Consider the following 115,343-nt stretch of genomic DNA (forward strand, 5'->3'; position numbering starts at 1 on the left):
GCCTTCGACGCCGCCGTCGGAGCCGGCTTCACCCTCCAGGTGGTCGAACCCCACCTCAACGGCCCCGGCGGCGAGGTCCCCGTCGTCTTCCAGGCCGCCGGGAGCGCTCCCCGGGTGCTGTGCGGCCAGGGCGTCTCCCCCGCCGCCGCGACCATCGACGCCTACGCGGGCATGGACCGCATCCCGGGCAGCGGCGTGCTCGCCGCCACCGTCCCCGGCTCCTTCGACGCCTGGATGCTGCTCCTGCGCGACCACGGCACCATGAACGTCCGCGACGTGCTCGACCACGCCATCGGGCTCGCCGAGCGCGGCTACCCCGTCCTGGACCGGATCGCCGCCGCCGTCGAGACCCTCGCCCCCGTCTTCTCCCAGTACTGGACCGGGTCCGCCGCCGTCTACCTCCCCCACGGCACCGCGCCCCGGCCCGGCTCCCGGCTGCGCAACCCGGCCCTGGCCGCCACCTACCGGCGCGTCGTCGCCGAGGCCGAGAGCGCCGGAGGCGACCGCGAGGCGCAGATCGAGGCCGCGCGCCGGGCCTGGTCGCAGGGCTTCGTCGCCGAGGCGGTCGGGGAGTTCCTGTCCTCTCCCGTCCCCGACGGCTCCGGGGAGCCCCGACGCGCCCTGCTCACCGCGCAGGACATGGCCGACTGGAGCGCCTCCTACGAGGACCCGGTCAGCGTCTCCCACGGCTCCCACACCGTGCACAAGACCGGCCCGTGGGGGCAGGGGCCCACCATGCTCCAGCAGCTGCGCGTCGCCGAGGCGCTGGGCACCGGCCGCGACGTCCTCGACGGGACCAGCGCCGACTTCGTGCACCGGGTCACCGAGGCCGCCAAGCTCGCCTTCGCCGACCGCGAGGCCTGGTACGGCGACCCCGACTTCGTCGACGTGCCCCTCAAGGAACTCCTCAGCACCGACTACGCCGCCCGCCGCGCCGCCCTGGTCGACGACGGCCGCGCCGGCATGGAGCAGCGTCCGGGGCGCGTCGGCACACGTCCGCCCTTCGTGCCACCGCTGTACGTACCGGGCCAGACCCCCGCGGACCGCACCACCGGTGAGCCCACGGTGCGCGACGCGGCCGGTTCCGGCCCCGCCGACCTGCGCGGGGACACCTGCCACGTGGACGTCGTGGACGCCTGGGGCAACATGGTCTCGGCCACGCCCAGCGGCGGCTGGCTCAGCAGTTCCCCGCTCATCCCCCGGCTCGGCTTCCCCCTGGGCACCCGGGCCCAGATGTTCTGGCTCGACCCGGCCTCGCCCAACGCGCTGGCGCCCCGCAAGCGGCCCCGCACCACCCTGTCCCCCACCCTGGTCACCCGCGGGGACGGCCAGGCGGTCCTGGCGATCGGCACCCCGGGCGGCGACCAGCAGGACCAGTGGACGTTCACCGCCCTGCTGCGGATCCTCAACGGCGTGGAGGACCTCCAGGAGGCCCTGGACGCCCCGATGTTCCACACCACCGCCTTCCCCAGCTCCTTCCATCCGAGGGAGACGGTTCCGGGCGGCCTGGTCGTGGAGCCGCGCGTGGGCGGGGAGGTCATCAACACGCTGCGCGGGCGCGGGCACCGGGTGGAGGTCGTCCAGGACTGGACCCTGGGGCGCCTGGCCGCCGTGGCCCGCGACCCGGAGTCCGGAGAGCTGCGCGCCGCGGCCGACGCCCGGGGAGCGCAGGGCTACGCCGCCGGGCGCTGACCTGGAGGAGGACGGAACGTCACGGAACGCGGGGCGGAGTTGGACGGGATGGACGGCACAAGAGGTTTGAGAGCGCTTGCCTGCCTTGATCTGGCCTCTTGCCAAATCGCCCGGTCACTGCTTATGTAGACCCTGTGCGACGGCACTCCGGGAAAGTTCCCGACCGCGTTCCGTCAGAACTCAATACCACCACATCAGGGTTCGTACGCTGTCTCCCCCTCCCTCAGTGACGGCCCTGTTCCCCCTCCTGCCCGAGACCTGCCCCTCCCCTCCCGGCTGGGTTTTTCGGACAAGGAGAAACGAGTGGACCGTGGTGTCACCGGCGCGGTGACACCATGGTCCACTCTCTTTTTCCGCGTTTACCCGGATGTCGGCAATATGCTCGCAACAAAGCCTCTCGGGCGAAAGTATGCGGTGCGCAACCGTTTCTGGTGCTTTGTACACATGGATACCGAGTACCTTTTCCGCGCAGAAGAACACCCCCGCCGGCACGGCGGCCGGAGGGGGTGACGGGAAGGGCGCCGTGTCAGGTGCTGACGCGCACGGCTCCCGCGTATTTGCTGGTCCGGACCGGGGTGACGCGCACGTTCAGCCCGGTCCGCGGCGCCTCCAGCATCATGCCGTCGCCCAGGTAGATGGCCACGTGCGAGATGTAGTCGGGCGCGGTGGGGTCCGTGCGCCAGAACAGCAGGTCGCCGCGCTGGATGTCGTCGAAGGCCACACGCCGGCCGGCGTTCCACTGGTCGTGGGTGACCCGGGGGATGGACACGCCCGCCTCGCGGAAGGCCCACTGGAGCAGGCCCGAGCAGTCGAATCCCACGCCCGGGGTGGTGCCGCCCCAGACGTAGGGGACGCCGAGCTGGCTCTCGGCGTTGGCGATGACCTGCTCCATCACCGAGGGGGCCACGGCCTCGCCGCTGACGAGGGGCTCGGGCGCGTCGGCGACGAGCTGGAGGGAGACGTCCTCTCCCAGGGCCTCGGCCAGGGCCTCGTGCAGCTCCCACAGGTCGGCGTCGGGAGCGGAGACCACCAGGGCGTTGCCCTTGGGCATGCCCAGCTCCTCGGCGCGATCGCGTGAGACCAGCGCGTCGATTCCGGCGATGCCGGAGGTGGCGTGCGTCCACACCTCCAGCGGGACCTCGCCGCGGCCGCCCGCGACGGTGACCTCGCCGCCGACCTCCAGGCCGCGCTCGGTGCCGACGTCGTTGGACAGCGCGATGTGGCCCTCGGCCACGCCCTGCCAGATCTTGTCGGACTCGGCGGAGGGCTCGGGGGCGTGGTTGCGGAAGCTGGAGGGGTCGACGCCGAGCACCGAGGTGGGCTCGCCCTCGATCTCCACGCGGGCGGCGTCGACGGTCAGGACGCTCTCGACGCCCTCGATCCCGCGGACCGCCGAGACGGCCTCGCGGGGCAGGGAGCGGGGGGCGACGGCGAAGTACTCGACACTGCGCGCCTCGCGGAAGGGGGCCACGTAGGCGTCCCGCCGGAGCTGGGAGACGTCGGAGACGTCGGGGGTCCGTCCCCCGGCCTGTCCGTCGCGCTCGCGGGGGTCGGTACCGCTGGGAGAACCGGGGGCGAACTGCTCGCTGACGGGCGGACGGGCCTCGACCACGGGGTCCGCCCAGGCCGGGGCGGCCCCGAGGGCGGTGAAGGCCACCGCGAAGGCTGCCGTGGTGCCCGCACACGTTCTCAAACGGCTCCGCACGGGGGGATCTCACCTTCCTGATGAGCCGTCCGGTGCTGGGGGAGGCCCCGGCGGCGTACGGCCTGTCGATGACTTGTCCGGTCCAAGAATGGGCGCACACGGGCGACTTTGCAAGAAGTCCACGCCGTCCGATACCGGACGTCCACCTCGTGGTCATAAGGACGCATAGTTCTGGGTGACCACCGGCGACAGCGGGAAGCGTACCGGGGTGTCTCCGAAGAGGACGGCGGTGGCCTCGGCCTCCGCCCCGGCGACCGCGCGCACCGCCTCCCCGGCGAGTTCGGCGGGCACGTGCAGGACGACCTCGTCGTGGACGAAGAAGACGATGCCCGCGCCCTCGGGCATGTCCGGCAGGCGCCGGCGCAGCGCGGCGAGCAGCACCAGGGCCCACTCGGCGGCGGTGGCCTGGACGACGAAGTTGCGGGTGAACCGCCCGTGGGCGCGACGGCGGCGCTCGCCCTCGGATCCGGAGACGGTGGCGGGCCACGCGCCGGGGGCGGGCGAGGTGCGGCCCAGCCAGGAGCGGACGATACCGCCGCCCTCGCCCGTGCGCGCGGCGGAGTCCACGTAGTCCAGGGCGCGCGGGTAGAGGCGGCGCATGGTGGCCAGCAGGGGCGCGGCGTCGCCCGAGGTCTGGCCGTACATGGCCGAGAGCACGCCGATCTTGGCGCGTTCGCGGTCGCCGCCCACGTGCGCCGCCAGACGGGTGTACAGGTCCTCCTCCGAGGCCGCGGCGGCGAGGGCCCCGTCCCCGGAGACCGCGGCGAGCACGCGGGGTTCGAGCTGTCCCGCGTCGGCGCGGACCAGGGACCAGCCGGGGTCGGCCTGGACCGCCCGCCGGACCGACCTGGGGATCTGGAGGGCGCCCCCGCCCCGGGTGGCCCAGCGCCCGGAGACGACCCCGCCGACCACGTAGTCGGGGCGGAACCGGCCCAGGCGCCGGCCGTGGGGGCCCGGGCGCTCGCGCACCCAGGTCTCCAGCCACGCCCAGCCGTTGGCCGAGTGCAGGCGGGCGAGCTCCTTGTAGCGCAGCAGGAGCGGGACGACGGGGTGGTCGACCCTCTCCAGGACCCAGGAGCGGGTCGAATCGACGGGGTGGCCGATCCACGCCATCGCCCTGAGGACCTGCGCGGGGGAGTCGGGGTTGACCTCGTGGCCGACGGCCTCGCTGATACGCGCGGCGAGGTCGGCGAGCACGGGAGGGCGCTGCCCCGACGGCGGCCGGGGGCCGAGGAGCTCGGTGAGGATCTCGTCGTGGACGTCGGGCCGCCAGGGCAGGCCGTCGTGGCTCATCTCCACCGCGGCGAGCCCGCCCGCCGACTCCACGGCCGCGAGCAGGCGCATGCGTCCGGGTTCGGGGAGCCGGGCGATACGGTCCAGCTGGTCGGCGTGCACCTCGACCAGGGCGGTGAGGCGGTCGGTGCCCGGGGGCAGGGTGGAGCGGTCGGCCTCGAAGAGGGCGGGCTGGGCGGCGGTGCCCTCCCCGAGGGGGCGGACGGGGTCGTCGGGGACGGGGAGACCGTGCAGGCGGGCCCAGGCCGCGCCCAGGGAGGAGGCCTCGCCGTGGCGTGCGTGGTAACCCAGGAGCAGGGCCTCGGTCAGGGCGGCGTCGTGGCAGCGCGCGACCCTCACCCCGGCGCGGACGAGCTCGGGGTAGACGTCCTCACAGGCCGACCACACCCACCGGGGCGGTTCGGGGCGGGCGTGCTCGGCCCCGCGCACGGCGGCCGCGAGGTCGGCGACACGGCGGACCGGGCCGGGGGCCTCGTCCAGTTCCTGGAGCCAGCCGCCGCCCCCGCCGTCGGCGACCACCGCGATCCGCATCCTCCCAGTGTGTCCCCCGCCGCCGACATTCGGACATGGCACGCGCCCCGGCGGGCGGCCGCCATGGGAACACCCGATCGGGCTCCGGGGTGTGGTCGGGGACCGGAGGGGTTCGTCGACCGGGGCGGAGCGGCGCCCCGAGGAAGGCGCCGCCTACCGGTCGCGGTGGGCACCGGGACGGACCACGTTGGCCAGCTCCTCCCCGGCGGCCCAGCGGGCGAGCTGGACGTCCATGAAGGCCCGGGCGCGCGGGTAGAACGCGGCCGACCCGCCCGCCACGTGCGGGGTGAGGAACACTCCGGGGGCGCTCCACAGCGGGTGGTCCTCCGGCAGGGGTTCGGGGTCGGTCACGTCGAGGGCGGCCCGCACACGACCCTCCTCGGCCAGCAGGGCACGGGTGTCCAGGACGGGTCCGCGGCCCACGTTCACCACGAGCGCGTCGTCGCGCAGCAGGGCGAGCTCGGGGGCGCCGAACAGGCCGCGGGTGGCCTCGGTGAGCGGGGTGACCAGGACGACGACGTCGGCTCCGGGCAGCAGGGCGTGCAGCTCGTCGATGCCGTGCACGTCCGGGCGGGCGCGGCTGGCCACGCGCACGACCTCGGTCTCGAAGGGCCGCAGGCGGCTCTCCAGGGCCCGGCCGATGCTGCCGTAGCCGACGATCATCACGCGGCGGTCGGCCAGGGAGCGCAGAGGGGCCGGGTCCCACCGGCGCTCCTCCTGCGCGAGCGCCCACCGGGGCAGGTCCCGCTGCGCGGCGAGGATGAGCGCCAGGGCGTGCTCGGCGGTGCTGGCGTCGTGGAGGCCGCGCCCGTTGCACAGGGTCACGTGGTCCGGGACCAGCGGGAGCACGTGCTCGTACCCGGCGGAGAGGAGCTGGACCACCTCCAGGGACGGCATCCGCGCGATCATGTCGAGCCGCTCGTCGGCGCCCTGGGTGGAGGGGGTGTAGGGCACCTGGTAGAAGGTCACCTCGTCCAGGCCGCCGGAGGGGGCGGGCCCTCCGGTGTAGAGGTCCACCGCCAGGGAGTCCGGGGCGTTGTCCCTGTTCTGCTCCCACTGCACCAGCGTTCGGCCGCCCATGTCCCCCGTGTCCCTTCCCTCGGTCCTTGTCGGGAGCCACCCTAACGATGCACGGCCCGCCGGGCTCACCCCGCCGACCGGGACAGCTCGTAGCAGGCGATGGCGGCCGCGGCGGTGACGTTGAGGGAGTCGACGTCGCGGTCGGCCATGGGGATGTGCACCCGGGCGGTGGCCCGCTCCAGCCAGCGGGAGGACAGGCCGTCGCCCTCGGTGCCGAGCAGGAGTCCGACCCGGTCGCCGGGTTCGAGGGCGGCCATGGCCTCGCGCATGGGCAGGGAACCCTCGCCGGGGGTGAGCGCCATGAGGTGGAACCCGGCCCCGCGCAGGGTGTCCAGACCGCCGTACCAGTCGTCCATGCGGGTGTGGGGAAGGGTGAACACCGCCCCCATGGACACCTTGACCGACCGCCGGTAGAGGGGGTCGGCGCAGCGGGGCGCGAGCACGACCGCGTCCACGCCCAGACCGGCGGCGCTGCGGAAGATGGCGCCCACGTTGGTGTGGTCCACCAGGTCCTCCAGGACGACGATGGTGCGCGCCCCGGCCAGGACCTCCTCCAGCGGTGGCAGGGCGCGGCGGTGGAAGGCGGCCAGCGCGCCCCGGTGCAGGTCGAAGCCGACGAGCCGCCGGGCGGTGTCCTCACCGACCACGTACAGCGGCGCGTCGGAGGCGGCGACCACGTCGTCGAGCGCCTCGGCGCGGCGCTCGGTGAGCAGGAAGCTGCGGGGCTCGAACCCGGCCGCGGCGGCCCGGCGGATCACCTTGTCGCCCTCGGCCATGAACAGCCCGTGCTCGGCCTCCAGGTGGCGGCGCAGGTTCACGTCGCGCAGGCGGGTGTAGTCGGCCAGGCGCGGGTCCTCGGGATCACTGACCTTGATGACGTCCATGGAGGACGATTATCTCCCGTGCGGGGAGCGGGCCCGTCAGCTGATCTGGTCGGTGAGGGCGCGCAGGCGCTGCCAGCGCGCCTCCTCGCAGGAGCCCTTGCGGGTGAGGGTCGTGTCGATCTCCTGGCCCTCCCAGGTGCCCACGATGGTGGCCTCCTGGGGACCGTACACCTCGTCGGTGCACACGGTTCCCTCACGCACCTCGGTGAACAGCTGCTCGCTGCCCGGGGAGTCGGCCTCCGTCGGAGCGGCGTCATCCTCGGCGGAGGCCTCCCCGCTCCCGGACGCTCCCCCGGTGTCCCCGTGGAGCTCCGCGGCCGCCTGTGCCAGCTCCGCGCAGGCGGCGGGGTCCTCCTCCAGGTCCCCGGTGCACATCAGCGTCTGCACCCAGGCGCGGCCGCGGTCGCTCACCTGGATCTTCAGGTGCCCGGTCGGACCCTCCTCCACGGCCTCCTCGGGCTCCTCGGCCACGTCCGGAGCCGCCTGCGTGGTCATCGCGGTGGTGGTCTGCACGTCCTGCGGCGGCAGCATCGACGGGCCGACGACCACGCCGTAGGCGACCGCTCCGGCGCAGCAGACGCCTGCGAGCAGAGCGGTGCCGAGCGTGCCGCGGCTCCGGTGGTCACGATGCGATGGGGACATGCCAAAAACCCTCGGGGGTCGGTGTCACGGTGCGTCCAACAGGGAGCAGGGGCCGGGTGTGAACGCGGGGGCAACAGCCTAGCGGGGAGCCCCGGGTGCTCCCTGCTGTGCACGGTAACAAAGCGGTCACCCCGTTCGGGCTGCCGGGAAGCCCTCCGGGGAGCGGGGACCGCTCTTCCGCTTGTGCGTTACCAACGAGTAAGGTCCTGGAAAGGAATCGCTCGCGCCTCATGATGTGGTCGTTCGCCCTCCACACCGTGGGACGCCGCGGGGCGCGTGGCGGTTCTCGCCTTCCTACCGCGTGTGCGGGACATCACCCTTCACGACCGCCCCTCGCACCACCGGCTTCCGGGCGGCCACCGGACGGAAGCCGGACGCAGATACGCCCCCGGAGTGCCCGTGTCCAGTGGACGCCACCGACTCGCCTCACCGACCGCCTCGACCACCCGCAGACTCCTCGGGTCACCCCTGGGGGTCACCGCGGTCGTCGTCGCGCTCGTCGCCGCCACCGCGGTCGCGGTCCCGGCCGGCCTGGACATGCTCGACTGCGGCGAGACCCGCTACCTGCGCGTGTCGGCGACCCAGAGCATGGCGCCCGTGCTGCGCGAGGCGGCCACCGAGTTCAACGACGGCCGTCCCAGCTACGACGGCGAGTGCGTGTACGCACAGGTGGACGAGATCGCACCGCACCGGATCATGACCACCCTGTCCGGCGGCCGCTCGGGGGACTCCACCATCGCACCGCACGTGTGGGTGCCCGAGTCCTCGGCCTGGGTCGAGCTGACCCGCGTGTCGGAGGGCGGTATGCACGGCATCGAGACCGACCCGCCGTCCCTGGCCAGCTCACCGGTGGTCCTGGCCGCCCCGGAGGGCGCGGAGGGCGTGCCCGCTCCCGACGACACCAGCTGGACGCTGGTCCTGCCCGGCGAACGGAGCCCCGACCGGCCGCTGGTCATGGTCGACCCCAACCGCGGCGTCGACGGCATGACCGTCATGCACGCCGTCCGGCGCCACCTGGGCAGCGGCGACGAGGCCGACACCGCCATGACCGACTTCGTGCGCGACGTGCAGCGCGACAGCGCGTTCGGCGAGATCGACCTCGGCACCTTCCACACCGGGTCCTCCGCCGCCCGGGAGCGTGTCGCCCCGGTGATCGTCGTCCCCGAGCAGGCGGTGGTGTCCTACAACGCCGACCGCGCCCGGTCCGCGCCCCCGCTCCGGGCCCACTACCCCGTGGAGGGCACCGTCAGCCTCGACTACCCCTACGTCACCACCACCGACGTTTCCTCGCTGCGGTCGGCCGCCGCCGACCTGCACGAGGTGCTGCGCCAGGACTCCTACCGCTCGCGCCTGCGGGAGCTCGGGTTCCGCGACCCCGACGGCACCGCGTCACCGGCCCTGGCCGACCGGCCCGGCCTGATCGCCGAGGAGCCGCCCACCCACGGGGACCTGACGGGCGACGCCCTGCTGGCGTCGGTCACCGACTGGAACAGGCTGTCGATGCCCAGCCGCACCCTGGTGCTCGCCGACACCTCCGCGAACATGGCGGAGGCCCTCGACGGGGAGCAGAGCCGGATGGAGGTCGCCCGGCAGGCGGCGCTCACGGGCCTGTCGCTGTTCCCCGACGAGACCGACATGGGCCTGTGGCTGATGTCGGACGAGTACGGCGAGAGCGGCCGCGACGAGGCCGCGGACATGCACCGGCTGGGCACGGCCGACGGGGACGGCGAGGCCACCCGCCGGCAGGAGCTCATCGACGTGGCCGAGGAGATCGGGGTGCGCGGCGGCGGCTCGCGCCTGTACGACAACATCCTGGCCGCCTACGGCGAGGTGGCGGACCGCTACCACGAGGACAAGATCAACAGCGTCATCCTGCTCACCGCCGGACAGGACGAGGGGTCCAGCGACATCTCCCACGAGGCGCTGGTGGCGGCGCTGCAGGACCGCTTCGACCCCGAGCGCCCGGTCAGCATGTTCATCATCGCCTTCGGCTCCCAGGCGGAGGAGGACGAGCTGCGCCAGATCGCGGCGGCCACCAGCGGATCGCTGTTCGTGACCGAGGACCCCGACGAGATCGGCGACATCTTCCTCAGCTCGATCTCGCGCCGGCTGTGCGTGCCCGACTGCGACAGCTAGGGCGTGTTCCGCGGACACCTACCTCTGCCGCGCGAGGAGCAGCGTCCACGGAACACGCCCTAGGAGCGGGTCCGGCATGGACCGGGTCGCGGCAGCCTGGGAGGAGGGCCGCCCGATCCGACTCGGAGCGGTCTCGATTGGATATCGGAATCGAATTTCGGCCGGACCGCTTCCGAAAAGCAGATGCGAGCGAAACGGACCGAATTTCCCGAGGTAACCGGCCCTGTGCTCAGGTTCGGCGCGGTGGCTCCCCGGGTCCGCCCCAGCGTGACCGGTTCGACCGACATTCTCTCCGCCTGACCCGTTGAGTACCGTTTCCCACCAGTAACACACGTGTGGTCGGTCCACTCACCGGACCAGTGGTGCGGTCTCCCGCACCACCACCCCCGTACCAACACATCCCCCCTGTACGACACGTGTCCGTACACCACCCCGTGAGGAAAGCTGTGGGACGTCACCGCGGAAGATACGCAGAAGAACCCTCCCGCCGCACCAGGCGCCGCCGCGGCCGCGGCGGCGCCTTCGCCGCCCTGGCCGCGGCACTGGTGATCGTGCTCGGACTGGCGGTGGCGGGCGTCTACATGTTCGGCCAGTCCGAGGGCTGCGGCGGGTCCGACATCGCGCTGGACGTCGCGGTCAGCCCCGAGCTGGCCCCCGCCCTCGACTCCGTCGCCTCGGACTTCAACGCCGAGGAGCACCAGGTGGACGGGCGCTGCGTGTACGCGGAGGTGCGCCAGGTCGACTCCGCCAACGTCGCCTTCGGCATCACCGGTGCGGGCGCCACCATGGGAGACACCGACTCCGACGTGTGGATCCCGGACTCCTCGATGTGGCCGCGCCTGGTGCAGAGCCAGGCGGGCGACGCCGTCATCACCGAGACCGGGACCTCCGTGGCCCGCTCGCCGCTGGTCCTGGCCGAGCTCGCCGAGTACGCCGACGAGAGCGGCGACCCCCGCACCTGGACGGACGTCATCCCCACCTCCGCCCCCGGTGAGGCCGCCGGCAGCACGGTCCGCGTCGCCGACCCCGCGCGCAACTCCACCGGCCTGGGCACCCTCTACCTGGTGCAGGGCGTGCTGGAGGAGAACAGCCCCGACGCCCAGACCTTCAACACGCACATGACCGCCGCGCTGCAGGCCCTGCACCAGGGCGCCTCCCCCGACGAGGAGGCCGCCTTCCTCGCCTTCAGCGGGGGCACCGCCGAGGCCCCGCCGGTGATGGTGATGTCGGAGCAGGCCGCGTGGCGGTACAACTCCGCGCACGAGGAGGCCCCCGCCCGGGTCGGCTACGTGGAGGGCGACACCTACTACCTCGACTACCCGTACATCGTGCGCAGCGAGGAGAGCGACGTCACCCGCGCGGCCGAGGCGTTCCGCACGGAGGTGCGCAGCGACGAGGCCCGGGCCCGCATCCTCGAACAGGGCTTCCGCGGCCCCGAGGGCGAGGTCGACACGTCCGTGCTCACCGAGGACGTCGGCTTCGTGGAGGAGCCGCCCTCCGAGCTGGCCACGCCGTCCGAGGGCGCGATCACCGACCTGATCCGCTCCTGGAACCAGCTCAAGATGGACTCCCGGGTGCTCACGATCGTGGACGTCTCCGGATCCATGCTGGCCGAGGTGCCCGGGACCGGGATGACCCGCATGCAGGTGACCAGCGCCGCGGCCGCGGAGGGGCTGCAGATGTTCACGGACAGCTCCGAGCTGGGCCTGTGGGAGTTCTCCACCAACGTCAACGGCGACCTGCACTACCAGGAGACCGCCCCGGTCCGCGAGCTGCAGGCGACCACCGAGGACGGCACCACGCACAGGGACGTCATAGGGGGCGCGCTGGCCTCCCTCGAACCGCTGCCGCAGGGCGACACGGCGCTGTACGACACCTACCTGGCCGCCTACCAGGAGATGTCGAGCACCTACCGGCCGGACCGGACCAACGTCGTCCTCATGCTCACCGACGGGGACAACGACAACCCCGGCGGTCTGGAACTGGACGAGCTGCTGTCCCAGATCAACGACATGGCGGACCCGTCCCGGCCGATCCCGATCATCACGATCGCGTTCGGGCCGGACGTGCAGAACCTGGAGCCGCTCCAGGAGATCGCCGCGGCCACCGGCGGCGCCGCGTACATGACGGAGGACCCGACCGAGATCGGCCAGATCTTCCTCCAGGCGTTCTCCCTGCGGATCTCGGAGAACCAGACCGAGTAGGTTCCCCGACTCCCCCAGCGGCATCCGGGCCGCGGCGTGCGGCGCCGCGGCCCGGACCCGTGTCCGGGGGCGGCGGGCCCGCTCCCGCGGTACGCGCGGGCTCCCGAGCCCGGGCACCGGACGGAACCGGGAGTGACAAGTCCCTGTCCTTCGTCCGAGGGGCTATGGACTTCTCCCCCGTGTTGACGTACCCAGAGAGGTACCGGGGCCCGCCCCGCGGCGGCCGCCTCCCCCGCGACGCCGTGTGTTCGGGGAACGGGAGGGGAGCGGGACCCGTCCGTCCGGGCCCGCCCCGCGCCGGACCCGGCACACGACGACCGGATTGGGGAAGGCCATGGCGCAGGCGTGGATGCCCGGCACCGACAGGCTCGGCGGCGGGACCGCCCGGACACCTCCCGGAATCGGCGCCCCGCGGACCGTGTGGACGGTGACCGAGTCCGACCCCGGGGCCTGGTCCGCGCACAAGGAGGCCCGGCGGATGGTGGACGAGGGGCATCCGGCGCACCTGGTGTGGAACCCGCTGACCGGCGAGGTGGTCCAGACCCTGGCCGCGACCCGTCGCAGCCGGCTGGCGCTGGGCGGCACCCACCAGTACGGACTGCACCTCGACCACGGACACGAGGGACGGGTGTGCCTGGTGGTGGCGGCGGTCGCCTCCCGGGAGGCGCCCTTCACCGACGGCCCGATGCACGGACTGGCTCCGATCCTGGCGTGGCTGGACTCGTGGGGGGTGGAACGGGCCTGGCACGCGGGCCCTCCGGGGAGGGAGGGCGCCAAGGCCGGGGAGGCGGTGCGCCGCTGGGCCCGGGGCGGCCACTTCGGCCACGACCAGGTGCCGGGCTCCTCCGCCAAGGGGCCCGGGAGGCTCGACACCGCGCGCCTGCTGGCCGCCGGTCCGCCCGTGGAGGGGGCGCCGCGAGCCCCGCGTGCCCGCCCCGGGACGCCACGTTCGGCGACCGCGTGAGCACGGGAAAACGGGCGGAAAAAGCACCTAACCCTCGCGAACAGGAGGAATCGGGTACCGCTGGTTCATCGCCGGCCCGCAACCCCTTAGTCTGTCGCCCATGGGTGGATCTATCGAGCCGGGTTGGTACGCGGACCCGCAGGGCGACGCGCAGACGCTCAGATGGTGGAACGGCAACGAGTGGACGCGGCATACCCGTTCCCTGAGCGAGCTCCAGGGAGGTGCCGACGGCTCCGACGGCGGTGAGGCCGCCACCACCCACCTGGGCGGTTCCGAGCCGAGGGACTCACCCTCCGCCGAGGAGGACGACGGAACGATGCGGCTGGGCCCCTCCCCGACGCCCGCGCCGATCGACGACGAGCCCAGCACGGTGCGGATCGACCCCTCCTGGGCCCGGGGCGGGGCCGACGGTCCCGCCGCCCCCGTGGACGACGAACCCAGCACCATGCGCATCAGCCCCTCCTCGGTGCAGGGATCCCCCCAGCAGGACGCCGCCCCCCAGGCCCCCATCGACGACGAGCCCAGCACCATGCGGATCGACCCGTCGTGGACGCAGAGCTCCTCCCCCGCCTCCCCCACTCCCCGGACTTTCGCCCCCCAGCCCCCCGTCAACGACGAACCCAGCACCATGCGCATCGACCCCTCCTGGGTCCGGGGCGCCGCCGAGGGCGAGGAGCCCACCGCCGACCTGGGTGCCACGGGTGCCACCATGCGGGTGGACCCGGCCGACGTCGCGGGCCGCGGGGACGACCGGGGGCCGGCCGCCGACGCGGGCGGTGTGGGCGCGACCATGCGGGTCGACCCCTCCGACCTGCCCGGGCGCGACGACGAGCTGCCCACCGCGGACCTCACCGACGACGAGCTCCCCACGTCGGACCTGACCGGCGGCGGCGAGGACACGCCGCGTACGGCCGTGTTCGACCCGGGAGCCCTCGGCGAGACCCCGCGCACCGCGGTGTTCGACCCCTCCGCGGGCGGGTCCTCCGGAACCGCCGTGTTCGACCCCGGCGACCCGGCGTTCTCGGGCGGCGCGGACGAGGGCGACGGCAAGAAGGGCGGCAAGTTCAACAAGTTCCTGGGCAGCCTCAAGGAGGGGTGGGCCGACCTCTCCGAGGAGCGCAAGGAGCAGCGCCGCCAGGCCGAGGAGGAGGCCGCCAGGCGGCGGGAGGAGGAGGCCCGGCGCCAGGCCGAGGAGCAGGCCAAGAACCCGTCCGGGCAGGCCCCGGGCTCCGCCGACGCACCGGGCGGTGCCCAGCCGGGTGCCCTGCGGACCCCGTCCGGGCAGCAGCCCTCCGCCCCGGAGGCTCCCGGACAGGATCCGGGGGCCCAGCAGACCCCCGGCCAACCGGGCTCCGGCGCCCAGGCGCCCGCCCAGCAGCCTTCCGGCGCGCAGCCCCCCGGCGTGCCGCCCTCGGGTCCGCAGCACCCCGGCGCACAGCCCTCCGGTCCACAGCATCCCGGCGCACAGCCCTCCGGCCCGCAGCACGGGTACTCCGCACCGGGTACGGCCCCGTCCGGGCCGCAGCCGGGCATGTTCCCACCCCACCGGCAGGCCGGGCCGCAGCAGCCGCCGTCGGGCCCCCAGCCGGGACACCACCAGTACCCGCCGCCCCAGCAGGGCGGTTTCCCGCCTCCCGGGTACCCGCCCCCGCCGCAGGGGGGCTACCCGAACGCGCCGGGGCGCCCGCCGCAGGGGCCGCCGCCGGGTCCCCACGGACAGCCGCCGCAGGCGATGGGCCGCCCCGGCCCGCCCCCGGGTTTCCCGCCGACCCCCGGCCCGATGGTCGGCGGCCCCGGCGGCCCCGGCGGGCAGCCGCCGATGGGCGGCTACCCCGGGGGTCCCCAGCGTCCCCAGTGGGGCCAGCCGGGTCCGGGCCAACCGGGTCCGGGCCAGCCCCCGGGCGCGCACCCCTACCAGCAGCGGCCCCCGCAGCAGCCCAGGAAGAAGAAGCGCGGCTGCGGCTGCGGCTGCTTCCTCCTCTTCCTGATCGTGCTCGTCGTCGCGGCCCTGGCCTACCTCCAGTTCTGGAACGTGTGGGACTGGATGTACGAGCTCCTCGGCGTGGGCGCACCGCCCGGAGTCTCGGACAACTGGGTCTGGGACTGACGCAGGCTTCCCAGGGGCGGTCGGACGGCGTTCCGGCCGCCCCTTCGCCATCCCCGGCGCTTCCCGCGAACCCCTAAGCTGACCGGTATGAATGACAGTTTGGTGTGGATCGACTGCGAGATGACGGGCCTGGACTTCGAGAGCGACGCGCTGATCGAGGTGGCCTGTCTGATCACCGACGGGGAGCTCAACATCCTCGACGAGGGTGTGGACGTCGTGATCAGACCCCCGCAGGACGCACTGGACCGTATGGGCGACTTCGTGCGCGACATGCACACCACCTCCGGGCTGCTGGAGGAGCTGGACAAGGGTGTGAGCCTGCAGGAGGCCGAGGACCTGGTCCTGGAGCACATCCGCCAGTACGTGACCGAGCCGCGCAAGGCCCCGCTGTGCGGGAACTCGATCGCCACCGACCGCACGTTCCTGGCGCGTGACATGAAACGCATCGACGAGTTCCTGCACTACCGGATGGTGGACGTGTCCTCCATCAAGGAGCTTCTGCGCCGCTGGTACCCGCGCGTGTACTACGCGAGCCCGGAGAAGAACGGCGGCCACCGGGCGCTGGCCGACATCACCGAAAGCATCCGTGAGCTGCGGTACTACCGCGCCGCGGCCTTCGTCACCCCGCCCGGCCCGAGCTCGTCCGAGGCCCGCTCCATCGCCGCCGACGTGGTCGCCGGAGGCACCGGAACGAAGGCCCGCGAGGAGGCTTCGAAGGACGGCACGGCCGGAAACTGATCGAAGCACTCCCCCGAGTCCGCTAAGCTTGAGACGTACGCAGGGCCGAGAGGTCAGGCGCACGTGGTGGGTGTAGCTCAGCCGGTAGAGCACTTGGTTGTGGTCCAAGAAGTCGCGGGTTCAAGTCCCGTCACTCACCCCAGAGGCGAAAGCCCCTGACCAGCGGAAACGCATAGTGGTCAGGGGCTTTTGCGTTGTCGGGGGTGCACCAGCGGGTGCACGGGGGTGGCAATCTGCCCGGTGGGTGTGCACCGCCCATCCCGTCACTCACTTCGCGGGTGGGGGTGCACCCGGGTGCACGGATCCATGTCGGCACGGCACCGAACCCCCGCATCCAGGACAACAGCGGCGATCAACGGATGGACCGAACACCCCTGCTGGCCTGCGAAAAGATTGTCGAGAACCTTCGCCGATTCCCTTCGCTTTGGCCCCCACCCAAGCGATGGTCCACCCATGGCAACCATCAACCAGCGCACACTGGCCGACGGACGCACCCGCTACTGGGTGAAATGGCGGCTCGGCGGCACCCGCACCGGCGCACCCCAGTCCGAACCCTTCGACACCCACGCCGACGCCCACACCTTCAAACTCCACGTCGAAGCAGCCGGACACCACTGGCCCGAGAACTGGATCCGCCGCCAGGGCTGGGCCCCGGGATGGGTCCCCGGCCACGGCTGGGTCAAGACCGAGGAAGAGGACGACGAACCCGAAACCGAGCCGGTGCTGTTCGCCGACTACGCCCGCGACCTCGTCGACTCCATGACCGGCATCGCCGAACGCACCCGCGCCGACTACCACCGCGACCTGGACATCCACCTGATCCCCCGCTTCGGAAAGGTGAACCTGCGCGACCCCGCCCAGCTCAAACCCAAGGACGTACGGGCCTGGGTCAACCACCTGCGCACCGGCGTCCCCGACCCCACCGCCCCGCGTAGGGCCGATCCACCCAGCCGGGGCCGCAAGAAGGAACCGGGGTGGCTGCGCAAACCCCTCTCACCCAAGTCCATCCACAACCTGCACGGGCTGCTGTTCACCGTCTGCGAGGCCGCCGTGCGCGAGGACCCGCCGCTACGGCCCTCCAACCCGGCCTCGCGCACCCGTCTGCCCCGCGTCGACGACGGCGAGGGCGATCACGACATGTGCTTCCTGACCCGCGACGAGTTCACCCTGCTGCGGGACTCCATGGCCGAGGACGTACGCGACATGGTGGAGGTGTTCGTGCGCACCGGGATGCGCTACAGCGAACTCACCGCCCTGCAGGTCCGCGACATCACCCTCACGTCCGCCATCGGCTCCGACGGACAACCGCTCACCCGGGGGCACCTGGACGTGCGTCGGGCGTGGAAGCGCTGCCCCGACAACACCTTCCGACTCGGTGCTCCCAAGACCCGCAGCTCGCGCAGGCGCATTCCGCTCTCACCGCGCACCATCGATCTTCTCCGCCCAAGGTTGGAGGGCAAGGGCCCGGAGGAGTTCGTGTTCACCACCGAGCGGGGGTCCTGGTGGCGGCACTCCTCCTTCTACGGGCGCAGGTGGGCGCCCGGGGTCAAGGAGGCCCAGCGGCGGGGGCTGGGCAAGAAGCCGCGCATCCACGACCTGCGCCACACCCACGTGGCCTGGTTGATCGACAAGGACGTGCACGTGTTCAAGATCCAGCGCCGTCTGGGCCACACCTCGATCACCACGACCATGGACCGGTACGGGCACCTGGTCACCGACATCGACGACACCATGATCGAGGCCATCGACGGCCCGCCCGCCGGGACCGGTCCCTGGACCGATCCCGGTGATGAGCAGCGCCTGCGTCTGATCTCCTAGAGCCGCTATGGGTCCCGGGTATGCCGGTGGGGCGGGTCGAACACCCGCCCCACCGGTTCACTTGGGCTTCTCGCCTACCGGGTGCGCGGCCACCCGTGGGCGTGGGCGACCCGCCGTCCGAGAGCCACCTGTTGGGCGGCCCTCGCCACGATCTGCTCCAAGTCGGCGGCACTGAAGCGCACGTGCTTGCCGAGCCTGCGGTGCGGCACCCGCCGCAACCGCACCCGTTCGCGAAGCCACGATTCTGGAACCGCGAGCACCCGCGCCGCCTCAGGGATCGTCAGCAACCGTTCCGGTACCTTCTCCTCGCCGTCGTTGTCAGGCCGCCCGATCTGCGCCATGCGCACCTCCCTCGCGCTCGTTGCGCGCAGCGGTGCGGAACTGGCGGCGTTCATCCTCGGAGGCGCCGCCCCACACCCCGTAGAGTTCGCCGCGCTTCATCGCCTCGGCCAGGCAGTTGATCTGCACGGGGCACCAGCGGCACACCCGTTTGGCCGCACGCACCGACCCGCCCTGGTGCGGAAACCACAGATCCGGATCCTGCCCCCGGCAGGCCGCATGTTCCTGCCACCTACCGGACCCGTCCCCATCGTCGTCCCCGGCGGTACGGGCGGCACTGGCCCCTGTGGGGCCGTCAGACGGCCGGTCCGCGCCCGGCGCACCGCCATGGCCCGTGGGGCGCGAGCCCCGGGTTCGGGCCGCCGCGTTGCCCACCAACGGCCCCCGCTCCCCCAGCGATGCCCGTCGTCGCATGTCCCCCATAGCCGTCCCTTCGTGATCGGTCACGATCCGCCCTGAACACCGCCGCCCGGTACCCGACCTCGGCTGTGCGCGGCGCGGCGTGGCGTTGGTGTGCTCGCCCTGATGAACCCCTACGAAGACATTCGCCACCGCGGATGCGACATCCGATTCGCGACCGCGATGCCGCGTCCGCCCAGCGCCGTCACCACTCGTCCGACCGGGCGCGAAGCAGGCCCGCGCCGCTGCGAGAGCAGCGCGGGAGAAGGACAGCGCGCCACCGTCCTCCTCAGCCGGCTGGCCGATCTTGACCGCGCCACGCCACCAGCACAGAGCAGTACGGGAAAGACCAAAGAGCAGTGCTGAGAGACAGGAAGAGCTTCCACAGAAGAGCGCAGAGAGCAGACCGTCTCGGATGATGACGGCCTGGTGATGAGGGTGTGCGGGGGCGTTCACGCCCCCGCACACCCCGGGGCGCCGCCGCCCCACGTGAAGAGGACTACCTACCTAGGTAGACAGCCGGGGCGGCCGGTGGGCCACCCCAAAGCCCGCGCGACCTGCACTGTGACTGTTCTCAGGGGTGGTCCACCCAAGGCCGGAGCACCACGCGGACGCCCGGGCGGAGTAGACACCGGCCCAGTCACCGGCCCCCCGTTGGCCCTGGGGGTTCACCACACCCTCAAGGGCTCACCACTCGCCTTCCTCGACCGTGCGGTAGAGGTCAGCGATCTGGTGCAGGGAGACGAGGCGGGGGTCAGCGGCCGAACGCCAGATCGGTGCGCCCGCTCCCGGCCTCACCAGCCGGTGGTGGGTGGTCAGGTACACCCCGATGCAGTCGGTGCAGTCCCCAGCCAGCTTCTGCGCCGCGTTGTGCTCGCGCTCTGGGGAATGGACGACGAACAGCACCACCGCGGCAGGAGTGCGGTACCGGATCAGGCGCTTGTAGCCATACATCTTGTTCTTGAGCTGGGTCAGGGACTCAGTGCCGGTGTCGTACTCCACGAACGCCCTCAGACGCGCCCCGCCCTGGTGCCAACTCACCCGGGCGTCGGGGCGCACGTCGTAGCCGTAGCGGCGTTCGCACTCGCGTTCGCCGAGCCAGTGCTCCACCTCGGCGCCGCACTGGCGGGCGCTGCGCAGGAAGTCCACCCGGGTCTGGGCCAGTCCCAGCATGTGGTCCAGCTGGGGTGAGTGCGCCACGGCCAGAGCACGATCGGCGCGGAACTTCAGGGCGTCGGGTTCCTTGCCCTGGTGCAGGGCGACCAGAACGGCACCAGTGGGGGACAGGACCCAGTGGTCGGGGGCGTTGCGGTCGTGGGCGTGGCGGCGGAAGCGGTTGAGGACCCCGTACCGGTGCAGGGTGAGCAGGCGGGAGCGGGCCCGGCGTGGTCCGGCGTCGGGGAAGTAGATGTGGTGCAGATGGTGGGTGGTCATCACCCGGTGCTCCCAGAGCCCGGCCAGGATCTGCCGGTCCCGGTCGGTGATCCGGGGCGCCAGGCGGATCAGTGTCTTCTTGTAGTCGCTCACGCGTACCCTCCCGGGGCCGTCGCGGTCCTGTGCTTTTGACTCCCTAAAGAAGCCAGCTGAAGGCCCGGATGCGACACCGGCGGGGAGAATTCTTCCCTCGTGGGTCCCTGTGTTCAGCCTCGAGGGGCGGGTTCACTTCGGGTTCAGAAGGGGTTCAGAGCGGGTTCAGTGGACGCACCGACCCCCGCCAACGCGCGTGGGGCGGCACCACACAAGTGGCACCGCCCCGAGATGAAGGCGGGTTGCTCAGCGGCGTGTGTCCAGCCAGGTCCTCACCAGGCCGGCCAGCTCATCGAACTCCCCCGGCCCGCTCGCGACCACAACCTGCTGCCGACGGTCAGGTCCTCCGCCCGGGTGGCGGAACAGGTAGGGGCGTACTCCGCGCACTCCGTCGTCATCCACACACCAGCCCTGCTCGGAGGGGTGGGGTCGGCGAGGACGCGGAACCCGTACCGGCCCCGGAACCGGGCTTGCCTGCGGGGCACCGAAGGATGCACCTGTCGACCGTGTCCTCTTCCCCGGGGCCGCTGCGGACCTGGACCGGGACGAGGGCCTCGCTTGTTCCAGCGCGCCCCGGTGAGGTGGCGGCAGCGGGCGCCGCTCCTGACGCACCTCCACGGAACTGCACAGCAGCGCGGTGAGTACCGCTCCGAACAGCCACCGCACCTGTTGGGCCCATCCTCGGACGGGTTTGCGGTGCCGACCGCTAGGCTTTTCCACGATCTCCTCCTGCTGATTCCAGGTGGGGATTCAGCCCTGGCCTGGTGCCGCTAACACCGGGCCGGGGCGCCTCCACGTCTTCTGTCTTTGACTGTGTGGGGAGGGCGGGTGTCATTGACCCCGGGGTCGTACGCCACCCGGAACTGCGCTTCCCGCCCACACCACACAAAGGGCACAAAAAGCCCGATCCCTACGGAAAAGGGTGCCGCTTCCACCGGGCTGGTTGATGTTCACTTGGGTGAACGAGGTTCTTCAATACCTGCCGCTCGGAAACGTCATCGCGTTCGGATCACAGGGGCAGGCGGGTCCGGCCGGAACGGTCGAAAGCGGCACGCACCGTCAACGGGCCTCCCGCGTTTCCGGAGAAGTCCCAGTACAGGGCCAGTGCGTCCACCAGCGCCAGGCCGTACCCGCCCTCGGCCAACACGGGTTCGGTCTTCCCTGCGTTGCGCTTGGTGGGCGCGGTGGGCACGGTGGCCTGCTTGCCGGGTTTGGGGCCGTCGTCGCCGACATGGAGCAGGAACAGGCGCGGGCGCCGCTGGATCTCGATCCGCACCCGACCACCCGGAAGCCCCGAGGCGGTGTGGCGCAGGGCGTTGGTGTGCAGCTCGGCCAGACACACCAACAGCGGGTGGGCGACCGAGGGTGTGGTCCTGGTGACCTGCATCGCCCACCGGCGCGCGGCCTTCACGTGGTGGAGGTCGCAGCCGCACACCAGGCCGCTGGTGCCGGGGTCGGTGTGGCGGATACGCCTGGGCAGATCGAGAGAGGTCTGAGCCGGAGTCATGGATTTCCACCGGGTCCTTTCGTGGGGTCGTAGTCACTTTGTGTGAGCCCGCGACGACAGGATGCGGCCCTGGAGAAAAGATCCGTAAGCGCGTCCGGATAACCCGTGAATCTTCCAGGGGCCTCTGGAATCTTCTGGAATTCCCCCACGGAGCATGTCGTGGTGTGGTCCTATGAAGGCATGACCCCTGACGAACGCACCTTGAAGGTTTTCGGGCGCGAGTTGCGTAGGCTGCGAATCGAGGCCGAGCTGACTCAGGAAGCCGTCGCGCGCCGCATCAGCCAGCGGGGAACGGCGATCAGCAACTCCCATGTCTCCGATATCGAGAACGGAAAGGCGATAGCCCGCCCCTGGCTGCGTCGAACCCTCGACGAGACGTTGCACGGCGGCGGGCGTCTGGAGCGGCTCTGGGAGGAGCTGACGGGTTCGGGTCGGCGGGCGTGGTTGCATGAAGTCGCCGAGCGCACCCACACCGCTGACGCCCTGTACGAGTACCAGGCGTTGGTGTTCCCGGTGTATCTACAGACCGAGGCCTACTCGCGGGCCGTGATCCGCTACGGTGCTCCCTGGCTGTCCGCGAACGAACTCGCCGAGCGCGCCCAGCAAAGGGCCCGCAGGGCGCAGCAGATGGCCAAGGCGCTCTCCCCCGTCATCTGGCTCGTGGTCGACCAGTCCCTGCTCATGCGCCGCTACGGTTCGGCACAGGTGCAGTTGGAACAGCTCGAATACGTGGTGGACCTGGTGGAGAAGGAACGCGTCAACTTGCTGGTGGTGCCCGTGGACGAGCCGCGCCACGCAGGCAACAACGGCCCCTTCCGCGTCATCACCTCGGCCGACCAGCCCGAGGTGGTCTACGTGGAGTCGGCTCACCAGGGGCAGATCATCACCGCGACCAACGAGGTGGGCCGTTACCGGATGTGGTTCGCGGCCTTGCAGGGCGTGGCCTGGGGACCGGATGAGACGCTAAGGACCATCCGTAACGAAATGAAGAGGATCAACGGTGACTGAGTGGCACAAGTCGTCCTACAGCGGCGGCAACAACGAGTGCGTCGAAGTCCGCGAACACAACACCGGAGCGGACATGCGCGACACCCAGAACCGCGACCTGGGCCGCCTCTCCTTCAGCGGTTCCGAATGGAGCGCCTTCGTCATCGCCCTTCACCTCACCAGCGAGTAACGCCTACGAGATGGTCTCACCGTTCTCCAGGTAGACAGTTGTGCCCTCCTGGCGTGCGCGTGCGCCATGGGCGACCCTGCGCGCGAGCCGGGGGATCGTCACCGATTCGATCGTGGCCACGTCGTGAAACTCGTATCCGGTCAACTCGGCCGGATCGAGAGTGATCTGGTTCAACCAGCCCTGGTCCAGCACTCCCCCGTCGAAGACGAACAACTGCTTGTCGCCCTCAGAAGGGTTGGGCGCCCAGTCCACGACCAGAAGTCGCCCGATGGGTGGAGCGATCCCCAGTTCCTCCTTCACCTCGCGCACCACGGCCTGGGTCGGTGTCTCCCCGTGCTCGATGTATCCACCGGGGATGTCCAGGTAGTCCTTGTAGGAGGGAACCACCATCATCACCTGACCGAGGTGATTGAAGAACAGGGCACCAGCGGCGACCCTTGGGCGAGAGAAGGATTCTGTGGGATCGGAAGCCATGCCCCGACACTAACGGCCTCCGCGTCAGAACATCCCCATCCGGTGCGCCAAATCCGCCAGCCTCCGATCCCGTCTCCCCGCCTTGGTCCGCATCATGCGCCCCACGATCTGATGGCTCATCACGTGCCGGTGGACATGGGAGGCTGCCAACCTCTCCGCCTCCAGCATGCGCTCAACGGCTGACGGGATCTCGTTGACGTTCGCGAACGCTCCGGCCACGTCGAAGAGGTGGCGTACCCGCCTCTCCCGTGGCAGGGCCGCAGTATTGACACCAACTCCCAGTTCGAGAACAGCGCGCGGGTCTCCAAGGCTGGCGGCAACGGTCACTCTGTGCAGGACCACGTTGGTCGGACCGAACGCCGTCCACAGATGGTTGGCGTCTCGCCCAAGCCGGGAAGCGACGCGTTCGGCTTCCTCCAGGTACTCCATCGCGCTGGCACGATCCCCATTGCGTGCTGCGGCCACGGCTCCCGGCAACAACAGGGTGCCGTAGACGGACAGCAACCGCGCGTTGGTGGGACGATCGCCCTGTTCCCTCCGCAGATACGAAGCGGCTTCCCCTGTCAGCGCGACGGCCGTCTCGTGTTGCCCTCGTGAGTGGAGGGAGTGCACCCCCGAACGCATCAGGGAGCCCTGAAGGGTCAGATCGCCGTAGTCGAAGGCAGCCTTCATACCTCGCTCCGTCGCGATCCAAGCCAGATCTGCTTCTCCGACCTTGGTGAGAATCATCGCGCACGCCTGACAGGCCAGAGCGAGCAGAGCTCCAGCTTGCCGCCTCTGCTCGCCCTCGTAGGCACGCACCGCGGTATGCGCCCGAGCGAGGAGGTCGGGGATCCCACGAAATACCCGGCTGTAGTTGGATGCTTGGTAGGCGCCCATGATCGTTTCCGCCTCGTTTCGAAGAAAACGCAGGTCCGGTCGCTCACCGTTGTTCCCGACGAACGGGAAAACTGAGCTGATCTGTCGGTAATCCATCAAGACTGACCGGATCTGAGCGACATGCGCGTCCGTTTTCTTGTGGTGCCCATGGTGCGTGTGGTCTCCGATCAGAGCGATAACAGGAACGCCGAGGGCATCGGCCAGTGAACTGATCACCGAGAGTCGGTCCAAGGGCGCCCGGTCGTTCTCGACCTTGCCCAGCCAGTCAGCCGTTCTCCCGACCAGACCCGCCAGCACCTCTTGAGAAAGGCCGCGTCGGAGCCGGTGCCAGGCGACCCGCTGGCCGGGGCTGAGCTGAGGGGAACTCGGAGGCATCAGAGCCCTTCCTGAACACCCCGGAATTTCTTTCCGGGTCACGCGGAGGACATGGCCTTAACTTCCTAACACCCCGTCCACCCGTGGAGAAGGCCCGGCCCTCCCTCTTATCTGACATTCCCTCGAAGCTCGTTAACGGACTTGACCAAATAGGAGGCAGTCAATGCGCATAACCTGCCACGAAGCCCTCGTTCCCAGCACGGACTTCGGCTTCAACGTGGTCGAACGCAAGGGTATCGGCCATCCGGACTCACTCGCCGACCTCATCGCGGAAGAGTTCTCCCGCCGCTATTCGCTTCACGGACTCGACCGCTTCGGGGCAGTCCCGAACCACTGGGTGGACAAGGTGGCCCTGGTCGGCGCCGAGGCGGAGGTCGACTTCGGCGGCTACACGATCCGCAAGCCCATCAGCGCCTACCTGTTCGGCAAGGTGACGCGTGCGGTGGGCACCGAGGCCTTCCCCATCGAGGACCTGTTCCGAGCAGCAGTCGAAAACGTGCTGGCGGGGGCAACCGGCAGCGACCAGATCATCCGCTCCGTGCGCAGCTTCGTAGAGAACACCGCAGGCATCGGAGCTGACCATCCGACCTCGTTCTACCGTCCCTCCGTCGTTGACGAGTGCCGTATCGCCACGGGGGGAGCTCTGGCCAACGACACGGCCTTCTGTAGCGCCTACTCCCCCGCCGACCCTCTGGACACCTTGGCGATCGACGTGGAGAACCACGTCAACAGCCCCTCATTCAGAGATGCGTTCCGCGGGCTGGGTTCCGACGTCAAGGTGATGTTGACCAGAGCGGCGGACGTGCTGCAAGCGACGGTCTGCCTTCCGGTATATCCGGAAACGGTCGGCTCGCACCGCGAGTACACGGCCCTGGTGTCCGAGGCATACGACCGTCTCGACGCCTTCGTCAACGAACACCCGGTCGTGCGGCAGCATCCATGGCTCACACGGCTGAGCGTCAACACCAAGGACCAGGGCAGCAGCGCCTATCTGGCGCCGTTCGGCACATCCCTGGGCAAGGGCGACTGCGGGCTCGTCGGGCGCGGCAACAAGGCCAACGGCGTGATCTCCGCCAGCGGCGGCGCGGGTGTGGAGGCCCTGGCCGGAAAGAACCCGGTGCACCACACCGGCAAGCTGTACACGCTCGCCGCCGCACGCCTGGCGGACCGCATCCACGCCAAGCTCGGCGTACCCAACGAGGTCGTGCTCGTGTCGCGCAACGGTGACCGCCTGGATGACCCGTCGTTCGTCGGCGTTCGGCTGGCACGGCGAGGCAACCGCCTCAACCACGGTGCTGTGGAAGAGCTGACCGCCGCGACACTGGCCGAACTTCCGCTGCTCTCCGAGCGCCTACTCACCCTGTCCCCGATGGACCGCTTCCGCGACCCGTCGCTGGCCCTGGAGGTGTGAGCCGATGCCGGACACCGATCTGGCCGAGCGCAGCGTCGTCCTCGTCACCTTGGACTCCTGCCGCTACGACGTCGCGGCGAGCGCACACACCCCGAACCTGGCGAAGCTCGGCCCGCTGCTGCGAGCCGAGAGCCCGGGAACCTACACGCTCCCCGCACACGCCGCGCTGTTCAACGGCTTCCTGCCCCGACCAGTCTCGGGGGCCCTCACACTCGACGGGAACACTGTGGACGCGGTCTGGCGTTCGGCCGCCGCCCGACCCTCGAAACGCCACGCCGCCATCCCCTTCGACGGCCCCACCTTGATGGCGCACTACAGCGAGAAGGACTACCGGGTGGTGGGCGCTGGAGGCGTCACCTTCTTCGACTCCTCGGATCCGGCCAACGGCCTGCCGAAGCTGTTCTCGGAGTTCCACTACTTCGGTCGATCCTCCCGCGCCCCGGCCACACCAGAAGCTCGTGTCGCCGAGCGCGGTGAGGATCTGCCGTTGGCCCACACCCGGACGCTCGCGGACCTGTGCCTGGAGGCCGAACGGTTCTTCCTGTTCGTCAACTGCTCCAGCACACACATCCCCTACACAACCCCGTTCAGTCCCCTCACTGACCGGAACAGAGAACTCCTCCGACACCTCTACCGGCTACACGACTCCCAACAGGCCGCCTCTGACGAGAAAGCCCTGACCGCCGACGACATCGAAGTGCTCCTAGGCATGCAGAGGCGCGCCCTGGAATGGGCCGACACCCGCTTGGGCGACCTGTTCTCACGGCTGAGCACACAACGCCCCCTGGTGGTGGTCTGCGCCGACCACAGCGAGGAATTCGGAGAAGGCGACAGGTTCGGCCACGCGCACCCGCATCCGACGGTCGCCACGGTGCCGCTGTGGTGTGGCGTGTTGGGCGAGGGATGATCCATGGTCGACCTCCAGCCTTGGTTCACGCATCCCGCGATCACCGCGGCTGCCTCCGAGGGAGTCCGGACACGGCTGGGCATCTCCCCCAACCACGCGTCCTTTCGTGTCGGAGTCCTGCGCACCCACCTGCTCACCGCGCTTCTGGCCCACAGGGCCGCACAGTATCTCGGTGTCCGTACGCGGGTGGCGGTTCGGTGGGACGACAGCGACAGCCTGCGCAGCCGCGACGAATACCGATCACGGCTTCTCCAAGAGCTCACGCGGGTGGCTCAGATACCGGTCGAGGACGAACAGCGAGTCTTCCGCCAGAGCCAGCGAGGCGACCGGTACCAGCAGGCCTTACAGCGGCTGGATATCCAAGGTCTCCTGGTGACGAGGCGAGGACTTCCCTGCTTTGATGTGACCGCCGCGGACCGGCTCATGAACGCACGGGGTGTCTGTCCCAAGTCCCTGACCGCCTCCGTGGTCGTGAACACGACCACGGCCCTCGACCCAGCGCAGGAGACGGTCCCGCTCATGCGAAGTGACGGACGGGCACTATGGCACCTGGCCACGGTCGTCGACGACATCGAACAGCGCACGACCCTGATCGTCCGGGGCACCGACAAATGCGACGCCACGCCCGCTCAGGTCCGCCTGTACTGGGCCCTGGCTGAAGGAGGACGCCCTCCGGCTCACCTGTTCCTCTCCAAACTGCTGGAACCGGGGCCTGTCGTACCTCGCGTCGCTGACCTTCTCGGACAAGGCATCAGGCCCTCGACCCTGCGGCACTTCTTCGCGGAGCCGTACCTGGACCAGTCTCGGCCAACTGCTCGGCCGGTCGGCTTCTCCGAGCTGGTGGATCAGATCCGTACGGTTCTTCCCCACCACGGGGACGGTCTCCTGGACGAGCCACGTCTACGCTCCCTGGATCGGAAGGTGTCCGTCACCCTCACTCCAGAGGTGGCCTGTCAGGAACTGGATGACCGGTGTCCGGGGGCATCCCCGGGCGTCCTCAAGTGGATCACCCAGCACTACCCGCGGCCGCTGCTCCAACAGGTCCAGCTGTGTCGGGCACTCACCGATACGGAGATCGAACATGCACCGCCTCCAGCGCAGGCAGAGGAGGCACTGTGGTGGCTGGACGCCTGGTCATGTGGCACGGCCAAGTGCCCGCCTCCGCATACGGTGCGCTGGGTGCTCACCGGACAGCGGGACGGGCCCCGGGCGTCGGAACTGCTGGAGGTCTTTCCTCCGGAGTTGACTGCCGTGCGACTGGCTTCGGCCCGTCAGGCGTTGAGCCGCTCCAGCGCCACGCGCAGGCGCTCCAGCGTGCGCTCGCGGCCCAGCAACTCCAGCGACTCGAAAAGCGGCAAGCCGACCGTACGTCCGGTCACCGCGACCCGCACGGGAGCCTGAGCCTTGCCGAGCTTGAGCCCTTGAGTGGCCCCGGCCTGCTCAAGGGCTCCCTTCAAGGATTCGGCATCCCAGGCCAGGGACTCGTCCGAGTAGGTAGCGATCGCTGCGGTGAGCATCTCCGCGCCGATCCCGGGCTTCATGGCCTTGGCCCAACTCTTGTCATCGAAGACCGGAGTGTCCAGGAACAGGAAGTCCACGTTCGGCACGATCTCGCTGAGCACCGCCACCCGGCTCTGCGCCAGCGGGGCGATCTTGGCGAACACATCCGCGTCGAAGTCCTCGCTTCGCCACGGCACCTGATCGCCCTCCAGGTAAGGGGCGCAGCGTTTAACGAACTCGTCCACGCCCAGGGCGCGGATGTAGTCGCCGTTGAAGGCGCGCAGCTTCTTCTCGTCGAAGAAGGCGGGCGAGGAGTTGACGTCAGCCAGATCGAAGAGCGGAATCATCTCCTCGATCGGCATGATCTCGCGGTCGTCCCCGGGCGCCCACCCCAGCAGCATCAGGTAGTTGACCATGGTCTCGGGCAGATACCCCTCGGCCTGGTAGGACTCCATGGCGACCTTGTCCCGGCGCTTGGACAACTTCTGGCGCTTCTCGTTCACCAGAACCGGAGCGTGCGCCCACACCGGCGGGGTGTGCCCCAATGCCTCCCACAGAAGCTGCTGCTTGGGAGCGTTGGACAGGTGCTCCTCGCCACGGATGACGTGCGTGATGCCCATCTCCACGTCGTCCACCACGTTGGCCAGCACGAACAGGGCGGTGCCGTCGCCGCGGGCGATCACGAAGTCCTCCAGGGCCTCGTGCGGGAACTCCACCCGGCCCCGAATCTGGTCCTCGACCACGGTCGGTCCGCCCTCGGGGATCCGGAAGCGGAGCGCCCGCCCGGTGCCGGCCTCCAGACCGCGGTTCCGGCAGAACCCATCATAGCCCAGGTTGGGGTTGTCGCGGCGGGCCTGGACCTGGTCACGGGTGCAGTCGCAGTAGTAGGCCAGACCTTCCTTGCGCAGGCGCTGGGCGGCCTCGGTGTGCTTGTCGGCAGCCTCAGTCTGGGAGTAGGGGCCCTCGTACTGGGTGGAGTCCACCCCGAGCCAGGACATCGCGGCCAGGATGCCCTCGGTCCACTCGGGGCGGGAGCGGGCGGCGTCGGTGTCCTCGATCCGCAGCACCATGGTGCCGCCGGATTGTTGCGCGACCACCCAGTTCAGCAGCAGGGACCGGGCGTTGCCCACGTGGAACATGCCGGTCGGGGAAGGGGCGAACCTGGTGCGAATCGAGGTGTCAGTCACCCCACAAAGCCTAGCGTGATCGGCTGCTGCGCCGGGGCTGGACAGCGATCGGTCCGAAGAATCTGAAGTCGTGATCAGTGAGTTCACCGGACACGACCCCGTACAGCTCAGTTCCCCTGTTTACTTCACGGGTACTGAGCCCACACGCCCTCGAAAGCGAGCCTTCCCGTGTCCGACACCCCCTACGTCCCGCGCATGTTCCCGGTCTCGATCAAAGGCGTCGTCATCCGCGACGACAGGGTGCTGCTGTTGCGCAACGAGCGCGACGAGTGGGAGCTGCCGGGCGGCAAGATCGAGCTCGGCGAGACCCCCGAGGAGTGCCTGGCCCGGGAGATCGAGGAGGAGACGGGCTGGCCCGTTCAAGTGACCGAGATTCTCGACTCGTGGATTTACCACATCACCCAGGTGGACCGGCATGTCTTCATCGTCACCTACGGGTGCCGCGTCGCCTCCCAGACCCCTGTCGTGGTCTCCAGCGAACACAAGGAAGCCGGTCTGTTCACCGAGGACGAGGTGCCCAGTCTGCCGATGCCCGAGGGCTACAAGCGGTCGGTCCTGGCCTGGTTCACCCGGTCGCATGCATGACCACCGCACCCGTCATCCGATAGCTCTGGCTACTGCCCGATGTACGGCAGACCCTGGAGAGCCAGGGACTCGCGATACTCTGCTGCTACCGAAAGCTGACCGGACTGTCACAGGCAACGATGGGCGAAATCCTGGGATACGGCTTTTCGTATGTCAGCCTGATACCACCTGCATCAGCTCGGAGTAGTCGGTAACAACTTCGTACTTGACGTCCTGGCCGTTCCTTTCATTGAGGGAGGCGAAGAACTTCCTGGCGCATTCGACCTTGGCGTTCTCGACACCCTTGAGTTGGAGGGTCGAGAGTGAACCCTTCGTCTCGGCCACGAAGTAGACGTGCTTCACACTGCCCTCGGTGAACGCAATGGCCCAGTCGGGGTTGTAGTCGCCGACAGGCGTCGGGATGAAGAATCCGCGCGGCAACTTGGCGTAGACGGCAACCTCATTGCTCGTGTCAAGTTCGGTGACAAAGTCACGCTCCACCTTGGAGTCGGTGACGACGTAGTCGTAAATGTGCTTCGTTAGCTTGCCGCCTGCGTGTGTGAGGTCCTGCTTGGTCTGGTTTTCCGTAAAAATCGCTGTGTCGAACCGGTCCTCCAGCGCATCATAGGCCAGGTGCTCGACGATAACGGTTGCCTTCTGCTCGTTGATCAGTCTGGCAGCCTCAGTGATGAACTGCTCCGGGTTGAGTTGGAACTTGCCGAAGGTCTCCGGTGTGACTCCGCTGAGAATGGCAGCGGCAGTACGGCGGGTGAGCTGAGTCTTCTCAGTTATCTCGCCAAGCAGGTCGTACTTCACCTGGGAACTGGTCGGGACTGACTCGGTGTGGGTGGCAGTGCTTGACACATCGAACCCGGCGCCATCGGTGAGGTCGTCGACTTCGAGGGAATCGCGCTGCTTTCCTGCCTGGACAACGTACTGCATCGCGGTGACATTGAGGTGCTTGTCGAGCGCCTGGGCGCATTTCCCGATCAGTTCGTCTGAGTCGAACTCGACCTGATAGACGGCCTTGTGGTTGATCCGACCCCACAGGTCCTGGAACTCCTTCTTAGTGAAGTTGGCCTCGTTGAGCGGGATCTTTTTGGACTTACGGCCATCGGTCGGGCGCGGCAGATCAATATAGAGGGAATCCACCAACGGCCAGACAGAGTCGATGACTGGCTTGAGAACCTCGGAAGTTGGAACAGCGAGCGTGCCAGCTTCTTTGTCTTTCTTGTACGTCTCCGAGATAGTGTCGTCATCGTTGATGTAGTCGTTCTTGATCAGGTACTTGTAGAGCGCCTGCGCGAGTGCCTCTTCAACTACGGACTCACCATTCTGGGTCTGGATGGTCTTACCAACGAAGAACTTGACACTGGCCTTTCGTGGCCGCGCAGCCAAGGACGCGGAGATTTCTTTTTGAAGCCCGTCTACAAATTCGGTGTAGGACTCGTCAGTGACAACGGTCAGTTCGTTGATGTCGTGTACCGTGACCGGGTTGTCCATGCGCTCGCCGTGCTGATCAACAGCCAGACGCAGGCCGCGACCGATCTCTTGACGTCGCGAAACGGTGTTGTCGCTCTTCTTGAGCATACCCATGACGAATACATTGGGGTTGTCCCAACCTTCGCGCAGAGCGGAGTGGGAAAAAATGAACCGCACAGGCTCGGCGAGCGACAGCAAACGTTCCTTATTCTTGAGGATCAGGTCGTAAGCATCAACGTCCTTCGATTGGCCCTTCTCGTCGCCAGCCTTATGCACTGGGCCATCGACTTCCTGTTTGGTCTTCTTGTCGATAGAGAAGTAACCCTGGTGCACGGCACGCACTTCGTCGCGCCGCAAGTACTCCTGGTACGCAGCAGTTGCGGAATCGAGCTCAAGCTCGCCGAGGATCTCCTCGACGATCGCAGTGTACTCCTCCTCGAAAACACGGGCGTAGTCACCGAGATTGTCCTTTCGAGCGTAATCGCGATACTTCGCGACCTCGTCGATGAAGAACAACGACAGCACCTTAACCCCCCGAGCGAACAGCTCCCGCTCCTTGTCAAGGTGCGCCCGGATCACCTCACGGATCTGGATACGCCGCTTGGTCTCCTCGGTCACATCGCAGTCGGCGAGCTGACCAGCGATGACAACGTCACCATTGCTGAGTTCAAGGACATCACGGTTGGCGTCGATGTCGGTGATAAACAAGCCCTTATAGGCTTCGATACCATTAGAGATATCATGCAGATTGGCTCCAACATCGAGGCGCTTGACCTGCCGTTTGATTGGACCGCCTTTGGCCTGCACCTCGATTTCGACGCGAGCCCGCGGCTTGGCCCCCTTGGCGATCTCGATCGCATCAAGGTACAGGTACGCCGTCGATCCGGCGAGCCCTTTCACCGTGATGCCTCGCACCGAAATTTTCTTGACCAGCTTCTGGTTGTAGGCATCGAGGGCATCGAGACGATGGACCTTGGTGTGCTCAACCTTGTGGGTGGCTGAGTAGCGCAACATCATGAGCGCATTGAAACGCGACAGCGCATCCAGCGACTTGAGAGCACTGATCTTCTGAGGCTCGTCAATGATCACAATGGGACGATTCGCACTGATGACGTCAATAGGACGACGCGACTGGAAGTCGTCGAGGACGTCGTAGATGCGACGGTTATCCTTGCCGGTCGCATTGAACGCCTGGATGTTGATGATCATCACCTGCACCCCGGCGTCGGAGCTGAACCGCTCCAGTTCGTGGAGCTGGGATGAGTTGTAGATGAAGGAGCGCGGCTTGGTGCCGTACGTCTGCTGGAAGTGCTCAGCCGTCACATCGAAGGACTTCTTCACACCTTCACGGATGGCAATCGAGGGGACGACGATGATGAACTTCGACCAACCGTAGCGCTTGTTCAGCTCCATGATGGTCTTGATATATACGTAGGTCTTGCCGGTGCCCGTCTCCATCTCGACATCAAGGTTGGGCGCACCGGGCGCAGCTTTGCTGTCTCCCAAATTCCTCGCCAGCGGCAGGTTCCGAGATCGCTGGATCCGATGAACGTTGTCCAGCAACTGCTCTGCTGTCAACGCGATCTCGGCGTTCCGCAGACCGGAGTCTAGCGTTGCATTCGCCTCGAAAAGCGCTGGTGATATGGTCGACTTGACCTTTCCTGGGTCGATCCGGTAAGAGACGCCGTCATACTTCGGTTGCCCGTCAAAGACCTCAACGACCGCGTCGACCGCATCAGTCTGATACTGCTGTACTTTGAATTGAAGCTTCATATTTATCAAATGGCCTTAATGTCCGTTGCCGGGGAGACCTCGCGGAAGACCTGCTCGGCGTTGATTCGAGCGGCATCGGATGTGAAGGCTGAGTCGCGAAACACCGCACGCAGTGGCTCACGCTCCGCGATAGCACGCACCAGCTCGGGACTGACCTCTGTATCGAAGTAGGCGATCAGCGCATCATCTTCAACGACGAAGACTTCGCGTCCAGCGAGCTTTTTAACAGTGACCGGCATGGTGAGTTCGAGACCCCAGTCAAGCAGAACCTGGAACAGCAGATCCTCACCTGAGCGACCGATCTTCACACTGTCTTCCAGACCCATTAGGGCTTGCTGATCGGTCTCGTTCGGTGCGCGAAGGACGTCCGTCATGTTTGTCGTGTCGACGCGCAGCACACGGAAGCCGGTGTCAAGTCCGGTGGGAGTATCGTCGGATCGTTTCATCTCCGCGGCAACGTTTCGCACACGGGTGAGACCCATACCGAAGATGGTGCCGAAGCCAGGCTCTGGTTTCGGTAGAGGTTCCTCGATGGTCACTGAGATAAACCGCCGGTTCCCGCCATCCTCAAGGTTCTGTTTGAGCACCGCGTGCGCGGTGGTCGCGCTTCCACCGAAGAAGTCCAGCACAATATCACCATCGCCAGGCTCGCTGGAAAGGTGGAGGATTCGCTGAATGAGCTCGACGGGCTTAACCGAGTTGAGCACGTTCTCAGTGTGCTCAAAAGGAACGTATTTCAGGAGCGCCTTCTTGGCATCCTGGGTGTGGCCCACTTCCTCGTAGAACCACAATGTCTGCGGCGTGCGCCCATCAGAGACTTCAGAGAGGAAGCGCTTGACAGCCGGGGTGTTATTGCTATCCGGACCCCACCAGATCCGATTGTCTGCATCCAATTCCTTAAAGCGCTTTTCAGAGATAGCCCAATAACGTCCGCGAGGCGGCCCGCTGATCACTCGCCCCGAAGGCGCCGTGACCGGGTAGAGCCCCGCCTCATACGGATTGCGAGCCGTCATGTCAGCTGCTTTCCAGGGGCCGCGCGGATCGCTATCAGGATTTTTGTACCGGGCTTCCATCGCTTCGGTGCGAGGGAGCTTACGGGGTTGCCACTTCTCTTTATCACGAGCGAAGATGAGAATATAGTCGTGGTCTTCTGAGAACCAGCGGGCCGAGTTCTTTGGCGAGTAGACCTTCTGCCAAATGATCTGAGCAACGAAGTTCCGCGCCCCGAAGATTTCCGAGGCGATCCGCTTCAGGTTGTCAACCTCGTTGTCATCGATTGAGATGAAGATGACACCGTCATCCTTCAGCAGGTTCCGCGCAAGCTTGAGACGTGGGTACATCATAGACAGCCAGTCGGAATGGAAACGGCCATTCGTCTCGGGATTGGCGACCAGACGGCGCCCTTCATCGTCCACCTGCCCGGACTTAACGAGATGCTCCGTAGCAGACGCGGCGTAGTCGTCGTCATAGATAAAGTCGCGCCCGGTGTTGTAAGGCGGGTCGATGTAGATGAGTTTGACCTTGCCGAGGTACGACTCCTGAAGAAGCTTCAGGGCATCGAGGTTGTCACCCTCGATGAAGAGGTTCTTGGTGGTGTCGAAGTCGACGGATTCCCCACGGACCGGCCGCAGGGTTTTAGCGATCGGAGCGTTGGCAGCGAAATCCGCAGCTCGCTTGCCAGGCCAGTCGAGCTGATATCGCTCCTGCGAGCCTTCGACGATATAGTGCGACAGCTCTTGGCGTAGCAGATCAAAGTCGACCGCCTTCCTGAGATTACCATCAATATCGAGCGCTTCAGTGATCACGCTCGGGAACAGCTCGGCGAGCTTCTCGATGTTAGCGTCCGTCAGGTCAGGCGACGTCATGCGCAGTTTCTCCACCGGTTACCTCTGCTGTTCCAACTCTGCTTGTTTCGTCTTCAGGGCACGCCGCAGCTCGACCTTGCGGTTGAGTTGCGGCTCGGTACGGATCTTCCGCTCCAGCAAGGCGACCTCGCGTTCGAGCTTGCGCACTGCCTCTAGTCTCGCAGCCACGTCCGACACTTCGTCACCTGGTCGTGCTGATACCGGAGTCAGCGGCTCTACAAGTGCCGCATACAGGGCGGGCAAAGCAATGGCTGTCGGAAGTGGCTTCCGCTCGACGCCTTCGGGTAGCCAGCCGGTGGTGAAGTATGTGCCGACCTTGGAGGTACCGGAGCCGACCTGCTTGTACGCAGCGGTCATACGGATGCGCCGATCGGCCCCCTGACCGTGTGTGATCTCGAAGATGATGGGCGTCTTGACCGCCTTGTCGATCGCGGTCAGGACCGACTCAGCAACGTCGTCGCCCTTCGCGTCGACCTGGAAGACCTGGATCTCAGGGACGGCCGTGCTGCCTGGCAAGTTAATGGTGGCCTCGGCGAGTTTGTAGGCCCACGAGATGCGCCGGACATCGGCGACGAACCCCTCGCGCACTGTGGTGGCTACGGTGCCGTGCTCATAGAACTTGGTCTTCGGGACTGGACGCCCAAACTTGGCGGCCGCTGGCCAGCGGTAAAGTAGGTCCGTCATGCGTGCCCCTCGGAGGGATCGACGATGGCGATGAAGGCGATCAACTCAAAGTCGTCGAGGCCAGCGATCGCCTGCGTGAGCGCAGTTGTGTGACCTTCGGTAAACAGGCTGTCGATGTCGAGCTCCTTAGTGACCTCGACCATCGAGTGGATCGCCACGTTAAGCAGTTCGGAGTACCTGCCCATCTCTGCGCCTTCGCTGGTGGCGGCGTTGAAGACACGGGCGACGTCGGTGACGGGCTGGCTGTAGGGGCGGCATCCAGCACGGATAAGGTCAAGCAGGTGCTTGACCTCGGTGTGGTCAGCGATGACATTGCCGTCATCATCAAGATAGACGAGATAGTGCGGGTGAAGCCGGTTGCCTCGGTTGACGCTCTCATCAGCATTGACGTTACGTAGCGCGAAAAGCACTCCAGGTAGCAAACCTTTGGCGCGGTCGGCGGGTACAACGGCGTGGAGGCCCTTTGGGGCAGTGGCGAGGTCTCCGTACTCCTTCAGGTAGCCGAGGAGGTCCATACGGAAGTCGTTGAGACCGAGGTCCGTGATGGAGACGCCTGTGCGGACGTCCTCGAGTTCAATGACCTCGTCCTGGAGTTTGCGGAGTTGTTCCTTGCGGAAGGCCGCGTCACTGCCTTCGAGGGTAAGGACATTGTCGTCAGCTGTGCTGGCGAGGTCGGCGATCACCATGCGGTTCTCGACGCGTTCCTTGAGGTTGATGTACTCGTCGAGTGAAATATCGGGCCAAAAGTTGACGAGCTGAATCTGGGCGTTGGTCGAGCCGATGCGGTCGACGCGGCCGAAACGCTGGATGATCCGCACCGGGTTCCAGTGGATGTCGTAGTTGACGAGGTAGTCGCAGTCCTGAAGGTTCTGTCCCTCGCTGATGACATCGGTCCCGATGAGCACATCAAGCTCGCCGATCTCCTGGGGCATGGTGAGGTGGCGTTGCTTGGATTTCGGGGAGAAGAGCGTGAGGACTTGCTGGAAGTCGTGGCCGGTGCCCAGGGTCGTCTGTGCGGCGTGGCCGCCCCCGGTGATGAGAGCGGTCTCCAGTCCGACACGGCTGAAGGTGGGCGCAAGTTCGCGATAGAGATATTCGGCTGTGTCGGCGAACGCGGAGAAGACCAGTGCCTTCCGGTTACCGGGGTTGATGGGGCTGGCAGCCTTGTCCTCGATGAGCCGCTTGAGTTCCTGGAGTTTGAGGTCTCGGTCTGGTGTGACCTTGCGCATCTCGTCGAGCAGCTCACGAAGAATCTTCCGGTCATTCCACAGGTCGCGTTGCCAGGATTCGATGTCGATGTCGTCAAGATCGATCTTGATCTTCTCCCCGAACGAGAGAGCCTCGACGTTGGCGGCGTCCTCGTCGTCGACATCAGAAGTGAGGCCGGCGAAGTCCATGTCAGTGTCGGACAGTGATCCGGTGTGTGCTTCGAGTCGGCCCAGGGTCTTGTCAACGGCTCCTTCGATCTTGGCGAGAGTGAGCCGGAACGCCTCGACCGAGCTCTCCAGACGCTTGAGGAGGTTGACGGTCATGAGCTTCTTGAGCCCTTGCTCTCGGCCGAGTTGTCCGAGGTTGGAGCGCGCGGTGCCACCCCTGATGTTGTAGAGATCTTCGTACTTATTGATCCTGCTTGGGAAGACGTAGACCAGCGGCGTGTAGACCGCAAGGGTGAGAAGTTGGAGTTGCCCAAAGATCTCATTGAAGGTGGGAATGTTGGGCAGGTCAGAGAGCGGCTGACGGATCGACTTCGGCTGGAGCCGTTTGGGGAAAGCACCGATCTTGGTGGTGTCGTAGAACGCCTGAATGTGCTTGCGCGACCGGGCGATAGTGACAGAGTCGAGTAGCTCGAAGAAGTCGAAATCGAGCATCCGAAGAATGCGACCCGTGGTCCGCGATTCGGGCGGGAGCTTGGACCACTCATTGAAGACGCGCTGTGCGTCGCTGAACACCTTCTCGACCGTGGTTGATATATTGAGATGCTGAGCAAGGTTTTCAGACTCACCTTCGTAGGCGAGCTGGAGCTGATTCTTGAGGTCGTTGAACCGATTATTGACCGGGGTGGCTGAGAGCATGAGCACCTTGGTTTTCACACCCTCGCGGATCACTTGGCGCATGAGCCGCTGGTAGCGCGACTCTTTCTCTTCAGCGTAGTCGGCGTTACGGAAGTTGTGTGACTCGTCGATGACGACCAGGTCGTAGTTGCCCCAGTTGATCCGGTCAAGGCGCAATCCCATCGACTCACCCCTCGTGCGTGAGAGGTCGGTGTGGGCGAGAACGTCGTAGGTGAAGCGGTCCTTGGCGAAGATGTTAGTCGTCAAGTTGGCGTTATAGTTCGTCCAGTTCTCGGCGAGCTTCTTAGGTGCAAGCACGAGAACGGACTTATTGCGCAGTTCGTAGTACTTAACGACCGCCAACGCGGTGAACGTCTTACCCAGGCCCACACTGTCGGCCAGGATGCAGCCGTTGTAGGTCTCGAGCTTGTTAATGATCCCAGTCGCGGCGTCGCGCTGGAAGTTGTAGAGACTCTGCCAGACCTGTGTGTCTTGGTAACCGGTGCGGTCGTTGGGCAGCACGTCCTCGTTGATTTCGTCGAGGAACTCCGCGAACAGGTTGTAGAGTATCAGGAAGTAGATCCTCGCCGGCGAGTTCTCGGCATATACGCTGGCAATATGCTCGTAGACCGCATCGGTGACGTCATCGAGTTGCGCGGAGTTGTTCCAGATCTGGTCGAAGAGCTGGACATACTGCGCGGTCATAGGGGCATCATCGACTCGGTGCACCATGTTGGAGACCGCGTTACCACGCTCGTAGCCGAGGTCGGCGGTGGTGAAACCTTGGAGCGGCATGTAGGCCGCTTCGTCATCGACAACTGCGAACTGCTGCATCGGGTTGCCGGTCGCGTTCGACCGGAACGTCACCTTACGGCGCACCCAGTCGGCACACTCCCTGGCTATCGCGCGCTGGGTGAGCTTGTTGCGCAACCGGATCTCAAATTCTGAGTTGTAAAGGCTGGACTTCGCTCTCTGTGCTTCGGAAATGAAGAACTTACGCTCTTCCTTGCGAATCCTGTCGGTTACCTTTTCCGTAACGAACGAAGGAGAAGTAAAGATGAACTCCAGTTCACTGACCTGTTCCAACTCTTTGCGCAGCGCCTCGAATGCGTAGATCGAGAATGCCGATGCGGCGATACGCACCTTGGAACCCCGCTTGATCTCCGCCTTGAGGTCGTCGCCAAGCAGAGTGTTGACGTTGTCGATGATCCACATGCTCACTCGTCTGCACTGTCTCGGCTGGCGTCGGTACCGCTGCGGTGTACCCAGTCATCGACCTCGCTGGCCTGGAACTTCCACAACCGGCCAACTTTGTGGACTGGGATGGCCTTCTCAGCGATCCAGGTGTACACGATGTCCTTCGTCACTGCGAGGTGGGCGGATATGTCGTTTGCGGACAGCCAGGGCTCACGCACGGTGGATGCCCCATCGACAATTACTGAACGCAACGTCCACGGCTAGATCCACACCGCCACAGGCTGCTCTCGGGCTTTCGTGTGGGCTGAAACCATCACTGACCCAAACGCGCGGAAGATGCTCCTGAACTGAGGCCCTAAGGACTGTCGAGATCCACGTCCTCAGCAGGAACAGAAGTGCCTTCCGACTGAAGCCTACCGACCTCCATCTCCGACCGCACCCCCCACGACGGAACCGGCATCGTCTCCCACGCTGGCGGGCTGCTGCTCACCGAGATCGTCCACACCTCGGGGTCCCCCACAGAGCTGTGTGGTGCACCCCCAGGGGTGTACCAGGGGGCGTTTTCCGTGCACCCGGAGGGTGCACACCTGCCAGCGGAACGTGGAGCAACACAGCACAACCGGGGGACTACCTCCTCCACTACCTGCGAGTTCTCGCGTTTTCCCAGGTCAGGACACTCCCCCACCACAGTTCAAGTCCCGTCACTCACCCCAGAGACGAAAGCCCCTGACCAGCGGAAACGCAAAGTGGTCAGGGGCTTTTGCGTTGTCGGGGGTGCACCGGCGGGTGCACGGTGGCAAAGATCCGCCCGGTGAGTGTGCACCACCCATCCCGTCACTCACTTCGCAGGTGGGGGTGCATCCGGGTGCCCATACCGACCAGACGTTCGACGCTGACCGCCCCACGACGGAGGCAGGAGAAGCCCCCGATCCCCCGGAAGAACAAAGGCCTCCCGAATCATCACCCGTCCCGAGCTCATCCCCACACAGGCCAAGCAGTCTCTGGACACCACCGAGAATGTCCGAGACTCCGCCGGTGCAGGCCACAATGAGCACACGGTCACCGAGGCCCCGCGTGAGGACGCCTCCCCGAACAGGTCCCGGTACTGCTTCCCGGGTCAGCCGCAGGGGCACACCGGCACTGGACGGTTCGGTGTGGAGGACCGGGTGTCGAACCTCGTACTCGCCAGCGTGCGCTCCGCCATGGTGATCAGGTCGAGCACATCACGGGCCAGGTAGGCGGTCGCACCCCGTTCGATCGACTTGGGCTGGAGGATCCCGGCCCGGCGCAGTTCGTCCAGGGCCGCGCTCGCCGCCGGGAACGAGACACCGAGGATCCTCGACAGGGTCGTCGCCGTGACCACCGGGGCCTCGGGCAGCCGCCCCAGCAGGCGCGCGACGGCCGAGTCCGCACGTGGAGCGGCACGCCGCCCGAGGGACTCTCGGTGAGCGGACAGTTGATCGTTCCACGAAGTGCGAAGATCGTCTATTCGGCCTATGAGCGCCATCGACTGTTCGACCGCGATGGCGCAAGCCTGGACGAATGTCTCCAGCCACGCGTTGATCGATGCGCTCGCCTCCGCGCTCCCTGCCGGCGCGTCGTGTCGATAGACGCCGAGCCCGTCGACACCGTCGGGAATGTAGCGCTGATAGGGCTCGGGGAGGCGTGCGGAGCGCGTCCGGAGTCGGCACTGGACTCCCAGTGCGCCTCTTCCCATGTGGCCATCAGCGTCTTTCTTTCATCGAACCACCGTCCGTCAAAGGATAATGCGCGAAGCTTTGATAGATGAGTGATTCGTTCAAGGATTCCCCTGACCGCATCGACTCCGTTCCCGCAAGGACCACGAGTCCGTCACGGGGTCCGCCCTTCCCCGGTCGGCCCGCGGCGGACCGGGACCATGCGAATGGGGGCGCGTCCCGCACTCCCGTCGCCGTCGGTGAACGGACGGATTGTCTGAACTCCGCGCGAGGGACCGGACCGGCCCCCGCGCGCACGCCGATGGCGGTCCGGAATCCTCCTGCGTGGTGCCCATGCACACAGGCGGTTCCGGACCACCGCGGCTTCCGGCGGCAGAGCCTCCTGCCGGGCTCCGCCGTAGGTGCGTCCGGCATCGGGGACGAACACCCCATCTCCCACCGGCGCGGAACCGTGCCGTCACCGCAGGCGGTCACTGCGCCCTGTGCCAGCCTGCGGCGAGACGGCTCCTTGACCGCTTCCGGGCCCCACCCCACCATGGCGCTCCGGGAGCGGCCCGCCCGACTCCCTCGGGCCACCGCCGATGCGTTCCTCCGCCCGACCGGATGCCGCATCGGGAGAGAGGGGTTCCGTCGTCCGTCAACCGGTTCCCCGCGGTCGGTCGACCGGGGTGCGGTCTCCGACCGGCGTGGTGCTCGGAGGCCCCCGGGCCCTGGGGGCCGCGTCCCCGTCCTGTCGCCGACGGCCGCCCGGAGCGGTCAGGCGGTCGGCCCGTTCCTCCCGCTGGAAACGGACCCGCTCACCCCCGGCCCGGAGCCGGCCGACGGAAACGAGGCCCTGGACACGGACGTCGTCGGTTCCCCCGGCCCCGGGGACGGTGCCGCCGGGAAGGGCGGGCCCTCCCGCGGACCGGGTGAGTGGAAGGTCCGGGGGCCCCTCGCCATGGACGACGGCTCGGCCACCGGGTGGCCCGGCGTCCGCGGCACCGTCCCGGGAGTCGCCCGGGGGGCCGGTCGGACCAGAGGCCGCGCCCGGGGCCGGCGGTGTGCTGTGGTCGACCACCAGCACCGGTGGGTCGTCCGCGACGTCGAAGCGGCGCCAGGCCGTGGTCCCGGACTCGTCGCGTTCCCCGAGCCGCAGGTGGATGTGGGGCTCTCCGTTGTCCACGGCCCACTGGTAGGCCTCGGTCACGTCGAACTCCACACCATCGCTCACGGGGCAGGCGGCCCGGCCGCCCCTGACCCTCCTGGTGTCGAGCAGCGCGCGAACCGCCGGCTGGTCGTTCCAGGTGGCCCCGCCGTCGAAGGGGTCGACCCGGTGCAGCTGCATGGAGGAGTCGCTGTCGCAGTCATAGGACCACACCACCTCGGTGCGCAGCACCGCGGAGTCCACGACGGTGCCGGGTCCGAGCGCGACCGGGAAACGGAACAGGGCCCTGCGGGTGTAGACGCGGTCCCACACGAGGCGCCCCGTGCCCACACTGGCGGTCTCGGCATCGCCGTAGAACCGGTCGGGAAAGGCGCGGTCCACGTAGGTCCACAAGGAGCTGCCGGCCTCGGTCCGGCCGTCGCCGGAGCGCACGGGGGCGGGAGAGCCGTCGGCCACGGAGGGGCCGTCGGATCCGGCCGGGTCGCGGGGTCCCCCCTCGACCGAGGCGGTCCTGCCCGGTTCACCGCTCCGCTCCCCCGGGGCGCCGCGCCCTTCGGAGACGGCCGCGCCATCGATGGCGGCGGAGGCCTCCTCGTCGGCTGCGGCGGGAGCGGCTCCCCCCAGTGAAACGACCAGGGCGTAAGCCGCACAAACCGCCGTCGCACGGGTCAGGGAACGACGCATTACGGTTGGTGCCTACACATTCCAGCTATGACAGAAAAATAATATGGGGGACATCCAAGCCCCTCTCGAACCGCAAGGAAGTTACCAAACTCCCACAGCGCCCCACAAACCCAGGGATATAAATACAGACCAAAACCATAATTACCACCGCTGGTAATACAGGCGCCACACAAACCCGCTCCATCCGAGCAGGCCAAATCGAACGTACGAACGATCTTTGTTCGACGCCCACCAGATATCAGCCCACGGCGGACCGGAAAACAGCCACCCCGAAGGGCGGGCAGGCGCTCACCGCGGCATCCCCTAGTACCGGGGCGGCACCCGCGTCCGCGACCGCTTCGGCACGACCCGCCCTGTCGCGTGAGGCGGCCCGGCCGCCGGGCACGCCCGCGATCCGCCCGCCCTCCTCGCAGACCTCCTCGTCCGAGGCGACGCGAGGCGGAGGAGTGTGGCGGGCGGGAACTCCCCGGTCAGTCGGACACCGGCTTCAGGTTGCCCAGGGAACCATCGATCGCAGAAATCCTGCGAGCTATTTTCGGCATACCAGAAAACGCGTATACACGGGCACAAATTTTCGGGAAGGGGTTTCCGCTGAACCGACAAGGAGCCAGCCCGCCGCATGCCGAGTGAAACCCGGGGCACCGGGTTGCTGACCGCCGGCCTGGCCGTTCTGGCCTTTTCGGTCCCCAGCTCTCCACGTTCTTCCCTCATCGAAAGGGGCACCAAGCCCCACAGGGTGAGGCGGCCACCCCCGGCGGGTGCATAGCGGATCCGGGTGAGGACATATGCGACACGGCCTGTGGGGAGCTGTGGGAAGGGGCCGACCTCGACGCCGCCAGGTTCTCCCGCACACTCCGGAGCCTCGGAGGCACCGCCGCCGAGGGCGAACCGTGGTTCGAACGCGATACGGATCCCTCATCCGGGTTCGCGCCCGGCTGGCCCGGTGCCGGCAAGGTATCCCCCGAGTGGGGCTGCAGGGGCTGGGCCGAACAGGAGCCCGACGAGGGCGTCCGCCTCATAGGGGTGGAGGAGGCCCGGGCGGGTGAATCCGCCACCGCGCTGGGACCAGCCCCGTGGCCGAGGACACCACGCACACCGCTTTCGAGGAGGCCGCCGCCGACCAGCGGGTCCTGAGCACCGAGCCCGCATGGCGCGAGTGCACGGCGGAGGCCGGCTACCCGGGCGAGGACCCCGACACCATCGGCTCGGGCAAGGACACCGGCGTGGACTCGGACGACACCGAGGCGGCCATGCGCAACGTGGAGTGCCGCGAGGGGGTGGAACTGACCCGGACCTACCTGGACGTGCTCTTCCAGATCCAGGAGCGCGAGATCGAGGCGAACCAGACGGCCCTGCGGGAGCGTTTCGAGGAGATGCAGGCCGCCCCAGGGGGGAGGGGGGGGAAGCCCTCCGAGGGCGGCACCCGGGCTGGCGGCGGTCAGTGGTAGAAACCGACGATTCCGTGGTCCTGCTCGGCCGCCTCCCGGATCCACTCCAGGACCGTGTGCACCGACTTGCGCATGGAGTAGTCCTCCAGGGCCTCCACCTGCTCGGTGGTCACGGCGCGCGCCTGCGACGCCGCCTGGCGCACGGCCTCCTTGCTCCACTCCTCGCCGTCCTCCTCTCCCATCCACAGGTCGTCCATACGCACCGCGTCCACGCCCAGGCCCGCCAACACCTTGTCCACCTCGGCGAACCACCAGAACTTCACCGGGGAGAAGGGGGCGTTGAAGAGGAAGCTCCCGTGGCGTTCGCACTGGCTCCGGTAGGAGGCCGGGTTCGCGTGGGAGATCCGCTCGGGGTCGACGCTGTAGGCCATCAGTCCTGAACTCATACCGCGGAATGTACGGACCGCCCACGACAAGGCGGATCGGCACCCGTGGCGGGGCCGTCAGGGTCGCGGATCTCCCCGGGACATGTTCCGGAGAGAGCTACACAGAGTCGTGTCTGTCCCAGCCCAGAAGACCGGACGAACTTCCCACAGTCCATCAGGGGAGACGTCGATGCCACCCCAGAGGACGTACACCTCAGTGGTTTACTACGGCGCGGAACCCATGGAGGGCTTCGCCATGGGCAACGGCTCCGAGGCCATGAGGAATCGACCAGGTACGGATCTCCACTCGGCTGGTGGAAGTCGCTCTGGAACCGGAGGACGGGCAACACACGACCAACAACACCGAGCCACGTCGAACATGTCGACAAGGTACGGAACATGAGGGATCGGTTGAAGACAGTGGCGGACCACGGCTCCATGATGCGTGCGATGACGAGACGACTGATTCCCGCTGCCGTCTGCGTGTCCGTACTCCTACTGCCGACCGGCTGTGGACTCTCCTTCGGTACCAGTCACACCACCCACGACGACGCGCGGGCACTGCCCTACCCCGATCAGGTGGAACGGGTCGGCTGGGAGTGGCGGCCTCCTGAGGGAACCCGCGTCATCGGCACCGTCCCCGTACCCACAGGGGTAGCCGTGGTACTCGATGACGGCTACGTCGTACTCGCCGGGGATACGGGCGAAGAACTGTGGGAGTACCGCGCGGAGGCCGCCGCCCTCGCGGCGTACGCCTCGCGCGACGGCGAATACCTGGCGCTGGAGGTCGAGGAGTCCGAGACCGGTTCCCTGCTGCTTCGATTCGACTCGTCCACGGGCGAGATCCTTGAGGAGTCCGCCCGTGACGAGGCGGGTGGTGACGACGCCGGAGTGGACGACAGCTCCTTCCACCGGTCCGTGGACGAGGGGACCATGGTCGTCCGCTCCTCCGCAGGTCCCGCGCTGACGGCGCTCTCCCTGGAGACAGGTGACCCGGTGTGGACCCGCGAGGAACCGGCCGAGTGCACCACCACCGACGGCCTGAACAGCAGCACCGACGATGCGATCGTCCTCGACGACGTGGTCGTGGAGGCGTTCACCTGCGCACCGAGCGTGGTACGCGACTTCGCCTACACCCGGGAGGAGGGTGACGTCGTCATCTCCGGCCTGGTCGGCCGCGATCTGCGGACGGGTGAGGAACTGTGGCGCTTCGAGGAGGACTTCGGCGTCGTCGCCTTCCAGTCCATCGATCATCGAAGCCTTGCCCCCCTCTCCGACCGGCACCTGGTGGTGAGGACGCTGAACTCCCCCAACATCCTCTTCGACGTGTCGACGGGCGAGGTCATCGGTGAATGGGAGGGCGCGGTCACCGGAGTACTGGAGGACGGGTCGGTCGTGGTCTGGTACGCCCGCGACGGGGAGTACCGGCGTGAGGCCCCCGGGGGAACGACACTGGCCACCCTGCCCAACCCCGCTGAGGCGGTACCGGACACCTCCGACGTCACAGGGCTGGGGGCGGGCGACTCGATCGTCCTGGCAGAGGGCGTCGTCAACTCCGGTGAGCACTCTCTCGGGCCGGACGCGGAAATCTGGTTCCACGGCTGGGACTCCGGAGACGACCCCGTTGTGATCGATGTGAGCCAGGTCGGCGCCGAGGACACTGAAGCACGACCCTCCATTACTGCCGTTCCCGGCGCCGTGGTGCTCGACTATGCGGGAGCGGCGACGACGGCCGTCAGGTGCTTCTGGGACTCACCTGATCACTCCCTTACTACGGCAGGGTTCACGGCCTCGTGGAGGGACGGGCACACCCCAGGCTGAGGAAGAGCGGTCGGCCAGGGACGTGCTCTGTTCGAGAGACCCTTACTGTGCCGTGTGTTGCCGCCCACAAGCGCCTTGGAAAACCCGGAGCACCCGAACGCCTCCGGAACGTCACCGGCATCGGGCATACTCCTGGACGCTGTTCCCCTCGTGCTGACGACCCCGAAAGGGCTCTGTGACTTCCCCGAGCACACTTCCCGAACCAGCCGACCAGTTCATCACAGCGATCGACAACGAGATCAGGGCGATCCTCGCCGACTCGGCCACCAACAAGGACAAGCTCCCCCTCAAGGGCGGAAAGCGTGTCCAGGTCGGTCACGGCGAGACCCCCCACGCATACCTGTTCTCCTGCACACGTTGGAAGGACTCCTTCGAATCCGACCGGTTGCTGGTCCGGCCCTCCAGGTCCAAGGACCCCTGGGATTACGCCACAGCCACCGCCCACCCCAACGGCAAGGTCCTCGTCACCACCCGAACCGACCTCGGAGGCCAGCCCGGCAACGTCCAACTCCGTGAGGACGACACCCACCTTCTGGAGTCCCTCGCCGACCGCATCCGGGACTCCGGACAGCGCCCCGGCCCCGTCAACCCGACCACCGCCGGTTGGATCCTCGGTGGCGGTGAGCCCTCCGTGGGGCGTGTGACCGCCCCGCACCGGCTCATCAGCGGGTACCGGGACATGCCCCTGAACCCGGGGCAGCGCCGGGCCGTGGAACAGGCTCTCGGCAGCGGCATCACCTTCGTGTGGGGACCGCCCGGTACCGGCAAGACCGAGGTGGTCTCCCTCATCACCGAGGGCTCGTACCGTCTCGGCGAGCGGGTCCTGTTCCTCGCCCCCACCAACGTGGCCGTCGACCAGGCCCTGGAACGCGTATGCGAGCGTTTGGAGGGTGAGGAGGACTTCGACAGCGGCCTGGTTCAACGAGCCGGTGACATCGAGGTGGCCTCACTCCGGGAGAGGTTCGGGTCGGTGATCGACCCGGAGATGGTAGTCGGGCGCCTGGGCGCGGACCTGGCAGCTCAAGCCGAGGAACGGGAAGGGTTCCTGAAGACCGCCGGTGAGCAGCGCGCCGCCCACGAACGCCTCGCCCGGGCCGAAGCGGAGCTGGCCCAAGCCCGGTCTCTGGAGCGGGAGACGACCGACGAGGCCTCAGCACGCGAGGCGGAGGCGACCAGAGCCCAGGCGGACCTGGAACAGGTGGCGGAGAGCATCCGGCTCATCGGGACTCCCTCAGGAATATTCGCCAAACGCAAGGCCGAGCGTCTCGCCACCCTGGTGGACCGGCAGGAGCGGCTGGGGTCCACCCTGGGCGAGGCCCTGCGCCACCGTGACGCCGCGACGGGACGCCTCGGCCAGATCGCCCGAACGGTGTCCGCCCGTGTCCGGGAACGGGACGCCGCCCACGAGGCGACGCGCGGCCTCCCGTCCCCTGCTGTGCTCGACGAGCGGATCGGGCAGGCCGAACGTGAACTCGAGGAGGTTCGCGAGAAGCTGGACGGACTGCTCGAAGAGGTCCACTCCAGGTGCCGCGTCATGGGCACGACCCTCGCGAAAGCCCTGCGGTCGCGCAACCTCATGGGTGACGTAGACACCGTGATCATCGACGAGGCGGGCATGGTCGACCTCCCCTCCGCATGGTGTGCGGCGGGGCTGGCGGGCAAGCGCGTCGTCGTGGCCGGGGACTTCCGGCAGCTTCCCTCCATCACCCAGGGATCGGATTCCAAGGCCCTCGGCCCGGAGGAGAAGCACCACTCACGGCAGTGGATGGACCGGGACGCCTTCCACGCCGCGGGGTTGGTGGACTCCACCGGCCGGGTGGGTGACGATCCGCGCCTGGTCAGTCTGGACACCCAGTACCGCATGCGCCCCGACATCTGCTCCGTCGTCAACGAGGTCGCCTACCCCGACGCACCTCTGAACACCGGACGCGGTGACGCCTCCCGCCTGCCGTACTCGCCGCTCATGGACCGAGCGGTGGTACTGGTGGACACCTCGGCCAGGCGGGTCGCGTTGAAGGAGTGGGACAAGCACCAGACCAACAAAGTGCACGAGGCCGTCATCCATGAGCTGGTTCGCGGCCTCCAGTACGACGGGGTCCTAACCGGACGCAAACACGAGGAACCCGGATCACCGGCCGAGCTGATGGCGGTCATCTCTCCCTACCGGAAGCAGGTGAACCATCTGAGGAGCAGTCTGAAGCATCGGTTCGGCGCGGAGTACGAGGGTCTGGCCGACACGGTGCACCGGTTCCAGGGCAGCCAACGCCCACTCGTCATCCTGGACACCGTGGCGGGGGCGGGGAAGAAGCCCGGTCGCTTCTATGAGGGCAGCGGCCTGTCCTCGGACACCACCCGCCTCCTCAACGTGGCGCTGAGCAGGGCCCAGGACCACCTGGTGGTCGTCGCCGACGTGGAATACCTACGGCAGCACCTGCGGCCCAACAGTGAGACGGTGCGCCTGCTCGCCACCCTGGAGCGGACGGCCCAGCGGATCCCGGTGGAGGAGCTCGTTCCCGTCCGCAGCGCGGGTGACCTGAGCGGCTTGAGCGAGGACGAGTTGCGGCGTCCGGCGTTCTTCCCCGCCGACGAGGTGGAGAGGGCTCTGTCCTGGGACTTCGAGCAGGCCGAGAAGAGCATCGAGATCTACAGCGCCTACCTCAACGTGGCTCCGGTCGGGCGGTGGCTCGAGCGCCTGTCCCGGCGCATCGAGCGGGGGGTGCGGGCCATCGTGTACACCCGCCCACCGAGCGACTTCGAGCAGAGTCAGGGTGAACGGCAGGAACGGCTGATCCGACAGATGCGTGAGAAGGGATGCGACGTCGCCGTCAGGCCCCGGATGCACGAGAAGGTCGTGGTCCTGGACGAGTCCGTTCTCTGGCACGGCTCGCTCAACCTGCTGGCCAGTCGCGGTGCCACCGACCTGATGATGCGCCTGACCGACCCCACCGCCTGTGCCCGCGTGCGGCGGATCGTGGACAACGCCTACCAGGACCAGCCGATGAGCCCCCGGAACCGCTGGCAGCCGTCCCCGGGAGACGAGGCCCACCAGGGTCCCGTCCCTGAGGTGGGGAAGGTGGTGAACAACCGCCTGTACGTGAACGTGCCCAAACACGAGAAGGAGATGGCCAAGCGGGAGGTCAGGGCCCAGTGGCACAAGGAGGTCGGGCTCTGGTGGGTCCGACCGGACACACCCCGGGAGAAACTCACCCGCTGGCTGTGAACCCGTCTCGCCCGTACCCGTCCTCGCCCTGGTACGGGCTTCCTGGCTGAACAGCGGGGCTCACAGTCGTTCCAGGGGACCGCCCCGTCCCATGAGGCCGTCGAAGTGGGCGATCAGGCGGCGCACCTGGCCCGGGTCACGGACCAGCACGCCCGTCTCGATGTTGTGGTGCAGGGGTACCCGGTGAGGTTGGCGCGGGCGTCGTCCCGGAAGTCGGTGTCGTCGTGCACCAGGCGGGCGTCGGGGTCCTCCACCCTGGCCCTCTGGCGCTCGATCCAGGCCCGGTATTCGGTGACCAGGGGGCGAGGGCCTGCCCCACGCTCGGGGCCGTGCCGTCCTTCCGTCCCAGCACCGCCATGTCCACGACCAGGTCCGCGAGTTCGGGAAGGTCCCCGTCCTTGCCGGCGGCGGGGACGTCGGTGTGCCGGAGCTCGTGGCCGGGAACGGTGGAGGTGCCCACCCGGACGGCCCTGAGCGGGTCGCCGGGGCCGTCGTGACGGTGACGGCGGTGCTGTGCCCGACCACGAACTCGGCGTGGAAGCGGTGGGTCATGGCCAGGTTGCGGTGTTCGTCGCGGTCGCTCTGGTCACCGCCGGAGAAGCTCTCCGGGCGGGGGACGAACACGGGGCTGTGCCCGTCGGCGGCGGTCAGGGCGAGCTCGGCCTGGAAGAGCCATTTGCTCTGGGAGCTCTCCTTGCCCTGCTGGCCGTTGACGAGGAAGAGGGTGACCAGGCGGCGGCCATCGTAGGAGCGCACCCGGCCGCGCAGGACGACCGCGGGGAGTCCGGGGTCGGGCTCGATCTGCTGGAGCAGCGTGTCGTGTTCGGGAAGGGGGACCCGGACCTCGGCACTGTGCGGATGGCGCCGGTACGGGCGGCCCTCGCCCTCCGGGGTGGCCACGCTCCGGTAGACCGCCCAGGACGCGTGGGCGAGCAGTCCGGTGGTGCCGGGCTCCACGCACACGGTGAAGCCGTGCGTGTTGCAGAACATGCTGGGAACGGAGGGCACCTCGGGCTCGGTGTCACCGGTGTCGGCGTCGGCCATGCTCACCGACTCGTGCACCCCGGACTCGGCGAAACGGTCCGGGTCGTCGGGGGCGACGAGGGCACCGTTGGGCGCGAGTCTGCCGAGGATGTAGCGGTCGGTGACGCGCTCGGTGGTGGATAACTGCTCGTGCTCGTCACCGCCGACCGGTCCGTAGAGGTCGCCTACGACCAGTTCTTCGAGTTCGGCCCGGATCTCACGTGGTGTCGGGGGTGTGAGGGCCCTGTCAGCGCCCATGGCACAAGGCTAGAGGTCGGTGGGGACAGGACGCCGGGTGGTTCCGGGCCCCCGAGGACGGGTGCGGAATGCGTGACCGGTTCGCTGTGGCCGCAACCGGCCAGGGCATCGGCTTTTCGCTGTCACCCCACGTCACAGGCGTTCTCGCGAAGTCCGCACGCTTCACGGAGGCGCTACCCAGAGGTGACTCTTAGCCATTAATCATAACATTCTGGTACACATTGATCCGTTCGCTCCCCCGCGAACGTCTCCCTACTCCCTCATAACCCCTGGAGCCCCCATGTCCGCTGGCACGGGTGTCAACCCGTACGAGGCCATGTCCGAGGCCGACAAGGCCGAGGAGATGTCCGAGTCGATGGTCTACCTCGGGATCGACTTCGAGGCGGCGGTCGAGGACCTCCGGGGGGCGGTGTCCAGCCATGTGGCCGCGGGCCTGGACGACTACGAGGTCGCCACCTTCGAACACATCCAGGCGGTCGCCCGCAACGGGATCGCGCTGGCGGTGAACGTGCAGGGAGCCGACATCGAGATCCTCGACACCGACCACGAGAACTCGGAGTCCTACCAGGAAGGCCTGGAGGCGTTGGACATCCGCATCAACGACGTCAGCTGATCCCTCCCCGGACCTCCTCCCAGAGCCCTCGTAGGAACGGAAATCCCCCGTGTCCATCGCCAGCATGTCAAGCGGCCTTCCCCCGGACATCGACGCCGACGTCCCCGCCATCAACAGCGGCGCCGATGCCCTGGACAGGATCTGCGCCACGATGTACGGCAGAGCAGAAGGCCTCGACGGCCAGTTCAACGGCGCGGCCAACGAGTTCACCGACCTCATCGCCTGGGACATCAGCACCGCCTCAGCCAAGGACCTGATGTCCTGGCAGGAGGCGGGCAGTGCTCTGACCCACGGCGCGGCGGTTCTGCGACTGTGGGGCGAGGACATCGAGGCCTACCGAGAGGTCCGCACGGAACTCCTGGAGCGCTGGGAGAGGGCCAAGGTCGACGCCCAGGCCCGCGTTGACCACCCCATCGCCGACGCCACTGCCAGCGGCGTCACGGGGGGCCTGGCCGCAGGGATCTTCGACGCGGTCACCAACAGCGAGGCGGAACGCGAGGCCCAGGAGGTCATGGCGCTGAACGGGCTCAGCTGCGAGCTCATCGTCGAGCACAACGCGGCCTGGGAAGTGCTGATGGACCAGGCCGACCAGGTCAAGAAGGACCTGAGGAACGGCCCCAGTGAGCAGACGATGGAACGCCTGGTGGAGGCCGGCCACCTGAGCTGGAACCATGCCGGTTTCCTCCCCGCCGGGGACCTCCCCCTGGAGGAGTTCACCGAGAACGCCGACCCGGGTGCCGTCAGCACCTGGTGGAACTCCCTGAGCGAGGCGGAACGGGACGCCGCCATGAACGAGCATCCCGAGATCCTGCGCGACCTGGACGGCATTCCCGCGACCGTGCGCGACGAGTTGAACCGCGAGCATCTGGAAGACGAGATCGAACGTGCAGAGGAAGAGGTCGAACGCCTGGAGGAGGAAGCCGCCGAGATCATCGAGGACCGCTCCGGAGGCGAGAGGACCTTCGACGAGGATGTCGACCCGAAGCTCTTCCCCGATCTGGCCCAAGCAAGGGAGGACCGCGACGTTCTGAAGGAGCTGCGGGAGAGCCTGGACAACGAGAACAAGGAGGAGGGAGAGGAGGACAAGTTCCTCCTGGCCTTGGACCCCACGGGGGAGACGGGACGGGCGATCGTCGCGGTGGGCAACCCCGACACGGCCGACAATGTGGGCACCCTTGTTCCGGGAACCAACACCACCTGGCAGAGCATCGGTACCCAGATGGACCGGGCCGAGTGGCTACAGCAATCAACTGATCTCGCAGCTTCCGAGGGAACCGCGAACTCCGTGATCGCCTGGATCGGATACGACACCCCCAAGAACGCCGGAGCCGCCTCTCCGACCTACGCCGAGAACGCCACAGACCCCCTCAGCAGCTTCCAGGAAGGCCTGCGCGCCACTCACGAGGGAGAGCCGTCGAACAACACGGTCATCGGACACAGTTACGGTACGACGGTGGTGGGGCACACCGCACAGAGCGCAGGCGGGATCGACGCCGACGAGCTGGTGTTCGTTGGCAGTCCCGGCGTCAACGCCGACCATGTCAGCGAACTGGGCTTCGATCCCGACGACGTGCACGCCTCGACAGCAGCAAACGACAACATCAGCTTCACAACCGGTTCCGTCCACGGCGAGGACCCCACCAGTGAAGAATTCGGGGCCACCCAGTTTCCCTCCAATACAGGATCCGAATTCGAAATAAAAAACTTCCCCCTCGGAGCCGCCCACTCAGAGTACTTCAAGGTAGATAGCAAATCTTGGGCGTACATGGGCGAGGTCATCGCCGGGCAGCACTAACAAGGACAGGAACGAAGCGTGTACTGGCGAACATGGTCCAGCTGGGTCGGCATCGTCGTGTTGCTGGTCTCAGGCTGCGGCGGACACGAACAAACAGCACAGTCCACAGACGAAACAGCGACGCAGGAAGAACCGATGGAACAGGCACTGAACACCGAAGAAGCGGTGGAGCGTCTGGAGGAGCACATCACGAACACCGTGGCCGTTCTTCCAGAGACGCTGGAACTCGAACCGGTCGGCCCTGTCATCAAAGGCGCCAGCTGTGACGATCCGACAGACGGAGGCTCACAGGACCGGGTCATGGCCGCTAGAAGCTACTGGCTGACGGGCCTCCCGGTGGAGGACAACGAGGCCAACGCCGAACTGCTCCATCAGTACTGGACCGACCACGGTTACGTCATGGTCCACGACGACCGTCCCGACGACATGTACATCGCTGTTCGAAACGAAGAGGACGCCTTCTCCCTGGCTCTGAGGAGCAATATCGATGGCAAACTCTCCATCAGCGCTTCGTCCCCCTGTTTCTGGCCGGAGGGCACCCCGCCCGCGTAGGGGCAACGATCCCGCGGACGCGCTTGAACGCCGGGGCAGCCGAACACCCGACAGAGAGCGCGGAGCCCTCTCCCTTCTCATGGGCGGCCCCCGGAGTGCGAGCCGCCCTCTTCGACGCCCCCCGCGCGTTCAGGAAGCGACGTGCATCCAGGGGCGGGCGGCGGGCGGTTCGGCGTGTGACTACAGGAGACCGCGTCGGACGGAACAGCGAGCCACCATAGGCGGGTAGACGCAGGTCCGGGTGCTCGGCACCATCGTGGATCCCCGCGAAGAGCGCGGGCAGGCGCGGCCACGCCGCCGCGCGCCGGTCCCCGGCCTCCTCGCCGATCTGGTTGCGGTCGTCCGCCAGCTGATCGTGCACCCGGGTCACCGAGGAGTACTCGGCGTACAGGTCGTCGGTGGGCAGCAACCACTGCTCCTCCGCATACAGCAGGAACACCAGGCGCATGAGCACCGTCAGCGCGCCCTTGTACACCTCGCGCTCGCCCACGTGTTCCAGGGGAACCGGCCGCTGGACCCACGGTCGATGCGGGCGATCTCGGCGACCAGCGGTTCCACGGCCTGCCGGACCCGCTGACCCAGGTCCTCGGTGAGATCGCTCTGCTTCTCGATCGTCCTGGCGAAGAGCACGGCCGTGGAGTCCGTGAAGGTCCTGCCGTCCTTGGCCGTGGCGGGGATCTGGACCCGCCGACTCTCCAGCAGCGCGGTGAACGCCTGGAAGAGGACGGGCTCCTCAGACCACAGGCCGGCGTCGAACACACCCACCGAGGTGGACTCACCCTGGCGGGCGTGCACCAGCGCCCACAACTGGCCATCGGTGACCAGGGACAGCGGAACGCCCGGCCCGCGGCTGCGTGCCGCAGCGGCCTCCACGGGTGAGGGTCGATCGGCGCTCGACTCGGCGGGGTTGGCGCCCCACGGCTCGGAGGATCCGGTGGCGCACACACACGACCTCCAGCGAGAACGCAACCTGCTGTTCGTGGCCTGCACCCGTGCCGGGACACGCTGTCCGTCTCCTACACGGGCCACCCCAGCCCCTCCCTGCCGAAACAGCCCGAACAGGCCGTGTGAAGCTCGAACAGCTCCGGCGTATGGGACGGCTGCTACAGCCACAGCCCGACGCGTCGACCGAATCTCCCCCGCCCGTTTCGGTTCGTGCTCCGTCCATCCTTCGAATCCAGGATTCCCTGACCACTGACAAGATCGTATGGTCAAGGCCTTTCGTACGCCAGGAACGTGCCGGGGGAGCGCCGCACTCCGCCTTGGCGCGGTCGCCCGCTCCGGACTCGGATCGAGGGGTGTCCGAGGTCGGGAGTGAGCCGAACCCGCCGAAGGGCACTGGTCCTATCGCGTCCGCGAGGCCTTCGGGTTCGTCTTCGCCATGACCGGACACGGCCATGCCCCTGCTTCGGAACGAACACCCAGGTGGGGCGGGGCCGCCATCCGAGAACGGATGTTCATGCAGGTCAGCGAAGTTTGTCGTATCCGGGTGATCACTGTTAGCTTCCTTGCCGGTCGCCGACCACCGGCCGCCGACCGTTCCGGGGACCCCGCCGACGCAGTCTCACCGGCGGGTTCGCCATATCCGCCTCCCAGGACCCCCAGGTGCCGAACCGCATTCTCTCCTTCGCCTACACGGCCTGCGTCGCCTTCGCGGCGCTCATCGCCTTCCTTCTCGCCGCCACCGCCGAGCAGACCATGTACGTCCTCGAGGACTCGGAGATGCTGTGGATCACCGAGGACGACGGGACTCACCACACCGACGACGTGGCACGCACCGTTCAGGAGATCGCCGACGAACACGGCGCCGCCATCGGCTACACCGTCCTCGACGTCCACGAACCGTCATCAAGAGCCCACATGTACCTGGCGGTCTCCGACCCCGCATCCCACCACGCGGATTGGTTGGAGGAGGGATACCCGTCCTTCAGCCGCAGCTTCACCGTCGAGACCCACCCCCTCGACGAGTTCGGTGACGTGGGACCCAAGGGCCACTATCTGATCTTCGACGCGCCCCAGGCCGAGCCCGCCCTGCGCGAGGCGCTTGCCGACCACGGCCTGCGCGAGGCCCCGGGCATCCAATTCACCCAGCTGTGGCACTTCTTCACAGGCGGCCGCCTGTTCAACCTCGCGGCCGTCGCACTGCTCGGCACCGTCACCGCCGTCGGTGCCGGGGTCCTGCTCTCCTCCCGCGACTACGCCGTCATGCGCCTGCAGGGCCACTCCTACATGAGCGTCCTGCGCAAGGACCTGCTCAGGACCACCCGTCTGTGCGCGATCGCGCTGCCCGTGGTGACCGCCACCGTCCTGACCTTCCTCGGCTTCTACAACGGCTGGAACCAGCTCGGCTTCTACGTGCCCCTGGCACTGGCTTTCCTGGGAATGCTCGCCGTACCCTGCCTGGCCGTGCACGCCGCGGTGCTCGGCCTGGTGCACACCACCGGCATCCTGCCCGCTCTCAAGGGCCGCCTACCGGTACGCAGCACCACCGCCGCGATCTACCTGGTGCGCGTTCCCGTACTGGTGCTGACCCTGGTCATCGTCGGCTCCATCATCCTCAGCGCGCAGAACGCCCGGGACCAGCGCATCGGGTTGGACCTATACGAGCAGTACGGCGACACCTCACGGCCCGCCCTGAGCGCCAACTACGGCTGGTCCGACCCCGAAGCCGTCGACGACGAACTCGGGCCCTGGCTGCGCAGGGTAGACGCCGCAGGAGACATGGTGCTGGCGGTCCACGTGAGCCCGCTCGAACTCCTGCCCGGTGATCCGGCCAACCCACGGCCACCCGGCGTGGACGACCCCGTCCTCATCGTCAACGACACGTACCTGACCGAGCAGGAAGTCCTCTCGCCGTCCGGGGAGCGTTACGGACCGGGCGAAAGTATCCGCGTCATCGTGCCCGACTCCGCCTCCGCGCATGCCGACCAGCTGGCCGAAGGCGTGACCGGCTGGCTGGAGGCGAACGGCACGGCCGACCGCGACTTCGATATCGAGGTGCTGCCGGCCGCCGACGACCAGACGGTGTTCACCTACGGCTCCAACACCTTCAGCGGACCTCTGTTCCTTCCCCTGCTGCACGAACCGGTCATCATCGCCCTGCCCAACGGGGAGGTCATGTCTGACACCGGCTACGTCAGCCACATGTCCGGAGGAGACACCGTCTTCCCCGATCCGGACGTGGTCGAGGAGTACCGCGCCGACAACCCGCAGGCGTCCCGCTACATCTCCATGGTCGAAATGCTCACCACCAGCGCGTTGAAGGAGCACGCCACCACCCTGACCGCACTGCGCAGCGAGGTGTTCAACCTCGTGGGGGCGAGCGCCGTGCTGCTGCTGACCGCCACGGCCGCGTGCGTCATCCACGTGCGCACCCGCGCGCAGGCCGTCTTCGCGCGGCACATCAGCGGATGGACCTTCGTCGCCATCCACCGGCGGCTACTGGCCGTCGAGGCGATCATCGCTGTGGCGTTCGTGGGATGGGCCACGTGGGACACCGTCACCACCCTGGCCGCGGCCGACGACCCGACCAGACCCCCGTCTCCCGGCCCGATGCCCACCAGCGGGATCGAACCGTTCTACGCCGTGGGCATCGCGCTGGCCTCCCTCGCGATCACCCTCGGCGCGCTCTCCGTCCTCCACCGCCGCATCGTCCGTGAAGGCTCCTCGCAGGCCTGACGCACCCAAGGAACACCATGATCACCCTGAAGAACCTCGCCAAGTCCTTCGGCCAGCGCACCCTGTGGGAGGGGCTCGACCTGACCGTCCGCTCCGGGGAGATGCTCGCCCTGGTCGGCCCCTCCGGCTCGGGCAAGACCACCCTGCTCAACTGCATGGGCCTCCTGGAGGACCCGAGCGGCGGCGACATCGTCCATGACGGCAGGAGGCTCAACCGCCTCGGTCCCGGGGGACGGCGCCGCTTCCGCCGCGACCACCTGGGATACCTGTTCCAGAACTACGCGCTGATGGAGAACGCCACGATCAGGGTGAACCTGGACGTGGCCGGGCGCGACCGCGGGCTCCAGGCCGAGGCACTGGAGCGCGTCGGCCTGGCCGGACGCGAGAGGGAGAAGGTGCACCATCTGTCCGGCGGTGAACAGCAGCGCGTCGCCCTGGCCCGCCTGATGGTCAAGCAGCCCTCCCTGGTGCTGGCCGACGAGCCGACCGGCGCCCTGGACGAGGACAACGGGCGCATGGTCATCGACACCCTGCGGGAGATGGCCCGCGAGGGGTGCGCGGTGGTGGTCGCCACGCACAACGACAACGTGCGCGAGGCCTGTGACGTGGTGTTCGACGTCCAGGACCAGCGCCTCACCACCGCCGTGTAGAGCCGGCGCGTCCCGCGCGGAGGAGCGGGCGGTGTCCCCCGTCCACGGAGAGGGCATGCCCGGTGATGCCCGGCACCGCCCCGCCCCAGGACGCCCGTCCCCCGTACGCTCGGCCCGCTCCCCCGCCCCGTCGACCCGCGGCCCACCCAGACCGGAAAACCCCTCATGCTCCATCGCGGCGTCACCTTCGCCCACGCCACCTTCCTCGTGCTCTCGGCCCTGCTGTCGTTCCTGGTGGTCCGTGAGTTCCTGGAGGCCACGCCCGGCCCCCTGGCGACGCTCGTGCAGGTGCGGGGCGCCGACGAGGCGGCCGGTCGGGACGGCGTCCACGAAGCGGTCGCCTCCTTCACCGAGGAGCACCGGGTGAACATCGCCCTGGAGGTCACCGACCCGCGGGATCCGGGCGGTGTCCGCCACCTGTACCTGGCGGTGGGCGCACCCGAACAGCCCGGCGGATCCTGGCTCGAACAGGGCTATCCCGGCCTCTCCCCCGGATACCGCACCGAGGTCCACTCCTGGGCCGAGGCCGCCGACCTGGACCCGCGTGGGGCCTACCACCTCCTCGGCCCCGAGGAGGGGGCGCACGCGTTCGTCGACGCCGTGTCCGCGTACGGGCTGGACGCACACCTCGCCCCCGCCCACGAGAACGACGAGTGGTTCAAGGTCGCCCGGGACGGTGCCTTCTCCGACGCCTTCGCCATCGCCGTCCTGTACGGAGTGGTCGCCGTCGGCACCGGTGTGCTCCTCAACGCCCGCTCCTACGCCGTCCTGCGCCTGCAAGGCATGTCACCGGCCCGTATCCTCCTGCGCGACCTCGTACAGCTGGCGCGGTTCTGGGCGGTGGCGGCCCCGGGCGTCGCGGCGGCCGCGGCGGGCCTTCTCCTGCTCCACGGCGCCCTGTCCCGCGCCGGGCTGCTCCTGGAGGTGGCCCTGTCCTACCTGTCCGTGTTCACCGCCGTCGGCCTGGCCACGCACGCCGCCGCGCTCGCCCTGGTGCACGTCCCGGGCATCGTTCCCGCCCTCAAGGGCAGGCTGCCCGCGCGGCTGGCCACCGCCGGCGCCTACGCCGTCCGCGTGCCCGCCCTGGTCCTCGTGCTCGGCCTCACCGCGAACCTCGCCCTGAGCCTCCAGGTCCTCCAGGGTCAACAGGAGGGACAGGCACTCTTCGCCGAGGCCGACGGTGTCTCCCGCCTCCACTTCGCACAGAACGTGGACGAGCTGTACGAGCAGGAGACGACCGAGGAGTTCGGCGAGTCCCTGCGCACTCTGGAGGCACGGGGACGACTGCTCCTGGCCGCACCCTCGGACGACACCTCCACCCTCGGTGGGACGTCCCGGTCCCTGCCCGGAGGCCTCGCCATGATCGTCGTCAACGACGCCTACCTGGAACGGCACCCCGTCCTGGGCCTCGCGGGGGAGTCGCACGGCCCCTCCTCCGGGGGCGGGGTGCGCGTCCTCGTCCCGGGGACCCACGCCGACCTGGAGGACGCCCTCGGCGAGGAGGTGGGGCGCCGGCTGCGCGAGTCCTGGGAGGAGGCCGGGGACACGCCCCCGAGGGTCGGCGTCGAGACGGCGCTCAGCCGGCCTGGGCAGCGATTGTTCACCTACGGCGCCACCCCCATGGGAAACCGGAGCGGCATCCCCTTCGTCCAGGACCCCGTGGTCGTGGCGGTGCCCAACGGCTCCGAGATCCTGCGCCCCGCCCGCTACCGCGACTACGCCATGAGCGGCGCCGCCCTCGTCCTCGACGGCGGGAAGGACACCGCCGTGGAGGAGTGGGCGCTGCCCGCCTACCTCGACAGCGTCCAACCCGTGGCCCTGAAGGCCGCCGACGAGTACCGGGATGCCTCCTTCCAGGTGCGCATGGAGGGGTTCGCCCTCGCCGCGGCGATCGGTGTCCTGTTCATCACCGGGATCACGGTGTGCGTCGTCCACGTCCGCACGCACGCCCAGGCGGTCCTCGCCCGCCACCTGCACGGCTGGAGCTTCCCGGCCACGCACCGGACACTGCTGATGCTGGAGGTGCCGCTGGCGGCGGCCTTCGTCGGATGGGCCGGGTGGAACTCGGCCCGGGCCCTGGCACTCCTGCGCGACCCGGCTTTCCCCGCTCCGGCCCCGTCGATCGTCCAAGCCCTCACCCTGGAGCCGTTCCTGGCGGCGGGGACCGCCGCGCTGGGGCTGGGTCTGGTGCTGGCCGTGCTGGCCCTCCTCCACCGCCGCGTCGTCCGCGAGGGCACCGCCGAGGCCTGACACGGGTCACTCGGCCACCGCGGCTCCCACGGAGAGGCAGGCGGGGAGTGCCGATACCGGCCACCGGAAGGTCAGGCGCCGGTGAACCCCCCCGTTGCGGAGTGCCGAGCCCTGGGGTCCGTGTTCGGCACGTCAGGTGACCGCGGCCGCCGACGTGATCGTGCGGGACCGGCCCGTGTAGACGACGACCGCTCCCGGGACCACGAGGACCCCGCCCACTCATTCTGAGAAAGACCCCTGCCCAGGACGTCCTCGACGGTGCTGGGAGCAGAGCCGTCCCAGGGGTGGCTCGTCAGCGTGAACGGACCCGGAGTGTCCCCTGTCCATTCGACCGTGTGGAGGACCTCGTCAGCGGCACTCGGGTTCCAAGGAGTTTCCTCCTCCAAGGGTGACAGCTCCAGCGTGTGCACGGGTGCGCCGTGGGGCCGGTCAGGGCGAGGGTTGAGGGTCCTGCCCGTGCCCAGGAGTACACCGTCTCCGAGAATGCTGTCCCATCTCTCTTCCGGGTTCTGGTCCTCCCAGTGGCCTGTCCCGACCACCTGACCGGTCGCCGTGTCGATGGTGAAGTAGGCCTCGGTCTCGCAAGGTGCCATCGGACGCTGCCAGCGACCCGTTTCAGCAATCTGCGTGTCCACGGCACCGATCCTGTTCGGCGTGTGTCCGGGGCCGTGAGGCGCGGGTCCGTCCCTGAGGGGCGGCCCGGCCAGTGGCCTCCCGACGTCTGCGGGGCGCGCTACGGCCGCTCAGGTATCGGTGGGCAGGAGCCGCACCAGGCCGACCCAGGTGTGCTCGTCCGCCCAGGCCTGGAGGGCACCGACCCTCCACCGCCCGGAGGGCAGTGGGACGGGCGCCTGTTCGGGCAGCCCGCCGCCGGCGTACGCGACGGCCAGCTCGACTCCCGGCGTGGTGGCGTCCATGAGCACGGCGGGGCCGTCCGTCACCCAGACCCCGCACTCCTCCCACTCCGTGGCAGGATCCGCCAGGACCGCCGCGGCCGCGGACCCCAGGCGGGCCTCGGAGTCGGCGGCGAGCCAGCGCAGGAAGACCCGGTGCTCGGGCAGGTAGCAACTCCTGCTGGGCATGTCCCCCAGGACCAGTGCCTGTGCGCCGCCCCCTCCCACTGGGACCAGCCCGGCCAGGCCTTCCACCTCACAGGCCCGGTCGTAGTCGTCCGGGGCGCCTGAGTCCCCGATGATCATCCCCTCGTCCGTGCAGCCGCCCCACTCGGCCAGCGCGGAGGAGGGGACGGCCAGCAGCGGGCCGCCGAACGAACTCACCCAGGCTGGAGGGGTGCGGGATGTGTCGGCTTCGGTGGACGAAGATGCGCTCATGCCGCCAGTGTCCCCGCGGCCACCGACAACGTCCTTCCGGGAGTGGCCTGCTTCCCGCGGACACACGACGCCGGGTGCACCCCGGATGTCCGGTCGGCCACGAAGGGGTGAACGCGCGGGGGAAGGCCCGTACCCGTCTGGACACGGACCCGATACCGGCACGAGTATCGGTTTCCTACCGGGCGGAGAGCACACAAAGCCCGCCATACATGGATATCCGGTGTCTCCGGAAAGGGTCGGGATGGGCGTGGACGGCGTGGACGAGGTCTCCCGGGCCGGGAACGGCTCCATGGCCCCTCGCGGGTGGCGCCCGCGCCGGGTCGGCCTCGCCGTGGGCCTCGCGGTCCTGGGCGCGGGAGCGGTGCTCCAGGGGGTCCCCGACCTGTTCCCGGACCACGAGGGCATGCTCGTCCTGGTGCTCAGCGCGCTCGGCGGCGGGCTGGTCGCCGTCGCGGGGTGGCTGCTGGAGAACCCCGACCGCGTCTCCTCCCGGGCCGAGGCTCCCGCGCTGCGCCGGCGGCTACCCCCGCCCGTCGGCCACTTCACCGGCCACGCCGACCTCATGGCCGAAATGCTGGACGAGTTCGCCCGGTTTCCGCGCGGGGGTGCGCGCCGCCTGGTCGGCCGACCACTGTGGGGGAAGGGTCGGCGGAGCCCCCGCGGCCCGCTGGCCGTCGCGATCACCGGTGAGGGCGGCACCGGCAAGAGCCAGCTCGTCGCGCAGGTCGTCGACGAGGTGGCCGACCGCTTCCCCGACGGCAAGCTGGAGTTCGAGCTCTACGGCGGAGCGCGGCACGAGCCCGCCGAGGCGCGCCCCTCCCCCGGGCGCGGCTCCGGCGGCACCGGTCCGACCACCCCGGTGCGCCGCGAGCCCCGCAGGCCCGAGGACGTCCTCGCCCAGATGATCACCGAGGTCGGGGGGCGCCCTCCGGAGGAGGCCTCGCTGGACGAGCTGGCCGGGCTGTGGCGGACCGCGACCGAGCAGCGCAGGCTCCTCGTCGTCCTCGACAACGCCAAGGACTACGCCCAGGTGGAACCGCTGCTGCCCGCCGGGGCGGGATGCGCGGTCCTGGTCACCAGCCGCAACGACTTCCCCGACGCGGCACGGCCCATGCTGCGCCGCCACCTGGACCCCCTCTCGCACGAGGAGGGCCTGCGGCTGCTGGGCAGGCTGGTGGAGGACTCGCCCCGGCCCCTGTCGGAGGCCGACCGCGCCGCACTGCCCGGCCTCGTCGAGGCCTGCCACGGGTTCCCCCTGGCGATCTGCCTGGTGAGCACGCAGATCACCCAGGAGCGGGGGCCTGGCGCCGCCGACCTGATGCGCCACATGAACGACCCGGCCCTGCGCCTGACCGTGCCGGGACCGCAGGCCATCGCCCAGTCGTTCGCGTTCAGCCTGCAGCAGTGCGAACCGCGGGAGCGGCTGCTGCTGAGCCGCCTGGCCGGCGCCGGGCTGGCGACCTTCGCCGCGTGGTCGGCCGCCGCCCTGCTGGACATCTCCGAGGACGAGGCCAAGCCGCTGCTCCTGCGGATGAGCCACCGCTACCTGGTGACCTACCTGTACGAGGCGGGAGGCTTCGACCGGTTCCAGCTCCACGACCACGTCCGCGACACCCTGCTGACGGCGGGGCCCCGCGTCCTCGGCGTCCCCGAGGAGGAGCTGCCGGGATGGTCGCGTGAGGAGCTCGAACTCGCGGTGGAGCGACTGCTGCGCGCCTTCGACCGGATCGCGGAGGCGGCCGCGCGCCGGGCGGCACCGCACGAGTGGAGTTTCGGCTCCCCCCTGCCCGGCGCGGACCGGGGGGAGCGGGCCGATCCCGCCGCGTCGAGGGTGCCGACCGACCCCATGGCGTGGCTGGAGTCCGAGCGGCGGGGCTTCGAGGTCTGCTTCCAGTGGACCCTGCCGCGCCGAGGCTCCGAGGACGGCCGTCGGCACGGGTGGACCCCCGGGCAGGAGCCGCGCGGGCAGCGGACCACCGGGTACGGGTGGCGGCTCCGCCGGGCCTTCTCCGTCCTGTGCCGGGCCGGACGCGTCCACTGGGAGGCCATGCGGGAGACCACCCAGCAGGCGACCGCGCTGGCCCTGGAGATGGGCGACCCGTTCGCCTACGGGGTCTCGCTGCTCGACCGGGCCGAGGTGGCCAGCGGCCACGGCGACCACGACACCGGCCACGAGCGCGCCCTGACCGCGCTGTACGTCCTGGAGCAGCTGGACTCGGTGGATCCGCGGTGGAGGGCGCGGGCCCACAGGGTGATCGGGGTGAACCTGTACCGCCGCGGCGACCTGGACGACGGCCGGGCCGAGATCGAGGAGGCCGTGCGGATCTTCTCCGACCGGGGCGACCGCTGGTGGCAGGTGCGGACGCTGTGCAACCTGGCCGAGGTCGACCGCTTCCAGGGCCACCATGAGCGGGCCTACGAGCTGCTCATCCGTGCGCAGGAGCTGCTCGTGGGCTCACAGGACGCTCCCGAGCAGTGGACCAGGGTCCGGTTGCAAAAGGGCGAGGTGCTGCGGCTGCGCGGGTTCACGCTCAACGCCTGGTTCGTACTGGACGACGAGCGCGAGCGGCTCTCGCGAGCCCCGAGCGGTGACTGGTACCACGCCCGCTACCTGCGCTCGCTGGGCCAGCTGCCCACCAAGGAGCTCAACCGGGAGGCCGGGGAGTGCGAACTGCTGCTCAGTCCCGCGCGTGAGCGCGACCGGCGCCGTCTGACCGCGCGGGACCCGGAGTGGCCGGGGAAGCAGGGGGACAGGGTGGCCGCCCTGTTCGTCGACGGGGACCAGGGGTACGCCGAGCGCTGCGCCGAGGCGGGCCCGGCACGCGGGCTGCTGCGCCGGCGCGTGCGGCTGCGCGACACCTGGCAGGTCGCGGACCAGATCGCCCGGCTGCGGGAGGCGGAGCAGGCGTTCCTGCGGATCGGTGACGACTGGGGGCGGTGGCGCACGTGCCTCGTCCTGGGCCAGGCGCGGATGGCCCAGGACCGGGAGCGGGGCAAGGAGGAGATGCTGCGGGCCGCCGAGGGCTTCCGGGAGCTGGGCGACAAGTGGTGGCACGCCCGCGCGCACCGCATGGCGGCGGAGTCGCTGCGGCGGGCCGACCGCCTGCCCGAGGCCGAGGAGCTGGCCAGGGTGGCGGTCGAGGGCTACCGGGGCCTCCAGCACCGCTCCGGTCAGCTGCGGGCGATGACGCTGCTGGCCGCGGTCATGTCCGGCCGCGACCTGCTGGAGGCGTGGCGGACGCTCAACGAGGCCGAGGCGCTCGCGCGGGAGGGCGTCCGGCGCGGGGCGGTGCCGGCGTCGCTGCTCCAGGAGATCCGGGACATGCTGCGCGTCGTCGAGCACGGCTCCGGCTCGACCCTCGGCACCGGTCCGGTCCGGCGGCCGGGGGATCCGGCCGGGAGCGCCGGGTCGCGGACCGGGCACCCGGGATAGACCTCTGGAGTGGACGCCCGGGACAGACGCCCGGGTCCCGCCGCGGCCGGGCACCGGAGGGTGTGCGGACGGGTCGTGAGGCCCCGCACCGCCCGCGGTCATCACGGGACCCGCGCGGTGAACCGTCGTTTCGCGCCCGGCCCCGGACGGGGCCGGAACCGGTCCCGAGGAACGCCTGCCTCTCGACGCGCTCCCCGCCCGTCCGGCCGGCGGGGACCGGCGCTCGACCGGGAGACCGCGGCTTCGGCCCGCTGCCCGCGCACCGACAGGCCTGTCTGCGGTTTCCCGTCACCCGTGGATATGTCCGACGGAGACCAGGTACGAAGGGCCTCGGGAACCGAACTCGACCGGGCCGCGCCGCGCGACGGCACAGGCGATAGCCTGACCCGCGTCCCGGGCCGCCCATTCGAGCGGGAAAGCCTGTGGATCTCCTCTTCACGGAGAGCCGGAGAGGAGGCGGCCCCGTGTTCGCAGGGAACACCGGCAGCCCGTCCAAGCCCAGGGAGACTCCCTCCGGAGCGTCCCCACGCCATCCGCTGCTCGGAGACGTCGACACCCGAGAGGGAAACCACCATGTCCGGCGAATACAGCCTCAAGAAACACTTCACGAGTGAGACCGCCACAATCCTGGGCGAACGCATCCGAGGAGCCCTCCCTGACTTCGACACCGCGGGGTACGCGGCCGAGGTCGACCGCCGCGTCCCCGGCCTGGAGCTCAAGGACCGGGTCCTGGTCCTGGCGGAGGGCCTGCGTTCACGCCTTCCCGAGGACTACGCCAAGGCCCTGGAGGTTCTGGGCGCCACCCTCGGGGACGAACTCCCCGAGGGCCAGGGAATGTTCACGGTGAGCTGGTTCCTCATGCCGGTGGCCCGCTACGTCGAGGAATACGGCTTGGACCACCCTGAGGAGTCCCTCGACTTCCTGGAGGCGGTGACACGCTGCCACACCGCCGAATACGCCATCCGTCCGTTTGTCGCGAGGCACCGGGAAACGACGATGGAACGTGTCAGGCGGTGGGCGCTCGACCCCAGCCGCAATGTCCGGCGGCTGGCCAGTGAGGGAATCCGCCCGAGGCTCCCGTGGGCGAGCAGGCTGCCGTTCTTCGTCGAGGACCCCGCCCCCGTGCTCGACGTCCTCGAACTGCTGCGCAGCGACCCTTCGGACTATGTTCGCAAGTCCGTGGCCAACAACCTGAACGACATCTCCAAAGAGCATCCGGAGATCGCGCTCGCGACCGTTCGGCGCTGGTCCCGGGAGAGCCCGACCCCCGAGACCGCGTGGATCGTCAGGCACGCCCTGCGCACCCTCGTCAAGGCGGGGGACCAGGAGGCCCTGGCCGTGCTCGGGACCACGGGAGGCGAACACGTCAGGGTGCACGGTATGACCGCGCGCCCCGCGGCCCTCCGTCTGGGCGACACGCTCACCCTCCGTTTCGCCGTCGAGAACACCGACACACGTGCACACCGTGTGACCGTGGACTACGTGGTCCACCACGTGCGCAAGAACGGGCGGCTCATCCCCAAGGTCTTCAAGCTCTCCGACCTCGACCTGGCCCCCGGAGAGGTCAGGCACCTGGAGAAGGCGCACACGATCAGGGAGGTCCGGACGCGCAGGTACTACCCGGGCGAGCACCTCGTCGACGTCCAGGTGAACGGGCTGACCATGGCCACCGAGAGATTCGAGCTCCTGCCATGAGCGTCCTCCGCGACCTCGTGCGGTGAGGGAGGACGGCGTCTCCCACCTAGCCCGGGAACAGGCGGCCCCGTCCGGGAGCCGCCGCCGGAAGGAGTCGCGCCGATGGCCCCGCGGCCGGCCTCGGCCGCCAACACCCGCATGGACGGGTTCTCAGCGGCCATGCGGGCACGCGGCATGCCGTGGTACGGCCCCGTCCCGGGGCCTGTGGGAGGTGGGCCCGGGCGGGGCCGTCACCGGTGGAGCCTCCCCGAGGGGTGTGCCCGTCCCGTCCACCGCGCGCGGCGGGAGGGCCCCGGCCCCCGCCTCGGCCGTCGGAACCGGCTCCGTCCTCGGCCGTGCGCGGGACCGGCGAAGGTCAGGGACCGTCCTCGGACGCCTGGGCGCCGCCGGTGCCCGGCAGCGCGTCGTCGCCGTCCAGCTCCGGGTACTCCTCGCGGATGCGCCGCGCCACCTCGGAGAAGCCGCCCCGCTCCAGGATCTCCAGCTGGTCGCGGGCGAACTCCGTGCGGGTGGGCCCGCTCCGGAGGGAGTCGATCAGTCCTCGCAGGATCGCGACCTGCACGTCGCGCTCGGCCGACTCGTGGCCGCCGCCCTCGGCGGGCCACCAGTAGCTCTCATAGCCCTCGACATCGACGTCACTGCCCGGGCCGGGGGGCACGGCGTCGTCCTCCCCGTAGTCCGGCGGGTCGCCGAGGGGGTCGCCCAGCGGGTCGAGCTCCCCGTCCGCCGCCGGGCGCGGAGGCAGGACCGGGCCCGCCGGTCCGACCGTGAACTCCTCCCGCTCCTCCTCGGCGTCGCGGACGGCCTCGCGCAGCTCGCGGTCCTTGCGGAGCCCGGCCATGCGGCTCAGCCGCTCGGCGTCCTCCTCCCGCAGGCGCAGGCCCACCTCCTCCGCCCACACCACGATCCCCGCGCCGGTGACCGCGGTCTCCACCGCGAGCCGGGCGGCGAGCTCGCACTCGGCGACTCCGTGGTCCGAGGGGTCCACGCCGCGGGCCAGTTCCGAGGCCCGGGTGACGACCGCCAGGACGGCGGGAGCGACCGGGTTGCGCAGGCGCAGGTCCACGTGGCCGTCCCACCGCCAGTGCACCACGGCGGAGAACACCAGGTCGTAGTCCTGTACGGCGCTGGGCAGCGCGACCGGGCGCACCCGGGTGCCGTGTGCGGCGTTGGAGCCCGCCGGGACCGGGTCGGGGTCTTCGGATACGCCGGGAGGACCCGGCCTCCCGAGGGCGTCGCCGGTTCCTGTGACCGCGACACCGAAGTGCTGGAGGAGGGCTCCCAGGAGCAGCACGGCCGGGATCCACAGAAGTGTCCAGGGGCCGGCCAGGGGGTAGAGCACGCAAGGGACGACGACCACCGCGGTGATGGCCGCCACGAGGCGCGTCGGGATGGCGGGGGTGACTGTGTGCCTCCTCTCGCGGCGCGGCCGTGCCGGGCCGCGTCCGGGTGGGTACGGTGGCGATCGGCACCGCACGAGGCCGGACGACTCCTTCGGGGGACACCCGACAGTCTGCCCCAGATTCGGAGCGGACGTGTCACGAACGGGACCGCACGCCCGCGGGCGAACAGCCGGCCACGGGAGCGTGTCGTACACGCCCCCGTTGGGCGAACAACCGGCTCCGTACCGCCTCCGGGGTCGCCGCCGGTCCCCGGCACACCACACAATGCGGTCATCCCCCATAACGACCGCTCCGGTCGTGTCCCGTCGCCGAGCCCGTTCCTCGGAGCCAGCCCTATGTTCACAGCACCCGCCCGGACCGGGCGCCGGTTCCGCCCCGAGGTCCAGGGGCTGCGTGCCGTCGCCGTCCTCCTGGTCCTCGTCTACCACCTGACCCCCGCCCTGCTTCCAGGCGGCTACGTCGGCGTCGACGTGTTCTTCGTGATCTCCGGCTTCCTCATCACGTCCTTGCTGTACCGCGAGGCCCGCGAACACGGCCGGGTGTCGATCAGCGGCTTCTACGTGCGCCGGGTGCGGCGGCTGCTTCCCGCCGCGACCACGGTGCTGCTGGCCACCGGCGCCGTCGCGTTCCTCGTCCTGCCCGTGACCCGGCTCGCCGACACCGCCTGGCAACTGGTGGCCTCGGCCGCCTACGTGGAGAACCTGTACCTGGCCCGCCAGGCGGTGGACTACCTGGCCTCGGACACCCCGCCCAGCCCCGTCCAGCACTTCTGGTCGCTGTCGGTGGAGGAGCAGTTCTACCTGGTGTGGCCGCTGCTGTTCGTGGTGTGGGGGCTGGCCCGGCGCCGCTGGCGGGCCGAGACCCGCGCGCTCACCGTGCTCCTGGGCTCGGTGCTGGTGCTGTCCCTGGCCTGCTCGGTGCTGCTGACCCAGCGGGAGGCGGCCTCGGCGTACTTCCTCCCGTTCACCCGTGCCTGGGAGCTCGCCGTGGGCGGCCTGCTCGCGGTGGGGCTGGCACACGGCAGCCTGCCGGAGCGCTGGCGCCCCCTCCTGGGCTGGCTCGGCCTGGCCGCCGTCGCGGTCGCGGCGCTGGCCTACGACGACGGCACGCCCTTCCCCGGCTGGGCGGCGGTTCTGCCGGTGCTGGGCAGCGCGGCGGTGATCGCGGCCGAGCAGTCCTCCGGACGGCTGCCGGCGTCCCGTCTGCTGGCCACCGCCCCGGCGCGGTGGATCGGCGACATGTCGTACTCGCTGTACCTGTGGCACTGGCCGCTGATCGTCTTCGCGCTGGTGCTCACCGGACGTGACCGGCTCGGCCCCCTGGAGGCCGTGGCGGTCGCGGCCCTGTCCGTGCTGCTGGCGTGGGGCACCAGGGTGTGGGTGGAGGACCCGGTGCGCGACCGCGGCCTGATCCGCGGCGGCCGCTCCGCCCTGACCGTGGCCACCGCGGGCGTGGTGACGGTGGCCGCCGTGGGCGGCGCGGTGTACCTGCAGGCCGAACGGGAGGGGTCGGTGTCGTTCGACCCCGCGGTGCACACCGGTCCCGCCGCGCTCGGGCAGGCTCCGGACACGACGCTGATCTATCCCTCCCCCGTCCGTGCCGAGGACGACGTGCCCACGCTGTACGAGGACGACTGCCAGGCCTCGCACTCCGAGACCGACCCCGGCGACCCGTGCGTGTACGGCCCCGAGGACGCCCGCGTGGACGTGGCGGTGGTCGGGGACTCCCACAGCGCCCAGTGGGTTCCGGCGCTGGAGGGGCTGGCAGCCGAGCGCGGCTGGCGGCTGTTCGTCTACACCAAGTCCTCGTGCGCGTTCACCGACACGGTGGTGAAGGGTCCCGACGGCGGCCCCTACACCACCTGCGGCAAGTGGAACCGCGCGGTGGTCGGAGAGCTGGAGGAGCTGCGGCCGGACCTGGTGTTCACCAGCTCGTCCACGGCCAGCGGACCGGCCGAGGAGTCCTCCCCCGAGCAGGAGCGGGCCGAGATGGCCGAGGGCATGAGCCGGCTGTGGGAGGACGTGGCTCGGGTCAGCGGCGAGATCGTCGCGCTGCGCGACACCCCGCGCGCACGCAAGGACGTGGTGGAGTGCGTCGCGGCCCACACCGAGGACCCGTCGCGGTGCGATCGGCCCGTGGAGGAGGCCTTCGACGACGCCGACCCCCAGGAGGACGCGGTCCGCTCCTTCGACGAGGGGGTCCACTGGATCGACCTCAGCGACCGCTTCTGCGTCGACGGCGTGTGCCCGGCGGTGATCGGCAACGTGATGGTCTACCGCGACGCCGGGCACATCACCAGCACCTACATCGAACTGCTCACCGACGACCTGGCCGCGCGGCTGGACGAGTCCGTGCGGCCCTGAGGCGCGCACGCCCGCCCCAGGGGCGGGGAGGGCGGCGGTTAGGCTCGTTCCACCCAGACGCACCGCCGTCCCCCACCCCCTGGAGAGTCCGTGCAACCCCCCGCCGTGCCTGCTCCCCGTCCGTCCCCGCCCTGGCCTCGGGCGCCCTCGTCCTCGCCCTGACGGGCTGTTCCCTGTTCGGGGACGCGTCCGTGCCCGACGGCCCCTCCCCGGAGGAGGCCGCGCCCGCCGGGGAGGCCTCGCCCGCCGAGGAGGCCGCCTCGGGCTTCGTCCGGCCGGAGGAGCCCTACGCGGGCATGGACGCCGAGCTGAGCGAGCGCCTGCACCTGCCGGTGTACGACCACCGGCTCGACGAGTACGAGGGGTACGTCGTCAGCAGGGCGGTGGACACCCTGGTCGTGGAGTGCCTGGCCGACCTCGGCTACGAGGCCTCGGTCAACGCCGACACGCGGATGGACCCCCTGACCATGCGGGGTTTCGGGCCCCAGCGCGAGTACCGCCGGTACGGGAGCACCCGTATCGACATCGCCGAGGAGCACGCGTTCGGGCTGCCCGGCGGCGACGGGGGCGACCCCGCCTACCGGATCGGGGGCGACGCGGACCTGCGTGCCGGGGCGGAGGCGGCGGTCAGCGGTCAGGTAGAGGACGTGCGGACTCCCTCGGGCGAACCGCTGCCCGAGGGCGGCTGCCTCACCTGGGCGCGCCGGCAGATCGAGCCGGGCAGCCCGATGCCCTTCGAGACCGGGGAGGACGGCACCCCCGCCGACGTCCCGTCCTCCCACATGCTCGTGGAGGACCTTCTCGGCGAGTCCTTCCTCGCCGCGATGGAGGACCCCCGTGTCACCGCGGCCGCCGCGGCCTGGCAGGAGTGCATGGCCGAGCGCGTGGACGGATACCACGGCACCCCGACCTCCGGCGAGGGCGCGGCCCCCGAGGCCGCGGTCCCCAGCGTGGAGTGCAAGGACTCCTCCGGCTACCTGGACGCGTTCGTCGGCGCCGAGCGCGACGTCCTGGATGGCCTGGTCGCGGAGCACGAGGAGGCCCTCACCGCGCGCCACGACCGGCTCCGGAAGAACCTGGGTGCCTCGCTGGAGATCCTCGGCTGGTAGGAGCACACACGTCACCGGCGGCCGGGCCGCGCGGCCGGACCCGCGTCCAGGGGCGGAGGTAGAGCCGAAAGCGATGACTCGCCCCCGGGGGTTGAGCACCCGGTACGCCTTCCTGGCCCCGCGCGGGGGTTCGCGGTCGTCCACACCGGAACCCGCTACCGCGGTAGTGGGCACGCACAGAACACCGGCGGCGGAAGGGGCAAAGGAAAGACCACAGGACGCCCGAACGCCCCCTTCCCGTCGCCACGGCATTCTTCCGCTTGTCCGATCAGGGACTGACAAACGCGTTCTTATTTCTCATAACCCCAGTTCAGTGCCTATCGTCTGGTTTTATTCCACATCGGTAAATATGGGACAGACACGCGCAGGGGCAAAAGTCCCGTGTTCTCCCCGTCAACGCACCACTGGTGGGTATGCTCGTCGTGTTCCTGAACGGCTGTACCGCGAAAGCGACAGCGGTGAAAGGCGGAGCGATGCGATTACCACCACGGCGAAAGGCGCCGGCCGGGAGATGACGTAGTCCTCCGGGCCCGCCGCGGGGCCGCCCCGCTGACCGGCGCCGCCTTTCCCGTCTCCTCCGGACACCGCCACCCGCACCCCCACCACCCCCTCACCGGACCGTACGACCACGACCACACGAGGGGAGCGGCACCGCACGATGCCCTGGGACGCACAGGACCGCACACGTTACGAGGACGAGGTACTGGTGGCCGCGCGTGCCCGCGGGCTCCCGGCGGACCTGTTCACGCGCTACGGCATCGGCCCCCGCCTGGAGCGGCGGCTGCGCGCCGACCCCGCCGCCTTCACCGAGTACGTCGCCGAGGTGTGCGCCTACTGGCGTGCGCTGCAGGGCCGGCGCCGCTCCCTGAAGAAGGTGCTGGCCGACCTGATCGCCGACCACGAGCGCATGGAGGACGAGGGCGCGCTCACCCACGCCCACTTCCACAGGGTGCGCTGCGAGACGGCCCGGCGCGCGCTGGCCGAGTGGTCCGAGATCGCCGGGAACCTGACCACCGCCCTGCTGGACAGGGACGCCCTCCGGTCGATGATCGCGCCGGTGGGCGTGGCCGAGGCCGACGCCGAGCGCGTCCTGCTCGACCACGGCGTGCGTGTCGTGGACCGGCTGCCCGAACTGCCGGACGCACCGCCCGTACGCGCCTTCCGCGCCCTGCGCGAGAACCTGCGCGTCCGGGGCGTGGCCTTCTCCCCCATGGTGGTCTTCGGGGAGGAGCGCCTGGCCCACGGGTTCACCGTGCTGGACGGGTTCCGGCTCTGCGACGGCACCGCCCTGGACAAGGTCGCCCTGGACGAGGCTGCCCAGCGCGTGCGGCTGGAGGCGGCGACCGACGGCAAAACCGCGGCCGAGAACGTGCTGGAGATCCTGCGGGCCGAGGACGACTCGGCCCTGCGCGAGTCCCTCGTGCTGTGGGAGGTCGTCAGCGACCTGCGCGAGCGCCCGGAGTCCCTGACCGAGTCCGGGCTGGTCCGGCACTGGGTGCACCGGGGACTGGTCGAGGAGGAGGCCATGCTGCTGGCCGCGGCCGTGCGTCACTCCGGCCCCCGCACCGATCCGGTCGTCCGGGCGGAGCGGGACGTGCGCGACCTGCTGGTGGACAACCAGCTGCGCCAGGCGCAGGAGGCCGCCGCCGACCTGCCCGAGGAGCACGACCTGCACGCCCGGCTGCGCGTACGGGTGCGCCAGGTGGAGGAGCTGACCGGGGAGGCGGACCGTGCGCTGCGCGCGGGCGACCGCGAGGAGGCGGCGCGGGCGCTGGCGGCGGCGGTGGACGTGGCGGCCGACGACGAGGTGCTCGCCGCCCGGCTGGGCGAGGTCGAGCCGCTGCCTCCGCGCGGGGTGGAGGCCCGGGTCGACGGCCGGAGCGTGGTCGTGACCTGGCAGCCCAGCCCGAGCCTGGCCGGGACGGTCACCTACCGGGTGACGCGGCGCACCGGACGGGACGGCAGCGCACGGGAGGTGCCGGTGGGCGAGCTGTCGGGGACCGAGATCACCGACACCGGCGCCCCGGTGGGCTCCGAGGCGCGCTACACCGTGGTGGCGGTGCGCGGAGGCCGCGGGGTGTCGGAGGCGGTCTCGACCCCGCCGGTGATGATCGCGCCGGAGGTCTCGTCGCTGCGGGTGTGCGCCGGCGAACGGGAGGTGTCCGGCTCCTGGGAGGCCCCGGCGGAGGCCGTGCGCGTGGAGGTGCTGCGCGGCGAGGGCGCCCCGCCGCGCGGGGCGGGCGACGGGGTACGCGTGGAGACGGACGGAACGGGGTTCCGCGACACCGGCGTCCGCACCGACGTGGAGTACCACTACCGGATCCGGGCCATCTACGTGACCTCGAACGGGCACGCGCGGGGGTCGGCCGGACTCGTTCGGCGGGCCAGTCCGGGCCCGTGCCCGGACCCGGTGCGGGACCTGTCCGTGCGACCGGACGGCGGTACGGACTTCGTGGCCTCGTGGACCAACCCGCCCCGGGGCCGGGTCGTGCTGCGCGTGGGGGCGGAGCCGCCCGAGTGGCCGCCGGGCACGGTGGTCGGCCCCGACGACCTGGACTCCTACGGCCGCGAGGTGGACCAGCGCCCGGTCACGGAGAACGCGGAGGGGACCGCCCGGGCCGCGGGAGGCTCCGGGGCCGCGGGGGTCCCGGACACCGCCCGGAGACCGGACGGCACCGATGCGGTGGAGGCGGCAGCCGCGGACGACGGGCCCGGGGACGCGGGCCCGGGCGCTCCTGGAAGGGGTCCGGCTCCGGGGCCGGCCGCCCCGGGAACGGGCTTCGCGCGGGCGGAGGGCCCGGCCCCCGTGACGCGCGAGGAGAGGGAGGGCGTCCGCGTACTCGGCCCCGCCGACAGGGCCGAGGTCGCCGTCCGCAACAGCCAGGTCCACGCCGCCGGTACTCCGGGCCCGCGGCCGGAGGGCCCCGCTCCGAGCACACCGGAACCGGCGGCAAGCGGGGAGAAGGAGGGCGTGCGGGTCCTGGGCCCCGCCGCGGCGCCCGGAGGCGGCGACGGAGGGCGCGCCGCGGCCCCGCCCGGGGCACCGGCGACCGGAGAGCACCAGGACGCGGGAGCCGCCGCCCCGATGCCGACCGGGGAGGAGGCGGCGTGGGAGGGCGTCCGGGTCCTCGGCCCCGACGAGGGGGCCGGAACCGGCGCCCACGGCGGCGGGCGCCACGCCATGAGCCCGCCGGAGCCCACCGCGCCGGCTTCGGAGGAGAGCGCCCCGGACACCGGCTTCAGCGAGGGGATGTCGTTCGGCGCCTGGACCGACCGGATCCGGGAGACGGGCGTGCACGCGGCGCACGCGGATGACGCGGCGCACGCGGATGATGCGGCGCACGCGGATGGTGCGGCACACGTGGATGACGCGGCGCACGCGGATGACGCGGCACACGTGGATGGTGCGGCACACCTCCCGCGTCCGAGGCGGTCGGCTCCGGAGGAGGACGGGACCGGGTTCGGCCTCCAGGACGACCAGACCCGCGACGCGGCCTCCCCCGGGACACGGGCGGCCGGCCAGGGCCGCCTCCCGCACCCCGGGCACCCGGCTTCGACGGAGTACGGGAACCAGGGGGACGTCCAGGTCCTCGACCCCGCCGAGGGCTCCCTCGACGGGAGCTGGACGGGAACCGGGAACGGCGGGGCGCACGCCCCGCACGCGGACCACGCCCCGGCCTCCGGCGGTGAGAGGGAGGGCGTCCGGGTCCTGGGCCCCGCCGAGACGACCGGGACCGGTGAGCGCACCGACGCGAACCACGCCGCGCACCTCCCGCCGCGTTCCGCGGACCATGGCGCGACGGGCCTCGGGGCGACGGACGCCGGACGCCGCGGTACCGGGCCCGCGGGCCACGCGCCGGCGGCGGCCGGAGACGGCGACCGCCCGCACACCGACGGGCCCGCCGGTGACGGCCGCCCCCGGCAGGCGGACGCGGACGACGACCGGGCCCTGGCCGCGCTGACCCTGGGTTCGGGCACCCACCACGTCCTGGCGGTGACGGTGGCGGGCGACCAGTCGGTGGTGGGCACCTCCGTACGGGTGACCGCCGCCCCACCGGTGCGCGACCTGCACGCGGAGCGCTTCGACACCTCGGTCCGCCTGGGATGGACGTGGCCCGACGACGCCGCCGCCGCGGTGGTCTCCTGGCGCCCCGAGGCCCCCGGAGCCGAGCCCTGGATCGGCGGCGAACTGCGCTGTACCCGGCTCCAGTACGCCTGCGACGGCGGCTTCGAGGCGCCCATGAGCCCGGATTCGGTGCGGGTGGACGTGCGCGCCGTCGTCCCCTTCGAGGGCGGGGAGGCGGTGAGCGCCCCGACGGGCGTCACCGTGCCCGGCCGGGCGGTGCTCGACTACCGCGTGGAGGCGGCCGGGCTGCTGCGCCGGGACCGGCTGGTCCACGTGTTCGCCGAGGAGGACTGCGACATGCCCGAGGTGTCCGTGGTCTACGCCGAGGGCCCGGTCCAGCCGCACTCCGCCGCGCAGGGGCTCGTGCTGGCCGTCTTCCCCGCCCAGCACCTGGCGGCGGGCGAGTGGGTCTCGGTGCGCGTGCGGCCGCCGCGGGGGACGGGCGAGGGCTGGCTGATGTGCTTTCCGTCGGACGAGGACGACCGGGAGGTCCGGCTGCGCCAGCCCCCGGTGCGGGAACTGAGGTGGTGAGGACCCTGGACGCTCTGCGCTCGCTGATCCCCGTGGACGGCCGCCGCCTGGTGTGCCCCTACTGCTACTCGCGGTTCGCCGAGCGGAACATCCGCTTCCGGTGCACCGGGCGCCCCGGACCCGACGGGCGGGTGTGCGCCCCTGTGGAGGACATCGCGGTCCGCGCCCACCTGGGGCGGCGCGAACGGCTGCCCCCCGTGTTCGAGGCCGACGGGCGCCGCGCCCGGGCGGTGTGCCCGGGGTGCGCCTCGACCACCGGCAGACAGGTGTGCGCCACCTGCCACGCCCAGCTCCCGGTGAACTTCGGCCGGATCCGCAGCCGGATGATCGCCCTGGTCGGGGCGCGCGACGCGGGCAAGACCGTGTTCATGACGGTGCTCATCCACGAGCTGATGAACCGGGTGGGCTCCCGCTTCAACGCCTCGGTGGGCGGCTCGGACGACCACACCCGGCACCGCTTCCACGCCGACTACGAGACCCCGCTGTACGAGGAGGCGCGGCTGCTCGGCGCCACCCGGCGCACCGGGGTGACCCGCGAGCCGCTGGTGTTCCGGTTCACCACCAAACGAAGGGGGCTGTCCGGCGGGCGTCCGCAGCACACGCTGCTGTCGTTCTTCGACACCGCCGGGGAGGACCTGACCTCCGCGGAGAGCGTGGAGGCGAACCTGCGCTACCTCAACAACGCCGACGGGATCATCCTGCTGCTGGACCCGCTCCAGATGGAGGGCGCCCGGCGGCTCGTCCCGGCGGGGACGCGGATGCCCGCGCCGGGCAGGGTGGAGAACCGGCCGCTGGACATGCTGGGACGGGTCACCGACCTGCTGATGAGCCGGCCCGGGGCGGCCAACCGGCTGATCAGGGTGCCCATGGCGGTGTGTCTGACCAAGATCGACGCGCTGCACGGCGAGCTGGACGAGGGGTCGCCGCTGCACCGGCCGCAGCCGGCCACGCCGTTCTTCGACGAGTCCGACAGCCAGGACGTGCACGCCCAGATCCGGCAGCTCCTGCACCGGTGGGACGGCGGCGGTGTGGACGGCCACGTGAACAACCACTACCGCAACGCCCGCTACTTCGGGGTGTCGGCGCTGGGCGGCGTTCCCGACGAGGGCAACCGGGTGCGCGGAGGGGTGCGCCCCTACCGGGTGGCCGACCCGTTCCTGTGGATGCTCAGCGAGTTCGGGGTCATCCCCTCGCGCGACGGGGCCTGACCCCGGGCCCGCCGACCCGGGTGGCCCGTGCCCGGGCACCGCGCGGTTCCCGGACGCCGGACGCCTCCGACACGGCGGACCCGGCGGCCGCCCCGTGAACGACCAGACCGACCAGAAGGACGTACCGATGGGCTTCGCTCAGCTGTACTACACCTCGTGCGAACACGGCCTGTCCGGCTACGCCGGTTACCAGTTCAACGCGGCCACCCCCGGCGTGGACCCCCGGGTCCTGAGGGAGGTCGAGCGGTTCACCGTCTACGAGCCGCCGAGGTCGTGCCCGGCCGAGCGCGTGGACGACCATCCGGTCAACCTCTGCTACTCGCCCGACGTGGGAGGGGTTCCGGTGCTGAGCCGGGTGGTCTCCAGCGGGGACGACCCGTCGGGACGGCCGGGCAACTACTTCGCGCACAGCCTGGTGGCCGCCGGGCCGGGGGAAACGGGTCCGCTGCCCGCGGAGCTGTGGGAGGCCGACTTCTGGGCGGAGGCACCGGTGGACGGCCCCGGACCGGCGGAGCTGTCGGAACTGTCGGAGCTGGAGGTGGGCCCCGGCCCCCTGGACCGGGAGCGCACCGACGCGTGGGTGCGGCGCTGGCCCCCCGAGGTGGTGGCGCGGCTGCTGCTCGCCGCCGACGACGCCGTGGACGACGCCCGCCCCCTGGTGCTGGTGGCCGACAGCGCGTCCGTGGCGCACTGGGTGGCGGCCCTGACCCACCTGCTGTCACCGGAGCGGGCACGGCTTTTGTCGTTCGCGACCTACTGCGGCAACCCCGACGAGGCGCTCGTGCACGTCATCGGGGTGCCGCCGGGGTCGGACACCACGCTGTGGAAGGGCCGGTTCACGGTGTACGACCCGGAGTCGGACTCCGTGGACGGGCTGCCCGAGCCCGGGGCCCGGGCGTGGGCGGTGGCCGACCGGCTGGCCAGGCTGGGCACGCGCCGTGCCGCGCAGCTGTGGCTCCGGGCGCGGCCCTACGCCTCGGGCCGGGAGGGGCCTCTGGCCGACTGGCGGCCGGTCCTGGCCGCCGCGGCGCTGCTGGACGAGGGCAGCCCGTGCGGGAGGGACCTGAGGGAGGTGCGCGAGTGGCTTCCGGAGGCGGTGGAGTGGCTCGCCCGGGAGGACGCCGCCGTGCTGGTCCACCGGATCCTGGACGCCGACGCCGCGTCGTCCGCGGGGGCGCGCGCGGGTGTCCGGGAGGGATCGGTCGCGAGGCTGTCCCGCGGGGCGTCCGGAGGGACGTTCGCGAGGTCGGCGCGCGAGGTGCCGGGCAGGCCGCGCGAGGGCGTGTCGGCGCTGGGCGGGCCGACGTGCGGGACGCGGGAGGGGCCCGGCGGAGCCTCCGCGGGGCCGGCGGGCGGCGGATACGACGACTCCCCCGACGGGGCGTACGGGGAACCGGCCGGTGCGCCACCGGGCGGGCCGGCGGGCGGAGGGAGGCCGTGGTCCGAGATCCCGGTGGAGCCGATGGATCCGGCCGACGCGGCGGGGGCGGCTGGAGCGGCGGACGCGGCGGGCACCTCCCTGGATCACGAGGCCCTGGCCGGACTGCAGCGGGTGGCGCACCGCCTGGGCGGCGCGACCGGGGTGACCGAGCGGCTCGAACGCGTGATGGTGCGCCGGTCCCTGGACGACATCGCCGCCGGCAGGCCCGCCCCGCCCGTGGCGCCGATGCGGTCGGAGTCGGTACGCGGAGCGGCCCGGGACCGTGTCGCCGCGCTGCTGGACGGGAGGCGGGGCGAGGTCGGTCCCGACCGGGCGGTGGAACTGCTGCGCTGGGCGCGCGCGGGCGGGCTGGCGCCTCCCGCGGAGAGCCTGGAGCGCTACGGCGGGGACGTCGTCGCCCCCCTGCTGGCCGGTTCCCGCCTTCCCGACCCGTCGATACGCACCCTGATGGCCGCCCATCCCCGGATGCGGCGGGGCGCGGCGGCGGGGCTGGCGGAGCTTCCCCGCGACCGGTTGGCCGCCCTGGCTATCGGACCGGTGGGCGCCCTGTTCGCCGACGACCGCGACGGCTCCAGCGCCCTCCTGCGTGAGCTGCGGCTCCTGGGTACCGACAACCGCACCGACCTTCCGGGGCTGCTGTCGTACGTGGTGTCCGTGCGCCGGGAGGGGCGGAGGGTCGAGGCGCCCGGGATCGCCGGGCACGACGTGGACGAGGACCTGCTCGCCGGGGTCTGGGGGCCGGACCGCGGTCCCCGGGCCGTCCTTTCGACCCTGCGCGCCCTGCGGCCCGGGGTCCTGGTGGCGCCGGAGGTGGGCGACTGGGTGGCCGGGGCGGTGACGTCCCCGCCCGCGGAGGGGCGGGAGCGGACGTGGCGGGAGCTGGTGGACGAGGTGTCCCGGCACTGGCTGCGCTCCCGGCTGCCGGAGTCCGGTCAGCGTGTGGTGGAGGAGTGGTCCCGGGTCCGGCCGACGCTGGTCGCGCTGCGCGCCGGCGGTGACGGGCGGGGCCCCGACCGGCTCGGCGCCGTGTACGAGAGTGTCCGGGACACCCATCCCGTGGTGGAGGAGATCACACGGAGACTGGTGGTGCGGATGCTGTTGGGGTGGCGCGAGTGTGCGTCTTTGGCCGAGGCACTGCGGGACTGCCCGGAGGAGGTGTTCGAGGCCTACTGCACGGCGGTCTCCCTCCGGTTGGCCGGGGAGCGGCCGGACACCGCGATCGCGGCGCTGGTGTACCTGACGGCCAGGCACGAGGCGCTGACCGGCCACGGGCGCTCCCAGTACCTGGACGCGTCGGTGCTCTCGCTCGCCGTGGCCGGGTGGAGGCGGCGCCACGTGGCGCGGATGCGCAGGCGGCTGCCCCGGGAGTCGGGAAGCGGCTTCGACGGGTGGGCCCAGCGGCTGCGCGGGTCCCGTGGACGCGGTTTCCTCAGACCGCGGCTGTGGACGGGCGGGCGGCGGTCATGAGGCGGAGGGCGCCCCAGGGGCCACGGAACGACGACGGCGGCGTGCAAATCGGGGTGGCGCTGCTGGCGGCCGTCGGGGGGCTCCTGGCCCTGGTGGTCGTCTACCTGCTGCGATGGTGGCTGATCGCGGCCCTGGTGAGCGCCGTGGTGGTCCTCGGGGGCACCGCCGCCGTGGTCGGCTGGTGCGCCCTGGTGGCCTTGTACCTGCGCCGCACGCACAGGGTGATGCTCGGCGGCGACCATCCGGCCGAGCCGCCGCCGGGCAGCAGGGACGATCCCGCCCACCGGTCCTACCACGGCGGTCCGGCCTGGTGGGACCTGCGCGCGGTGCTGGGCTGGTGCTGGACCGTCGCGGCGCCGTGGAGCGTGTTCCTGCTGCCGCACCTGCTGCTCCACGCCCTGGTGGTGGGCGCGTACATGGCCGCGGCGTGGACGGTCGTCGGCGCGCTCCGGCTGGCGGACTCCGGCCTGCTGCTGGTCCGCCGGATCCGGATGGTGTGCCCCGGGTGCTTCGTGCGGCTGGGGTATCCGGCGTACCTGTGCGCGCGGTGCGGTCGGCGGCACGGCTCCATCCGGCCCGGCGGGCGGGGGCTGTGGTGGCGGCGGTGCCTGTGCGGGGCCCGTCTGCCCACGCTGCTCCTGCTGGGTTCGGCGGACCTGGACGCGCGGTGCCCGCACTGCGACCGGAGCCTGGAGCACCGTCCGGGCGAGGCCAGGGAGTTCGTACTGCCGCTGTTCGGGGGGACGGGCGCGGGCAAGACGCGGCTGGTGACCGGGATGCACCTCGCGCTGGCGCAGGCGGCGCGCAGGGCCCCGGAGGCGTACGTGGAGCCGGTGGGCGAGGAGGCGGTGCGGCGGCTGAGGGACTGCGAGCGGATGCTGTCCACACGGACCCCGCCCACGCCCCCGGGACGCGAGGTGCGGGGGCTGACCGTGCGGGTGGGTGCGGGTGGCAGGACCCTGCTCATGCAGCTGTTCGACGCGGCGGGCGAGCGGTTCAACCGTTCGGTGACCGCCGAGGAGTTGGCCTACCTGGGCAAGGCGTCCACGTTCGTGCTGGCGGTGGACCCGCTGGGGATCGAGGCGGTGTGGCGTTCGCTGACCGCGCGGGAGCGGTCCCGGCTGGCCGGGGACCGCTCGCACACCCGTGATCCGGAACTGGCGTACGGGGCGGTGCGCGACGAGATCCGGCGGCAGTACCGCATGCTGGGGCACGGCCGCCTGCCCAGGTGGGGCCGGAGCCGCCTGGCGGTGGTGGTCACGCGCGGCGACCTGGTACGGGGGACGGCCGTCGCGCCCGACGGGGTGGGGCCGCGGGAGTGGGCGGAGCGGACCCTGGGCCTGGGGAACCTGCTGCGGGACGCGGAGGCCGACTTCGGCGAGACACGGGTGTTCCTGACCTCGGCCGTCACCGACGGCTCCGGGCTGGCCGACCCCAGTCTCGGCGCCCTGCTGCGGTGGCTGCTGGCCGAGGAGGACGACGCGTTCACCGCGATGCTGGCCGACCCGGAGCCCCCGGCTCCCCCGGCCGCCGGTCCCCGGAGCGAGCGGCCGGAGTCGGAGTACATGGAGGGGACCCGATGACCTACCAGGGCCCGGAGCACCGTGCCGCCCGCCGGATCGTCGCCGCGGCGACCTACACGCTCACGGTGGCGCTGACCGCGGCAGCGGTCGCCGCGCTGGTGTGGCTGGGCATGGCCGTCGTCCAGGGCGTGTGGGCCCACGCCCTCGCCCGCATCGCCGAGGGCTCCTGAGCCCGCCCTGAGAGCGGGCCCGCGGAGGGCCCGACGGTCCTCACCGAAGGCGGCCGCGCGTCCGCGCCCACCCTCCGCGGCTTCGGATCCCTACCCGGACCCGCTCCGGACCGCCCGTGTCCACACGAAAACGACTCCACAACTACACGTAATTAAGTCGTTGCATACGGTTACTCTCCTGGTGCGAAGGGGCACCTTTCCGGACAACTCCACGTCATCGGGACGGGGAGGACCGCAGAGGAGTCTCTCGCATGCACAAGGCAACCGCCGCCACGACCGCTCTGGCACTTCCCGTGGGGCTGGTGCTGGCCGCCGCGCCCGCACGGGCCGACGTCCCCGCCGGTGATACGACGGTGCTGCACGCGCAGATCCAGCCGTTGAACGAGCACGGGGCCGGGGGCACCAGCACCGTCGAGCTCCGGGGCACGAGGGTCACGGTCCAGGTCCACGCGACCGGGCTCGCGCCAGGCCTTCCGCACGCGCAGCACCTCCATATCGGCGGGGAGAACACGTGTCCGCCCGGGACGGACTCGGACGAGAACGGCGACGGGTTCGTCAGCACGATCGAGGGCATGCCCTCCTACGGCCCCGAGGCGGTGTCCCTGACCACCGAGGGCGGCACCGGAGCCGAGCACAAGCTGGCCCTGGACCGCATGGCGGTGGCCGACGAGGACGGCAAGCTCGCGTACCAGCGCACCTTCGAGGTGGACGAGGACGTCGCCGAGCGGATCGGCGACGGCGAGGCCGTGCTCGTCCAGCGCGGCATCGACACCGGGGGCGACGGGTCGTACGACTTCAACGGCGCGGGCAGGAGCGACCTCGACGAGTCGGTCCCGGCCGAGGCGACCCACCCCGCGGCCTGCGGCGCGCTCACGGCGGCGCCCGAACGCGGCATGGACACCGGCCTCGGCGGCACCGCGGACACCTCCGGCGCCGGACTGGTCGGCCTGGGCGCCGCCCTCGTCACGGCGGCGGGGGCCGTGGCCCTCGCCGGGCGCCAGCTGCTGCGCAACCGGACATGACCGTGCTTCCGGGCACCGGCCGACCGGCGGCCGTGACGGCCGCCGCACGGAGCGAACCGGGCGGCCGCCGGGTGATCTGCTCGGCGGCCGCCCGGTTCGTCTCCTCCCTGGGGGTACTGCTCATGGCCGCCGGCCTCTGGCTGGGCGGCACGGCCCCGGGCTCCGACGGCTCCCCGACCGCCGCGCCCGCGGCCTCTGAGGACGAGGCGACGTCCGTCCTGTCACGTGCCAGGCCCGTCCGGCTCACCATCCCGGCGATCGACGTGGACGTCGCGGACCTCGTCGCCCTGGACGTGGACGCCGCCGGGGTGCTGGAGGCACCCGAGGACACCGGCGCGGTCGGGTGGTACGGGCCGGGCCCCTGGCCCGGCCAGGCCGGACCCGCGGTGCTGGGCGCGCACGTGGACTCCGTCAGCGGCCCGGCGGTCTTCTTCCGGCTGCGGGAGCTGGAGCCCGGGGACGAGGTGGCCGTCGAGCGCGCCGACGGCACCGAGGCCGTGTTCCACGTGTACGAGGTGCGGGAGTACGACAAGGACACCTTCCCCACGGACCGGGTCTACGGCTCCACGGGCAACCGGGCCGAGCTGCGCCTGGTGACCTGCGGCGGCGAGTTCGAGCGGCGCAGCGGCGGCTACACCGGCAACGTGGTCGTCTACGCCGAGCTGGACTCCCCGGTGTGACCAGCCCCTTCCCCGCCCCTGGCCCGCGCCTTCTCCTCCGCCTGTGGCACAGTGTCGGCCATCGCGGCGGCGGCCGCGCACCCCGCCGACGCGAGAGGGCGGGGACGACGGTCCGCCGCCGGACCCGCGTACCCAGGGAGGAACACCATGGCGGTCTTCGCCATCACCTACACCTACGCCGCCGACAGCGCAGCCGCGCGCGACGAGCACCGCCCCGCCCACCGGGAGTACCTGGACGGGCTCTCCGGTCAGGGCGTCAACCTGTGCTCGGGCCCCTTCGGCCCCGAGGAGGCCCCCGGCGCGCTCCTGCTCTTTCGCGCCGGGTCCAAGGAGGAGGCCCTCGCTCTGACCGAGAAGGACCCCTTCCGCCTGCAGGGCCTGGTCAGCGAGGTCGCGGCCCGGGAGTGGGCCCCTGTCCTGGGCCCGCTGGCCGAGCACTTCTGAGCCGCCCCGAACCCGCACACCCCGCCGGGGCCGGTCGCACCGACCGGCCCCGGCGCCCGTTCAGTGCCCCGCCTCCGCGGCGAGGCCGTTGTCCCTCATCCACCGGGGGTCGGGGTCGACCAGCTGCAGGACCTCGACGTGGAGCCCCTCCGGGCCCGAGACCTGGAAGCGGCGCTGCCCCCAGGGCTCGCTGACCAGGGGCATGACCACCTCCACCCCCGCCTCGCGCAGGCGCTTCTCCTCGGCGTCCGCGTCCGGGACCAGGAAGGCGATCAGCGACCCCGCCCTCCCCCGGCGCAGGACCTCGTGCGTGGACGGGTGGTCGCGCAGGACGAAGTCGACGGACAGCTTGGGGTGGTCCTTGTGCTGGGTGTTGAGGTACCAGCCGAGGTCGACGCCGACCTCGAAGCCGAAGTGCTCGGTGAACCACTCGGCGCTGGCGCGCGGGTCGTCGCAGAGCACGGCCAGGCCGACGAGTTCGATATCCATGTGTCCTCCAGGGGGCGGCCGCTTATCACTACAGATAAAGTACTACAGTCAAAGTGGTACCACAAGCGTGCATGTCCGTGAACGACGAAAGAGGAGGCCAGGGCCATGCGGCAGAACCCCGAGCGCAGGCGCGCGCTACTGGACGCGGCCATCGACGTACTCGCCGAGGAGGGCGCGCGCGGGCTCACCTTCCGCGCGGTGGACACCCGCGCGGGGGTGCCCAAGGGAACCGCGTCGAACTACTTCGCCAACCGAGCCGAACTCCTGCTCCAGGCGGGCGCGCACGTCCACGTACGGCTGGCGCCCACCGAGGAGTTCATGGCGCGCTTCCTGGGCGCGGCCCCCTCGCGCGAGCAGACCCGGCTGGGGATGCGCGACCTGCTGCGGCGGGTGGAGGCCGACCGCAACGGCTACCTCGCGCTGCTGGAACTGCGACTGGAGGCCAACCGGCATCCGGGCATCCGCGAGGAGCTGACGCGCACCATCCGGGACACCCTGGAGGAGAACGTGCGCCACCACCTGGAGGGCGGCTTCCCCGGGGACCGGGGCACGGTGGTCACGCTCTACCTGGCGATGACCGGCCTGTTCGTGGAGCACCTGACCCTGCCCGACGTGCTCGGCGACGACGACCCGGACGCCCTGGTGGACCGGATGGTGCGCGCCATCGTCCCCGAGGGGCCGGACTTCCCCGGCCCGTCCCTTCCCTGACCCGGCGTCCGTGCGCGGAAGCCGCGGCGGCTTCCGCGCACGGACGCCGCCCCCTCCGGCCTTCCGCGGCGGACGCCGCGCGCGTGCCATACGATAATGATTATCGTTTTCAATCAAGGGAGGATGCCCCGATGGAACCGACGACCCCCATGCCCGTGGCCGTGGTCTGCGGGCTTCACCGCCGTGCGCGCGGGCGGACCGCGGACGACCTGCTGGAGGAGGTGCCCGGGTCCCTGGCCGTCCACCACGACCTCGGCGGGATCGGTGCGGGGGTCGTCCACCGCGTCACACGCGACCGGTGGGGGACCGTGGACCACGACCGCGTCCGCGCGGACCACCCGTGCGCGTCCTGCGCCTTGCGAGAGGACCTCGTGCCCGCTCTGGTACGGCTGGCCGAGCGGGGCGAGCACACCCTGTGCGTGGTGGAGACCTGGGACGGGGTCGAACCCCGGCGGATCGCCGAGGCCGTCGCCGCCCAGGACGCCCTGCGGTTGGCCACCGTCGTCGCCGCCGTGGACACCGAGCGCCTGCTGCCGGACCTGTCCGGCCACGACGACCTGCACGACCGCGGCCTGGGCATCGCCCCGGAGGACGGGCGCACGGTCGCCGAGGTGCTCTCCCACCAGGTCGAGTACCCCACCGCGGTCGTCCTGCACGGTTCCCGACACCTGGACGAGGCCCGCGCCCTGGTGGAACACCTCAACCCGGCCGCCGCGGTCGTCGCGGCGGCCGGCGGGCTCGCGGACCCGACGCACGGCCGGTTCGACACCGGGGCCGCCGCACGGCGCCTCGACCCCGCCTGGGCGCACTACGCCGAACGCGCGGACGGGCGGGTGAGCACCCTGACCTGGACCCGCCGGCGCCCCCTGCACCCCGTGCGGCTGCACGAGTCGCTGGAGCGGATCGTGTCCTCGGGCCTGCGTGGCCGGGGCCGGATCTGGCTGGCCAACCGCCCGGACACCCTGCTGGTGTGGAACGCCCACAACGACGCCCTGCTGCTGGAGAACGGCGGCCCCTGGCTGGACGCCCTGCCCGGGGCCGCGGTGGAGATGGTCTGCGAGACCCGCCGCCTCTCCGCCCTCATGGACTGGGACCCGGTGGTGGGCGACCGCCGCCAGCACCTGGCGTTCACGGGTGTGGACCTGGACGCCGAACGCCTGGTGGCCCTGCTGGACTCGTGCCTGATGAACGAGGACGAGGCGGGGCTGCCGCTGCTCTCCGACCCCTTCGCCGGCGCCCTGTAGCGGAGGGGCGCGGCCGCCGGGTCGGACGCCGGCGGCCGGGAGCGGGATCGTCCGCGGCGAGCCGCCCGGGGCGGCCAGGGCGGGCGGGTCCGCCTCGCGGCGGACCCGGTGCGCACAGGACGGGCCCCGCGTGTGTTCACGCGGGGCCCGTCGCCGGTCCGGGCCCGAAGGCCGCCGGGAGGCGGCGCGGGGCTCAACGCCCCTGCCGCGCGTCGTGGTCGCGGTCGTGCGCGCCCCGCCCGGGAGCGTCGCCGCCCCGGCCGGGCCGGTCGGCCTGCTGGAAGGCCTGCTGTGCCTGCTCCTGGCGCTCCCACCGGACGAAGCGCTCGCCCTCGCCGAGCGCCATGGTGGTCAGCCACACGGCGGCACCGACGTCGTCGGCCAGCCCGGGCAGCAGGAAGAACAGTTCGGGAACGAAGTCGATCGGCGAGAGGATGTAGGCCGCCAGCACGAGCATTCCGAGCAGCTTGGCGGTGCTCAGCTCGGGGTAGCGTCCGCGCAGCTTGGCGCCGATCATCCGCGGTACCGCCCCGGCGCGCTTCCAGACGGAGACGTCGCTGTCGGTGTTCTGGACGACCTGCCAGGCGGCGGCTCCGGCCGCGGCGCGGTTTGCCTTGCGCATCGTTGGTCTCCTCAGGGGCGTGTGGCTTCTCAAGATATGACGCGAAGCCTGTCTGATTCGTTCCCCCGCGCCCACCCGCCCAATCACGGACGTACGCCGTCCGGTGTCCTCCACCGGACCCTCCGGCGTGCCCGCGGCGGCGGCCGGGGGCGCCGGGACCGCGGGAGCGGACACCGCGGGTCCCCTCGCCCCCCGCACCGCCGGGGCGGTCACCCCTCCGCACGGTTCGTCCTTGCGGGGAGAGCCGTCCACAACCTGACCGAGGGCACTGGTGGGACGGGAGGAGGAAGGGCATCCTTGGAGAGGAAGGAACGGAAGGCACACAACGGCCGCAGGAGCCCACTCGGCGCTCAAAGGCCAACACAGAACACGAACAGCCCGAAAACGTTCACATACCAGTCTGTCCACGTGTTGGCCACATGCGGCCAACGCGCACGACACCTCCCCTGAGAGGCGGTGACGCACACGGACACGATCCGATCCCCTTCGGCCAGCACGGGAGTCTCGCCACCCGAGTCACGTCCGCCGACCTCACACCCCCAAACCCCTCCACCACCTCACACCTCGCCTCCAACGGCGACAAACGTGAGGTCTCCCGCGCTCCGCCACACATTCGTTACGATGCGTCCGAGTGGCACCTTCGAAAAGGCCGCTCAGCAGTCTCCCCTCAGTGTGCAGAACCGATGGAGCTTGCCCAGTGTCCAGAGCCCTACCTCGGTCGGCGACGACCGTCGCCCTGTTGGCGGACATCCCCAGCACGGGCCATGTGGGCGAGGCCGGGGCCCGGCGGTTCGCGATGCGCGGAGAGGGCATCGGCGAACGCAGCGCCGCGTTCGTCGCCTTCGCCAGGGAGGAGACCAGCGCGGGCCGCAAGGTCGTGGCCCTCTATCCCGCGTGGCGGTCCTCGGACGCCGAGCGGGCGGTCAACTTCGCCCGCGGCGCGATGCGCACCGACCACATCGCCGGGATCGGCGTCGACCTCTCGCCCCTGGCCCTGTCCCTCGTCGCCGACCAGCTCGCCTACCTCGCCCCCTACCTGCCGCCGGGGATGGTCGCCGCGCTCTGTGACGAACTGCCGCGGCACCTGCTCGCGGGGGCCTGGCTCAGGACGGTCTCCGGCCTGTCCACCATTCCCACCTCGATACGCCAGCACGTGGGCTCCTACGCCCCGACGGTGTCCTTCCTCGCCTACTGCGCGCCCACCCGCCAGGTGGAACGCATGCGCCCGGCCGACGTCGCCGCCACCCTGCCCTTCCGGCCCGTGCAACCGGTCCAGCTGCTGTGCTCCACACCCGACCCCGGCATCACCGGGGTCTTCGACGACCACCTCCCGCAGGCCATCCAACCGGTGGCCACCCGCACCCTGCCCCCGCAGCCCCTGGGCTCCGCGTACTGGGGAACCACCAAGTACGTGGAGTTCGTGGCGCTGAGCGCCCACCCCCAGGCCCTCGCCTACGCCGCCGGATCCATCCGCGCCTCCACCTGCTCCTGGTGCGGCGAGCCCGTGTCGGCCCGGTACTGCCCCTTCTGCTCGGCCAAGTCCGCCCGGGCCTCCACCAGGCCCTCCGCGCAGCGGACCGCTCCCCGACCCGCCGGCGGGCACGGTCCGCACGGCGCCCCGCGTCCCCCCGGCGGCGCCCCGCCCTCCGCCCCCGGGCCCGCGCCCCCTCCCCACACCGGGTGGGAACGCGCCCCGGGACCCGCCCTGGGACACCAGCCCCCGCCGCCCGCCGACGGACCGGAGGGTCCGCCGTTCCCGGGACCGGCTCCGCACCCCGAGACACCCAGGACCTACTCCCGCTAGGGACCGCCACCGCACCCCGCAGGCGAGCGGACGGCCCGCGACGACACTGGAAACGGAAAAGCAACCCCTATGAACCCCCGTCAGCGACGCGGCGTCCTGCTCATGGTCGTTGCCGCTATCGGCGCCGTCGCCGTGTTCGCCTCCGTGTTCACCTACCTCAGCGGCCAGCAGGAGCGCCTCGGCGACTTCGCCACGGTCCTGCGGCTGACCGAGGCCGTCGACGCCTACCAGCCCGTCGGGGAGGACTCCGTGGAGAGGGTCCAGGTGCCGAGCGCGTACTTCGACCCCGAGGTCTTCCTCACCGACCTGGCCGAGGTCGAGACCCCCGCCGACCAGCAGCTCGTCGCCGCCTCCCATCTGGAGGCGGGCGTGTACCTGCAGCGCGGCATGGTGCAGCCCCAGCCCACCCTGACCGCCGGTGAGCGCGAGATCGCCATCATGGTCGACGCCGAGACCGGTGTGGCGGGCAAGGTGCGGCGCGGGTCCTTCGTGGACATCTACGGCACCTTCACCCCGCGCGACCACGGCGAGGCGTGCGCGGTGCGGATCATCACCGAGGTGGAGGTCCTCGACATCGGCGAGCTGCGCACCCAGGAGGGTGAGGGCGGCGGGGTGTCCGGGGTGGTTCCGGTGACCTTCCGGCTGGACCCGGAGTCCGCGCTCCAGCTCGCCTACGCGGAGGACTTCTCCACCAAACTGCGGCTGGCCCTGGTGAGCGCCGACGGCGGCGGCTCGCCCGGGGACGCCGAGTTCTGCAGCGGGGACTTCGACACCCTCGTCGAGGGCGAGACGACCAACGGGCGGCGTACGCCGCATGGGGGGTAGACGTTGAACTTCCGTGTCCTGGCGGGCATGCCCACATCCGAGTCGGAGATGGTGCTCGCCGCGCGTTTCGAGGAACTGGGCAGCGCCGACCTGGTGGCCTCCCGGTCCACCACGTCGGCGCTGATCGACGCCGCCGGGGAGTTCCCCGAGATCGACGTGGTCCTCATCCACCAGGACCTGGGGCCGGCCCCGGTCTTCGACGCCATCCGCGACCTGTCCCACCGCCACCCGCAGCTGGCGATCCTGCTGGTCTCACCCACGATGGACCCCGACACCTTCACCGGGGCCATGGAGGCCGGCGCGCGCGGGGTGATGCCCCACGACTCGGGGATCGCCGAGCTGGAGACCCGCATCACCAAGGCCGCCGAGTGGTCGCGGACGCTGCGCCGCCACCTGGAGTCGGCGTCCCTGGACCTGCCCGCGTCGGGTGTGCGCGGGCGGATCGTGGCGATCAGCGGCGCCAAGGGGGGCGTGGGCACCACCACGTGCGCGGTACAGCTGGCGATGGTCGCGGCCGCCGCCGACCGGGTGGTGTGCCTGGTCGACCTGGACCTGCAGACCGGCGACCTGCCCGCGTTCCTCAACCTGCGGCACCGCCGCTCCATCAGCGACCTGGCGGACGCCGGGGACGACATCACCCCCGGGATGCTCTCGGAGACCCTGTACGTGGATCCGCGCGGGCCGCACGTGCTGCTCGCCCCCGAGCACGGCGAGCGCGGCGAGGACGTCGGCGCCCGCGCCATCCGGCGGATCCTGGGCGCGCTGCGCTCCCGCTACGAGCTGGTGGTGGTGGACTGCGGGTCCACCATGAACGAGGCCACCGCGATGGCCGTGGAGCTGGCCGACAGCGCGATCGTCACCGTCACCCCGGACGTGCCCGCGATGCGCGGCGCCCAGCGGCTGATGGGCATGTGGGAGCGGCTGCAGGTACGCGCGCACGAGGACGTGTACTCGCTGGTCACCCGGCACAGCCGCAAGAACGAGATCCAGCCGGACTTCCTCCAGCAGCTGCTGGGCACCCGGGTGCTGCGCACCCCGGTCCCGGCCGCCTACCGGGCTCTGGAGCCGGGGGAGAACAACGGCGACCCCACCAAGGTGACCGACGAGGGTCTGCGCAAGGCCTTCGCGCGCCTGGCCGCGGAACTGGACCTGCTGAGCCCGCCCCCGGCCCCGGGGCAGGGCGGCAAGGGGGGTTCGCCCACCCCGCCGGGCGGGCTGGGCGGCTTCGCCTCCCTCGCCGAACGGCGCGGTACCACGCCCTCCACCCGCGACGTGTCCGGCTTCCTGAACGCCTCGGGGCCCGACTCGGCCCGCGTGGCGGGCAACGGCCACTCCCCGGTCCCGCCGCTGGGCCCGTCCTACGGCGAGCGCCCGGGGCCGGGCCCGCACGGGGGCGGAGGAGGCCTCGGTGGGTTCGGTGGCTGAGTCCGGGCGACGCCCGGCCCGGTGCGGACGGGGCGGGGGGAGGGGCCCCTCCCCCCGCCGTGGCGACCGCGGCGGGGTCATCGTGGAGTTCGCCGCCACGGTGCCGTTCCTGATGCTGGCGCTGGCCCTGGTGTGGCAGGTCCTGCTGCTCGGCGTCACCGCCATGTACGCCTCGCACGGTGCCGCCGAAGCCGCCCGCCAGGCCGCCGTGACCCCCGACGACATGGCGCGCGTGGACGAGGAGGCGCGCAAGCGGGTCCGGGCGCCCTGGGACGGCCAAGACGTGATGACCGTGGAGATCGTGGAGCGCGACGGCGCCCGCTTCGCACAGGTGACCCTGGCCATGCCGGTCTTCCTGCCCGGGGCCTCCGGGCCGTGGGACGTCACCGGGGAGGCCCAGGTGGTCACCGAGGTGGAGCCCCGGGAGGTGGCACCGTGAACGCGGGTCCGGCCGGACGCCGCCGACCGTCCCGTACCGGCCGGCCGGGCGCGCGCCGAGGCGCCGCGCGGCCGGCTTCCGGGCGGCGGGGACCGCTGCGTCTGCTGTTCGGCGGGCATCCGGGACGGGACGGCGACCGGGGCGGCCCGCTCCTGGAGTTCGCCGCGGTCTTCCCGGTACTGCTCCTGGTCGCCGCCCTGGCGGTCGAGGCCTTCCTGGCCTTCGTCGCGGCCGAGCGGCTGGAGTCCGCGGCCAGGGCCGGGGCGCGGGTGGCCGGAGCCGAACAGCCGGAGGGAGCCGAGGCCGCGGCACGCCGGGCACTGCCGCCGTGGTTGGACGAGGCGGCCGTCACGAGCGGCGGAAACGACCACGAGGGCTTCTACGTGGAGGTGTCGCACCCGCTGCCGATCGTGTTCTCGTCGGTAGGCCTGGACCTGACGCTGACCCGGCGCGTGGACATGCCCGATGTGTGAGGCGGGGGCGGCGCACCGTACCCCGGGGGGAAGGAGACCGGAGCCATGGGCCTGAAGGACCGGCTGGAGGAGGACCGCGTCGTCGAGGGGCGCGCCGACCGCGGCAGCGTCACGCACTGGCGGCGGCGCCTGCTGGAGGAGATCAACCTGGAGGACCTCACCAGGCTGACACTGGCCCAGCGCCGGGTCCGCCTGGAGAAGGTCGTGGGGCACATCCTGTCCCGCGAGGGGCCGGTGCTCTCGGACCGGGAGCGCTCGCTGCTCATCCGCCGGGTCGTGGACGAGGCCCTGGGACTGGGCGTGCTGGAGCCCCTGCTGGCCGACGAGACCGTCACCGAGATCATGGTGAACGGGCCCGACAACGTGTTCATCGAGCGCGGCGGCCGCATGCAGCGGGTGGACGCGGCGTTCAACGGCGAGGAGCAGCTCTACCAGACCATCGACCGCATCGTGTCGCTGGTCAACCGCCGTGTGGACGAGGCCTCCCCGATGGTGGACGCGCGGCTGCCCACGGGCGAGCGCGTCAACGTGATCATCCCGCCGCTGTCGCTGTCGGGCCCGGTCCTGACCATCCGGCGGTTCCCCAAGCCGTACCCGATCGACGAACTCGTGCGGATGGGCAGCCTGGACTCGCCGACCGGCATCCTCCTGGCGGCGATGGTGCGCTCCCGGTTCAACATCGTGGTCTCGGGCGGTACCGGCACCGGCAAGACGACCTTCCTCAACGCGATGTCGGCGTTCGTACCCTCCGACGAGCGCATCGTCACCATCGAGGACTCGGCCGAGCTGCAGCTGATGCAGGACCACGTGGTGCGGCTGGAGTCCAGGCCGGCCAACATCGAGGGCCGGGGCGAGATCGCCATCCGCGACCTCGTGCGCAACGCGCTGCGCATGCGCCCGGACCGCATCATCGTCGGCGAGGTGCGCGGTCCGGAGACCATCGACATGCTCCAGGCCATGAACACCGGCCACGACGGGTCGCTGGTGACCGTGCACGCCAACTCGGCCGACGACGCCATCCACCGGCTGCAGACCCTGGCCACCCTGGGGGACGGCAACATCCCCTACGACGCGATCCGCGACCAGATCAACAACGCGGTGGACGCCATCGTGCACCTGGGCCGCTGGCCGGACGGGTCGCGCCGGGTCAGCGAGATCGCGGTGGTCTCCTCCCAGCGGCGCGAGGAGTTCCGGCTGGACCCGGTGATGCGGTTCGCGGCGATGCCCATGGGGCCCAACCGGGCCGTGGAGGGCGAGTTCCGGCACTTCCCGCTGCCCCGGCACATCGCCGGGCGGATCTACCACGTGGGCGAGGCCATCCCGGCGGCCTTCGGAGTGGCCGCCGAGGAACGGCACCGCGACGACTGGTGAGTCCCTCCCCCCGCGCCCGGGCGGGCGCGCCCCCGACCGTATTGGAGTCCCGGTGAACTGGCAGTTCGTGGCGATCCTCGTCGGCCTGGCCGTGGTGCTGGCGCTGGCGCTGTGGGCGCTGTGGGAGTTCGTGGCCAGCGCCCAGCAGCGGCGGCTGATCGCCGCCCGCAGTGCCCTGGACCAGGCCGAGTACGAGGCGTCCACGCCCATGGCGCGGCTGGACGCGGCCATCTACCGCACCCAGTGGGGCGCGCGCCTGTACCGCAGGATCGCCCGGTCGGGCGCGGAGGTGCGCCTGTCCACGTTCGTGCTCTCGCTGGCGGGCGGGGCGCTGCTGGCGGTGGTCGTGGTCTGGCAGGTGCTGGCGCCGTTCTTCGGCCTGCTGGCGGCGGCCGGGGTGGCGTTCCTGTTCTTCTCCTACCTGAACCGGGCCGAGGCCAAGCGGCGCGAGGAGTTCACCTCCCAGCTGCCCGACCTGGCGCGGGTGCTGGGCAACGCGACCTCGGCGGGCCTGGCCCTGCCCACGGCCGTGGCGATGGCCGCCGACGAGCTGGACGGGCCCGCCGGTGAGGAGCTGGGGCGCATGGCCGAGTCGATGAAGCTGGGAGCCAGTTTCGAGGAGGCCGTCCGGGAGCTGCGCGAGCGGATGCCCTCCCGCGAGCTGGGGGTGCTGCTGTCCACGCTGGTGGTGGCCTCGCGTTCGGGCGGCTCCCTGGTCACGGCGCTGCGCAACATCTCCACCACCCTGGAGAACCGCAAGGAGACCCGGCGCGAGGTGCAGACCATCCTCAGCGAGACCACGAGCACCGTGTGGGCGCTGGGGTTCATGTCGGTGGGCGCGCTGTTCCTGATCAACGCCATCGAGCCGGGCATCATGCGCGTCATGACCACGTCCGTGGCGGGGGTGACGGTACTGCTGGTGGTGGCCGCGCTGTTCGCCATCGGTTTCGTGCTGGTGTCCCGCATCACCAAGTTCGACCTGTGAGGACCTGCCCCCGATGAACGACCTCCTGTCCCTGGTGCCGCTCGCCGCCGCGCTGGCCGGCTCGCTGGTGGTGCTGGTCGCGTGCTACGGCCTGTACCTGACCATGTCGCAGACCCGGGTGGCGGTGAACGACCCGGCCGCGCGCCCGGCGCGGACCAGGTCCGACGACACGTTCGTCCTGCACCGGATCACCGAGGCGATCGGGCGGCCGTTCGCCCGCTCGCTGGAGGCCTCCCTGAGCCGGCGCGTACGGGTGTCCGTCACCGAGCGCATCGAGACGGCGGGGCGGCCCGACGGGCTGACCCTGGAGCGGTACCTGCGGCGCAAGGTCGGCGAGGTGGCGCTGTACGGCTCCCTGGGGCTGCTGATGTTCGCGACGGGCAGCCCGCTGGTCGGGGCGGTGGTGCTGGCCTTCACCGGGTTGACCGACCTGAGCCTGTACGTGCAGGGCCAGGAGCGGGCCGACCGGGTGCAGTCGCAGCTGCCGGACTTCCTGGACGTGCTCGCGGTGACGGTGAGCGCGGGGATGTCCTTCCGTGCGGCGGTGGCACGGGTGGCCGAGTCGATGCCGGGCGTACTCGCCGACGAGTTCACGCTGGCCCTGCAGCAGATGGAGCTGGGCACGTCGCGCCGGGAGGCCTTCGAGCTGCTGCGGCGCCGCAACCGCAACGAGTCGCTGAGCAAGTTCGTGACCGCGATCCAGCAGGCGGAGGAGCTGGGCGCCCCGCTCAGCGACACCCTGGTGGACATCAGCCGGGACATGCGGCGGGCCGACGCCCAGTACATGCGCCGCAAGGCCCAGCGGATGAACCCCAGGGTGACGATGGTGACCGCGGTGACCCTGCTGCCGGGGCTGCTCATCCTCATCGTGGGGTCGATGTTCCTGGGCACCGAGGTCGACCTCGGCGTCATCCTCGGCGGTTGAGGCGCCCGCGCGCGCCGTGGAGGGTCCCGCACGGAGGGCCCCGCGCCGACGCGCTGCCGGCGCCGTGGCCGAAGGTGCGCCGACCCGGTCCTCGCACGGTCGGTCCCGTACCCGTGGACGGGTCCGGCGCGGAAGCGTCCACGGGCACGGGACCGACGGGAGGAGGAGTCCGCCCGTCGCACCGGCGGCGTCAGCGGCCGGAGCCGCGGGCGGGATCAGGCGGGAGGGGGATGGCGGCCAGGGCCGGGAACAGCTCGGCCTCCTCGTAGTCCAGGTGGGCCTCCAGCTCCGCGGTCATCCGCTCCACCTCCTCGCGCAGCCGTGCGGGATCGGCCCTGGTCAGATCGGCGATGAGTGCCTCCAGTCCGCCGCGGAGCCGCTCCACCGCGCGGTGCTCCTCACGGAGCCGGTCGAGCGTCCGCGCCAGGTGCGGCTCGCGCTCCTCCAGGTGGGGGAACATGAACTCCTCACTGGTGTGGTGGAAGTGCAGGGACTCGCAGAAGGCCAGGCAGTGCTGGCGCAGCTGCAGGTTGATCCCCAGCGGCGGCGGGCCGTCGGCGTCCGCCCTGGCGGCGCGCTCCGCGAGGTAGGCCCCGGCCTCGGTGCGCACGTGTTCGAGCTGTCCGCGCAGCCAGGTGTGCACCTCGACGAGCTTGTCGGCGAGGTTGGCGACCTCGGCGCCTTCGACGTGGGCGCGTTCCAGGGCCACGACCGGCAGGACCCGGCCGGTTCCGGCCTGGTAGTCGCCGTAGCCCGGCACCCGGCGCACGATCTCGTCGAACAACCGGTCCCGTTCGGCTCCCTCGGCGGGCACGGCGACGGCGGAGAACTCCTGGGCGCCCAGCTCCACGGCGACCGTGGGGTGGGCGAGGATGTTGTGGTACCAGGCGGGGTGGCGGTCCGAGCCGCCCGCCGAGCCCACGACCAGCAGCCGTCCCCCGACGCGGACGTAGCCGAGCGGGGTGGTGTGCTCGCGTCCGGACCTGGCTCCGACGGTGGTGAGCAGCAACAGGTCGCCGCCCTCGAACATGCCGCCGACGCGGCCGCCGTTGGCGCGGAACTCCTCCACGACCGGGACGTTGAAGTCGCTGACGTGGGGTTCGGGTCGGATGTGCGGGTTCTCGGTCATGTGTCTCCCTGGGGTGGTGGTCATGGGCGCGACCGTCCCCGAAGGCACCCGCCGCGGCCCGGGCGCGTGAGCGCACGGGTGGCGGGCGGACATGGCGGAGGACCCGGGTGTGGCCGGGTGCCGGACAAGGGGTCCGGGGAGGTCGCGATGGGTCTCGGCGCGTTCGGGCGCGGCTCGGGCCGGCGCCGCGGGAACGGCTAGACGCGGTCCGCGGTGTGTGTGCTCACAGTGCGCTCCCCGGTGGTTCAGGTGCCTCCATACCTACCGACCGGCCCACTTCTCTCTGGTCGGTGGCACGCGACACGGGGGTCACCCTACGCCACCCGGAGGCCGGGCACCAGCGGGCTCCGGGCACCGGGAGGCCCCTGCCGTCACATCCGGACGGGCCGCGGGGCCGGAGGTCGCAGGTCCGCAGGTCGAGGGTCGGAGGTCGGCGGTGCCGCGCCCGGTCAGCCGTTGAACGGTGCGGGGGCCTCCGTCGGCCGGACCCGCCCCGGGTCGGGGACGCCCAGGTCCGGATCCCCGTTCAGCTCCACGAACGTGTACCGGGTGTACCACCGCTCCGCCTCCGGTGCGGCGGGGTCCAGGAAGGACACCGGGACGCCTTCGGAGACCGGGCGCCCGTTGAGGACGGCGTCGCCGCCCTCGGTGGAGAAGCCCAGCGGGGTCCCGTCCCGCGTGGCGACCAGTGTGAACACCGTGTCCGCCCCACCCGGGGCACCGGAGGCGGAGAACTCGCCCTCCACCCGGACCGCGGGCACGTCGTCGGGTGCCTCGCCGCCCAGGTGGCCGTAGGCGTCCTGGGCGGGCGGCGGCGCCGTGAAGACCGTCTCCTCCTGGTGGAGGACGGTCCCGTTCTCCACGGCGCGGACCAGGGGGCCGAGGACCCCCTCCGGGGTGAACGCCTCCGCCGAACCGAGCACCCCGGGTTCCGCCCCGTACCAGATCGGCACGCCGTTCCACGCGGTGTTCTCCGCACGCAGCAGGTCGCCGTCGACCATCGTCAGGTCGCTGGTGCGGGCACCGCTGACGGTACTGGTCCAGCGCAGCGCCTCCCGCGGCCCCGACTGGTAGAGCACGCGGTCGAAGAGGGTGGGCGCGACGGCGGTGTCGGCGGGCAGCGGCTGGCCGTATCCCCCGCCGTTGCCCGCGTGGGTGATGAACGTGAGCTCGAAGGACTCCGCGGCCATGAGGGCATCCAGCGAGGCCGACACCAACTCCGTTCCGGTCAGGGGCTCGGATCCGGGGCCTCCGGACTCCCCGGGTTCCTCCTCGCGCCCGGGACCGGCGTCCCCCTCCGCTTCGGAACCCGAACCGGCCGTGAGGGTGTCGGGCTCCCCCGCCAGGGCGTCCAGGAGCAGGTGTCCGCCGCCGACGGCCGCGGCCAGGAACACGACCGCGGCGGCCGCCAGGGCGGGCGTCCCGCCCAGGCGGGCCCCGCGGTGGCGCCCGCGTACGCGCCCGGCGGTTCCGTGCTCGGCGGCTCCGCGTCCGGCACCGCCGGAGGGCTCCTCCGCTCCGTCGGCCCCTTCCCCGGCGCCGGAGGCGGCGCCGTCCCGCTCCGCGGGCCGGTACCGGGCCGCCTCCACGCGCGGCCAGTGGGTACGGACGAGTGCGATCAGGCACTCCGCCCACATGTCCGGGGTCGCCCCCTCCTCCACGCCCGCCAGCAGCAGGCACTCCAGGTAGGCGTCCTCCGCCGAGGGGCGCAGCGCGGGGTCCGCCGACAGCGCCTGGGCCAGCACGGCGCGCAGGCCCTCGGGGACCCCGGTGAGGTCGGCACCGTCCTCGCGGACCCGGCGGGCCGCCTCCGGGGAGAACGCGTCCGCGTCGAACGGCTCCCGCCCGGTCGCGGCCAGCACCACCAGGCACGCCCACGAGAACACGTCGGCTGCGGCATCGGGCGGGGAGCCCGCGCGGCGCTCCGGAGCCAGCCGGCCGGTACCGTCCGCGGCGGCCCGCGGGTCCCCGCCGTCGACCTGGCGGGCGATGCCGTGGTCCACCAGCCGCGGGCCGTCCGGCGTCATGATCACGTTGCCGGGCCTGACGTCCCCGTGGGGCACGCCGGCGGCGTGGACGGAGGCGAGTGCCTCGGCGGTCCCGGCTGCCAGCACCAGGAGGGCGGGCTCGGGAAGCGGCCCGGCCTCGCGCACGTGATGTCCGAGGTCGGGGCCGGAAAGGTACCGGACCGCCGTCCACGGTCGCCCGTGGAGGAGTCCGCCGGCGTCGGCGCCCACGGCGCACACACTCCGGTCGTGGCGGACGGGGACGGTGTTCCGGCCGGAGGCCGCGGCCGGGATCCGCCCGGCGCGGGCGGCCCTGAGGGCGACCGCCTCCCCGGACGGGGCCACGGCGGCGTACACGACTCCCCCGCCGCCGTCGCCGAGGCGGCCGACCAGACGGTGGCCGCCGATCTCGGCGGGGTCACCGGAGGCGAGGGGACGTACGTGCGGCGGGAGGGGGTCCAACGGGTGTGGGGCCATGGGGGGCGCCTTCCACTCTCCGGGATCGGGGGACGTCTGCTGGTCCGGGCCGTCGACCCACGGGTACGCGAACTGTCGGATACCGACCGTACACATTCCCGCACATACGTCGCGCCCGCCCGGTTCACGACCGCACGAGACCTTGCGGGTAGGTCACCCCGTGTCGGGCCACGGTGGATCCGGCGTCCGGTCACGGTCGCCGTCCGGGCACGGCCGGGCACCGACCCGTACGACGGGGCGACGGTCGTTACCGCCGGGTCTCCTCCACCGCCCGGGCGGGCACCGGGTCCCCACAGGAGAGGACCGACTCCAGCAGTCCGGGGAAGCGTCCCTCCAGCTCCTCGTCGCGCAGCGAGATGAAGCACCGCGTCCCCTCGGTCCGGTTCTGCACCAGGCCGGCGTTGCGCAGGATCTTGAGGTGGTGGCTCAGCGTCGACTGCGCGATGGGCAGGTCGATGTCCTTCCACGCCCGCTCCCCCTCCAGGGCGGCGAGCATCCGCACGATCCGCAGCCGGGTCGGCTCGGCCAGCGCGGCGAGGACCGTGACCAGTTCCACCTCGCGGAGGTCGGGGTGCGCGTGCTCCCTGGGAGCCAAGGCGATCCTCCTCGCATGGGGCCTGGCCTGGACCAGACGGGATTTGGCTCGTGGACAGTCGCGAGTGTACCTTCGGAATTCGATGTTCGTCGAACATCGAACGTGCAGGCCAGTCGGTGACGAGGATCCCCGTCCCGGCCTCGCCGCCGGTTCCGCTACGCAGCAGGGGGAAGAGGGCCACCATGTCCAACGTCGCGCTGTCGGTGCTCGACCACGCCAGCATCGCCGAGGGGGCCACTCCCGGTGACGCGCTCCGCTCCGCGCGGGAGCTCGCCCAGCACGTGGAGCGGCTGGGCTACAAGCGCTTCTGGCTGTCCGAGCACCACAACATGCAGGCCATCGCCAGCGCCGCCACGTCCGTCTCCCTGGGATTCATCGCCGAGGGGACCTCCACCATCAGGGTCGGCGCGGGCGGCGTCATGCTGCCCAACCACTCGCCGCTGGTGATCGCCGAGCAGTTCGGCACGCTGGAGTCGCTCTACCCGGGCCGGGTGGACCTGGGCCTGGGCCGTGCGCCGGGTACCGACCCCCGCACGATGAAGGCGCTGCGCCGCGACCACAGCGCGTCGGCGACCTTCCCCAGCGACGTGCAGGAGCTCCAGGGGTTCTTCGAGCCCGCCGAGCCCGGCCAGCCCGTCCGCGCGATCCCCGGCGAGGGGCTGCGGGTGCCGCTGTGGATCCTGGGGTCCAGCCTCTTCGGCGCCCAGCTCGCCGCGCAGCTCGGTCTGCCGTACGCGTTCGCGTCGCACTTCGCCCCCGACGCGCTGTACGAGGCGCTGAAGGCCTACCGTGAGGGCTTCCGTCCCTCCGGGCAGCTGGACGAGCCCTACGCCGTGGCGGGGGTGAACGCCTTCGTCGCCGACACCGACGAGGAGGCCCAGCGCCTGTTCACGACCATGCAGCAGGCGTTCCTGGGCACCCTGCGCGGAGCGCGGGGACGGCTCCGCCCGCCGGTGGAGAGCCTGGACACCGCGTGGCGCCCCGGGGAGAAGGAGCGGCTGGACCACATGCTCCGCTACTCGTTCGTGGGTTCGCCCGAAACGGTCCGCCGCAAGCTCGAACTGTTCGTCGCCGACACGGGTGCGGACGAGCTGATGGTGTCGTCGATGATCTACGACCAGACGGCCCGCCTGCGCTCGTTCGAGCTGCTGGCGGAGGTGGCCGAACTGAAGCGCCCGTAACGGGGCCGCCCCGCCTGCCGGGGCGGGAGGCGGTCGAGGGTGGCGGCCGATCTGCGGGCAGGCGGTGGCGCCGCCCTCCCGGCGCGCAGAACGCCGGGCAGGGTCGGGTAGGCCCTGCCCGGCGTTTCGTGTGGGGGTGGAGATCGTGGCCGGGTGCGGGTGGGTGTCACTCTCCCCCGCCACCACCGCCGCCTCCACCACCACCGTCGCCTCCGCCGGAACCGCCGTCACCGCCACCGGATCCACCGCCGCCGCTCCAGCTGTCGGAAGCGGATCCGCCGCCGTCACCGGAGAACTCGAGGCCGCCCCAGCCTCCGTTGCCGGAGGGACCCGCCTCCGGGCCTGCGCCGGAGGAGTCCGGATCCTGGCAGAGGTCGGCGAACGCGCACAGGTCCTCCAGGAGGACGGAACCGGCGTCCGTGTCCCCCGCATCCCCCGGGTCGCCCGCGTGGACGATGGGGACGGAGAGGTCCTGGCGGGTGTCCGACGAATGCCGGGCCGAGGAGACCCTGCCGTCCCGGGTCCGTGACGCGGACTCGCGCAGCGCGTGGAACCCGGCGACGGCCGTGTAGCGGACCGCCCGGTCACGGGTCATCATCTCCTCGTCGGTGGAACGCGTTCCGTCGGTCTGGGCCGCCGGCACGCCGTACCTCCGCTCGGCCAGTTCGACCACCGCGTTCCCGGCAGGGGTGTTGGGGTTCAGGAACGGGCCCCCGGTCGCCGTCAGAACCGCCTGCACGACCACCAGGGCGGCCGCGGAGGCCAACCCCCCGGCGAGGAAGGTGAGGGCGGTGCTGCCTGGCTCCACGAAGAAGAACGCGCCGGCGCCGCCCGCGGCGACCAGCAGGGAGACCACCCGCATCCCACGGATCGTCCTCGGGGCCCTCGCGCGCGCCCGGAGCGCCCGGCGCAGCTCTGGGGAATCCACGATCAGACCTGACGCGACGAGGTCGTCGCACAACTGCTCCACGCCCCGGCCGACCACGACCCGGCGCACCATCTCGCGGGCGCTGACGCCGACGCGGCTCTTGAAGGCGGCCAGGAACTCTCTGCGGACGAGGTCCCTCTCGTGCGTGTAGGGACGGGAGGGACCGACGAGGGTGAAGAGGCCTCCGGCGGACTGCTGGCGGATGCGGCCCTGGAGGAAGGCGTCCATGACCACGGTCTCCCCCACCCGGACCGGTCCGCCGGAGAGCAGGGCCAGCTCGTTCGGGTGGAGGTCGTCCGGGTCCGGAGGAGTACGGCCGGGCCTGGCGGCCCTGCTGAGCGCCGCCTGGAGGACGAGCCCGCCGCGCAGGACGACCGGGAGCGGAACGGACCCGACCAACAACCCCATGACCAGGGCGACCGTCAGGGGAAGAACCACGCTGCTGTCCATACCGCATCACTCGTCTTCTGTGTCGGGGGCCGTCCGCGGGGACCGGACGGGGGGTCGGGTGCTGGAGGAATGAGGGTCGCAAGGGTCGGCGGAAGAGGACGGGGCTACGGAGGAGCGCACCCAGGGAGTCGCGTCGGGGGACGGCTCCCCTCGTGGCCCTGCCAGAACAGTGACCCTCTCAGAACAAAGGTACCCATCCAACGCCCGAAGGATCGTGCGTATACGGGGTGACCTGGTATTTCCCATCCGCCCATGGCGCCCCGGCAGCACGCATGCCATCATGGTCACCCGCCGAACACCAAACGTGATCCCCCGGCGGGGAAGCGCGGTACCGCATCCGCACGTCCACTCGGTTTCACCTGGCGTACGCCGAACCCTGTGGGTCCTGTGGATAACGTGTGGCCCCGTGATCCACGGGGCATCCTGAAGAAAGATGGCCACATCCGGTCAGAAGCCGGGGTGGTGTCGGTGTTCGTGTCGGATAGTGGGATTCCGTGAACACGCGCCGCCCGCACGAGCCCCTGGTGGATCCGGGCAAGGGTTCACCTGCTCAGGGACCGCAGGGATGTGGTGCCGCAAGACCCCCTCCCCCAAGGAGTTAGCCCCGTGAACAGCTTGACCAGGCTCTGGGTGACGCTGAGCACCTTCCTCGTGCCATCCTCCGAAGAGGAGGACAAGGGCGCCGGGATCGTCGAGTACGCCGCCGTAATCCTACTTGTTGCCGCCATTGCCTTCGCGGTATACCAGCTCGGCCTCGCCGAAAGTATCAGCAACAGCATTCGGGGTGCTGTCGACCGAGTTCTTCGCGGCCCCACCTCCGAAGAGGTTCCTTAGAAGAAACCCTTCAGCACAAGGGGTTTCCGAGAAGCACCAAAGCAACCATGAAGAAACAGGAAGAAGTTGAGATCAGAGTACCGCACTTCCCAGAAGCGTGGCATCCAACCCTCATTTTCCACCGGGTCAGCGATGACAGCAATTCTTCTTCTTGTCTCTGGTTGCGTAGTCACTCCCGAAGAACGCTTACCGGACGAAGAAGCCAATCACGATACACCTCAGGCACCCACCTCTGAGCCTTCCAGCAGCCCCGGCGGCGACCAAGAAGATGTTATTGCCAGCAGCATAACCTCATCAACTGCGATCGGCAGTGATTATCAGATTGACATCTACGCCTTGGAGCGAGTGGGAAACGAACTCCTGAGACTCCGATTTGGCGTTACCAACAAATCAGGGAAGAGCTACTTCTTCGACGACGGCCTGAGCGGAACCAAAAACCCTTACACCGGCGACAGGATAACCCTCCTGGACCCAGGAAACAGGACAAGACACCTCAGCATGGAGCAGAACGATGGAACCTGCTTCTGCTCGGTCCTCAATGAGAACATACCCTCCGGCGACACTGCAGACATGTGGGTAGTTTTTCCAGAACCTCCTTCAGGCGTGGAATCCATGACTATCACCACACCCATCACACCCCCCCTTCTTGATATACCCATCACCGACTCCTCGGAGACAGTTGGAAACTCAGGTCTAGCAGATCCAGAAATAATCCCACTCACCATGATCTCCGATGATACTGACAGCAACACCGGGCGCACGGAAAGCGGAGAAGAAGTCAGTATCATCCTTTCCTCTGACGTACTCTTCGAGACCAACAGTGCAGAACTCAGCCCCGACGCACAGGAGATTCTCGAGCAGGTAGCCATCGAAATCAACGATGCAAGCTCCTCGACCGTCAACGTCGATGGTTATGCTGACAACACCGGAAGCGACTCAATTAACATTCCACTGTCCCAGGACCGGGCAGAAGCGGTTGAAGCAGTCCTCTCCGAACTCGCCACCCGAGGGGGAGTCTCCTTCAAGGTAGAAGGCCATGGTTCAGCTGACCCCATCGGCGATAACGACACGGAGGAGGGGCGCGAGCGCAACAGGCGAGTCAGCGTCACGTTCGAGAAGTAGCGGATACACGATGCAGAAGAACATATTATCTCCTAAACTTTTCATAATTACATCCACGACAGCATTATTCATGTCAACCGGAATCAGCTCAGCAGCACCAGCACCCCAAACAGAAAACCTGGAATCCCTCGGAACCGCCCAGAGCAACGATACGTTGTCATCCAATCTGGTCGCGGAAGTCAACCAGGCCGAGCGAGACGAGGCTGAAGCCTTTCTTTCCGTGACTTGGAGCATTGAGAACACCGGAAGCACTCAATCTTCGTTAGCCTGGCTCAGGGACGGGTCTTATGTCTACTCCGGACAGAACTTTGCGGGAGTGACAGCCATGAACCCCGAAGGAGAAACCCGGTATCGACCCATCATGGACGGGGAAGGATACTGCCTCTGCTCTGGCGAGGAATCCAACGAACTGATCAATGTGCTGGATCCAGGCGAAAAGATCGCTTACTGGTCCCTCTTCTCCGTCCCTGACGACCTTGACACCGTGACGGTCGAGATCCCCAACTTCGAACCCATCGAAGACATCCCCATCTCCTGAACCTCCGCAGATCCGTAGGAGACGGCGTTGCCCACCTCCCACCGCCCCGCACTCGGGGACACCCGACGGCCCTCCCCCACCGGGCCGCCCAGGCGGTCCGACGACCGCAACGGGCCGCCTCGGGTCCGGCGCCGGACCGAGCGGGTCCTGCGCCTCCTACGCCCCGCCAAGGGGGCGACGCGGGACCGCGGCGCGGCGTTCGTCGAGTTGGCGGCGGTCACCGTCCTGGTCGCGGCGATCATGGTCGCGGTCTACCAGCTCGAACTCAGCCAGACCTTCAACAACGGGGTGCGGCAGATGGTCTGCCTGGTCGAGGGCCCGGACTGCGGTGACCAGACGTGGGTGGACGCCGACCGACCCGAGGAGCCCGAGGAGTACGAGTGGGGCGCCGGCGGTTCCAACGCCCTGGAGAACGAGTCCCTCGCCATGGAGATGGCCGCGGCCAGGGACTGGAACGAGAACGAGCGGACGTGCCTGAAGAGCCTCTGGAACGCCATGTCCCACTGGGACCACACGTTCGTCGACACCGAGACCGGCGCCCACGGCATCTCCGGGTTCAACCCGGCCCGGCACGGTCCCATGCCCACGGGGTTCCGGGAGAGCCCGTCGGAGCAGATCTCCTGGGGGCTGGGCTACATCGAGCAGACCTACGGGTCCCCCTGCGCCGCCTGGGTGGCCTGGGAGGACACCCACACCTACTGACGGCCCACCGCCGCCCGTAGGAACGCCGCCGCCCGTGCGCCCGCGTCGGGGCCGACCGGTACCAGTACCGCCCGTTCCCGTGCACCCGTCCGCCGCCGACTCATCCCGGGCCCACCACGTCCTACCTCCGACGACGACGCGTGCCCCTTACACGAACGCCGCCCCCACCTCCGGGCGTGTCGCTTTCGCGGCGCGTGAAATCTCCGCAAAACACCCACAGAAGCCAGTAAATCTTGTGGACCTATCCGGCATAAGGGGCATTTCAACTTAGGCGACGTTCGTAGCCTGTTCGTTCTGCCGTGCCCCTCCCAGGAGGGGTCCGGGGACGGGGAACGTGCACCGCTACCGCCCCGTGGGTCACGGGGCGCGACCGAGGACACGGGGGCTCTGTGAAGATCGCTTATCTGATCAACGACATGTACGGCATCGGCGGGACCGTCCGTACCGTCGCCAACCAGGCGGCGGCCCTGTCCGCACGGCACGAGGTCGAGATCGTCTCGGTGTTCCGGCACCGCGAGGAGCCCGTTCTGCCCGTGCCCGACCAGGTACGCCTGCGCCCGCTCGTGGACGTGCGCGATCACGACAGCAGCCACGGCACGGGGACCGAGGGACGCCCGCTGTACGAGGGCTCGCCGCGGGCCGGCGCGCCCCCGCGGCTCTTCCCGCCGGAGGACGCGCGCGGGCCCACCCACAGCCGCCTGACCGACGACCGGCTGGAGGAGTACCTGGCCACCACCGACGCCGACGTGGTCGTGGGCACCCGGCCCGGCCTGAACGTGGTGATCGCCCGGGCCGCGCCGCGCGGGGTGGTGAAGGTCGGTCAGGAGCACCTGACCTACGACCAGCACTCCGAGGCGCTGCGCCGGGTGATGGAGGAGGAGTACCCGCGCCTGGACGCGTTCGTGACGGTGACCGAGGCCGACGCCCGCACCTACCGCGAGCGGATGTCGCTGCCCGGCGTGCACGTGCTCTCCATCCCGAACTCGGTGCCCGCGCCCCCGTTCACCGCCAACGGCCACAACACCCGCACCATCGTCTCCGCCGGAAGACTCGCGCCCAGCAAGCGGCACGACCTCCTGGTGCAGGCGTTCTCCATGGTCAGCGACGACTTCCCCGACTGGACCCTGCGCATCTACGGGCGCGGCAACCGGCGCGCCTCCCTGGCCCGGCTGGTGCGCTCGCTGGGCCTCCAGGACCGGGTGTGGCTGATGGGCGCGCATCCGCGCGTGGAGGAGGTCTGGGCGCAGGGCGCGTTCGCGGCGACGACCTCCAGCGAGGAGCCGTTCGGGATGACGATCGTGGAGGCCATGCGGTCCGGTCTGCCGGTGGTGAGCACCGACTGCCCGCACGGCCCGGCGTCGATCATCCGCGACCACGAGGACGGGCTGCTGGTGCCGAACAAGTCCGCCTCGGGCGTCGCCGAGGGCCTGGCCGAGCTGATGGCCGACGACGGGCTCCGCCGCCGGATGTCGTCCGCCGCCCTGGTGGACTCCGAGCGCTTCGACCCGGCCAACGTCATGCTGAGGCACGAGGAGCTGTTCTCGGACCTGAGCGGCCGCCCCCTGCCCCGGACGGGGCCGGTGGTGCCCGCGCCGCGCCCGGAGCCGCCCGCCGCCTGCCGCGTACGGGCCGGCGGGGACGGGACCGTGGTGCTGTCGTTCCCCGAACCGCCCGACCGGGTGGTGCTGGTCCGGTCCGGGCAGAGGGTGGCGCTGGAGGTGGACGACGCCGGCGAGGCGGTCGTGGACGCCCGGCGCGAACGCCTGGCCACGTGTACGTGGGAGGTGCTCCGGGTCGACGGCGAGCGGGAGAGCCCGGTCGAGGACGTGGAGATCCAGCAGCAGGGGTATCCCCTCGCACCGGACGGCGTCCGGCAGCTGGCCCTGGTGGTGCCCGCGCGCTCGGCCGAGGGCCGCCTGGTGCTGCACTCGCGGCGATCGGCGCACCACGCGGAGGTGGAGCACGTGGAGTCGGCCGACGGGCTGGTCACCGTGTGGGGCAGGGTGCTGGGGCGGCACGGGCCGGACACCCGGGCCCGCCTGGTGGTACGGCTGCGCACCCCGCCCCGGGCCGTGCGGGAGTTCTCCGCCCCGGTGGACGGCGACGGCCGGTTCAGGGCGGTCGTCGACCCCGCGGAGGTGGTCCGCGGCCGGGACGGGGAGTCGGAGAAGTGGGAGATGCGCCTGGTGCTCTCCGACGGCACCGAGTGCACGGTGGGCCGGCACCTGGCCGGTGTGGCGGGATACAGGAGGATCATCGAGTACCCCGCCCAGAAGGTGGAGCGGGAGCGCGGATGCGGCTCACGGGTACGGCCCTACTACACCGTCAACGACCGCCTGGCCCTGAAGACCTCCCCGCTGGCGCCGGTCCTGGAGGTGGACGACGTGCGGGTGCGCCCCAGGGGGCGCGGCGGGATCCGCTTCGAGGTGCGCCTGGCCTCCCCTCTCCCAGAGGACGCGGAGTGCGCGGTGGAGGTGGTGCGCGGCACCGACGCCGGGCAGCGCTTCCCGCTGAGCGCCGAGACCGTCCGCGCGGAGGAGGGCTGTCGTCTGACGGGGATCCTGCCGCTGCTGAACCGCACGGAGTACGGGAGCGCCTCGGGGCTCCGGGCGTCGTGGCAGCTGCGGCTGCTGGTGGGGCCCGCCGGAGCCCTGGGCCGCCTGGGCGCCAAGGCGGCCCCGGTGCGCACCGCGCGCCGCTGGAACCACGGCCCCTACGTGCGTTCGACGACCGTGGCGCCGCTCGGGTCCGGTGACCTCCAGGTCACCGTCGCCGACGTCCACGTGTGGGAGGCCGTCCGCCGACGGCTGCGCTGACCGCTCCAGCCGACGGCCGCGCCGTCCCGCCCGTCCTCCACCGCCCCCGCGGCCGCGTCCGGCGAGGAGCGGGCCGCTCCCCGGCCGACGCCCTCGGCCGCCTCCCGGCCCCTACCGCGTGTGCGGCTCCTCCCGCCCGGTGCGGATCATGCGCTGGGCGAGGCTGAGTCGTTCCAACAGCCAGTCCGGCAGGTGGTCGGAACTGCGCGGGAAGGACCGGATGTCCTGGTGGAAGCTGCGGGGGTCGGGCTCGGAGTCGAACTCGGGCGGGGCGTCGTGGTCGAAGTGGGCCCCGATCTCCCGCGACTCGCCCACCGTCAGCCGGGCGGTGAACCACGTCCCCTTCCCCGGCTGGTACATCCCCGTACGCAACCGGTCCAGCATCTGGCCGACCTCCGGAAGGAGCAGGTCCCACTCGACGCGGCCGTCCTCCCTGCGCACCGTCACCCGCGACGAGGACATCCTGACGAGTCCCCTGTAGTCGATGACGATCTCGCTCCACCGGCCGCGGACCTGCCCGACCGTGCGGTCCACGACCTCCTGGAGGGTGTCCATCATCTCCTCGGGGGTCATGCCGCCGGGCGACATGCGCGCCCGCGGCCCGGGGCGCGAGACCCCGGCCAGCATGCTCCAGGGGGAGGCGCCCTCCGCCGTACCGGGTACGCGGTCCCCCTCCAGGCGCTCCCGCAGCCAGTCGGGGACGTGCTCGTCGTCGCGGGGGAAGCGCTCCAGGTCGAGCGCGTAGCCGTCGTCGTCCCGGGGCTCGTCGAAGTGGGGCTCGTTCTCGTAGTCGTACCGGACCCGGTACCCCCCGGACCGCTCGACCTCGTAGTAGGCCGTGTACCAGGTACCCGTTCCGGCGGTGTACATCCCCGCCCGTACCTCCCTCATCCGCTCCACCGCGGACAGCGGAGGGACGCAGCCGGTACTGCGCCCTCCCTCGAACATCACCTCGAAGCGGGCGGTCTCCCAGGCGCCGAGCCCCGAGTACACGAGCCGTAGCTTGACCCAGTCGTCGGGGGCCGCTCTGAGCAGGTCCGTCCCGATCCGGCGGAGGGACTCGTCCTGTTCGGCCGGGGTCATCGCTTTTCGGGCGCTCATGTTCTCGCCTTCGCTTCTTCTGCGGCGGGTGGTCATGTCGGCCGGGCACCGCGGTCTGTCCGCTCGGCGCACTCCGGCCAGAGTCCATACTCCTGTGTGCACCCCGGCCTCGGATGGACATTTCTGCAGAAACACACGAACTGTCCCCGCCGGGACCGAGCGGCCGTGTGGCCCGATGTGGACAGGCCCCCGCCCCGCCGTCGGACCGCACGCGCACCATCAGGGCAAACGTCCCTCCATCCGTCCCACAGGCCTTGGCGGCCGTCCACAGGCCCTACCACTTCCCGGCAGGCCCGGATAAGCTGCGCCGGGCGGGGTGTTGTCCGGATGTGGTCACGCATCGGCCGCGCACGTCGCCCCGCCCGCCGACGACCCCCGCTTCCCGCCGGAAGCGCCCCTCTCCCACGGACAAGGCATGGGACTGCGACGGACCCCCTCCCGCCCGGCCCCGCGGCCGCGACGGCGCCTCATGGGCCGCGACGACCACGGGCAGGCCAACATCCTGCTGCTGTTCGGGCTCACCCTGGCCCTGCTGGCGCTGACCCTGCTGTTCGTGCGGGTCGGCGCCGCCAACGACTCGCGTTCACGGACCCAGACCGCGGCCGACGCCGCCGCGCTGGCCGCGGTGAGCGCCCTCCAGGAGCAGGCCGCGCAGGACATCGTCAACGGCGTGTACCCCATGCCGTGGTTCGACGAGGAGGTCGCCGAGAAGCGCGCCGAGGAGTACGCCCGGGCCAACGGCGCCGTGCTCACCGACATCCGCGCCAGCGACAACGTCATGGGGCGCAGCGGCAACATCGTGCGCGTGGAGGTGCGCGGCGCCGTGTGCCAGAAGGAGCTGGAGGAGGACGGCTCCCGGCACTGGAACGACGTGGTCTGCGACGGGACCGAGGACGAGGTCGACACCGTGGTCGGCAACGCCTCGGCCATCGCCATCGTCCAGATCCCCCACCAGTGCGGCCGGGACGCGGGCGACCTGGTCTGCGCGGGCGGGCTCATCACCGACCTCGACTCCGCCAAGCGGCTGATCGACGTGCACCTGATCGACCAGGAGGGCCGCTACAGGTTCGACCCGAGTATCAGCTTCGGAGGAGGGGCGACGGTGGACTGCTCGTCCCTCGGGGCGCTGCACCCGATCATGTGCGCCGTCCACGAGCGCCTCCAGGCCGAGTTCGGCGGTTTCTACCTCAACGCGGGCGGCCAGCGCAACGAACCGGGCAGCGACCACCACACCGGTGAGGCGGTGGACTACATGATGGCGGATCTGGGCGAGGTCCCCTCGGACGCGATGCAACAGACCGCCGTCCAGGTGATCGACTGGGTGATCCAGAACTCGCGGCAGCTCGGGGTCAAGGGCGTGATCTACGACCAGCACATCTGGAACGCGACGCGGGGCGACGCGGTGGGGCCGTGGATGAGTGTGCGGCGCCCCATGGAGGACAGGCACAACAACACCCAGAACCACGTCGACCACATCCACCTGGCGGCGGGTGTCGGCCCCATGCGCTGACCTCCGCCTCCTCCGGCCGCGGAGCCCCGGCGTCGTCCACAGGTCCGGGGAGGGCCTTGTCCGGGCCCCGCACCTGGAAGGCATGACCGTCCGTGATCAGGCCCTTCCCGACCGCTCCCTCCTCCTACGCACCTTCGCTCCCATCGTGGGCCCGCTCTCCCCCGACTCGGTCACCTGCGACGTCACCGCCGCCTACGTGTGGGGCGTGGACCTGTACCCACCCGGCACCCGCGCCACCCGGACCCGGCCGCACGTGTCGGTCCCGCGGGGCGTACGGACGTCCGGCGTACCGGTCGTCGCACACCGCGAACCGGTGCCCGCCGCCGACCGCACCGCGGTGGAGGGCGTGCGGATCACCACCCCGGCGCGCACCGCCGCCGACCTGGCCGCCCGCGCGCCCTCGGTGTACATGGCCACGGCCCGCCTCGACGCCTTCCTCTCCCGGGGCCTGGTCACCAGGAGCGAGCTGGTCGGCGCCACGCACCGGCCCCGTTCCGCGCACCGGCTCCGGCGGCTGCGGACCGCCCTGCGCTACTCCTCGGCGCTGAGCCGGTCGCCCGCCGAGTCCTGGACCCGGGCGCTGGTCCTGGAGGCGCGCCCGCCCCCGCCCGTCCCGCAGGGCCCCGTGGTCACCGACGAAGGACTGTTCCACGCCGACCTGGGCTGGCCGGACCAGAGGGTGGCACTGGAGTACGACAGCCTGGAGTTCCACTCCTCGGCGTCGGCACGGGCCGGCGACCGGATCCGCTACGCCGCCATGCGGGCGCGTGACCGGGAGGTCGTCCCCGTCAGCGTGTACGACCTCCGGTGCCGTCCGGAACAGCTGCGGCGGCGGCTCCTGGGCACCCTCGTCCGGCGGGGCTGGTCCCGTCCTCCCGAGCACCTCCAGGGCATCCGCGACCGTGTGCGCGCCTACGGGAGGACTCCGCCCCGGCTGTTCGACCACCGCCCGCGCTGGTGTCCCCGACCGTTCGCGGGGCCGCCCCGCGGCGGCCGGATGCTCGTCCCCGTGGACGCCGGTGGTCATCACATGCGTGCGACCATCGAACGGAACACTGTGTCACCGCGTCGTACCACCCGTCACCGTTCGGTGCCGGACCAGGACGACCAGCAAACCCCCCGCGATCCCCTACCCCGGTCGCGCGAAGATCCGCAGAAACGAGGCCCGAGGCCGTGTCGATGCCGTCGATGCCGCACAGCTCCGACCCCGACGAGCCGTCCCCCGTCCCCGGAGGACGGCCGAACTGGCTGGTGTCCACCCTCGTGGTGCTGGTCTGCCTGGCCGTGGTGGCCAGCGGATGGGGCGTGGCCAGGCTGACCGTGGGCGGTTCCCTGCGCCCGCTCGGGGCCGCTGAGGCCCCCGCGTCCCCGCACCCCCGCGACGTGTCGGCCGGGGCCGACCCCGAGGACGCCGGGGCCTACGTCGAGGCCGCGGCGGAGCTGGTGGAGGGCTCCCCGGCCTTCCACATCACCTTCCGCGTGTACGACGGGGGATCCGCCCCCCGAGACGGCGGGGAGGCCCCCGTCCCCGGCGCCGGGGACCCTCCCGCCGACGACGCACCGACAGGCACGGGCCCGTACACGGCGGGCCTGGGAGAGGCCGTGTACGCGTCCGGGGCCGAACCGGAGTTCGACCACACCTTCACCACCGAGGGGGGCCGGAGCGTGTACCGCTACGACATGGGAGGCGGACAGCTCATGATGACCGCCGACCGGGGCCTGGAGCTGCTCGACCCGCCCAGCACGGCCGACCGCTACCTGTGCTCGCCCGGCTTCGGCGCCGCCAAGCTGCGCGAGGTGCTCGACACCTCCACCGACCTGGCGCTGACCGGGCTGGAGGAGGTGCGCCTGGAGAGACCGGGACTGCGCAGCACGCACAGCGCCTACCGCTACACCGGCACCTTCACGGCCGTGCTGGGCGGCTACGACCCGGAGGCGGGGAGCAACACGCTCACCACCGTGGAGGACGCCGAGTTCGAGCTGTGGATCGACGAGGGAGGATACCCGCGCAGACTCGACTACCGCGCCGCGGACGGGGTCGGGGAGAGCTACGAGTACCACTCGTTCAGCTGACCCCGGCTCCCTCGGTGACCAGGTCGGGCACGCCGGCGGTGTCGTCCAGCTCGTAGGCGTAGGGCGGGTCGGGCACCTCGCCGCGCAGGACGGGCTGCTCGGAGTCCACGAGCAGGTTGTCCCGGGTGACCACGTTTCCGGGCTGCTCCTCCCCGGTGGACACCGACAGGCGGGTGCCGTCGAAGTAGTTGCCCTCCACGAGCACGTTGGAGTCGTGGGCCGACCGCACCCCGTACTCCGGGTTGGACCGGAAGTAGTTGTTGAACACGTGCACGTGCTCGGCGAACCGGGCGCTCGGGTGCCGGCCCGAGGTGCCGTCGAAGTAGTTGTGGTGCATGGTGACCCTCAGCGCGCCGGGCTCGTCCTCGTCGCCGCCGATGGTGACCGCCGACTCCGCGTCGGTGAAGTGGTTCCAGGACAGGGTGACGTTGTCGGCGCCGTCGGAGACCGAGATCAGGGAGGAGTCGCCGCCCCCGGCGAGCGTGGAACCGTCCACCCACACGTGGTGGGCGCCTCCGCGCACAGTGATCGCGGTTCCCCCGGTCTCCATGCTCAGGTTGGACAGGACGACGTTGCTGGAACCGTCGACCACCAGTCGGCCCCCGGTCAGCTCGGCGCCGCCGTCCACGCCCACCAGGGTCTTGTCCGAGCCGACCCCGACCTCGCCGTCCAGGTCGATCCGACCGCTGACCTCGACGGTGAGCGGCTCCTCGGCGGCCAGATGGTCGGACAGCTCCTCGGCGTCGGAGGCGGTGACGGTCCCGCCCCCCTCCCCGCCGGCCGTGCCCGGGTACTCCTCCCCGTCGCGTTCCAGGGGCTCTCCCGCCCAGCCGACCGGTGCCGGCGCCTCCTCCCCGGGCGTCTCCTGCCGCAGAGAGCCTGCCTCGTCGGCCTCAGGCGTGTCCGGATCCCCGGCCGCGTCGGCCGGTGGTTGTGCGGCGGCCTCCTCCTCGGGGGAACAGGCGGTGAGGGCGGCGCACAGCAGCGCCGCCGCGGCTGCGGCGGCGATCGGATGAGGTCTCATCGAGGGCTTTCCAACGAGAGGAGCGAGGGGTGCGGGGGCGGGGGCGTGCCCTGCGGACGCCGCCCGTCGCGGGGGTCGCGGAACGGGACGTATCGCCCGAGGAGCACGGCATAGACCTTGCCACAGCCCGGTTCCCGGTCCCAACCCAGGACCGTGGTCCCGGGCCCGCACCGGACGCGGCCCCGGTCGGGACCGGATCCGCCCCGTGACCGGCCCGCGGAGCCGCTGAACACGCCGAAGGCGCCAGGCCCCGGCGCCCAGGCGGCCGGCCGGGGCGCACGGGGCACCGCGGGCGGCGTCGTCACACGGTTATCCGATCGTCACCCGGTCACTCGGCGGCCCAGCCGATGTCCTCGTAGACGTAGCTGGAGGCCAGGCCGAACTCCCCCCAGTTGTGCAGGTCCTCGTTCACGACGTACAGGCCCGGGCACTCGAAGAGCGGAACGGTCACGACCTCCTCCCACAGCAGGCGGTCGATCTCGTTGGCCAGCTCGGCGTAGCGGCCGGGGTCGGTCTCGGCCCGGAGCTCGTCGAACCTCCCCTCGATCTCCTCGGTCGAGGCGCGGGCGAGGTTGTTGCCCCACTCTCCGTCCCCGTCGGGCATGCCGTAGTTCTCCTTGGCGTCGCCCGCGTAGGGGTTGGAGCCGACCAGGACGTACGTGGCGACCTCGTAGTTGCCCGGGATGAGGTACTCGGAGAACAGGGCGTTGACCGGTACCTGCCGGACCTCGACCTCGACGCCGATCCCGGCGAGCATGTCGCGGCCGATCTCGGCCTCGTCCAGGGCGATGGCCGTGTCGTCGGCGGCCACCCAGTCCAGGGTCAGCGTGTCGCCGTCCTCGTCGGTGCGGAACTCGTCGCCCTCCTTGAGGGTCCACCCGGCCTCGTCGAGCAGCTCCCCGGCTCGCTCGGGGTCGTACTCGCCATACCCCTCGCTGTTGTCCCGGTAGCCGCGCTGGCTGGAGCGCAGCAGGCGGTTGACCTCACCGGTGACCGGCCAGTCGACCGCGCCGAGGGCGACCCCGGCGAGGGCGTCGCGGTCCAGACCCAGGGAGACCGCGTGGCGGACGCGGACGTCCTCCAGGTCCGGGCTGGCGCCGTTGAGCGAGGCGAACCGGTGGCCGTGGTTGACGGCCCTGGTGAAGTAGGCGCCCTCGCCGCCCCTGAGCAGCTCGTAGCCCGCGGCGTCGTAGCCGAGGTAGAAGCCGTCGATCTCACCGTTGTTGAAGGCGGCGGCCATGGCGCCGG

General features: G+C 70.5%; 86 protein-coding genes and 1 tRNA gene (2 of these 87 only partly in view). 53 read left to right on the top strand and 34 right to left on the bottom strand.

Going from position 1 to position 115,343, the window contains the following annotated elements:
• Positions 1–1,692, top strand: the 3' portion of a protein-coding gene (locus A6A08_RS11865; RefSeq protein WP_073702613.1) for a gamma-glutamyltransferase family protein. The gene continues 111 nt to the left of window position 1, outside the view; the window shows 1,692 of its 1,803 coding nt (coding positions 112–1,803); the start codon falls outside the window, past its left edge; its stop codon occupies positions 1,690–1,692.
• Between the two features lie 526 nt (positions 1,693–2,218).
• Here the strand turns inward: A6A08_RS11865 and A6A08_RS11870 are convergent.
• From A6A08_RS11870 to A6A08_RS11890, 5 genes are all read right to left on the bottom strand, one after another.
• Positions 2,219–3,397 carry a C40 family peptidase gene (locus A6A08_RS11870; RefSeq protein WP_199866903.1) on the bottom strand — a complete coding sequence of 393 codons (1,179 nt, stop codon included), beginning with the start codon at positions 3,395–3,397 and terminating at the stop codon, positions 2,219–2,221.
• 153 nt (positions 3,398–3,550) lie between these two features.
• On the bottom strand, positions 3,551–5,221 hold the full coding sequence (locus A6A08_RS11875) for a bifunctional 3'-5' exonuclease/DNA polymerase (protein WP_073702615.1): 1,671 nt from the start codon (positions 5,219–5,221) through the stop codon (positions 3,551–3,553).
• 153 nt (positions 5,222–5,374) lie between these two features.
• The gene (locus A6A08_RS11880) at positions 5,375–6,301 is read right to left on the bottom strand and encodes a 2-hydroxyacid dehydrogenase (RefSeq protein WP_073702616.1); all 927 of its coding nucleotides are present in this window, start codon (positions 6,299–6,301) and stop codon (positions 5,375–5,377) included.
• A gap of 65 nt (positions 6,302–6,366) precedes the next feature.
• A complete protein-coding gene (locus A6A08_RS11885) occupies positions 6,367–7,185 on the bottom strand; it encodes an RNA methyltransferase (RefSeq protein WP_073702617.1) in 819 nt (272 codons plus the stop codon).
• A 36-nt stretch (positions 7,186–7,221) separates the two neighbouring features.
• A complete protein-coding gene (locus A6A08_RS11890; protein WP_073702618.1) occupies positions 7,222–7,827 on the bottom strand; it encodes a hypothetical protein in 606 nt (201 codons plus the stop codon).
• A gap of 399 nt (positions 7,828–8,226) precedes the next feature.
• On the opposite strand from A6A08_RS11890, the gene A6A08_RS11895 reads away from it, so the two are divergent.
• The 7 genes from A6A08_RS11895 to A6A08_RS11925 all read left to right on the top strand — a co-directional run bounded on the left by A6A08_RS11895 (position 8,227) and on the right by A6A08_RS11925 (position 17,794).
• The gene (locus A6A08_RS11895) at positions 8,227–9,963 is read left to right on the top strand and encodes a substrate-binding domain-containing protein (RefSeq protein ID WP_073702801.1); all 1,737 of its coding nucleotides are present in this window, start codon (positions 8,227–8,229) and stop codon (positions 9,961–9,963) included.
• Positions 9,964–10,409: 446 nt separating this feature from the next.
• Positions 10,410–12,167 (top strand): substrate-binding domain-containing protein, encoded by a 1,758-nt coding sequence (locus A6A08_RS11900; protein WP_073702619.1) that lies wholly within the window; start codon positions 10,410–10,412, stop codon positions 12,165–12,167.
• Between the two features lie 334 nt (positions 12,168–12,501).
• The gene (locus A6A08_RS11905; RefSeq protein ID WP_073702620.1) at positions 12,502–13,131 is read left to right on the top strand and encodes a hypothetical protein; all 630 of its coding nucleotides are present in this window, start codon (positions 12,502–12,504) and stop codon (positions 13,129–13,131) included.
• Between the two features lie 100 nt (positions 13,132–13,231).
• On the top strand, positions 13,232–15,238 hold the full coding sequence (locus A6A08_RS28750; RefSeq protein ID WP_242422361.1) for a DUF2510 domain-containing protein: 2,007 nt from the start codon (positions 13,232–13,234) through the stop codon (positions 15,236–15,238).
• Positions 15,239–15,325: 87 nt separating this feature from the next.
• Entirely contained in the window at positions 15,326–15,976 is a 651-nt protein-coding gene (orn, locus tag A6A08_RS11915) for an oligoribonuclease (RefSeq protein ID WP_073702621.1), read from the top strand.
• 66 nt (positions 15,977–16,042) lie between these two features.
• A tRNA-His gene (locus tag A6A08_RS11920) sits at positions 16,043–16,118 on the top strand.
• A gap of 311 nt (positions 16,119–16,429) precedes the next feature.
• Complete coding sequence (locus tag A6A08_RS11925) at positions 16,430–17,794, top strand: site-specific integrase (RefSeq protein ID WP_073702622.1); 1,365 nt, start codon at positions 16,430–16,432, stop codon at positions 17,792–17,794.
• 74 nt (positions 17,795–17,868) lie between these two features.
• Here A6A08_RS11925 and A6A08_RS11930 read toward each other — a convergent pair whose 3' ends face one another.
• The 4 genes from A6A08_RS11930 to A6A08_RS11945 form a co-directional block, all read right to left on the bottom strand.
• On the bottom strand, positions 17,869–18,135 hold the full coding sequence (locus A6A08_RS11930; protein WP_073702623.1) for a helix-turn-helix domain-containing protein: 267 nt from the start codon (positions 18,133–18,135) through the stop codon (positions 17,869–17,871).
• Positions 18,113–18,556, bottom strand: a complete 444-nt coding sequence (locus tag A6A08_RS29125) for a WhiB family transcriptional regulator (protein WP_338013125.1) — start codon at positions 18,554–18,556, stop codon at positions 18,113–18,115. The genes A6A08_RS11930 and A6A08_RS29125 overlap by 23 nt, the downstream gene beginning before the upstream one ends.
• A 663-nt stretch (positions 18,557–19,219) precedes the next feature.
• Positions 19,220–20,059 carry a replication-relaxation family protein gene (locus tag A6A08_RS11940; RefSeq protein ID WP_073702624.1) on the bottom strand — a complete coding sequence of 280 codons (840 nt, stop codon included), beginning with the start codon at positions 20,057–20,059 and terminating at the stop codon, positions 19,220–19,222.
• 1,009 nt (positions 20,060–21,068) lie between these two features.
• Positions 21,069–21,566 carry an ATP-binding protein gene (locus tag A6A08_RS11945; protein ID WP_073702625.1) on the bottom strand — a complete coding sequence of 166 codons (498 nt, stop codon included), beginning with the start codon at positions 21,564–21,566 and terminating at the stop codon, positions 21,069–21,071.
• Positions 21,567–21,746: 180 nt separating this feature from the next.
• On the opposite strand from A6A08_RS11945, the gene A6A08_RS11950 reads away from it, so the two are divergent.
• Together A6A08_RS11950 and A6A08_RS11955 are read left to right on the top strand one after the other, a co-directional pair.
• Positions 21,747–22,574, top strand: coding sequence for a helix-turn-helix transcriptional regulator (locus tag A6A08_RS11950; RefSeq protein WP_073702804.1), 828 nt, complete (start codon positions 21,747–21,749; stop codon positions 22,572–22,574).
• Positions 22,567–22,743 (top strand): DUF397 domain-containing protein, encoded by a 177-nt coding sequence (locus tag A6A08_RS11955; RefSeq protein ID WP_073702626.1) that lies wholly within the window; start codon positions 22,567–22,569, stop codon positions 22,741–22,743. The genes A6A08_RS11950 and A6A08_RS11955 overlap by 8 nt, the downstream gene beginning before the upstream one ends.
• Before the next feature lie 3 nt (positions 22,744–22,746).
• Here A6A08_RS11955 and A6A08_RS11960 read toward each other — a convergent pair whose 3' ends face one another.
• Complete coding sequence (locus tag A6A08_RS11960; protein WP_073702627.1) at positions 22,747–23,217, bottom strand: NUDIX hydrolase; 471 nt, start codon at positions 23,215–23,217, stop codon at positions 22,747–22,749.
• A 24-nt stretch (positions 23,218–23,241) separates the two neighbouring features.
• Positions 23,242–24,471, bottom strand: coding sequence for a helix-turn-helix domain-containing protein (locus tag A6A08_RS11965; protein ID WP_073702628.1), 1,230 nt, complete (start codon positions 24,469–24,471; stop codon positions 23,242–23,244).
• 163 nt (positions 24,472–24,634) lie between these two features.
• Here A6A08_RS11965 and A6A08_RS11970 point away from each other — a divergent pair, with 163 nt between their 5' ends.
• Entirely contained in the window at positions 24,635–25,882 is a 1,248-nt protein-coding gene (locus A6A08_RS11970; protein WP_073702629.1) for a methionine adenosyltransferase, read from the top strand.
• 4 nt (positions 25,883–25,886) lie between these two features.
• Entirely contained in the window at positions 25,887–26,789 is a 903-nt protein-coding gene (locus tag A6A08_RS11975; RefSeq protein ID WP_073702630.1) for a sulfatase-like hydrolase/transferase, read from the top strand.
• A 1,271-nt stretch (positions 26,790–28,060) separates the two neighbouring features.
• On the opposite strand, the gene gltX is transcribed toward A6A08_RS11975, so the two are convergent.
• Positions 28,061–29,476 carry a glutamate--tRNA ligase gene (gene gltX / locus A6A08_RS11980; protein ID WP_073702631.1) on the bottom strand — a complete coding sequence of 472 codons (1,416 nt, stop codon included), beginning with the start codon at positions 29,474–29,476 and terminating at the stop codon, positions 28,061–28,063.
• A gap of 168 nt (positions 29,477–29,644) precedes the next feature.
• Here gltX and A6A08_RS11985 point away from each other — a divergent pair, with 168 nt between their 5' ends.
• A complete protein-coding gene (locus A6A08_RS11985; RefSeq protein WP_143181742.1) occupies positions 29,645–30,061 on the top strand; it encodes an NUDIX domain-containing protein in 417 nt (138 codons plus the stop codon).
• A 153-nt stretch (positions 30,062–30,214) separates the two neighbouring features.
• Here the strand turns inward: A6A08_RS11985 and A6A08_RS11990 are convergent, their stop codons facing one another.
• The 7 genes from A6A08_RS11990 to A6A08_RS12020 all read right to left on the bottom strand — a co-directional run bounded on the left by A6A08_RS11990 (position 30,215) and on the right by A6A08_RS12020 (position 42,620).
• Positions 30,215–33,295 (bottom strand): type III restriction-modification system endonuclease, encoded by a 3,081-nt coding sequence (locus A6A08_RS11990; RefSeq protein ID WP_073702632.1) that lies wholly within the window; start codon positions 33,293–33,295, stop codon positions 30,215–30,217.
• 5 nt (positions 33,296–33,300) lie between these two features.
• Positions 33,301–35,175, bottom strand: coding sequence for a site-specific DNA-methyltransferase (locus A6A08_RS11995; protein ID WP_073702633.1), 1,875 nt, complete (start codon positions 35,173–35,175; stop codon positions 33,301–33,303).
• 3 nt (positions 35,176–35,178) lie between these two features.
• Entirely contained in the window at positions 35,179–35,844 is a 666-nt protein-coding gene (locus A6A08_RS12000) for a DUF4391 domain-containing protein (RefSeq protein WP_073702634.1), read from the bottom strand.
• Positions 35,841–39,110 carry a helicase-related protein gene (locus tag A6A08_RS12005; RefSeq protein ID WP_073702635.1) on the bottom strand — a complete coding sequence of 1,090 codons (3,270 nt, stop codon included), beginning with the start codon at positions 39,108–39,110 and terminating at the stop codon, positions 35,841–35,843. The genes A6A08_RS12000 and A6A08_RS12005 overlap by 4 nt, the downstream gene beginning before the upstream one ends.
• Before the next feature lie 2 nt (positions 39,111–39,112).
• The gene (locus A6A08_RS12010) at positions 39,113–39,310 is read right to left on the bottom strand and encodes an excisionase family DNA-binding protein (protein WP_073702636.1); all 198 of its coding nucleotides are present in this window, start codon (positions 39,308–39,310) and stop codon (positions 39,113–39,115) included.
• Between the two features lie 899 nt (positions 39,311–40,209).
• Entirely contained in the window at positions 40,210–40,455 is a 246-nt protein-coding gene (locus tag A6A08_RS28190; protein WP_199866905.1) for a hypothetical protein, read from the bottom strand.
• Positions 40,456–41,426: 971 nt separating this feature from the next.
• Entirely contained in the window at positions 41,427–42,620 is a 1,194-nt protein-coding gene (locus A6A08_RS12020) for a DNRLRE domain-containing protein (RefSeq protein ID WP_073702637.1), read from the bottom strand.
• Between the two features lie 1,073 nt (positions 42,621–43,693).
• On the opposite strand from A6A08_RS12020, the gene A6A08_RS12025 reads away from it, so the two are divergent.
• The gene (locus A6A08_RS12025) at positions 43,694–44,068 is read left to right on the top strand and encodes a hypothetical protein (protein ID WP_073702638.1); all 375 of its coding nucleotides are present in this window, start codon (positions 43,694–43,696) and stop codon (positions 44,066–44,068) included.
• Here the strand turns inward: A6A08_RS12025 and A6A08_RS12030 are convergent.
• Positions 44,059–44,454 (bottom strand): hypothetical protein, encoded by a 396-nt coding sequence (locus A6A08_RS12030; protein ID WP_242422369.1) that lies wholly within the window; start codon positions 44,452–44,454, stop codon positions 44,059–44,061. The two genes, A6A08_RS12025 and A6A08_RS12030, sit on opposite strands and share 10 nt — an antisense overlap.
• A gap of 429 nt (positions 44,455–44,883) precedes the next feature.
• Between A6A08_RS12030 and A6A08_RS12035 the strand changes: the two genes are divergently transcribed.
• Together A6A08_RS12035 and A6A08_RS12040 are read left to right on the top strand one after the other, a co-directional pair.
• On the top strand, positions 44,884–46,254 hold the full coding sequence (locus A6A08_RS12035) for a PQQ-binding-like beta-propeller repeat protein (RefSeq protein ID WP_158069274.1): 1,371 nt from the start codon (positions 44,884–44,886) through the stop codon (positions 46,252–46,254).
• 175 nt (positions 46,255–46,429) lie between these two features.
• Positions 46,430–49,474, top strand: coding sequence for an AAA domain-containing protein (locus A6A08_RS12040; RefSeq protein ID WP_073702641.1), 3,045 nt, complete (start codon positions 46,430–46,432; stop codon positions 49,472–49,474).
• 60 nt (positions 49,475–49,534) lie between these two features.
• Here the strand turns inward: A6A08_RS12040 and A6A08_RS12045 are convergent, their stop codons facing one another.
• Positions 49,535–50,755 (bottom strand): hypothetical protein, encoded by a 1,221-nt coding sequence (locus A6A08_RS12045; RefSeq protein ID WP_073702642.1) that lies wholly within the window; start codon positions 50,753–50,755, stop codon positions 49,535–49,537.
• Positions 50,756–51,035: 280 nt separating this feature from the next.
• On the opposite strand from A6A08_RS12045, the gene A6A08_RS12050 reads away from it, so the two are divergent.
• The 3 genes from A6A08_RS12050 to A6A08_RS12060 all read left to right on the top strand — a co-directional run bounded on the left by A6A08_RS12050 (position 51,036) and on the right by A6A08_RS12060 (position 53,715).
• Complete coding sequence (locus A6A08_RS12050) at positions 51,036–51,368, top strand: hypothetical protein (protein ID WP_073702643.1); 333 nt, start codon at positions 51,036–51,038, stop codon at positions 51,366–51,368.
• Positions 51,369–51,417: 49 nt separating this feature from the next.
• Positions 51,418–53,163, top strand: coding sequence for an alpha/beta hydrolase (locus A6A08_RS12055; protein WP_338013124.1), 1,746 nt, complete (start codon positions 51,418–51,420; stop codon positions 53,161–53,163).
• Positions 53,164–53,298: 135 nt separating this feature from the next.
• Positions 53,299–53,715, top strand: coding sequence for a hypothetical protein (locus tag A6A08_RS12060; RefSeq protein WP_242422371.1), 417 nt, complete (start codon positions 53,299–53,301; stop codon positions 53,713–53,715).
• Here A6A08_RS12060 and A6A08_RS12065 read toward each other — a convergent pair.
• Together A6A08_RS12065 and A6A08_RS12070 are read right to left on the bottom strand one after the other, a co-directional pair.
• Positions 53,666–54,205 carry a hypothetical protein gene (locus tag A6A08_RS12065; protein ID WP_073702645.1) on the bottom strand — a complete coding sequence of 180 codons (540 nt, stop codon included), beginning with the start codon at positions 54,203–54,205 and terminating at the stop codon, positions 53,666–53,668. The genes A6A08_RS12060 and A6A08_RS12065 overlap by 50 nt on opposite strands.
• Positions 54,172–54,660, bottom strand: coding sequence for a hypothetical protein (locus tag A6A08_RS12070; protein ID WP_158069275.1), 489 nt, complete (start codon positions 54,658–54,660; stop codon positions 54,172–54,174). The genes A6A08_RS12065 and A6A08_RS12070 overlap by 34 nt, the downstream gene beginning before the upstream one ends.
• A gap of 660 nt (positions 54,661–55,320) precedes the next feature.
• On the opposite strand from A6A08_RS12070, the gene A6A08_RS12075 reads away from it, so the two are divergent.
• From A6A08_RS12075 to A6A08_RS12085, 3 genes are all read left to right on the top strand, one after another.
• Positions 55,321–57,393: a bacteriocin-associated integral membrane family protein gene (locus tag A6A08_RS12075; RefSeq protein ID WP_073702647.1), complete on the top strand. Its 2,073-nt coding sequence runs from the start codon at positions 55,321–55,323 to the stop codon at positions 57,391–57,393.
• A gap of 17 nt (positions 57,394–57,410) precedes the next feature.
• The gene (locus tag A6A08_RS12080) at positions 57,411–58,043 is read left to right on the top strand and encodes an ATP-binding cassette domain-containing protein (protein WP_073702648.1); all 633 of its coding nucleotides are present in this window, start codon (positions 57,411–57,413) and stop codon (positions 58,041–58,043) included.
• A gap of 165 nt (positions 58,044–58,208) precedes the next feature.
• Entirely contained in the window at positions 58,209–60,293 is a 2,085-nt protein-coding gene (locus A6A08_RS12085) for a hypothetical protein (protein WP_073702649.1), read from the top strand.
• 743 nt (positions 60,294–61,036) lie between these two features.
• Here the strand turns inward: A6A08_RS12085 and A6A08_RS12090 are convergent.
• The gene (locus A6A08_RS12090; RefSeq protein ID WP_073702650.1) at positions 61,037–61,624 is read right to left on the bottom strand and encodes an Imm21 family immunity protein; all 588 of its coding nucleotides are present in this window, start codon (positions 61,622–61,624) and stop codon (positions 61,037–61,039) included.
• A gap of 220 nt (positions 61,625–61,844) precedes the next feature.
• On the opposite strand from A6A08_RS12090, the gene A6A08_RS12095 reads away from it, so the two are divergent.
• Both A6A08_RS12095 and A6A08_RS12100 read left to right on the top strand, forming a co-directional pair.
• Positions 61,845–65,057: an NB-ARC domain-containing protein gene (locus tag A6A08_RS12095; protein WP_242422382.1), complete on the top strand. Its 3,213-nt coding sequence runs from the start codon at positions 61,845–61,847 to the stop codon at positions 65,055–65,057.
• Between the two features lie 573 nt (positions 65,058–65,630).
• Positions 65,631–66,752: a DNA alkylation repair protein gene (locus tag A6A08_RS12100; protein ID WP_073702651.1), complete on the top strand. Its 1,122-nt coding sequence runs from the start codon at positions 65,631–65,633 to the stop codon at positions 66,750–66,752.
• Between the two features lie 355 nt (positions 66,753–67,107).
• Here A6A08_RS12100 and A6A08_RS12105 read toward each other — a convergent pair whose 3' ends face one another.
• A complete protein-coding gene (locus tag A6A08_RS12105) occupies positions 67,108–68,112 on the bottom strand; it encodes a hypothetical protein (protein ID WP_242422390.1) in 1,005 nt (334 codons plus the stop codon).
• Positions 68,113–68,490: 378 nt separating this feature from the next.
• On the opposite strand from A6A08_RS12105, the gene A6A08_RS12110 reads away from it, so the two are divergent.
• The 10 genes from A6A08_RS12110 (at position 68,491) to A6A08_RS12150 (ending at position 84,299) form a co-directional block, all read left to right on the top strand.
• Positions 68,491–70,518 carry an acyltransferase family protein gene (locus A6A08_RS12110; RefSeq protein WP_083609077.1) on the top strand — a complete coding sequence of 676 codons (2,028 nt, stop codon included), beginning with the start codon at positions 68,491–68,493 and terminating at the stop codon, positions 70,516–70,518.
• 191 nt (positions 70,519–70,709) lie between these two features.
• Complete coding sequence (locus A6A08_RS12115; protein ID WP_083609078.1) at positions 70,710–71,627, top strand: hypothetical protein; 918 nt, start codon at positions 70,710–70,712, stop codon at positions 71,625–71,627.
• A 658-nt stretch (positions 71,628–72,285) separates the two neighbouring features.
• Entirely contained in the window at positions 72,286–76,284 is a 3,999-nt protein-coding gene (locus tag A6A08_RS12120; RefSeq protein ID WP_073702653.1) for a fibronectin type III domain-containing protein, read from the top strand.
• Positions 76,278–77,492: a hypothetical protein gene (locus tag A6A08_RS12125; protein ID WP_199866906.1), complete on the top strand. Its 1,215-nt coding sequence runs from the start codon at positions 76,278–76,280 to the stop codon at positions 77,490–77,492. The genes A6A08_RS12120 and A6A08_RS12125 overlap by 7 nt, the downstream gene beginning before the upstream one ends.
• Positions 77,493–77,586: 94 nt before the next feature.
• On the top strand, positions 77,587–80,400 hold the full coding sequence (locus A6A08_RS12130; RefSeq protein ID WP_242422396.1) for a GTPase-associated protein 1-related protein: 2,814 nt from the start codon (positions 77,587–77,589) through the stop codon (positions 80,398–80,400).
• 41 nt (positions 80,401–80,441) lie between these two features.
• Positions 80,442–81,983 (top strand): hypothetical protein, encoded by a 1,542-nt coding sequence (locus tag A6A08_RS12135; RefSeq protein WP_242422399.1) that lies wholly within the window; start codon positions 80,442–80,444, stop codon positions 81,981–81,983.
• On the top strand, positions 81,980–82,153 hold the full coding sequence (locus tag A6A08_RS28195; RefSeq protein WP_199866907.1) for a hypothetical protein: 174 nt from the start codon (positions 81,980–81,982) through the stop codon (positions 82,151–82,153). The genes A6A08_RS12135 and A6A08_RS28195 overlap by 4 nt, the downstream gene beginning before the upstream one ends.
• A 251-nt stretch (positions 82,154–82,404) precedes the next feature.
• Positions 82,405–83,175 carry a hypothetical protein gene (locus tag A6A08_RS27950; protein ID WP_073702654.1) on the top strand — a complete coding sequence of 257 codons (771 nt, stop codon included), beginning with the start codon at positions 82,405–82,407 and terminating at the stop codon, positions 83,173–83,175.
• Entirely contained in the window at positions 83,172–83,855 is a 684-nt protein-coding gene (locus A6A08_RS12145; protein WP_083609079.1) for a class F sortase, read from the top strand. Before A6A08_RS27950 ends, A6A08_RS12145 begins: the two co-directional genes overlap by 4 nt.
• A gap of 147 nt (positions 83,856–84,002) precedes the next feature.
• Complete coding sequence (locus A6A08_RS12150; protein WP_073702655.1) at positions 84,003–84,299, top strand: YciI family protein; 297 nt, start codon at positions 84,003–84,005, stop codon at positions 84,297–84,299.
• Positions 84,300–84,359: 60 nt separating this feature from the next.
• Here the strand turns inward: A6A08_RS12150 and A6A08_RS12155 are convergent, their stop codons facing one another.
• Complete coding sequence (locus A6A08_RS12155) at positions 84,360–84,788, bottom strand: VOC family protein (protein WP_073702656.1); 429 nt, start codon at positions 84,786–84,788, stop codon at positions 84,360–84,362.
• A gap of 105 nt (positions 84,789–84,893) precedes the next feature.
• Between A6A08_RS12155 and A6A08_RS12160 the strand changes: the two genes are divergently transcribed.
• Together A6A08_RS12160 and A6A08_RS12165 are read left to right on the top strand one after the other, a co-directional pair.
• Positions 84,894–85,496, top strand: a complete 603-nt coding sequence (locus A6A08_RS12160) for a TetR/AcrR family transcriptional regulator (RefSeq protein ID WP_073702657.1) — start codon at positions 84,894–84,896, stop codon at positions 85,494–85,496.
• Positions 85,497–85,645: 149 nt separating this feature from the next.
• Positions 85,646–86,740 carry a GTP-binding protein gene (locus tag A6A08_RS12165; RefSeq protein ID WP_073702814.1) on the top strand — a complete coding sequence of 365 codons (1,095 nt, stop codon included), beginning with the start codon at positions 85,646–85,648 and terminating at the stop codon, positions 86,738–86,740.
• A 193-nt stretch (positions 86,741–86,933) separates the two neighbouring features.
• Here A6A08_RS12165 and A6A08_RS12170 read toward each other — a convergent pair whose 3' ends face one another.
• Complete coding sequence (locus A6A08_RS12170; protein WP_073702658.1) at positions 86,934–87,362, bottom strand: YkvA family protein; 429 nt, start codon at positions 87,360–87,362, stop codon at positions 86,934–86,936.
• A gap of 739 nt (positions 87,363–88,101) precedes the next feature.
• On the opposite strand from A6A08_RS12170, the gene A6A08_RS12175 reads away from it, so the two are divergent.
• From A6A08_RS12175 to A6A08_RS12210, 8 genes are all read left to right on the top strand, one after another.
• Positions 88,102–89,166 carry a hypothetical protein gene (locus A6A08_RS12175; RefSeq protein ID WP_073702659.1) on the top strand — a complete coding sequence of 355 codons (1,065 nt, stop codon included), beginning with the start codon at positions 88,102–88,104 and terminating at the stop codon, positions 89,164–89,166.
• 69 nt (positions 89,167–89,235) lie between these two features.
• Positions 89,236–89,991: a Flp pilus assembly protein CpaB gene (gene cpaB / locus A6A08_RS12180; protein WP_073702660.1), complete on the top strand. Its 756-nt coding sequence runs from the start codon at positions 89,236–89,238 to the stop codon at positions 89,989–89,991.
• 3 nt (positions 89,992–89,994) lie between these two features.
• Positions 89,995–91,416 (top strand): AAA family ATPase, encoded by a 1,422-nt coding sequence (locus A6A08_RS12185; protein WP_073702661.1) that lies wholly within the window; start codon positions 89,995–89,997, stop codon positions 91,414–91,416.
• Positions 91,417–91,498: 82 nt separating this feature from the next.
• Positions 91,499–91,855 carry a pilus assembly protein TadE gene (locus A6A08_RS12190; RefSeq protein ID WP_073702815.1) on the top strand — a complete coding sequence of 119 codons (357 nt, stop codon included), beginning with the start codon at positions 91,499–91,501 and terminating at the stop codon, positions 91,853–91,855.
• A gap of 95 nt (positions 91,856–91,950) precedes the next feature.
• Entirely contained in the window at positions 91,951–92,328 is a 378-nt protein-coding gene (locus A6A08_RS12195; protein ID WP_073702816.1) for a TadE/TadG family type IV pilus assembly protein, read from the top strand.
• Between the two features lie 45 nt (positions 92,329–92,373).
• Positions 92,374–93,699: a CpaF family protein gene (locus A6A08_RS12200; protein WP_073702662.1), complete on the top strand. Its 1,326-nt coding sequence runs from the start codon at positions 92,374–92,376 to the stop codon at positions 93,697–93,699.
• A 52-nt stretch (positions 93,700–93,751) separates the two neighbouring features.
• Positions 93,752–94,684, top strand: a complete 933-nt coding sequence (locus tag A6A08_RS12205; protein WP_073702663.1) for a type II secretion system F family protein — start codon at positions 93,752–93,754, stop codon at positions 94,682–94,684.
• A 13-nt stretch (positions 94,685–94,697) separates the two neighbouring features.
• The gene (locus tag A6A08_RS12210) at positions 94,698–95,609 is read left to right on the top strand and encodes a type II secretion system F family protein (RefSeq protein WP_073702664.1); all 912 of its coding nucleotides are present in this window, start codon (positions 94,698–94,700) and stop codon (positions 95,607–95,609) included.
• A 190-nt stretch (positions 95,610–95,799) separates the two neighbouring features.
• On the opposite strand, the gene A6A08_RS12215 is transcribed toward A6A08_RS12210, so the two are convergent.
• From A6A08_RS12215 to A6A08_RS12225, 3 genes are all read right to left on the bottom strand, one after another.
• Positions 95,800–96,738, bottom strand: a complete 939-nt coding sequence (locus A6A08_RS12215) for a nitroreductase/quinone reductase family protein (RefSeq protein WP_073702665.1) — start codon at positions 96,736–96,738, stop codon at positions 95,800–95,802.
• 449 nt (positions 96,739–97,187) lie between these two features.
• Positions 97,188–99,221 (bottom strand): serine/threonine protein kinase, encoded by a 2,034-nt coding sequence (locus A6A08_RS12220; protein ID WP_073702666.1) that lies wholly within the window; start codon positions 99,219–99,221, stop codon positions 97,188–97,190.
• A gap of 247 nt (positions 99,222–99,468) precedes the next feature.
• The gene (locus A6A08_RS12225; RefSeq protein WP_083609081.1) at positions 99,469–99,816 is read right to left on the bottom strand and encodes a helix-turn-helix transcriptional regulator; all 348 of its coding nucleotides are present in this window, start codon (positions 99,814–99,816) and stop codon (positions 99,469–99,471) included.
• A gap of 182 nt (positions 99,817–99,998) precedes the next feature.
• Between A6A08_RS12225 and A6A08_RS12230 the strand changes: the two genes are divergently transcribed.
• Positions 99,999–100,997 (top strand): LLM class flavin-dependent oxidoreductase, encoded by a 999-nt coding sequence (locus A6A08_RS12230; protein WP_073702668.1) that lies wholly within the window; start codon positions 99,999–100,001, stop codon positions 100,995–100,997.
• A 166-nt stretch (positions 100,998–101,163) separates the two neighbouring features.
• On the opposite strand, the gene A6A08_RS12235 is transcribed toward A6A08_RS12230, so the two are convergent.
• Positions 101,164–102,363 carry a TIGR04222 domain-containing membrane protein gene (locus A6A08_RS12235; RefSeq protein ID WP_242422408.1) on the bottom strand — a complete coding sequence of 400 codons (1,200 nt, stop codon included), beginning with the start codon at positions 102,361–102,363 and terminating at the stop codon, positions 101,164–101,166.
• 618 nt (positions 102,364–102,981) lie between these two features.
• Here A6A08_RS12235 and A6A08_RS12240 point away from each other — a divergent pair.
• The 5 genes from A6A08_RS12240 to A6A08_RS12260 all read left to right on the top strand — a co-directional run bounded on the left by A6A08_RS12240 (position 102,982) and on the right by A6A08_RS12260 (position 108,387).
• A complete protein-coding gene (locus A6A08_RS12240; protein WP_073702670.1) occupies positions 102,982–103,209 on the top strand; it encodes a hypothetical protein in 228 nt (75 codons plus the stop codon).
• Positions 103,210–103,341: 132 nt separating this feature from the next.
• The gene (locus A6A08_RS12245; RefSeq protein WP_083609082.1) at positions 103,342–104,331 is read left to right on the top strand and encodes an OmpA family protein; all 990 of its coding nucleotides are present in this window, start codon (positions 103,342–103,344) and stop codon (positions 104,329–104,331) included.
• 10 nt (positions 104,332–104,341) lie between these two features.
• Positions 104,342–104,869 carry a hypothetical protein gene (locus tag A6A08_RS28760; RefSeq protein ID WP_242422410.1) on the top strand — a complete coding sequence of 176 codons (528 nt, stop codon included), beginning with the start codon at positions 104,342–104,344 and terminating at the stop codon, positions 104,867–104,869.
• A gap of 27 nt (positions 104,870–104,896) precedes the next feature.
• Positions 104,897–105,571, top strand: a complete 675-nt coding sequence (locus A6A08_RS12255) for a hypothetical protein (RefSeq protein ID WP_073702672.1) — start codon at positions 104,897–104,899, stop codon at positions 105,569–105,571.
• Between the two features lie 389 nt (positions 105,572–105,960).
• A complete protein-coding gene (locus A6A08_RS12260; protein WP_073702673.1) occupies positions 105,961–108,387 on the top strand; it encodes a glycosyltransferase family 4 protein in 2,427 nt (808 codons plus the stop codon).
• Between the two features lie 111 nt (positions 108,388–108,498).
• Here A6A08_RS12260 and A6A08_RS12265 read toward each other — a convergent pair whose 3' ends face one another.
• Positions 108,499–109,488 (bottom strand): hypothetical protein, encoded by a 990-nt coding sequence (locus tag A6A08_RS12265; protein ID WP_143181744.1) that lies wholly within the window; start codon positions 109,486–109,488, stop codon positions 108,499–108,501.
• Positions 109,489–109,903: 415 nt separating this feature from the next.
• Between A6A08_RS12265 and A6A08_RS12270 the strand changes: the two genes are divergently transcribed.
• The 3 genes from A6A08_RS12270 to A6A08_RS12280 all read left to right on the top strand — a co-directional run bounded on the left by A6A08_RS12270 (position 109,904) and on the right by A6A08_RS12280 (position 113,071).
• Positions 109,904–110,998, top strand: coding sequence for a pilus assembly protein TadG-related protein (locus A6A08_RS12270; protein ID WP_073702675.1), 1,095 nt, complete (start codon positions 109,904–109,906; stop codon positions 110,996–110,998).
• 82 nt (positions 110,999–111,080) lie between these two features.
• Positions 111,081–112,316, top strand: a complete 1,236-nt coding sequence (locus A6A08_RS12275; RefSeq protein ID WP_242422412.1) for a hypothetical protein — start codon at positions 111,081–111,083, stop codon at positions 112,314–112,316.
• Positions 112,250–113,071: a hypothetical protein gene (locus tag A6A08_RS12280; protein ID WP_242422414.1), complete on the top strand. Its 822-nt coding sequence runs from the start codon at positions 112,250–112,252 to the stop codon at positions 113,069–113,071. The genes A6A08_RS12275 and A6A08_RS12280 overlap by 67 nt, the downstream gene beginning before the upstream one ends.
• Here the strand turns inward: A6A08_RS12280 and A6A08_RS12285 are convergent.
• On the bottom strand, positions 113,064–114,095 hold the full coding sequence (locus A6A08_RS12285; RefSeq protein ID WP_073702677.1) for a polysaccharide lyase family 1 protein: 1,032 nt from the start codon (positions 114,093–114,095) through the stop codon (positions 113,064–113,066). The two genes, A6A08_RS12280 and A6A08_RS12285, sit on opposite strands and share 8 nt — an antisense overlap.
• 328 nt (positions 114,096–114,423) lie before the next feature.
• Positions 114,424–115,343, bottom strand: the 3' portion of a protein-coding gene (locus tag A6A08_RS12290; protein WP_073702678.1) for an ABC transporter family substrate-binding protein. Its footprint extends 775 nt past the window's final position; 920 of the gene's 1,695 nt are visible here — the last part of the coding sequence; the start codon falls outside the window, past its right edge — the gene reads right to left on this strand; the stop codon is at positions 114,424–114,426.

The organism is Nocardiopsis sp. TSRI0078 (assembly GCF_001905145.1).
GTDB lineage: Bacteria > Actinomycetota > Actinomycetes > Streptosporangiales > Streptosporangiaceae > Nocardiopsis.

Coding starts and splice junctions, on each gene's coding strand:
- A6A08_RS12215 (WP_073702665.1), bottom strand. CDS start 96,738: ATGACCGAGAACCCGCACATCCGACCCGAACCCCACGTCAGCGACTTC.
- orn (WP_073702621.1), top strand. CDS start 15,326: ATGAATGACAGTTTGGTGTGGATCGACTGCGAGATGACGGGCCTGGAC.
- A6A08_RS12265 (WP_143181744.1), bottom strand. CDS start 109,488: ATGAGCGCCCGAAAAGCGATGACCCCGGCCGAACAGGACGAGTCCCTC.
- A6A08_RS12020 (WP_073702637.1), bottom strand. CDS start 42,620: ATGCGTCGTTCCCTGACCCGTGCGACGGCGGTTTGTGCGGCTTACGCC.
- A6A08_RS11970 (WP_073702629.1), top strand. CDS start 24,635: ATGCGCATAACCTGCCACGAAGCCCTCGTTCCCAGCACGGACTTCGGC.
- A6A08_RS12100 (WP_073702651.1), top strand. CDS start 65,631: ATGTCCGGCGAATACAGCCTCAAGAAACACTTCACGAGTGAGACCGCC.
- A6A08_RS12165 (WP_073702814.1), top strand. CDS start 85,646: ATGCCCGTGGCCGTGGTCTGCGGGCTTCACCGCCGTGCGCGCGGGCGG.
- A6A08_RS28750 (WP_242422361.1), top strand. CDS start 13,232: ATGGGTGGATCTATCGAGCCGGGTTGGTACGCGGACCCGCAGGGCGAC.
- A6A08_RS12275 (WP_242422412.1), top strand. CDS start 111,081: ATGACCGTCCGTGATCAGGCCCTTCCCGACCGCTCCCTCCTCCTACGC.
- A6A08_RS28760 (WP_242422410.1), top strand. CDS start 104,342: ATGCAGAAGAACATATTATCTCCTAAACTTTTCATAATTACATCCACG.
- A6A08_RS28195 (WP_199866907.1), top strand. CDS start 81,980: ATGACCTACCAGGGCCCGGAGCACCGTGCCGCCCGCCGGATCGTCGCC.
- cpaB (WP_073702660.1), top strand. CDS start 89,236: ATGAACCCCCGTCAGCGACGCGGCGTCCTGCTCATGGTCGTTGCCGCT.
- A6A08_RS11905 (WP_073702620.1), top strand. CDS start 12,502: ATGGCGCAGGCGTGGATGCCCGGCACCGACAGGCTCGGCGGCGGGACC.
- A6A08_RS12210 (WP_073702664.1), top strand. CDS start 94,698: ATGAACGACCTCCTGTCCCTGGTGCCGCTCGCCGCCGCGCTGGCCGGC.
- A6A08_RS12230 (WP_073702668.1), top strand. CDS start 99,999: ATGTCCAACGTCGCGCTGTCGGTGCTCGACCACGCCAGCATCGCCGAG.
- A6A08_RS11875 (WP_073702615.1), bottom strand. CDS start 5,221: ATGCGGATCGCGGTGGTCGCCGACGGCGGGGGCGGCGGCTGGCTCCAG.
- A6A08_RS12270 (WP_073702675.1), top strand. CDS start 109,904: ATGGGACTGCGACGGACCCCCTCCCGCCCGGCCCCGCGGCCGCGACGG.
- A6A08_RS11930 (WP_073702623.1), bottom strand. CDS start 18,135: ATGGCGCAGATCGGGCGGCCTGACAACGACGGCGAGGAGAAGGTACCG.
- A6A08_RS12145 (WP_083609079.1), top strand. CDS start 83,172: ATGACCGTGCTTCCGGGCACCGGCCGACCGGCGGCCGTGACGGCCGCC.
- A6A08_RS12005 (WP_073702635.1), bottom strand. CDS start 39,110: ATGTGGATCATCGACAACGTCAACACTCTGCTTGGCGACGACCTCAAG.
- A6A08_RS11945 (WP_073702625.1), bottom strand. CDS start 21,566: ATGACTCCGGCTCAGACCTCTCTCGATCTGCCCAGGCGTATCCGCCAC.
- A6A08_RS12200 (WP_073702662.1), top strand. CDS start 92,374: ATGGGCCTGAAGGACCGGCTGGAGGAGGACCGCGTCGTCGAGGGGCGC.
- A6A08_RS12035 (WP_158069274.1), top strand. CDS start 44,884: ATGACGAGACGACTGATTCCCGCTGCCGTCTGCGTGTCCGTACTCCTA.
- A6A08_RS12245 (WP_083609082.1), top strand. CDS start 103,342: ATGACAGCAATTCTTCTTCTTGTCTCTGGTTGCGTAGTCACTCCCGAA.
- A6A08_RS12050 (WP_073702643.1), top strand. CDS start 51,036: ATGTCCGCTGGCACGGGTGTCAACCCGTACGAGGCCATGTCCGAGGCC.
- A6A08_RS11890 (WP_073702618.1), bottom strand. CDS start 7,827: ATGTCCCCATCGCATCGTGACCACCGGAGCCGCGGCACGCTCGGCACC.
- A6A08_RS11925 (WP_073702622.1), top strand. CDS start 16,430: ATGGCAACCATCAACCAGCGCACACTGGCCGACGGACGCACCCGCTAC.
- A6A08_RS11965 (WP_073702628.1), bottom strand. CDS start 24,471: ATGCCTCCGAGTTCCCCTCAGCTCAGCCCCGGCCAGCGGGTCGCCTGG.
- A6A08_RS12170 (WP_073702658.1), bottom strand. CDS start 87,362: ATGCGCAAGGCAAACCGCGCCGCGGCCGGAGCCGCCGCCTGGCAGGTC.
- A6A08_RS12060 (WP_242422371.1), top strand. CDS start 53,299: ATGGAACAGGCACTGAACACCGAAGAAGCGGTGGAGCGTCTGGAGGAG.
- A6A08_RS12155 (WP_073702656.1), bottom strand. CDS start 84,788: ATGGATATCGAACTCGTCGGCCTGGCCGTGCTCTGCGACGACCCGCGC.
- A6A08_RS11950 (WP_073702804.1), top strand. CDS start 21,747: ATGACCCCTGACGAACGCACCTTGAAGGTTTTCGGGCGCGAGTTGCGT.
- A6A08_RS11990 (WP_073702632.1), bottom strand. CDS start 33,295: ATGAAGCTTCAATTCAAAGTACAGCAGTATCAGACTGATGCGGTCGAC.
- A6A08_RS12285 (WP_073702677.1), bottom strand. CDS start 114,095: ATGAGACCTCATCCGATCGCCGCCGCAGCCGCGGCGGCGCTGCTGTGC.
- A6A08_RS11975 (WP_073702630.1), top strand. CDS start 25,887: ATGCCGGACACCGATCTGGCCGAGCGCAGCGTCGTCCTCGTCACCTTG.
- A6A08_RS12150 (WP_073702655.1), top strand. CDS start 84,003: ATGGCGGTCTTCGCCATCACCTACACCTACGCCGCCGACAGCGCAGCC.
- A6A08_RS12030 (WP_242422369.1), bottom strand. CDS start 44,454: ATGAGTTCAGGACTGATGGCCTACAGCGTCGACCCCGAGCGGATCTCC.
- A6A08_RS12110 (WP_083609077.1), top strand. CDS start 68,491: ATGTTCACAGCACCCGCCCGGACCGGGCGCCGGTTCCGCCCCGAGGTC.
- A6A08_RS12120 (WP_073702653.1), top strand. CDS start 72,286: ATGCCCTGGGACGCACAGGACCGCACACGTTACGAGGACGAGGTACTG.
- A6A08_RS12090 (WP_073702650.1), bottom strand. CDS start 61,624: ATGAGCGCATCTTCGTCCACCGAAGCCGACACATCCCGCACCCCTCCA.
- A6A08_RS12080 (WP_073702648.1), top strand. CDS start 57,411: ATGATCACCCTGAAGAACCTCGCCAAGTCCTTCGGCCAGCGCACCCTG.
- A6A08_RS12045 (WP_073702642.1), bottom strand. CDS start 50,755: ATGGGCGCTGACAGGGCCCTCACACCCCCGACACCACGTGAGATCCGG.
- A6A08_RS12000 (WP_073702634.1), bottom strand. CDS start 35,844: ATGACGGACCTACTTTACCGCTGGCCAGCGGCCGCCAAGTTTGGGCGT.
- A6A08_RS11885 (WP_073702617.1), bottom strand. CDS start 7,185: ATGGACGTCATCAAGGTCAGTGATCCCGAGGACCCGCGCCTGGCCGAC.
- A6A08_RS11960 (WP_073702627.1), bottom strand. CDS start 23,217: ATGGCTTCCGATCCCACAGAATCCTTCTCTCGCCCAAGGGTCGCCGCT.
- A6A08_RS12160 (WP_073702657.1), top strand. CDS start 84,894: ATGCGGCAGAACCCCGAGCGCAGGCGCGCGCTACTGGACGCGGCCATC.
- A6A08_RS11880 (WP_073702616.1), bottom strand. CDS start 6,301: ATGGGCGGCCGAACGCTGGTGCAGTGGGAGCAGAACAGGGACAACGCC.
- A6A08_RS12085 (WP_073702649.1), top strand. CDS start 58,209: ATGCTCCATCGCGGCGTCACCTTCGCCCACGCCACCTTCCTCGTGCTC.
- A6A08_RS12220 (WP_073702666.1), bottom strand. CDS start 99,221: ATGGCCCCACACCCGTTGGACCCCCTCCCGCCGCACGTACGTCCCCTC.
- A6A08_RS27950 (WP_073702654.1), top strand. CDS start 82,405: ATGCACAAGGCAACCGCCGCCACGACCGCTCTGGCACTTCCCGTGGGG.
- A6A08_RS29125 (WP_338013125.1), bottom strand. CDS start 18,556: ATGGGGGACATGCGACGACGGGCATCGCTGGGGGAGCGGGGGCCGTTG.